The sequence below is a fragment of the Chryseobacterium sp. FH1 genome (genome assembly GCF_000735135.1).
GTDB lineage: Bacteria > Bacteroidota > Bacteroidia > Flavobacteriales > Weeksellaceae > Epilithonimonas.
In genome coordinates, this window is the sequence record NZ_JPLZ01000006.1 from 57672 (window position 1) to 173014 (window position 115343).

The following is a 115343-nucleotide window of genomic DNA, read 5'->3' on the forward strand; positions in this document are numbered from 1 at the left end:
GCTCTTTTGATTAAATCAGCTGTAAAAATAGAATATTAAAATCTATATTTCAATGGAATTTCAGAAAATCCAAACAAAAACTGTAAATTTGCACCACATTTTTAGACGAAATATAATTAATTAAAGCACTCAATACGGAGTGCAACACAAAACAATTTATGAGTATACCTCAAGCAATTACAGAAACGGTCATTCTTGCAGACGGCAGAGAGATCACAATCGAAACAGGGAAATTGGCAAAACAGGCTGATGGATCTGTAGTAGTAAAAATGGGTGGAACAATGCTTTTAGCAACTGTTGTAGCCAGCAAAGAAGCAAAAGATGGCGTAGATTTCTTGCCATTGACAGTAGATTACAGAGAAAAGTTCTACGCAGGAGGGAAGATCCCTGGAAACTTTTTCAGAAGAGAAGCTAGACCATCCGATCAGGAGATCTTGACGATGCGTTTGGTGGACAGAGTTCTAAGACCATTGTTCCCTGAAGATTTCCACGCGGAAGTACAGGTGATGATCTCTTTGATCTCTTACGATGGACAATCCATTCCGGATGATTTGGCTGGTTTTGCAGCATCTGCAGCGATCGCGATCACGGACATTCCTTTCAACGGACCAATGTCTGAAGTAAGAGTGGTAAGAATTGACGGGAAACTTTCTGTTAATCCAAAATTAGAAGACCTAAAGATCGCTGACCTTGATATCATGGTTGGTGCAACGAAAGATTCTATCGTCATGGTAGAAGGCGAGATGAAGGAAATCTCTGAAGCAGAAATGCTAGAGGCCATCAACTTCGCTCACGTTGAGATCAAAAAACAAGTTGAAGCTCAGGAGAGATTGGCTGAAAAAGTTGGTAAATCTTTCCCGAAAAGAGAATACAGCCACGAGAATCACGACGAAGCGATCCGTGAGAAAGTTTGGAAAGAAACTTACGATAAAGTATATGAAGTAGCGAAATCGCCTTCAGGTAAAGAAGAGAGAAGCGATAAATTCAAAGCGGTGCGTGAAGAGTTCTTGGCTCAATACGTTGATAACGCTGAAGAATTGGAAAGAGTAACACCTTTCGTAAAAGTGTATTACCACGATGTTGAGAAAGAAGCGATGCGTCAGATGATCTTGAATGATAAGATCAGACTTGATGGTCGTGATCCTCAAACGATCCGTCCAATCTGGAGTGAGATCGATTATTTGCCAGGCGCACACGGTTCTGCGATCTTCACAAGAGGAGAAACGCAATCTTTAACAGCTGTAACATTAGGTTCAGTGAAAGATGCGAATATGGTTGACAGCGTGATGATCAACTATGACGAGAGATTCTTCCTACACTATAACTTCCCACCATTCTCTACAGGTGAAGCTCGTCCTTTGAGAGGAACTTCAAGAAGAGAAGTTGGTCATGGAAACCTGGCTCAGAGAGCTTTGGCGAATATGATCCCGGAAGAAAATCCTTACACGATCCGTATCGTTTCCGATATCTTGGAATCAAACGGTTCATCTTCTATGGCAACTGTTTGTGCAGGAACTTTAGCATTGATGGATGCGGGTGTTCAGATCAAGAAACCAGTTTCTGGTATCGCGATGGGATTGGTAACTGACATCAAAACAGGAAAATTCACAGTGCTTTCTGATATCTTGGGTGATGAAGATCACTTGGGAGATATGGACTTCAAAGTAACTGGAACTGCAGACGGGATCACCGCTTGCCAGATGGATATCAAGATCCAGGGATTGTCTATGGACATTATGGAGAAAGCCCTTCTACAAGCTAGAGACGGAAGATTGCATATCCTAGATAAATTAAACGAAACCATCTCTGCACCAAGAGAAGACGTGAAACCTCACGCTCCGAAAATGGTGATGCTAGAGATCTCTAAAGATTTCATTGGTGCGGTGATCGGACCTGGTGGAAAGATCATTCAGCAGATGCAGAAAGATACGGATACAGTTATCGCTATCGAGGAAGTTGGAGAGATTGGAAGAATCGAGATCTCTGGTGTGAGTAGAGAGAAGATCAACGAGGCTATCGCGAAGATCAACGAGATCACTTTTGTACCGACTGTTGGTGAAGTTTACCAAGGTAGAGTTGTGAAAGTAATGGACTTCGGAGCTTTCGTAGCGATCGCTAAAGGAACTGAAGGACTTCTACACATCTCTGAGATCGAGTGGGCGCGTCTTGATAAGGTGCCTTACAGTGAAGGTGACCAAGTGGAGGTGAAATTTATGGGTTATGATGACCGTAAAAAAATGAAACTTTCCAGAAAAGTATTGTTGCCAAGACCAGAAAAGCCGGCACCAAAACCAAGACCGGAAAGTCAAGTGAACCCTGAAGGTAAAGACCAACCAGGAGAACACAAGCCTTTGAACGAAGCATAAGATTAAGTCTTAATTATATTGAATCCCCCGAGTTATCGGGGGATTTTTTTTGTTTTAATTATTAATGAGAATAATAAAGCTTTTCCCTTATCTCAACCAAATTCCGCTCGACTTTTTCCTTATTTGAAAAATCTGGCAAAGTAGAATTTTCGCTTAAAACAGAAAGCTCTTCCAGCAGTTCATCGGCGTAAGAAAGTAAATCGTCATAATCCCTTTTTCCGGCTTTTATGTCGAGCAATTCTTCTCGATTTTTCACCCGGATTTCGAGTTTATTATTTTTAAAAATATTGACGGCAGATTGCAACAAACGAATCGTGTGCATCATATTTTTGCTGTCGTAATTTTTCCCATGTTGCTGATTGGTATTGTATCGGTCGTCGTTTCTTTTCGCCACCCAATCCCAATATTCCTTGTAACTTTTGCAATCAGTGGAATAAGAATCTTGGTTGAAAAACAAATACGCTTCCGATTTTTTTCCTTTCGGAACAGAGGATAAACTCACTTCATTGGAATCTTCATTTTTGAAAATTCCGCTATACTTTTTATCGCCAATTTCATCATAGTACAAAGCGAAAATTCCTTTAGAATTCGGCATTTTTACCAAACCGCAATTGTCTTGTGAGAAGTTCTTTTTCTGCAACCAATCTTTCGCAGGAATGGACGCAGAATCTTCCAGAATCACACAAAAATCAAGAATTCCTTTTCGCTCTTTTTCTACAGGATTTACAATTTTTTTGTTTAGTCCTCTCGCTTTCTGAATTTGGGTTGAAGCATATCCTCCAAAAGTTTCTTTGCATAATTTTGATAGAAAATCTTCTTGACGAAAACTGTCCATCATAGGGTTTTTATACAAAATACAATCTTCCGGAGTTGCAAGAATTTCCAAAATATTAGGGTTGTTTTTCAGCAAAAGTTCGGTAAATCTTCCGATTTCGTAATACACAATATCGTTGCTATCGTTAGAAACCTGCGGAATATATTCTAAACCAAAAAACAGATTTTTCGGCAGATAAAAAACACCCTTGATATCCGTATCCGAATTTTCCGTCGCCAATCCGAAAGAACGACTTCCGGAAATGGCTTCGAAAAGGATGAGGTTATTTTGTTTTAAAAATTCTATGGTTAACATATTTCCATCATCATTTCATAGTGAGAAGAAGCATTTAATTTTTCGAAAAATAATTTTAAACTATCCATTGCAATTTGTCTCGATTCATCACACAATCTATTATAATACATTTCATCATTGATTGCCACTTTATGGCTTTCGTCGTTTATGTTTGACAAAAACGATACGCAAACTAAATATTCGGTGGATTCTTCATCCAAATCTAAAGTACTTAATAAATTCCAAAGATTACTTCCACTTATATATCCCATAAAATTCGAATAGCTTTCAATTATTCTTCTCATATTATTTAATAAAGAAATTGTAATCTTATCCGAATTTTCTAATTTAACTTCTCTCCATAATAAACCATAATCATTGATGTTAGAATATCCAATATCTTCAATTAAAGTTTTGTTATTTCTTTTTGATACTTTTTTAAATAAAACTTCATCTTTATAAATTAGTCTTTGGTAAAAAGAAACTTCTTTGAAAAAATAACTATTGTGAGTTAAAATAAAAGCTTGCTCTAAATTTTCATTTTTAAAAATCTTTCCTCCACCAACACCTCCTTTTGGAGCAATCAATTTTCTTATTAAAGTAGAAACAAAGAATAAAACCTGACTATCCATACTTGATACTGGGTCATCAATTACAATAATTTTCTTTTTTGTGGAATTTTCTGTGTCATTAGTCCCTAGACATAATTGATAAAAATATAAGAACGCAATAAAGTTTTTTTCACCTTCGCTTAATGTTTTGAAAACGTGATTTCCGGACGTTTCATCTTCTCTTAGGATGTAATATTTGGTAATATTGTTTTCAGATTCATTCTTTTCTATTTTAAATCCGGTAAAATTATTTTTTAATAATAAATCATTTATATTGTCGACAGCTTTTTGTGTATTAACCGTTTGGCTTTGCCATTCTTTAATTTTACTATTAGAGTCAATTTTTGCATCTTCAAAAACTTTAATTTCTGTGTCTAATTTTTTTATCTGTTTAGAATTACTATCATTGTTTATTTTAAAAGAATTGATTTTGTCTTTTACTTGATGGGAAATATATTTCCATATTTCATCTGTCAATTCTTGTTGGTTCAGTTTTATATTATCCACATCTTCATTATGGATTCTAATAATCTCATTTACTTTTTCAATTTCAATTTTTAATGATTCAAGACTTTCTAATTTTTTCTTTTCATTTGGATTCTCGATTTTAGTTTGCACCTCTTTTTCATTTTTAGTCAAAATATCTGATAATTGTTTTTGGATTTTTAAAACATCGAATTTCACTAAATCTTTTTCTATCAGAGCCTCTAAGTTTGATTCAAAACTTGAAAGTATATCAGTGTAACTGTAATACAATTCCTGAATATTTTTAATTTTTTCTTCTCGAGTAGTGTCAAAATATTTTTCAAACTGATTCAGTAAATTTTTGTCAATTGTTTTTTGTTGACAGAATGGACAATCTTGAACTTCTTTATTTTTATCCAAAAAGTTTATTCCTTGTTTTACCCAAGAGCTATTATTCAATTGGTTAATAATAAAGGCAATAGGAACGTCATTGCTACCTATAATAATTTCTTCTAAAGCATTATTGAATTCTTTTTCAAAATCAAGAATAGTATTAAAATTTTTAAAGGAAATGTTGTTCTCTATTTTATTAAGTTCTTCTAAATAGTATTTCTTATATTTTTCAGTTATATAATTTAATTTTTTTGAAGAATATTCAGTCTGATTTATTTCATTAAGCTTTTCATAAAAAGGCTCTTTTCTTTTCCCTAAATTTATCTTATTAAAGTCTTCTTCAAATTGCTTATTATAAATCCAACAGTCTTCTAATATATTTTTATTAGCTTGATTTTTTAAATTTGTCAGTTTTTGCTTTTCATCTTTTTTTTCAGAAATTGATTTTTCAGTATTTGTTACATTTTGATATTCTGCTTCTATAATTTTATCAATTTCTTCATTTTTTTCATCCAATGAAAAGATTCCGGATAATTCAGGATTCAAGTAAAAATTATTCTGAATAAAATCATAATCAAAAACAAGTATTTCTTCTTCGTCTTTATTAAAACCATCAATAGAAGAGTTGTTGAATGGATATAAAGGAACTTCGTTTTGAGAATAATTGTAGAATAAACGTGCAATTGTGGATTTACCACAGCCATTATTTCCAAAGAAAAAATTAACTTTTTTCAAATCATTTATTTCAACTAAATCTTTATAAGTCGCTACATTATTAAGCTGTAATTTTGTTATCATACTGTTTTTATGGTTATAGTTTTATTTTTTTTCCAGTTTTTCCAATTCATTTGAATGTAAATATATTTACATATTACAATAAAAGATTACGGAAATCCATAATCTTTTATTTTAGTATTTCCACAAACACTTTCTCTGCTTCCTTTTTATCCAAATTTCCAACTTTCAAAGTCTTTGCAACTTCCGAGAGCTTTTCTATTTCCGATTTCAAATATTCGAAAAGTTCCCAATCTTGAGAATGATAATATTTCTCGCCGTTTTCAGATTTTACATTTAATAAAAATTGAACTTTTTTCAAGATGCTTTCTGGTAGCAAATCTAACATTTCGTGGAAGATAACCGGCGGAAAAGTACCTTTTTCAACCACCCATTTTGAAGCTAAAGTGGTTCGCAGACAATAGAAGTAATCTTTCAATTTTACTTCATCTTTGTTGCAGGCTTCCAAATATTTTTTACTCATACTCAAATAATGAAAAACCACTGAAACAGGTGAAAATGCTTGCTCAGCCAAAGGTTTCATTAGTTTTAAAAACTTTTCGTTTTTCACATAAAAGATGTGAGAATACAAATGTTCCAAATTCGGAACGTTCGATTTGTTAAGCAAATGAAAGGCTTTTTTCAAATCCCAACCGGAACCATCCAAATCATCTTCGGTCATAAATTCTATTGTATCGCGTTTTTCCCAAGGTGAAAGATACCAATCTATCGGATGTTTATAGATAAATCGGATGTCGTAATCGCTATCTGGAGATGCAAATCCCCATGAACGACTTCCTGATTCTATTGCCAAAAGTATTTCTATATTTTTCTCTTTTTCAAGAGCTTTTAATTTTTCTATTATTTTAGTTTTCATAGTTTCTAAATTTAATCATTAATTTTTCAAGTCGTCATTCTACACAAATCTTAACCGCCTTTTTACTGTAATAGTTTAGATTCCTCCGGAATGACAAAATGAACGCAGAAAAACCTAAGCTTTTCTAAACTTCTTCTTCCTCTTCCAAGGCGCATTCCTCCCCACATCGCCTGCCATGATACAACCGTAAGGCATCACTTCGTCCAAAACTTCGCAAAGACCGTATTCCTCAATTTGGGCTCTTACGTTTTTGGCACTTTTGTAGGCGCTTGGGAGTTCAGAGATGTCGATGTCGTTGGAGAAGAAACGAATGTCGAGACCTTGCGTTTCTTCGGCGAACACTTCGTCGATGGTTTTGTGGGCCAGGGATTTTTTGTGTTGTGTTCTGCTGAAGTTTCTTCCCGCACCGTGTGGCGCAAAACCCAGATTTCTGCCATTGGTGGTCCCGGAGACGATCAACACAGGCTCTGCCATATTCAGAGGAATCAACCTCGGACCTGTGATGTCGGGCAAAAATTTGTCGTCCAGCGGTGTTGCGCCCTTCGCGTGGTAAAACAGATCACCATCTCTGAATACAAAATTATGTTCGTTCCAATATCGGTCTTGTTTCTCGATATTGAGTTTTTCTAAAACGGTGTTGTGGATGGATTCGTGGTTTTCCTTCGTCCAATCTCTGATGCGTTGCAAGGCTTCCCAATATTGTTTTCCTTCCTCGGTTTTGTAGGGAATCCACGCATTTTCCTTCAAGGTTTCCGGCGAAAGTTCCATTCGGAAACGGTTGGCGACCTTCATCCCTTTGTCGTACAACATGGCACCGGGCGCTCTGGAACCGTGGTGCGTGACCAACATTGTGTTTCCGGTGTTTTTGGAAATCCCGACGAACAAAAAGTGGTTGCCGTCGCCCTGCGTTCCCATATGCGAACGGGCGATGCTGATGAGTCTCTCGTCATTCAAAAAGAAATTCTCCCGGAAGGCGTCCATCAATTCCTGCGACATTGGCATTTGCGACCCTCGGTCTCTACCGCCGTAACCGAAATGCGTGATGGAATGTGCGGTGTCCAAGACCGTCTTCGGGTCTGCCTTTCCAAAATCGGTCAACATTACGGAACAGCAGATATCAGCAGAATGAAATCCCGGATGGATGGCATTTTTCGCTACCACCACACCGCCCACCGGGATGTGACCTTCGGGACCTGTAGGGCAAGCATCTGGCATAATGGCACCGCTGACCAAGGTTGGGGTTTTCATCAAGACCTTCATTGTGTTGATGACTTTTTCCACGTTGTCGGTTTCGCTGTCGTTTTCCGCTTTGATGTTGATGATGAACTCCTGTGGCTCGGAATGGAGTGGGATCGGGTCTGGTGCGCGGAATTGTTCCAGATAGTCCAGCATTTCGGTTTCGCTTAATTGATTTTCGTTGATGTGTTCCAAGGCTTCTGCAAACCATTTCTTTGGTGTGAATCCTAGAGCGATTAATTCGTTTCCTGTGATTGTAGTCATTGTTTTAATTTTTATTTTGGGCAACTTTTCCGCCTTCCGTTCCCAATCTTTTTGCCTTAGCTTTTCCAGCCACAAAAAAGGATTTCTACTCAAACCTAACGAAGTGGTTCATCGATTCAATTAAAAAAAATAAGAAATTAAGATAAGTCGGGTTGCGGGTTTTCAGCTTTTAAGTTGTTTTGTCGTTATTTGATGATGCAAAGTAAAAGTGTAAGTGCGCAATGTTTTTGCGTACATGGTTTTTTTGTTTTTAAAATTAGAATGTATATTCAATATCATCATTCAAACAGTGAAGCTAGTTTATAACTTCTTCGACTTTTACTTTTTCTAAATTGAATTCTAAATAATGAGAAGTCCAACAATCTGAAAATTCTATGGCTACTTCATGTCCATTTTTACAGATTTTGTTCATTTCAGAACCCGAACTTCCGCAACATCCATAAAATCTCGTAGGGTCAGGATGATTGAGTAAATAATAATCAACTAAGTTCGTAACCAAAGAAATTTTATTATTGTGCTCTAAAAATGCACATTCATTACTTTTTAAAATATTACCTTCTTCACTCCAAATGATTTTAGATTCTGAAACTAAAGTTAAAATATCAGTTAATTCTACATTACACGATTTACATGTTATTCTTATATTATTCATGGTTTTGTTTATTTGATGATGCAAAGTAAAAGTGTGAGTGCGCAATGTTTTTGCGTATCTGAAATTTTTTATACATTTAATGAAAATTTTTTAAAAAGCACAATGGAGAATTTGAATTCGGAGCTCTTTCAGGCCTTTCAAAACAAGCTCAAAACCGGAAACAGGAGAGGCGTTCACCTGAATGCGATTCCCGGAAACTCGAGATACAAATTCGACCTTGCGCGTTTGTCGGAGATCAGCAAAAGTCTGCCGGAGCATTTCATCATCGATCTGTTGACGCAGAAAAATGTAAATTTCAAATTCTCTGTCCATCAAAAAAATACGGAGACACCTAAGAATGACAGTTATCTTTTGGAGGACGAAGGGAAAACTAATGAAGAGCTGTTTCCCAATTCTGCGATTTCGGAGGTTCCTCAAGAGAAGAATAAACTAAGTACTCTCGATAAGCTGACGACCAGTCTGGAAAATCTGATCTTTCAAAATGAGGTGATTCAGTCTGAGAAAGGCGTGAATTCTTTGGGTTTTGGTTTTCCAATCCTAATCCGAAAAGATATGGACGGACAAATTTCTGCATCGCCTATCCTGATCTGGTCTGTGACAATAAAATCCGTTAACGAGATGAATACTTGGGAGATCAGCAGAACGGAAGATGACCCTATCTATGTGAATGAGGTGCTCATCAACCATCTGCAAAGTGATTCTGGTATTACAATCAAACAAATTTCGGAAGAAATGCTCGCTGATGGAAAGATTGATAAGCCAGAACTACAGGAAATCTGTCAAAGCTTGTTGAATCAACTGAAGATCACACAGAATCTGGATTTCATTCTCAATAATTATGAAGAGATCCCATTTATAAAAGCCAAAGCTTCTTACGAAAACCGAGTTCCAAATAAAGGTGATTCGGTGATCATGAAGTCTGGTGTTTTTTCCATTTTCGAAGTTCAGAAACAGAATATCATCAATGATTATGAGACTTTGAAGAAGGAATTCAAACCGTTGGGGAACTTTACGAAAGACGGTTTCCAGTCCATCACTTCCGTAGAAACCGACCCTTCGCAACAGGGAATTTTGGAGTCGTTGAAATCTCAGTCCAAGATCTTGATCCAAGGTCCGCCGGGAACTGGGAAAAGTCAGACCTTGACCGCTATTTTGCTGAATGCCTTGGAGAATAAACAAAAAACCATCGTGGTCTGCGAGAAGCAAACGGCGCTGGAAGTGCTTTACAATGCGTTGCAAAAGTTAGGTCTGGGACGCTATTGCATTATGATCAAAGATGCGTCTACCGATAGAAAATTGGTGGTAGATTCGGTGCGGAATACGATTGACTCAGCGGATTTTAAAAAGCTGATTCAGCCTTATTCAGAACAATCGTTGCAAAATCAACTGACGGAAATCGCTCAGCATAAAGATACGATCAATGCAGTCCACGAACTCTTGAATTCTGAGTTGATTCCGGGGAAAAACTGGAAGGAGATCGTCGGGAATCTGTTGAGCTACAAGGATTCTAAAGAAAATATCAATCTGCAAGATCTGAAGTTTTATTTTTCTGAAGATGAGGTAAAAGTCATTGAGAATGTTCTGGAAAATGGGGAAGAATTGTATCAGGATTTTAAAGCATTTGAAGCTTCAACGTTCATCGATCCTGAAAAATTGATCAAAGATAATTTCCACAGCAGTCAGCAGAATTTGGATTCGGCTTTTCAGAATTATGAGAATTCCTGGAAGGAAATTCAGCGTTCGATCAGTGATTTCAAACCGATCTACGAGGAAAAGCGGAAGCAGGATTTTGGGAAGAATCTGCAGGACGTTTCCAATTATATTAATGAAACCGAAGTTCTGACCTCGACTTTAAATCAAAATTCAGAGGAATTACATCCTGAAATCACCAATGGCTTTTTCTACAAATTGACGGCGCTTTTTTCATCAAGCAAAAAAAATAAGATCAAGACCCAGAAGCGATTGCTGGAGTTGAGTTCATTGGTGAAGCAAGTTAGTTTGAAGGAATTTTTTCCAGCCATTAATTTGTCTGATGACCTTTGGAGTAATAGAAATGAGATTATTAACTACAGGCAGAAAGTTCAGGAAATACAGTCCGGTTTTCTTTTAAAATTAGAAACAAGTTTTGCTGAGATTGATTTTCTTAATGCCTTTGATCCCGTTATTTCTGGAAGGGAAACCGAAATGATCTCGCAAAAAATCCACCAATTGCGGAAGGCGATTTCCAGTGAAAAGTGGTTGAACGATCTGGACTTTGGGAATACTTATCAAAACTTCAAAAACTATATTGAGCGCATTTTAAATCTTTATAAAACTTATAAAAATAATCCAGAGAATCCTTTGTTGAAAGAGTTCAGCTGGTTTACTTTTTATTATTCGCTTTCGGATTTTCAGAAGTCGATCTTGGAGAAATTGTATCCGGTCAGTAATTGGAAACCGACGTTTTATTCGGCTTATTATCCATTGTTACTCAATCATTATTCGGATCCGAAACTGAATTTCAGTGAGAAAAATTATGAGGAAATAGCAAAGAAAATCAAGCAATTGGGAATTTCTCAGAAGAGCTTCGTGGAGTATTTTTGGAACGTTGCCCAGCAGAATTCGGTGAAGCAATTTGAGCAGAATAACAAAGATGTGACCGTGGCTAATCTGTATAATAAAAGAAGCAGTATCAATCACAAAAGGTTGACTTTGAGACAAATCGTTCAGAAAGATATTGACCTTTTTACACATTTCTTTCCTATTATTTTGACAACGCCAGATGCTTGCAGTAATCTTTTTCAGGGAAAGAATTTCTATTTTGACAATGTCGTTTTTGATGAAGCCAGTCAGTTGAAACTGGAAGACAATCTGCCAGCGATCTTGAAAGGGAAAAACGTGATCATTGCGGGCGACGAGCATCAAATGCCACCTTCTAATTATTTCAGCAAAGTGTTTGACGGAACTATTGAAGACGAAGATGATATCGAATCTGAAACCGAAGTCATCACGTACAAAAATGCAATGTTGAACATCGAATCGCTGTTGGACTATGCGATGGAAAATAATTATGAAAAGAACCATCTGGATTTCCACTACCGTTCCAAACATCCTTATTTGATCGACTTTTCCAACCACGCTTTTTATAATTCGAGGTTGAAACCACTTCCGACAAAATCTGAAAATAAACCGATCGAGTTTTTCCAAATTGATGGTGTTTTTGATGACCATACGAATAAGGAAGAAGCTGATAAAGTGTTGGAGATCTTGGAAAATATTCAGTCTAAAAAAGATGGAACTTATCCTTCTGTAGGAATTGCGACGTTCAATATTTCACAACGGAATTACATCAAAAGAAAGATTGTGCAGAAAGCCAGTTTGCCTGAAAATGAAATGTTCAAAGAGAGAATCCAAGGGTTGGAATCTGCAGGATTATTCATTAAAAATCTTGAAAACATCCAAGGCGACGAAAGAGATATTATCATTATTTCTACAACCTACGGGCGAAAAGCGAGTGGGAAATTCATACAGAGTTTTGGACCGGTGAATCACACGAAAGGTTACAAATTGCTGAATGTGATCATTACTCGAGCCAAAGAAAAGATCTACCTCTGCAACTCGATTCCGGAAGAGATCTTTTCCAATTACAAAGATGCATTGCAACAAGAAGGTTCCAACAATCGGAAGGCGGTTTTCTATGCTTATTTGGCTTATTGCAAGGCGGTGAGTGAAGAAAATGAGAATGGGAGGCTTGAAATTCTGAATGTTTTGGATCAATTTGGATATTTGAAACAAGCTAATGAAAGTGGCGATTCCAATCTGTTTATTGACCAGATCTTTGAGCGATTGCAAAGGGATTTTCCAGATTACAAATTGTCGAAAAATATGGACTTTGATGGTTATCAATTTGATATTTTGATTGAAAAAGAAGGAAAGAGATCTGTGGTCGTAGAATGTATGAGCAAGGAAAAATACGCTGACGAATTGGGCTATCTGGAAGATCTGCACAAAGAAAAAGTGTTGAGGAATTCGGGGCTTGAGTACGTTAGGATTTGGAGCCAGAATGTATGGCAGAATTTGGAAAATGAACTTCAAAAAATAAATAAAAAATTACTATGATATTTGAACAATTAGAAAAATCAGCGGGCGAGATTCAGTTTAAAAATGTTATCGCATTCCTCGATGAACATTACGATTTTACGCCTACTAAATTTACAAATGGAAACACAGTGAATGAAGCCGACCAGAACAATGGTTCTTGCAAGGTTTTCAGTTTTTCAAAGTTGAATGCGCTTTCAAAAGAAGAAACTTTGGCTTTGTTTGGCGACTTTTACAGAACAGATGTTTTGCAGAATCCGGACGGTGATGATCATCAGAATATCCGAAACTTTATGACGTTTGGTTGGGATGGGATTTCGTTTGATGGTGAGGCTTTGAAGAGAAAGTAGAAAATTTAAACACGAAGGCACAAAGTTTATTTTGCCAACTAAATGCTTTAAGGCACTAGGATTTATCTTCGATAAACTTTAAAAAGTCGAATAGGCGTTGTGTCTTAAATCAATATAAATTAAAATTTTTTGTGCCTTTGTGCTAATCTAAATCCAACAAAATGTCATCCAACAAAAACGCATTGATCCGTTATAAAACCTTAGACAAATGTCTGAAGAACAAGTACAAAAAATACACTTTAGAAGATCTGATGGAAGAATGTTCCGAAGCGTTGTTTGAGTTTGAAGGCAAAGAATCTTTTGTGAGCAAACGGACCGTTCAACTCGATCTGCAGAATATGCGAAGTGAGAAATTCGGTTATGAAGCGCCAATCGAGGTTTATGAAAGAAGATTTTATCGATACAGCGACCCGGAATACAGCATTCATCAGATATCAGTTAATGAAAATGATTTGAAAGCGATGAATAATGCGGTGCAAATCCTGAAGCAATTCAAAGATTTTTCGATGTTCAAAGAGATGAATGGAGTGATCCAGAAACTGGAAGATTCGATACAGTCCACGACTCAAAAATCTATCATTCATTTGGATAAAAATGAGCAGTTGAAAGGATTGGAACACATCGATATTTTGTACGAAAGTATTTTGAACAAAAAGGTTTTGAAGATCTGTTATAAGAGTTTCAAGGCAAGGGAAATGAATATCCTGACCGTTCATCCGCAATTATTAAAGGAATACAACAACCGTTGGTTTCTCATCTGTTATCACAAGAATAGAATTATGAATCTGGCTTTGGATAGGATGGAGGAGATTGAAATCGATGATAAAACGGAATATATCGACAAGGATTTCAATGCTGACCGTTATTTTGGAGAAGTGATTGGCGCGACCGTTTCGGAAACTCAAAGGCCTCAGAATGTGATTTTCTTCATCACCAAAAAACACGCACCTTATGTGAAAACCAAACCTTTTCATCACAGTCAAGTGATTATGGAGGAAGATGAATTGGGAACGACTTTCAAGATCTGTGTCCAGCTCAATTTTGAATTGGAAAGAATGATCCTTGGAATGGGAGAATTCATCAAAGTTTTGGCACCGAGGAAGCTAAAACAGAGAATCCATAAAAGCCTGAAGGAAGCTTTTAATAATTATGAAAATGAAAATTGATCTTGGCTCACTATTTGCAATTTTGTTGAAAATTTAAAATTATGAACCCGAGATTGATTAGAACAGTATTGACGTGGGCAGCGCCCTTTATCATTGGTTATGTAGTAAAGAAATTCGAAGAAAGGCAAGCCAAGAAATCACAAGGAACAGCAGTTTCCAAAGCATAGAAATGCCAACAGATTTGGCAATAATGGTCGAAAAAAAATTTCGGCCATTTTTTATGTTCAAACACATTAGCAGAGCCTATAAAAAAAAATAATATTAAGAAATAAGAATTTACTTATCTTTCGTATTTTATGACCATTATAGGAAGAAAGTCTACACTTTATTGTTTTTAAATTATAAATATTCACAAATTTACTCAAAATTTGTTTTTTCGCTAAATAGCTTTGATCATGTATGTTTTTGACTTCTCGGTCATAGTTGTTTTCAGACTTTTATTAAAATTTTTGAAATCATTTGACAGATGAATTTTCTGACAAGGCTTTTGATGTAATCTTAGTGAAAAACATTTTGTTGATGTAACCAGTAGCGATTGGCGTCCTAATATTATAGCTTTTGTAATATACTTTTTATCTTCAATTTTTAAATTTTGTTTTTTTTAAATTAGTAATTAATTTTACCATTATGTAGGATAAGGTATGTTAATTGCATAATATCCGTCAGTCAAATTATCCATAATGAAAAAGATCTTACTTACGGGAGCCACCGGATACATAGGCAAAAGAATGATTAGCGTCATTACCGAACAAGGCTACAAAGTGATTTGTTGCAGTCGCGATGTCAGCCGATTTTCGAAACCCGAAGGAATCAAAGATGATTTGATTGAAGTCATAGAAGTTGACTTTTTACGAGAGGAAACTTTGAGGAATATTCCAAATGATATTTCTGGTGCATACTACTTGATGCATTCGATGAGCACGAGCGATGACTACGAGGAATCGGAAAAAACTTGCGCAGAGAATTTTGTTTCTGCAATAGAAAAGACGGAATGCGAGCATATCATTTATTTGTCAGGTTTGGTCAATCAAAAAGAACTTTCCAAACATTTGAATTCGAGATTTCAAGTAGAGAAAATCTTGATTGAAAGCAAAGTTGCAACGACGGTCTTACGGGCAGGAATCATCATCGGGTCGGGTAGTGCATCGTTCGAAATCGTGCGTGACCTTGTGGAAAAATTGCCAATAATGATCACGCCGAAATGGCTGAATACCAAATGTCAACCCATCGGAATTGCCAACGTTTTGGACTTTCTGATTTTCACCTTATTCAAAAAAGAAACGTACCACAAAAGCTTTGATATTGGTTGCGATGATGTTCTCACTTATAAAGAAATTTTGTTGGGTTACGCAAAAGTTCGCGGTTTGAAACGAACAATTGTCACACTTCCGATTATGACGCCAAAATTATCATCTTATTGGCTTTACTTCATCACTTCAACATCTTACAACTTGGCAAGTTCATTGGTTGGAAGTATGAAAATTGAAGTGGTTTGTGATAAGGAAAGTCTGGATAGCATTAAAAAGATAACTGGCGTTCAGCCATTTTCATATGTTCAAGCTTTGCAACGGACGATGGAAAAGATTCAGGCCAACGAAATAAGTTCTAGCTGGAAAGACAGTTTTATCAGCAGTAGAAATGATTATTCGCTCAAAGAATATATAGAAGTTCCACATTTTGGCTGTTTCAAAGATATTAGAAGTTACAAATACGATGATCGCGAAGACTGTCTGAACAGAGTTTTTGGTTTGGGAGGAAAGAATGGTTGGTATGGACAAAGTCTGTGGAAGATCAGAGGTTTTCTGGATGTTTTCGTCGGTGGACCAGGTTTGAGAAGGGGCAGAACGCATCCTACCAAACTCCACGAAGGCGATGCTTTGGATTTCTGGCGCGTGCTCTACGCCAATCGAGAAGAAGGCAAATTGATTCTTTTTGCCGAAATGAAATTGCCTGGAGAAGCTTGGTTGATGTTCAAATTGTATCGCGGAAAGCTATGGCAAAAGGCTGTTTTTCGTCCGAAAGGATTACTTGGAAGGTTGTATTGGTATTCGGTTTTTCCTTTTCATGGCGTTATTTTCAAGGGCATGGTAAAGCAGTTGGCAAGCAGTGAAAAATCTCGAGTTTTAGATTAGATTAAATTCTCATTTTTAATTTTAAAGAAAAATAATTTAAAAAATTTGAGTCTTATTCAAAATAAGTTCTATACATTTGCTTCATCAAAATAGCAAAATGACTACACAATTTATGCATCATCATCACCATTTCCTCGCACAGACGGGAAGGTAGTGATATGTCATAACTTCTAAAAATATAAACCGTCTGAGTAATCAGTCGGTTTTTTTTATTCCAAAAATTCTCTGTCGTTTACTCGGACTTATGTCAAAATCTAAAATGAGTAAACTGAAATTAGCCTTACAAAAAAGCGGACGACTGAGCGAAAAATCTCTGAAACTCCTCGAAGAATGCGGAATCAAAATCTCCAACGGCACCAGAAAATTGAAAGCCGTTTCGTCCAACTTTCCTTTGGAAATTCTTTTCCTTCGCGACGATGATATTCCGCAATACGTGGAACAAGGCGTTGCTGATATTGGGATCCTTGGTCTGAATGAAGTTCTGGAGCAGAAAAAACAAATCGAAACCATCCAGAAATTGGGATTTGCGCAATGCCGATTGTCTTTGGCGATTCCGAAAGAAGAAAGTTATGATGGAATTCAATATTTTGAAAATAAAAAGATTGCGACGTCTTATCCCGAGATTCTTTCCAACTATTTCCAAGAGAAAAACATCAATGCACAAATAGAAAAGATTGGTGGAAGCGTTGAAATTGCGCCTGGAATTGGACTTTCCGATGCGATTTTCGACATCATCAGCACAGGTTCTACTTTATTGACAAATGGTTTGAAGGAAGTTGAAACTGTGGTGGAAAGCGAAGCTGTTTTGGTTTCAAATAATGACTTGTCAGACGATAAAAAAGACATTCTCAAAAAACTATTATTCCGAATCAACGCCGTCAAAGAAGCTTCCGAAAGCAAATATATTCTTCTGAATGCTCCCAATGAAAACTTGGAAAAAATCATCAACATCTTACCCGGAATGAAATCGCCGACTATTCTTCCATTGGCAGAAAGTGGCTGGTCATCAATCCATTCAGTGATTAAAGAAGACCAGTTTTGGGAAGTGATAGAGAAGTTGAAGAATGAAGGTGCGCAGGGAATTTTAGTTTTAGAAATCGAAAAAATGATATTATGATGAAGCAGTACAAATATCCAAATATCAAAGACTGGAAATCACTTTGCAAAAGACCTTTGCAAAATCAGGAAGACCTTTCTGAGCAAGTAAAATCTATTTTTGATGAAGTAAAAATTAGCCGTGATACAGCTTTGAAATTCTTTACAGAAAAATTTGATGGCGTTGTTTTAAATGATTTAAAAGTTTCAGAAATTGAAATTGAAAAAGCAAAAAATTTAGTTTCTGATGAATTAAAATCAGCAATAAAAACAGCTTCAGAAAACATTAGAAAATTTCACGCATCTCAACAAGAAGAGAAGAAAATCATTGAAACAACGGAAGGCGTTTTTTGCTGGCGAGAAAGCCGAGCGATTGAAAATATTGGGATTTATATTCCTGGTGGAACGGCACCTTTGTTTTCCACAGTTTTGATGTTGGGAATTCCGGCAAACATTGCAGGTTGTAAAAATATTGCGCTTTGTTCGCCTCCAGATAAAAATGGAAAAATAAATCCGGCTATTTTGTTTACAGCTGATTTCGTCGGAATTAAAAACATTTTCAAAGTTGGAGGAAGTCAAGCGATTGCAGGTTTGACGTTTGGAACAGAAACGCTTCCGAAAGTTGATAAAATCTTCGGGCCAGGAAATCAATATGTGACTTTTGCAAAGCAATTAGCGCTTAATTATAATGTCGCCATCGATATTCCGGCTGGTCCAAGTGAGGTTTTGGTGATTGCGGATGAAAGTTCGATTCCAGCATTTATAGCGTCGGATTTATTGTCACAAGCAGAACACGGAACCGATTCTCAAGTGATTTTATTAAGTGATTCTGAAACCGTTATTAATGAAATCAATGTCGAAATAGAGAACCAACTCAAAGAATTACCGCGTAACGAAATCGCTAAAATCGCATTACAAAACAGCAAATCAATTTTGTTGAATTCCATTGACGAAGCCATTGAATTTTCTAATTTTTATGCGCCAGAACATTTGATTTTGTCATTAGAAAATGCTGAGAATTTTACTAATAAAATCACAAATGCAGGTTCTGTTTTCTTAGGAAATTACAGTCCGGAAAGCGCAGGCGATTACGCTTCCGGAACCAATCATACTTTGCCGACAAATGGTTTTGCGAAAAATTACAGTGGCGTTTCTCTGGATAGTTTTATGAAGAAAATCACTTTTCAAAATATCACAAAAAATGGAATTCAAAACATCGGAAAAACCATCGAATTAATGGCTGAAGCCGAAGAATTGATAGCTCACAAAAATGCAGTTTCTGTCAGATTAAAATATTTAGAAAATGAAAATTGATATTCAAAAATTAGTCAGAAAAAACATTCTGAATCTCAAACCTTATTCTTCCGCAAGAGATGAGTTTGAAGGGGAGAACGGTATTTTTCTGGATGCGAATGAAAATCCTTTCGGAGAATTGAACCGTTATCCTGACCCTTATCAACGGAAAATCAAGGAAAAATTAAGTGCAATTAATCAGATTTCTGCTGACAATATTTTCCTTGGAAATGGAAGCGATGAAGTGATTGATTTGGCGTTCAGAATATTTTGTGAGCCCGGAAAAGATAAGGTTTTGACTTTTTCGCCGACTTATGGAATGTACGACGTTTCGGCTAACATCAATAATGTAGAGCTTATTAACCTAGAATTGAATGACGATTTTCAAATTGATTTAGAGACTTTGAAACCACATTTAAAAGACGAAAATCTAAAAATCATTTTCATTTGTTCGCCAAACAATCCAACAGGAAATTCAATTAAAACCATCAAATACATTCTTGAAAATTTCAACGGAATTATCTTTATTGATGAAGCTTACATTGATTTCAGTCCAAAAGAAAGTTTCAAAAATCAAATTAAAAATTACCCGAATCTCATCGTCAGTCAGACTTTCAGCAAAGCTTGGGGAATGGCTTCTGTTCGAGTTGGAATTGCTTATGCTTCTGAGGAAATCATTAACTTTTACAATAAGACAAAACCGCCTTACAACATAAGTCAACTTAATCAAAACGCAGTTCTGAATGTTTTGAATGATGAAAATATTAAACTCGTTCAAGATAATATCAAACTGATTTTGAACGCGAAAAAAATTCTGATTCAAAGTTTAGAACAATTGAGTTTGGTCAAGAAAATATTTCCTTCAGACGCCAATTTTATTTTGATTGAAGTTGAAAATGCAGATTTGATTTATCAAAAATTAGTTGATGAAAATGTGATTGTCAGAAACCGAAATTCGGTCATAAAAAATTGCTTGAGAATCACCGTTGGTTCTCCAGAAGAAAATTTAAAATTAATAGAAACGTTCCAAAATTTGAATTAGAAAACACTTCGACAAGCTCAGTGTGATAGATATTAATATAAGAAATGTAACCCCATTGTCAGGCTGAGGCTCTCGAAGCCACATAAAAATAAAAAGTCCATAAAAAAATGAAAAAACTACTATTCATAGACCGCGACGGAACATTAATCCTCGAACCCCAAGATTATCAGGTTGATTCTTTTCAAAAGCTGAAATTCTATCCACAGGTTTTCACTTATCTTTCAAAAATCGTCAACGAATTGGATTACGAATTGGTGATGGTGACCAATCAGGATGGTTTGGGAACAGATTCTCATCCGGAAGAAAACTTCTGGACGATTCAGGATTTTATCATTGAAGCATTTGAAAGTCAAGGCATCAAGTTCGAAGATATCTTCATCGATAAAACCTTTGCTAAAGACAATGCGCCTACCAGAAAACCCAACACAGGTTTACTGACGAAATATTTAGATAAAGAAACTTACGACCTAGAAAATTCCTTCGTCATCGGCGACAGAGTTACCGATGTGAAGTTGGCAAAAAACCTCAATTCAAAAGCGATTTTCATTAATACTGATGAGAATCTTGGCGCAGATGAGATTTTAGAAAATGATGAACTCGAAGATGTAATTGGTTTAAAAACAACTTCGTGGAAAGAAATCTACGAATTCCTAAAACTCGAAAACAGAACTTCCGAAATCATCAGAAACACCAACGAGACCAAAATCAAAATCAATCTAAACCTCGACGGAACCGGAAAATCCAACATCGAAACTGGAATTCCGTTTTTCAATCATATGCTCGACCAGATTGCAAAACACGGTCAAATGGATTTGGATATCAAAGTCGTTGGCGATTTGGAAGTGGACGAACATCACACGATTGAAGACACTGGAATTGCCCTTGGAGAAGCATTTTATCAAGCTTTAGGAAATAAGTTGGGAATCGAGCGTTACGCTTTCGTCTTACCGATGGACGATTGTCTGGCGCAGGTGGCTTTAGATTTCGGCGGACGAAACTGGATTGTTTGGGAAGCGGATTTCAAACGCGAAATGATTGGAAAAATGCCCACCGAAATGTTCTTCCATTTCTTCAAATCCTTCTCCGATTCGGCAAAAGCAAATCTCAATATCAAAGCGGGAGGCGACAACGAGCACCACAAAATAGAATCGATTTTCAAAGCCTTCGCAAAATGCCTGAAATCCGCCGTAAAACGCGACCCAGACAAAATGATTTTACCATCAACAAAGGGAATGTTGTAGGAGACAATTAGATAATAGATGGATAGATGATAGACTTTGAATCTTGTATCTATTATCTATCCGTCTATCATCTTTCATCTAAAAAATAAAAATAATGAATACAGTTATCATAGATTACAAAGCCGGAAACGTCCAAAGTCTCTTGTTTGCAATAGAAAGACTGGGTTTTTCGGCGAAGATTACGAGCAATCCAGACGAGATTTCCAACGCCGACAAAGTCATTTTTCCAGGCGTTGGCGAAGCTTCTTTTGCAATGAATTCTTTGCGGGAAACCCAGCTGGATTCGCTGATTCCGGAGCTCAAACAACCACTTTTGGGAATTTGTCTCGGGATGCAATTGCTTTGCAAAGATTCGGAAGAAGGCAATACGAAAGCTCTCGGAATCTTCGATGTTGCGGTCAAAAAATTCCCGGATTCGGTCTTGGTTCCACAGATTGGCTGGAATCAGATTTATGATTTGAAATCGGATTTATTCAAAGGAATTCCGGAGCAAACTTACACGTATCTCGTTCACAGTTATTACGTTGCGAAAAATGAACACACTATTGCAACCACGGATTACTCCGAAGCGTACAGCACAGCTTTGCAAAAAGACAACTTTTTTGGCGTTCAGTTTCACCCAGAGAAAAGTGGAATCTTGGGAAGCAAAATATTAGAGAATTTTTTAAAATTATAAATAGCTTTTAGCAATTAGCTCTTTGCAAATGGTTTTAAAAGCAATGTTTTAATTATTAATTTAAAATTATTTGCAAAGAGCTAATTGACAAAATATTTGTTTAAAATTTTCTCGCAGATTTTGCGAATTGAGCAGATTTTAAAATTAATCTGCCAAATCAATTAAATCTGCGAGAGTTTAAAATTAAAAAGGATAAAGCTCTATCCGCAAAATATTAATAGAAAATGAGAATCATCCCAGCAATAGACATCATCAACGGCGAATGCGTCCGGCTTTCCAAAGGCGATTACAATCAAAAAACGATTTATAACTCCAATGTTCTGGATGTTGCCAAAAACTTCGAAAACAATGGCATCCAGTTTTTGCATTTGGTAGATTTGGACGGTGCAAAACAAAGTCAAATCATTAATTATAAAATCTTAGAACAGATTTCCAAAGAAACCAACTTAATAATAGATTTTGGTGGCGGTTTGAAATCCCAAAAAGACATTGAAATCGCCTTTGAAAATGGCGCCAATCAAGTTACGCTTGGAAGTGTCGCTATTAAAAATCCAGAATTATTTAAAGAAAGTTTTGAAAAATATGGTTCAGAAAAAATCATTTTGGGCGCTGATGCAAGAAATGAAAAGATTGCAGTTTCCGGTTGGCTAGAAGAAAGTGAAATGAATATTTATGATTTCATCAAAGAAAAAACAGAATCCGGAATCGAGTACGTTATCTCTACAGATATTGATAAAGACGGAATGTTGGAAGGTCCTTCTTTTGAATTATATCAAAATATAATTTCTCAAAATCCTGAAATCAAATTAATCGCTTCCGGTGGAATCACTTCTACTAACGATTTAGTTCAATTAAAATCAATAGGTTGTGAGGGTGCAATCATCGGGAAAGCTTTGTATGAAAACAGAATCACGTTTAACGATTTAAAACCATTTCTCTAATGCTAGCAAAAAGAATCATTCCGTGTCTCGATATCAAGAACGGAGAAACTGTAAAAGGCGTCAATTTCCTGGACTTGAAAGAAGTGGGAAATCCTGTGGAAATGGCTATCAAATATTCTGAGCAAGGCGCAGATGAATTGGTTTTTCTGGATATTTCTGCAACGGACGAACGCAGAAAAACCTTAATTCCATTAGTTAAAGAAATCGCGAAAAACATCAATATTCCGTTTACCGTTGGCGGTGGAATCAACGCTTTGGAAAATGTGGAGGAACTTTTGAAAAATGGTGCGGACAAAATCACAATCAATTCTGCATCATTATCGCATCCAAAATTGATTAGTGAAGTCGCCAAACGGTTTGGCTCACAATGTATGGTTGTTGCGATTGATACAAAATTCGTTGGAAATCAATACAAAATTTTCAGTAACGGCGGAAAAATTGAGACTGAAAAAGAATTGTTTTCCTGGGCAAAAGAAGTCGAAAGTCTGGGAGCCGGAGAAATCCTCCTAACCTCAATGAATACTGATGGAACAAAAGCTGGCTTTGCCATTGAAATCACCAAAACACTTTCGGAATTAATCAATATTCCAGTGATTGCTTCCGGAGGAGCGGGAACAATGCAACATTTTGAAGATGTTTTCACGGAAACAAAAGCAACCGGAGCTTTGGCCGCGAGTATTTTTCACTTCAACGAAATCGGAATTCCGGAACTTAAAAATTATTTAAAATCTAAAAATCTACCCATACGATGACTATAAAATTTGACAACAATACAGGCTTGGTTCCTGTCATCATTCAGGATTATCTCAATCTGAAAGTTCTGATGCTCGGTTATATGAATCAGGAAGCTTTCGATAAAACTTTGCAGGAAAAGAAAGTCACTTTTTTCTCCCGCTCCAAAAACAGACTTTGGACAAAAGGCGAAACTTCAGGGAATTTCCTTGAATTAGTCGATTGGAAAATCGATTGCGACCAAGACACGATTCTCATCAAAGCAAAACCATTCGGGCCAACTTGTCACAACGGAACGACGACTTGTTTTGCTGAGGAAACCGGCAAAGGATTTTTATACGAATTGCAACAAACGATTTCTGATAAAATTGATAACAATGATGAAGGTTCTTATACCAATGAACTTTACAAAAGAGGCATTAACAAAGTGGCTCAAAAAGTGGGAGAGGAGGCTGTGGAATTGGTCATCGAAGCGAAAGATAATAACGATGAATTATTCCTAAATGAAGCGGCAGATTTGATGTATCATTATCTGATTTTGTTGAAAGCGAAAGGTTTTACTTTAGAAGATGTGGAGCAGGTTTTGAAATCAAGGGTGAAGTAGGTTTGTCCAAGGTCAGTTGAATTAAAAGATTCTTAATATAAATCTCAACGCCATAATGCAACCTAGATCAGGTTGCTTTTTTTCTGGAATTAAGTTAAAATTTTTCTTTTGGCAACAAAATAATATTTTTAGCATACAATTTGATTGTCCGAATTATCTAATATTTTACAAATAAGATAAAATACATCGAAATTATTATCAACAAGGTTAAGTGCTTAATGTTTCTCACATTAATAAATGTCTATTCTTGTTAATCCTTTAGTAAAATTAATTAGTCTGATATTGAAGTATTGCCATTAAGTTAAGATGTCAAATGATAAAAAAGATTGAATATATTAATTCTCCCGAAGAATTGTTTTTGTTAATAAAAACAAACAGTAAGGAAACCTTTGAATATTTATACCAAAAATATTCGGCTATACTTTACGGCATCGCTATGAAGGAACTAGATTCTCGTGATGATGCTGAGGAGACTGTTTCCATGACTTTTAGAAAACTTTGGAAATGCACAGGTTTTGAAAATAGAGATCTATCCTTAAATATTTTAATTATACAAAACCATCTGAAAACTATTCAAGAATTTCTTATCTCAAAAAATGCCTCACACAATTTGCAGACGAATAATTTCCCAAATTTTAAATTTGAACGACGAGCCGATAATGATGTGCAAATTTCTCCCTTGCAAGCCATCGTCCTGCCAGCTATGTAAAAGAAGTAGCACGATTAATTAATAAAGATTATTAATTCTTATTTTCAACAATATTTATTGTTTAAATAATTTTAAAATATAAATGCAAGTTGTTCTTCATAAGTTGCTTCTCCTAAAAAAAAGGAAAAATCCTTAAAATTTCAATGATCCTATATTATGATAGGATTTTCTCAGAGCAATTCTGTTTCAACAATTCGAAAATTGTCCTGAATTTGCATCTTCACCGTGTTTTTTACTTTGTTTTCAGTAATTTTATATTACATATAATCAAAAAAATCAGAACTATAAAAAGATAAATTTATGAATATTGACCTTAAAAATAAAAACGCATTGGTTGGTGCTTCCACCCAAGGAATAGGAGCTGGCATCGCGATCGAATTGGCAAAATGTGGAGCTAACGTTACATTGATGTCCAGAAATGAAGAAAAACTTAAAAATTCTTTAAACGAACTTCCTGTGATTAATGAAAATCAAAAACACCAATATTTGGTCGCTGATTTTTCTGATTTTGAAAGTTTTAAGATAATAATTACAAATTATTTTGAAGAGAACAAAATCGATATTCTTGTCAATAACACCAATGGTCCAGAGCCTGGAATGGCAGTGGATAAAGGTGTATATGATTTCCAGAAGGCTTTTGACCTGTTGTTTAAAACCGTTTGCGAGACCACTGCTTTAGCCCTTCCTCATATGATAGAACAAAAAAGTGGCCGTATCATCAATGTTTCCTCTTTGTCAGTCAAAGAACCGATTAGTAATCTGGTTTTGTCAAATTCAATTCGTTCTGCAGTTGCAGCCTGGTCGAAGTCCTTGTCCAATGAAGTTGCACAGCACAACGTGACCATCAATAATGTCTTGACCGGCTATTTTGATACCGAAAGAATTCAGGAGTTAATTAAAGTTGAGTCAGAAGACAGTGGCAAATCACTTGAAGAAATCAAAAAGATCAGAGAGGACAAAATCCCGATGAAACGTCTTGGTAGACCTGAAGAATATGGTCATCTAGTAGCATTTCTAGCGTCGGATTATGCATCTTACATTACCGGGACAAGCATTCCTCTAGATGGTGGTTTGGCGAATATATATTAGCATTGACATATTTATTAGGTAAAAAAATCATCAATCAAAAATTTTTAATAGGGCCAAGACAATATTTATTTGTCATAGTATTAATTTTCTCCGTGTTATTCGACGTATCCAAAAGTACAAGTACAAAAAAGTCCACTTCAAATTTGAAGTGGACTTTTTTGTATATGGAAATATATGATCAACGTCTATATATTTCGAATGGAAATGTTTTAAAAATTTGAATCTGCAAAAGATCTGCTTTGAAATCTCAAATTAACTTAATCTGTATATATGGGTTTCAACGAAATAGTCTCCTGCACTCAACTCATTTTTTAAACATTGATATTTCTACTCTAAAGTTTTTTTTTGATAGGTAATCAATGATTTGTATTCGTAATAATCTTACAAATATCATTTATCTTTTAGGTATTTATATTAATAACTAATTATTGTTGATTTATTAGCACGCTTATTGTAATATGATTATTAAGAATTATATTATGTTTAAAATCTATATTTTACCTACGCTATTTTGTACCCTGATCCTATTTGGTCAAAAGACAGCTTCTGAAGTTTCTACAATCAATAATTATAATTCACCATTTAAATTTGATAATAGCAATTCTCAGGACGTCAAATTTACTTTCGGCGAAGGAGAGAAAATGATATCCGATCCTAAGACTGATTTCATCAAGAAAATCGAAACTGATTACACACTAGCACCTAATAGCTATATCTTCTACAGAGACGGCATTCTGCCTGATGGTACCAAAACTGATGGATTGTACATACCTGTTGCAAAAGCCTATCAAATGTGGAAGCAAGGAAGATATATGCAAAATGACATCGGTTCATTTACTCCGATCAGCGAAAATGGCCAGCAGACCGCCACTGTATTTTGGGAAGATGTGAATGGATTGGTAAGTTCAACCTCTATTGTAGGAACAGGAGAGGATGCCAAAATTAAAATTATAATTGATAAGACCAAAGGTGAGGGTAATGCGAGTATAGCATTTAAGGTCGATGGCACAATCTACTGGACATGGCATTTGTGGGTGACGGATGATCCTATGGATGGGGCAACCTATGGGCAAGGCTTTGAAACTAATGTTTTGAATCAGGCATTCACCCCAAAGTATATGGATCGGAATCTGGGTGCAACAAATGCAAGCTTTCTTGGCAATGACTGGCACAAGTCCGGAGGTCTGATGTACCAATGGGGTAGAAAAGACCCCGTACCTCCGTTGATCTATAAAGATGGAACATTCTATGAAGTGACGGGAGATGTCGGAAGCAGAAGACATTCTCATGCAACATTAAAGTCTTCTCCTATATCTGTAAAACAAAGGGGAACGGATACCAATACGAATAACATCAGTGGAAATATAAGATATTCCATTAATAATCCAATTGATATAATCGCCCATGCTACAAATGATGGCACCTGGTTTTCCAATCAGCAGTATAAGACCAACAATTCCAATCCAGATCTGATAGAAACTTGGGATCTATGGGCTGATAACAGAAAAGGTCTGCATAGCAACGCATCCAGTGGTAATACTACTGTTGCTACGGATAGCAAGTCATACGAGTTGAAATCAGAATATGATCCTTGTCCTAATGGGTGGAGGGTTCCTTCCCACTATGGACGGAATACCATAAATAATAATCTCAATCCATTAGGAAGGAAAAATAGTGGTTTCAACGATGATACGAATACAGCTTACAGTCAGATACTACCGAATTCACTAAATGATGCCTTAATCGGGGTGAAAGTGTATCCTGGTAGAGGAATCGATTTTAATGGTACCGACAATAGAAAGATAGGGCTGATTCCAACCACTGGCAACTATATCTACTATCAGGGAAATGGTGGTAATCCAGTACAGGTTGTCTTTCAGGATCAAGCTTCTGATGGTATTTTACTTAGTTCCACCTACGGGATTGGAGGATATAGGGGAACCATTATTCACAGTGATCCAGAAAGATCAGACGTTTCAAGTACTGGCTGGAATGGGATCTACGTCAATCAAACCGTTAAAACAAATGGTCTGGGAGCGGTAAGATGTATGCGAGATCCCAACATGGCGCTTTTGCCTGCTTTTTATGAGACAGAATATGTTTTGTCAACAGATAATGATACTACGGATTATGAAACTTGGACAAAGGAGCCCAATAGTTTTGTGGTCATGACTGGTGAGGTGGATGATGCCGTGTCACAAGACAAAGAGTTGCTGATCAGTCTCAAAAAAGCCTATGCGATGCACAAACTTTATCTATCAGATAATAAAGAACTTCCGTCGGGCAATGTTGAGACAGGCAGTGTGGTATGGACAGATAACCAAAGTTTGATAAAAAAGATTCAAATTATTGGTACATATCCGGATCAACAAATGAAAATTACAATAGCTGCGAAGAAAAAAGGCAATGCTGTAATTGCTTTTCATAAAGGCAACAATGGTGTGTGGGGAACGTCAGATACGGATAAGATCCTTTGGAGTTGGCACATTTGGGCACCGGTTACGAATCCATTGTCTAAAGAAAATCAAATAACATATACGACCGAGTCTATTGAGAATGGTGGAATCATTCCTACCACGAATGGACAAATAATAAATCCTGCCAAAGGTGGAACGCCTCTTACCACCACTTTTATGGATAGAAATCTTGGGGCTTTGCATGTGTTACCGTCATCATTGGTCAGACCGGATCTTGCCACCGAATTGCAATCTAAAATACAAATTCAACAATCTGGCGGACTTCACTATCAATGGGGCAGAAAAGATCCCTTGCCAACATTCCATAATCCTGGTGGGACTCAGTTCATTTCCGCCCATAACAACAGCGTACAGGTTGCCGCAACATATCATGTTTATAAGCAGATCGGTATAGATGCTAACGGCAATGTTGTTTTAGAGATATCAAATCCTATTACCGATGCAATTTTCTCTTCTACAGACATGAGTTCCGGATACTCCAGAGAGTGGAATGTTTATAGATCCTCTGCAGGAATATCTACCGCTGACCCTAAAAATGAAAAGATTAGAAAGGTCGTAAAATATGCTACCGAAAATCCATTATCTTTTCTTTTCAGATCCAGAACTGGCAATGAATTAGGGATGGAAGATGCTGGGACATTGCAAACAAAATCAATACAAGTAAAAGATTGGATCTCCGATGAAAACGGTTTGGCTCAGGATAGATGGGGGCACGCGACAGAAAAATCGCCTTATGATCCTTGTCCTGCGGGATGGAGGGTACCAGATACTAGTGGTGCAAATTTATTTGCCGCAGGTAACAACGGCTCTTATGCAAAAGGTTCATCTCCTTGGTTTTATAATGGATACAACACGACAAGCAATTTTGCAAATTATGGTATTGTCCAAAGTACGATCGCGGATCTCACGGGCGGGTCGAGTAATAATGCCGTAAATGTGAGACAATATCCAGGCTACACGCTTTCAATTACAACAGAAAGCACAACGCCAAGCAGTAGATCAGGTTGGGTATTCAGCTTTCCGGGATCTAAGTATAATATTGGAAATATTCCAGCAACTGGCATACGGGGTATTCTTGGCGGAAACGATTGGAAGAATGCAAGGAGCGGATATCCCACTGCGGATAATTATAAATATCAAACAGGATTATGGACCAGTTCTCCAGCAGACTTTTATACGGGTTATGCTATTGGGCTTGACTTAAGCAGCACTTCGGGGAATGGCGGAAAGCTGGCGTCAGCAACAGGATTTTACCCTCAAGCTGCCATGGGAGTGAGATGTGCAAAGGATACAGAAAGATATATGGGAGATTTGCCTTACACCGTGAATCCTGATGGTACGACACTTAGTTCTGTTATAACAATAAAAGATTATGATAGTGACGATATTCAAATTCACCCAAATCCCGTGAAGGATGTACTCCACATGATTTCAAAAAATAACAATAGGCAGGATTCAGGATTTGTGATTTACAATGTGGCTGGAAGTATTGTAAAACAAGGCCGATTTCGTAACAATAGCATCAACATCGCAAACTTGCCCTCAGGTGTTTATATGTTGACGGTTGATAATTCTCCAAAAGCTTTCAAAATAATCAAACAATAAAAAATATGTGGACTAGAAATAACCCATCATATCTAATTAAAAATGTATTGTAAATAAGCTTCGACGGATTCATAATTGTTCAGTTGCAGTTTTTTCTTAAGTCTCATCTTGCAGGCTCTTGCACTTTGTGGAGAGATGCCAAGGCTGTTTGCCATTTCGTTGCCATTCAGTTTTAAGGTCATAAGAACCAGTATGCGGACTTCTGCCTCGGTAACAGGAATGCCACTCTGTCTTATCTTGCTGAAAAAATCTGGATAAATTTCTGAAAATCGTTTTTTAAACTTGTCCCAGCCGTCATCGGTAAAGATTTTCTGCTCCAATAGCTCACTGACATCATATTCAATGTCCTTGATTGCTTTATCAGGATTTTGCAGTTTGCTGATGATATTATTTTTGTGTGTCAGATCGATGATGTAGGTTTTTAGGTCTTCTTCTTTCACCTGGATCAGATGATTCGAGTTTTCGAGCTCCATCTCTAACTGCTTTTTTTTGAATTTGATGACAGAAAGATAACGGTAGATAAAAAATGCAGAAATAAGCAATATGATCATAAAGCAAGCTCCGACGAACATCAAACGCTCATTGGCGATTTCCTTTTCGTTTTGAAGATTTTTGATACGAAGATTTTTGACCTCGATGCCCAAATTGGCTTGATACTGCGACAGGATTTTGCTTTGATTGGCCTTCATCAGGCTTTTTTCCACCTCGTAATGTTTTTTGAAATAATGCAATGCCGAATCTTTCATTTTGAAAACTTCATAGGTGTGGGAAAGTTCGTTGAGACCTTCACTGATACGAACCTTACTTTTCACCTCGTAACTAAATTTAAGGCATTTTCGACCTGTGTCAAGTGCTTTTTCCTTGTTTCCTTTTTTAGCGTAAATGTTGCTTATGTTTTGGTAGGCGATTGCCTTGGCTTCTGTGTCGTTTATTTTTTCGCATTGTTGCAAAGATAAAAGATAGAATTTCAGGGCCTCGTCATATGCTCCAGAATAGCGATAGATCTGACCTTGATTATTATAAGCGACTGCGAGATCTTTAGGTTTGTCGATTTCGCTGAATAATCTTATCGCTTCATTATTTTGAGAAAATGCACCTTCAAAATTTCGTTGCTCTTTCAGTATTAATGCCCGGTTGGTATGCGTTAAGCCCAAAAGTCTCTTCATCCCATTTTTTTCAGCAAGTGTCGCCGATTCGTTATAGCATTCCATGGCGGCAACATTATTCTCAAGACGCCAATGTACCAGTCCGAGACTATTAAGCAAGGTTGCTGTCTCTTTTTCGTCACCAGACGCTTTTATTTTTTTATAGGCCTTGGTAAAATATTTGAGAGCTTCCTGATAATTTCCGAGATGCCACTGTTGATCACCAAGTGTCCTGAAATTGGTTAATTCATCTTTTGCAGAATAACTTTTTTTTGCAAAGGAACCATTACTTTCGTCATTGCATGAAACGGCAGACAGCAAAACTAAAAACAGAAATATCAGCGAATTTACTTTGTTCATCTTCAGCATAATAGTTCAAATTTAAATTTTTATACTGCATAAACAAAAAAAGGCTCTGGATATTTGTCCAGAGCCTCTGATTTTTAGAGATCAAATTTATTTAACGATCATTTTTTTTGCTTGTTTAATGCCCGAAGATTCAATTTGGTAAAAATATATCCCGGTAGGTAAACCTTTGGTGTCGAATGTTATTCTGTTTTTGCCCGAAGGATAAGTTGCATTTGCTATCTCCCTGATCAAGTTACCTTGGGTGTTGTATAATCTTACGACAACCTTGCCACTATCGATGAGTGTAAATGGTATGGTTGTAATATCTGAAACAGGGTTAGGATAGTTTTGCCCCAATAGACCATTTGTTGTCGAGATGTTAAGGCCGTCCGCAAGACCAAGGGTAGCATCGTGTTCTGTTTCAAAAAAGTAAAGCCCTTTGAAGAAAGACTGATTGCCTACGCTACCTGCCAGCAAAAGTCTGCCATCCGAATGAGGGATTAGTCTTTTTCCAAAAAACTCGGCATATTCTGGTCCGTTAAAAAAAGTCTCACCTTTTTCTTGCCCGTTTTTATCAATTTTGACCAAGGAAGCAATCGGAAAAGGTTGGTTAAAGATTTTGTGAGGGAATGGATCTGTAAGTACTTGGTTCATAATATAGCAAACGTCTGAAGCATCGATGTGGAAGTCGTTGTAGTAACGCATATTTTCTGAAGCAAAATTCCAAAGTTGTTCACCAGAAGCATTGTATTTAATAACCGTGTTGTTGATATCACCACTAAGAGCAAGGCTGTATCCTACAACTGCAACATCGCCATTGCTAAAAGGTTTGATCGTATAAGAGCGCTCGTCTCTATCGGCATCTCCAAAAGTCTTGCTCCAAAGTGTATTTCCTGATGCACTTATTTTTGCAGTAATGATGTCATCAGCATAGGTCTCTTTATTTTTAGTGTAGCCATTGACATAGATGCTGTTGTCGTCTGCGATATAAAGATCGGTTCCATAGGAAGACGCGCCATCAACAGCTACAGAAGCGATCCAACCCGCGGACCCATTTGCATTGAATTGAACCGTTGTTAGATTGACGTCTTCGGACATGAAGCTTCCATTTCCATTTGTACCAGCTAAAATAAAACGCTTCTCAGAATCAACTTTTCCAGCATTTATACGATAAATATTGTTACCATTTGATCCTGACATATAGGTTTTCCAAGCAAGAGAGCCATCTTCAGTCAATTTGATTCCTATAAAGGAGCCTGAATCACTTCCTTCAGTTTCTTTGGCAGTTCCGCCCAAATAGACCGATCCGTCTGCCTGAGGTTCCATCACGTAGACCTGTGGACTGTACAGTTCAATATTCTGTGACCACAACTGACTGCCCTCCGGCGAAAGCTTTATTACTTTTAAAGCCGGTGGATTCTGTTCAAAACCTGGCAATAGACAAACATAACTGTTTCCGTTGGCATCGACTCTCGCTACAATTCCTTCAGCAGTATTCCCGTTTTCTGAATTAAATACGGCGTCCCATGCAACATCACCTTCTGCATTATGCTTCACAAGGAAATAGTTGCTGTTCAGCATTCCATCTGCATAGTTGTAATATGAACCTGTTGAAAAAGTATTGCCATCTTGATCGTTGAAGGAATTGAGCATGTCTGCATCTTTTGTGCCGAGGTTGGCGTAGACGGCATTCCATTGTGGGGCAGGACTGGATGTTTCAAATGTTGATTTTACAGTTTCGAAAACAGCACCTTTTTCTGTATAATATGAATTGACAGAGAAATAGATATTTCCATTAGCATCTGTTCCCACACCTGCCATTTGTCCCATGGTCGCCATACCTGTAGCTGTAGAAATCACAAAAGCTGACTGACCCAAAAGGTTTCCGTCTTCTGAATATTTATAGGCACGGGCCGCAACATCCTGTTCCCATTCTTCTGCGCCTGGCGTCATCCCATTTGCTGATGTTATAATATTGCCTTCTGAATCAAAGGTAATTGTCGCATTATTAATATCGATGAGGTCATTGGTTTCTTTGGTCCAATTCATTTCACCGTTTGTATTGTAAGAAAGCAAAACCGTTCCGTCATCTGAAAAACCACCTGAATGGTTTCCTGCTACGTATAATTTATTATTTTTAAGACCTATCTTCCATCCCGAAGTTCCCTCATTCTCGCTTCTGTAGGTTTGAATCCATTCTTGTTGTCCCTCAGAATTGTATTTGATGGTTCCAATGCGGTTTAGAAAAGTGTCAAAAGTTCCGGTAACATAGGTGTTGCCTTCGCTGTCACTGGTAATTGCTCGTGCAACAGAATTGGTTACTTCGGCTATGTTTTCAGGATCGCTACTTTCGTAATTATAAGCCCGTTCCCAGAGTTTGGAACCATTCGCATCGTATTTAATGGTGTGGTAATTCAACCAGCCGTCTGGATTTGGACTGTAGCCTGTAACTACAACATTGTCTTCGGTGTCTACTGCTATAGCAGTTGCTTCATTCCAGCTTTCTCCGCCTGCCGGATTTTCTGTATGGTGCCATTGCTTAGCCCCGTTGCTGTCGTATTTTATAGTGAGATAATCTATAGAATTGCCAGACCACGCAATTCCGGTGATGTAGACGTTACCTTTGACATCGGTTGTCATGGCATTAGGAACTTCAAGTCCGTCTTTACCATTATCAAAGGTTGTATCCCAAATTTTAGATCCGTCAGGATGGTATTTCACAATCCGTATATCCATATTACGACCATTCCATTTTAAACCAGAAACAATGATGTTTCCTACATTATCAAATGTGATTTGCATCCCGTACTCTACAGCAAACTGTGCCGATTGCTCACGTATTTGCCATAATGTTTGACCATCTGAACCGACCTTTATCGTAAAGAAATCTCCAGAGGCCTGGCTTTCGTTAGAACTTCCTCCTGTAATGTAAGTGTTGCCCAGACCATCAGTAATGGAAGCATAAGGAACGTTATTTCCTTTGTATGCTTCGCCACCGTAGAACTGGTTGGTTTTGGATGATGTCTTAGATTCAGTAGTTGACAAACCCATCTTAGATAACATTTTTTGCTGTGGGTCAGCAAAGACTCTATGTTCATCCTTAGATTTGAAAGAATTCCATCTAGCTAGTAAAGAAATGCTTCCAGTTGATTGGGAAACTAAATATCCGTTCTGTTTTTTTAGATTTGTGTTTTGGGCTGCAGTACCTATATAGATGGATGTAGTCAAAAAGACAAAAATAGATTTGGTGGTAAATTTCATCTAATACAATTTAATTGTTTAGGTAAATTTATTCCAAATATCAGGTTTTAATGAGCTTCTCGTGTTGACATTGGTGTTGACAAATGAGAAAGATTTACGCATGGATAGCATTTGCAGAGCGTATTTGGTTTTGTTGCTTGCAAAAATTTTCAGAAATAATTCAGAGTTGAAAAATTAAAGTATGATCAATTTCTATTTTTCAAAAGTATCCATCCTGTCAGTGTCTTGTCTGGCAGCATCATTACGTACCAATAGCTTGCGGTCGGCAGGCTTCTTCCATTGAATTTGCCATTCCAAACAAAACTGATATTGCTGGTCTGTTCGAACACCATTATGCCATTTCTGTCATATATTTTAAGGGTAGAAGGCTGGTCTTTGTACAAGTCCAAATTGCTGAAAGTCCATAAGTCGTTTTTACCATCTTCATTTGGTGTGATTACATTGGAGATCATAACGGACAGACCGTCTTTTCTATCTCCCAAACATTCTGAATCTTCGAATCTCACATAGAAAGTTACTCTGCCAGGCGGTAGATTTTCGAAAACGTTGGAATTTTGCCAATTGATACCGTTTATGGAGTAGAGTATTTTTCTGCTCCCGCTTGCAATTACCTGATAGGAATTGGCAGATAGTCCGACAAGTTGCGTAATGATAGGTACTTCATAAGCTGCTACTTCGAAATAATCAGTATAAATGCAACCATCGGTGTTTCGAATTGTCAGCGAGTATGTGCCGGCAGTTTTTACATTTTCTATAAAATTTTCTTTAGATATAGTTTCTCCTGCAGGATTTTTCCATGTATATTCTTTCGGATTTAGAGATGCTAAATTTGGTTTTATCGTAATGCCAACTCCAGGGCAAAAGCTGTAGTTTTCCAAATTAAACTTAGGCGCATTTTTCAAACGAATATTAATCTTTACCAATGCAGGACAGAAGCCAGTATCACTTACTTTTATATAGATTGAAGGCTGTTGTAGATTGACATCATACAGATACGCTTTGGGATTGGTGATTTTATTAATGTCCAAATTAAGATCACTTAATGTTGAATAGTATGAATAACTTCCAGTTGATTTATAAATTTGACTTTCAAACTGAGTGATATCAAATGTCTCCTTTCCGTCAGCCTGATCATCGCATTGCTCAATGGTAAAGCTATCGTTATAAATTGGTAAGGTAGTTCCGGTGCTAAAATCGATTGTAGAAGGCAAGGTGAAACAGCCAGCAATGTTTTCTACAAGAACGTAGATTCTGTTAGGGAAAGGTTTTGGTGAAAAATTTTCAGGATTTTGGATTGGTTTATTAGCATCAACGTCAGCGAGAGTGAGATAGAATCTGAAATTATTTTCTGGATCTGTCTCACTTACCATATTCTCGGTAAATTGTGGTAGTAACAGATTCACTTCCGGATTTCCGTCCAGGTTACTATCGCACACTTGGATTGTGGATGGGATGGCTTTCGGGGGGAAATACGTTTTTAAAACAATTGGTGCCACAGAATAACAGCCCGAATTTTTTGACTTGAATCTTGACCAAAATGTAACAGTATTATAATAAGTACTTTGAAAATTGCTGATTGTCGCAACCCCACTTTCTGCATCTTGTTTCGTTGCATGGTAGGAGATATCTACGTCCGTAATTGCATCATTGTTTTGTGATGGCAAAAACATCGTTGACAGGGCATCATTTAAATCATAAGTTTCACCATAATCATAACCTTTGTCGCATTTTGCAATGGTTCCTCCTTGAACGACAACAGATGGCAGAAAATCAAAATTTAATATGATCTTTCCTACGGCGAAACATGATCCTTTTGATACTTTCACAAAGACCTCTGTATTTTTACTTATTCGGAAAGTCTTTGGTGTTGATATGATTTTAGAAAGCGCGCCTGTCGCTGGATTGAAAGATTCGTAGTAACTGTAGGTGAAATTTTCTGTACCACTGTATATTTCCGTTCGATATTTGGTCAGATCAATAGGTTCGGATCCATCGTTGTTGTTGTCGCAGATCATACCCAATTCTACAGTTGTCATCTCCTTGGTAAGAATAGGGCTTGATGTAAGTCTAAGCAAAACAGGATAAACTCTGTAGCAAGGTCCATTGTCTGCCAGCATATCGAGACGCACGTAGATGATTGCTGGACCATTGGAGCTATCTAGCAAATAGGTAGATACAGCTCCCGAGTTTGCATTGGCAGCTGCAGAGTCTAAAAAATAAGTCGCTTTTACAGGTTGCCCAGCGACAACTGCTCCATTCAAACTGCTAAGAGTGATGTTCTCGATGCCATCATTTTTGAAGTCGCAAATTTGTTGTGTTGCTGCGGTGATCGGGTTTCTAAGCTCGATTGTAATTTTCTTAACTGTGAAACATCCATCAGCATTCTCGAAACGGACAAAATAGACGTACGTTACCACATTGCCGTCTTTTGTCAAAAGTTGATTGGCTGGAACAGATGCTGATTCATTAGGAATAGTTGCATCACTTGATGTTGTATAAAAAGTTACTTTGGTAATTTTCGATTCTGGAGTAATGAGCATTTCTGGATAAAGATCATTAAGATCGACGGCGAAATCTTCTGTGCCATCAAAACAGTATAGTTTTTTTATATCATTAGCTTCAATCTTATCCAGGAATTTAATGTCCATATTAACAACGCCGATGATGTAGCAGTTGTTCTGATTTGTGACCCTCGCGTAGACTTTGTATTTTCCACCTCTTATATTTGTTATTCCAGTGCCACCACTCTCAGCAGCGGATTGAGAATTGTAATATCTGACATTGACAGTAGGATCTGTTGTGATGAGCGGTGTCACATTTGTCTGCCAATCGAAAAGTTCGGTATTATCTGCATTGTTGTCACATAACGTGTAAGTGAAATCTATCGGGCTGTTGATGATCGGGGCACTTCCGTTTTGGTCATAGGTGATATCAATATCATCACTTATCTTAAAACTTTTGTCGCAAACCAAATAGTCCAATGTCACGGTATATTTTCCTGTTCTGGTCGGGCAGGCATTGATCGTAGCAGTAGTTCCCACTGTCTGGTTGGCTGAATTTTTCCATGTGATGTTTGGTTGTACTTGAGCGCCGTTTGGACGGAATTTCCAACTCTCATTGCCTGATTGCCAAACGCCTGCGTTCCTGTCTGGCGGAGAAATTCCTTCGTCTCCCGTAGAATTCATTAATCCTATAAGTGACTCTTTGAATTTTGCATCGGAACATGGCAGAACTTTATTTTCTATAATGACATCTATCTCATTTGAAAACTCAGAAAGAACGATCTGGGAACTTGATGTTTCTGTACAACCAGCAATTCTGGCTTTGTAAAAGTTAATCACAAATTTTCTGCACGGCGCAGTTCCGACTACCGAATAGTAAATTTCGGCATCTCCAGTCCGAGAGAAGATCAAATCCTGCATGACTCCGAATATGGAATTCTGTGGTAGAAGAGGACTTGGGTTGTTTTCTAATATATTTGGATTGCTGGCCAAACCCGCCTGTTTGGTATCGAAGGTTATAAAGCCATTGGTGCTTATGACTAGTTTGTCATAAGTTCCACCATAAAAACAGAAATTGAAGGGAATTGGAATTATACCAGAAAAACTATCATCCGAATTGGCATTTAGTCTTGTTCCTTCGTTGAACGGAATTATTGGAGAATAAGATTGAGATTCTACAACATATGAAGTTGTCAAATATGTTGTAGGTACATTGGTGGTCAATTCTACGCATGCGCCACTTCCACAGCTTAACGAAACCGATGTGTTTCCAAAAATATCAGTCGCTGTAATATTGGAACAACTCTGCGAGTAAAGAAATTGACCAAAAATCAATGTTAGCAATAGTATTATCTTTCTCATACCAGAATTTTTTATGCGAGGCAGATTATTGATAATTTCTAAATAAATATCTATAATCGAAATTAGACACTAACAATAATAGAATTATATTGTGTAAATGATAAAAATAATAGATTATTGTTGTGCAATTCTTATTGCTTATGCACATACTGTACCATATTACTCGTACAGATTGTCGATTTACTGATAAACTTTCAGAATATTCTAATTAGAATTATAAGCCACTGTTTATCAGTAAACTATTTATGAGGGCTGATGGGAATACTTTTGATTGGAGTTAATGTGACTTTGATATCCACGGAGGAAAGTTTATTATATTCATAGTTGTGGGATTACCAAACCTTGTCAATAATAGTTGTTGCAAAACATAACTATAGACAGCCAGCATCAGAAGGAGGGAATTGCATTTCTAGGAGCTAAAATCACAGGTGTTGGTAATGTGATGTCGTGTTATTTCCGTTTTCGATCTGGGAATAGGAGTCAGTCGTTTGAAACACTGGTGAAGTTGAATTCAAAGCAATGACCAATGTATCAGCTCCCTACAAATTGGCATTTAATGAATTGAAGATGTCAGGTGCGCATGATCAGTTGCGGAAGTGAATGCTTGACATGGCCAAAATATACTCTACAAATTAAATTTTAAAACAAAAAGGACTCAAAAACCGTAACATCTCGAAACTTCATAAGTGTAAGAAAAGCTAGCGTAGATCCTTTTTGATGACCAGATATTTCAAATCGGTCAGGCCGGAATTGCTGATGCCATGTTCAGCATTTGGAGGACAATACAAACTGGTATTCGGACCCACTTCAACAGTCTTGCCATCGAGATAAAAAGCGGCCTTTCCCTCAAGAATATAAAAGAATTCTTCTTCGGGATGCCGATGAGGTGCGTGTGTCGATTTTACAGGTGCCACGATGCTCATCTTCAATGTGTTCTCTTGGGTAAAATTCTTATCGGCGAACCAGTATTGATAACCTGATTTCGTCTCTTTGGCCTTGTTGATATCAAATTCGTTAACACAGTTTTCTATGGTATAAGCGGGTTGCTCCTTTGCCACCACCTTTTGACCATATCCTAACTGATACGTTATCATGCTGATAGCGATGGTTGCTATGTGTGTTTTTGCTTTTTCCATTTTTTTTGTATTTGATTAATTCGATTTTAATTTTTAAAATTACTAATATTAATTTAAGCAATTCAGCAAATCGAGATTCGTATTTCAATTTATATTTTTTCTCCTCTTTATCTTTGTCACTAAGATTGCAGATCAAATTTATAGGTAATAAACTGATTCTAAATAGTCAGCAATAACTGTTGTTTTTGTGAAAATTGAAAGAAAAACCATTTACTTATATTTGCCCCGCAAAGCAAATTCAAATGTTCAGAAAAGTAATCACGGTATTTATTCTTGGCTATTATTCGGTTTTTTGTTCGGCCCAACAGGTTCGTTCCTCCAAATCGTCTGAAATTTACCGCGAACTCAAAACGCTCAAAAACATTCCCAAAGTTTTATATCTGGCAGCTCATCCCGATGATGAAAATACTGGATTGCTCTCTTGGTTAATCAACGAACAAAATGTAGAAACAGGCTATCTCTCTTTGACCAGAGGTGACGGCGGTCAGAATCTATTGGGAACAGAACAGGGTGCTGCTTTGGGTTTGATCAGAACGCATGAACTTTTAGAAGCAAGAAAGTTAGACGGCGCCCAGCAGTTTTTTACCCGCGCGATTGATTTTGGATTCTCTAAAAATACAACCGATACATTTAAACAGTGGGATGCAGATATCATTACAGCTGATATTGTTTGGGTCATCCGTAAATTTCGTCCTGATGTGATCATCTGTCGTTTTCCGCCTACCGCTGCGGCAGGCCACGGACAACATGCGGCTTCGGCAGTGCTTGCGGAAAAAGCCTTTAAGCTGGCAGGCGATAAAAATGCTTTCCCTGATCAATTAAAATATGTCAATGTATGGCAACCAAAACGCGTATTGTGGAATACTTTCCGATTTGGGTCTAACAATACCACTGCTGAAGATCAACTGAAAGTTACCGTTGGGCAATACGATGCGCAGTTGGGAATAGGCTATGGTGAACTGGCAGGATTAAGCAGAAGTCTGCATAAGAGTCAGGGAGCAGGAACGCAGTCTGTAGCCGGAATCAAAACTGAATATTTCAGTCACGTTGCCGGTGAGCCTTCAAAATCAACACTTTTCGATAGCGTAATAAAATCATGGACGGAAAAAGGAAATGCTGATATTGACCAGTCACTTGATAAAATTATTTCTGCTTTCAATTTTAATCAACCTGATTTGAGTTTGACGGCTTTGCTTGTTTTACGAAAAAAGGTCATGGCGCTACAGAATTCAGACCTGAAAAAGGATAAATTAAAGTCACTTGACCAAATTATTTTAAGCTGTGCCGGATTTATGGGTGAGGTCGTGACCAATCAGGCTCAAGCTGTTGCGGGAGATCAGTATAATTTCAGGTTAAATCTGATTTCAAGAGCTGAAAATCCTGTTATTGTAGATAATGTGAAGTGGTTAGATAAATCAGAAAGTTTCAACAGAAAACTGTCAAAAGATTCTTTGATTACTATTGAACATAAAATTCAAATTCCTGCTGATGCAATACTTACTGAACCTTACTGGTTGTCAAAACCTGCCACAAACGCGGCAACTTTCTCTGTTCCAAATGATACTTTAATCGGTTTGCCGGAAGCAGAATCACCACTGAATGTTTTGCTTGATTTAAAAATAGGTTCAGAAAAGTTTAAGGTTAAACTTCCTTTATCTTTCAAGAAACTAGATCCGGTGCGAGGTGATGTGGTAGAAGCCCTTCGGATTGTTCCTGCAGTGGAACTAAAATTCATGCAACCGCTTTATCTTGTCAAAGAAAATGAAGATTTACATTTGAGTTTAAATTTTAAAATTAATTCCAACAAACCATTCAACAACGGTAAACTTAATCTGATGTATAACGGAGAACGGTTGGGTAGCACTGATGTAAATTCGATAAACGGAAAAGATTTCAATATAGATTACACCATTCCTAAAGCTAAACTTGCCTCTATCAAATCGAATCGTTTGCAACTGGATGCAAATTATCTTGTAGATGGAATAACTTACAATAAAAAACAGGTATTGATTCAGTATCCGCATTTACCATCGTTACAATATTTTGCACCTGCAACAGTAACCGTGATGAAAGGCGATATCCAGGAGAAGGTTAAAAAAGTGGGGTACATAGAAGGCGCGGGCGATTTCATTCCTGAGTTTCTGCGCATTGCAGGTATTCAGGTAGATATCCTGAAAGACGCAGATTTTTATGGCAGTCCGGATGGATCTGGCGGAAACGGAAGTCTCAACAAGCTTTCTCAGTATGATGCAATCATATTAGGTGTTCGTGCCAATAACACAGAGAAAAAGCTGGGTCGCTGGATGCCATTTTTATGGTCTTATGTTAAAGCCGGTGGTAATCTGGTGATGCAGTACAATACCAATCAGGATACAACGGTTAATCAATTGGGAATGTATAATTTCAACATTGCCAATAAGCGGGTTACCGAAGAGAATTCGGCGGTTAAGTTTTTAGATAGAGATCATAAATTACTGAACTTTCCAAACAAAATTACTACAGATGATTTTAACGGTTGGGTACAGGAGCGTGGCGCTTATTTCCCAGATCAATGGGATGCAGCGTATGAACCACTTTTTGAAATGCACGATACAGGTGAAGAACCTTTGCAGGGATCAACTTTATATGCCAAATACGGAAAGGGGAATTTTATTTATACTACGTTGGCATTTTTCAGACAGTTGCCTGCAGGAAATGTTGGTGCTGCGCGTTTATTTTTAAACTTTTTATCTGCACAGAAAAACTGATGAACAATCAACTTAAAAACTGGAACATCTGGTACATATTACTGGCTGTCGTACTGGTAGTCCAGATCGTATTTTATTATCTGTTTACTAAATTCTGGGCATGAGCAATATAGACTGGACCGTTCTTATTTTCACACTGGTTGCGGTAGTCGTTTACGGCGTTTTTATCGGTCGTGGCCAGAAAAGCAACGAATCTTACCTGAAAGCAGATAACAAAATGCCCTGGTACATTGTGCTCATCGGCATTATGGCCACGCAGGCAAGTGCCATTACATTTCTTTCAGCACCGGGTCAGGCGTATACCGATGGGATGCGTTTCGTTCAGTATTATTTTGGTCTGCCTTTGGCGATGATTGTCATCTGTATAACTTTTATTCCAATCTTTCAACGCTTGAATGTCTACACGGCCTACGAATATCTGGAAAACCGTTTTGATAAAAAGACAAGGGTGCTCACTTCGATGCTTTTTCTTTTTTCCAGAGGTTTGTCGACCGGAATCAGCATCTACGCTCCAAGTATCATCCTCTCAAGTGTTTTGAACTGGAATATTTATTTGACGAATGTTTTGACAGGTGGAATTCTTTTAATTTATACTTATGTCGGCGGTGCCAAAGCGATCGCTCACACCCAGAAATTGCAGTTTTTGATTATTCTCGGAACAATGGCTTTTGCGGGTTACCTCCTCATCCAAAATATGCCGAATGGAATTGGTTTCAGCGATGCGCTTTATCTCGCGGGAAAATCCGGAAAGCTGAACGTGATCACCACAGAATTCGACTGGAAAGATAAATACAATATCTGGAGCGGATTGATCGGCGGTTTTTTCCTGGCACTTTCTTATTTCGGTACAGACCAGAGTCAGGTAGGAAGATATATCACTGCGAAAGATAATACGAACGCGAAGATGGGCTTGCTGTTGAACGGTTTGGTTAAAATTCCGATGCAGTTTGCTATTCTACTGATCGGTGCTTTGCTTTTCGCTTTCTTTTCTCTCAAACCGGCTCCGATTTATTTTAACGAACGCTCTTATCAATATTTAAAAGAAACAAAACCTGCACAGGTTGCGGTATTTGAAAAAGAGCATCAGGATTTGCAGACAAAATTCAATGCCGAATCGAAAGAAATTTTAAAGTTAAAAGAAAACAATTCGCCTCAGCTTCAAAAAACAATTGATGATTTTAAAAACACACAAAGTGAAGTGAAAGCACTTCATGGAAGGGTAGAGGAAGCGATTAATAGTTCAAACTATAATGCGGAGAAAACAGATACGAATTACATTTTTCTGTATTTCGTAAAAAATACCTTGCCTGTAGGAATGATCGGTTTACTGTTTGCCGTCATTTTTCTGGCCAGTTGGGGTTCAATTTCCGCAGCGCTGAATTCCCTGGCCGCCTGTTCATTAAAAGATGTTCATTTGATATTCAAAAAAGAAATTCCCGATGATGCAACTGAATTAAAATACAGTCGCCTCCATACTTTAGCGTGGGGAATATTCTCGATTGGCGTCGCTATGTTTGCCACCCAGATGGGTTCCCTGATTGAAGCAGTCAATGTTTTGGGGTCTCTTTTCTATGGCCCGATATTGGGGATTTTCCTTGTCGCCTTTTACTATAAAAAAATCGCCGGGACAAATGTATTTATTTCCGCCATTTTATCAGAAATTACGGTGATTGCGATTTACAATTTCGATATCGTTTCTTTCCTGTGGCTCAACGTCATCGGGGCTGCGGCGGTCATTATATTTTCATCGGTCGGATTGATTTTTTATAAGCCGAAAACAGTAACTTCGTAAGCGAATAATAACAACAAACAAATAAATAAAAATATTATGAAAGCAATGATTAAATCTGCTACCATGGTTCTAGCTGCAATGACGATTTCAGTGAATGCTTTTGCACAGGAAACTAAAAAACCTGCCAGCCCTGCGGCTACTGCAACGGGAAAAATTAAAGATGCAAACATTACGATTGCTTATGCGAGTCCATCTGTTAAAGACCGTAAAATCTGGGGTGATCTGGTGGCTTATGATAAAGTATGGCGCGCAGGTGCCAATGAAGCAACTACTTTTGAAACCGATAAAGATGTTACGGTTCAGGGTAAAAAACTGCCTGCAGGTAAATACAGCTTTTTCTTAGTACCTAAAGAAAGTGGAACGTGGACTGCGGTTTTTAACAAAGAATCAAAACAATGGGGCGCTTATAAATACGAAGAATCTAAAGATGCTTTGCGTGTTGATGTTAAAACAAAAGCTTTACAGACAAAACAGGAAACGTTGGTTTACAAAATAGACAGCAATGGATTCACAATGGATTGGGATAAGATCTCAGTTCCTGTAGAAATAAAATAAATCTTAAATATTAGAAATTAAAGTCCCGTTCGTACGGGATTTTTTTGTTTGAAATTTTGATACTGTATCGGATAACGTTTGACTTTTCTTATAATTGACTATGAAGATAAAAAGTGAAAAATTATTTTTTTTCCACATGATATCTAAATATGCACGCCAAATCACAACCAAAATTGCCATAATACCAAATATAGTAGCTACCCACGGCGTAATGGATCTTTCAAATTTATAAATGAAAAGGCCTCCAATTTATGTTCCCAGCGATACACCTAGATTGCCACATGAAGTTTGGAGACTGTTGGCAAATTCTTTTGCATTGGGTGTTGCAGAAATCATGTAATCGACACCTATCAGAAAGCACGGTCCATACATAATTCCCCAGATACAGGTGACTATTGCAATAGCAAAGAATGAGTTATTGGTATAGGCAAATGCGAAGGGAAAAATGAAAATGTCTGTTATGAATAGTAACGGTTTAAAATAAGGTAAAAAAAAATGTACGTTAATAATTTGCGTTAAAAATCATTGATACCATTTCATAATATGTAAATATGAATTGATCTATCAGCTGATCAATTGAATCAATAGACTGGTCTTCTGATGATGAGATGCAGCGCTTCAAAATAGCCGTATTTTTTGATTTGCTCAAAAAGCAGCGGATGATGCATGTTTTGGTACTTCAAAAACGCTTTTCTCGTGGAGTTCGATAATACTTTTATAATGGTTGATTTTTTCCATAGTCCAGTTTTAAATCCAAGGTTAAATGTTTTTAGTTTTAATTATTTCAAACAGCATAAAAATTTGGTTTCGTATTTCTGTGCTATTCTTCCGCTGATTTGGGTTAGACCATCGGCAACTGCTTGAGATAACTTTGTCCTATCAAAATTAAACAATTAAAATTTTAACAAAATGCAAAAAACAATTTTTATCACAGGCGCATCAAGAGGATTTGGAAAACTTTGGACCGAAGCTTTCCTAAAAAGAGGAGACAAGGTTGCAGCAACATCCAGAAATGCGGATGCTTTCAAAGATTTGGCAGAAAAGTATGGCGACCAGTTTTTACCGCTTTCTTTAGACATCACGGACAGAAAGGCCGTTTTTGAAACCGTTCAGAAAGCAAAAGACCATTTCGGGAGTCTGGATGTAGTGATCAACAATGCGGGTTACGGAGTTTTCGGAGCGGTGGAAGAAGTTGGAGAGAAGGTTGCAAAAGATGTGTTCGAAGCCAATGTTTTCGGTACATTATGGGTAACGCAGGCTGCTTTGCCAATTTTCAGAGCGCAGGGCGGCGGCCACGTGATTCAGCTTTCAAGTGTGTTGGGTATTTGGAGTTTGCCGACTTTAGGGATTTATAATGCTACAAAATTTGCGGTGGAAGGATTCAGCGAAGCGTTGGCAAGTGAGGTTAAAGATTTCGGAATCCACGTAACGATGATTGAGCCGAATGGTTACACCACAGATTTTGGAGGCGCATCCGCAGTGTACGGAGAATCAATTCCTGCTTATGACGAGTTGAAATCGACTTTGGGCGAAATGGAAGGACTTTTACCGGAAGATTACGGAAAACCGGAAGCTACAGTTCCTGCCATTTTAAAATTAATCGACAGTGAAAATCCGCCATTGCGTTTGTTCTTAGGGAAATTAGGATTGCCAAAAACCGAAAGAGTGTATGCGGAAAAAATCCAGACCTGGACAGATTGGAAAGAAGTTTCTGAGGCAGCACACGGATAATTTTTTATCAGACTATATTAAAGCAGAGATAATGGAACTTTCTCTGCTTTTTGATTTATTTAATAGCTGGAAACTTGAATAAAACCTGTTTTCACTTTTGAGATATTCGCGCATTCGTGGCGACGGTAAAATAAAACATTGAACTTTTTTACAAAGTCAATTTGAGCTTTTCTACAAAGTTTTCTGTAAATCATCAGCCTAAATTTGTATCATTAAAATCAACAAAATGAAAATAGTAGATAAAGTTTACATCAACGGCGAGTTTGTAACGCCACACGGAACAGAAATTTTCAATCTCATCAATCCTTCTAATAATCAAAAGATTGGCGAAGTCACATTAGCTGACGAAATAGATACAAAAAATGCAGTTGTAGCGGCTAAAGAAGCTTTCAAAACGTTTTCTAAATCTACAGTTGCAGAACGCATCGACTATTTGACCAGATTAAAAATCGCAGTTGAAAAAAGAAAACAGGATTTCATCGACATAATGATTGAAGAATACGGCGGAACGCATCAGTTTGTAACAATGAGTAACAAACATACCGGCGCCTGGTTCGACAGTATGATAGAAGTGCTTCAAACGTATGAATTCGAAAAAACCATCAATTCTTCATTGGTAAAAATGCAGCCTGTCGGGGTAGTCGGAGTCATCACACCTTGGAATGCCAGCAACAGCTCAGTCACGAGTAAAGTCGCAACAGCCATTGCCGCAGGATGTACCGTTGTGATTAAACCGAGCGAAATGAGTGCTTTGCAGACACAGGTTTTGATGGAAGCTTTTCACGATGCCGGTTTGCCGAAAGGAATTATCAATTTCGTGACAGGTCTGGGAAATGTCGTAGGAACAGAATTGACAACCAATCCTGATGTTTCTAAAATCTCATTCACAGGTTCTACAGCAGTCGGAAAATTGATAGCAAAAACGGCCGTTGATACAATGAAACGGGTCACTTTAGAACTGGGCGGAAAATCTCCCAACATCATTCTCGACGATGCAGATTTGGAAAAAGCAATTCCAATGGCTGTTTATGGGGCTTATATGAACAGTGCTCAGGCGTGTATTGCGCCCACAAGACTTCTGGTTCCGGAAAATAAACTGGATGAAGTGAATGCGATTGCCAAATCAGTTGCTGAAAATATTGTGGTCGGTTTGCCTCAAAATGAAAATACGAATATCGGTCCGATGGTTAGCGTAAAGCAATATGACAGAGTTCAGAATTATATTAAAATCGGTTTGGAAGAAGGCGCCACATTACTTGCGGGCGGCGAAGGAAAACCCGACGGTCTGGAAGACGGAAACTTCGTGAAAGCAACCATTTTTACGAATGTCAACAACAAAATGAGAATTGCTCAGGAAGAGATTTTCGGTCCCGTTTTGTCGATTATTCCGTATAAAACAGAAGAGGAAGCGATAGAAATTGCCAACGATTCGCCTTACGGATTGGCGGCTTACGTAAGTTCTGCAGACCACGAAAGAGCTGTACGTGTCGCTTCGCAGATTGATGCAGGAAGGGTTTGTATCAACGGTTTCAGTCACAACCCACTTGTGCCGTTCGGCGGTTTCAAACAGTCGGGAATTGGCAGGGAATACGGCGTTTACGGTTTGGAAGCTTATCTTGAACCAAAGGCCATTCTGAAATAATAATTTGTAAATTTGATAAGCGTTATCGCAACAGATAACGCTTTTATTTTGAAATGAATAATACAACCAAAACTCCAGATATTACTTATTCCTGTTATCATGAAGTAAGCAGAAAGGGCGAAAATTTTGTTCCGAAACATACACTTTCGTATCAGATTTCGGGCAGTTTTGTGCTGGTAGATGACAGAGAAAATTATACAGCGAATCCTGGAGATTTCAATTTGATAAGAAAAAACCAGTTGGTGAAGTTTATCAAGATTCCACCTGAAAATGGAGTTTTCGAAAGTATGAATATCTATTTGAGTGACGAGAATTTAATTAATTTTTCAAAAGAACATCATCTTCAGGCAGAACATTCAATCACTGCAAAACCTCTTGTTCCGGTAGAAGTTAATGCGGTGCTCCAGAATTTTATGACTTCGCTGAAGACTCTTCTTGACAGCAATTTAAATCATCAGTCTTTAGTTGATTTGAAAATAAAAGAACTTCTGTTAATTTTATTGCAAACGAAGCCTGAACTGAAAAATATTCTATTCGATTTCTCCGAGCCTTTCAAAATTGATTTGGAAGCTTTTATGAATCAAAATTTTCGGTACAATGTCAATCTTGAACGTTTTGCTTATTTGACAGGAAGAAGCCTTGCGACTTTCAAGCGTGATTTTAAAAAAGTTTTTCAAACTTCGCCACACAAATGGATTTTACAGAAACGTTTGAATGAAGCCCATTTTCTCATCAAAGAAGAAGGCAGGTCTGCATCAGATATTTTTGTCGATTTAGGTTTTGAAGACCTTTCCCATTTTTCTTATGCTTTTAAAAAACAGTTTGGGTATAGCCCTACGAAAATTGAGAAAAGTATCCGTATTTAGAAATTTTTCACCTATCAACGTTCGCTATTCTGTTATCTCGAAAAATCCCGTTGCTACATTAATGAAAGCTTGTAATTTTTTAGGGACAGCAAGTTCGTCCGCTTTAGACATACTAAGGACTTCGTTCGCTTTTTCTCCCTTAGATACAAGATTTACCCAATTCGGGTTGATGATAATTGCATGTCCCACAGCTACTAAAGATAGTCCAAGGTTTATGGCTTCAACAGCATCATTAGCCTGTTTAATTCCTCCGGCTGATATCATAGGCATTCTTTGGTCTATGTGATTGAGTATCAATTTTAAAATAGTGGAATCTCCGTTTTCTTCATCTATCGGCTTCTGGTAAAGCAGGCTATATAATGACACGTGGAGATAGTCAATTCCTGATTCAATCAGTTTGTCGATAAAAGGAAACGTATCTCTTACTCTGTAGCTTTCCGGCTCTTCGGGAGATATTCTAAATCCTATCAGAAATGGTCTGTCTGCGTACTTTTTGATAACTTCCTGAATCTCTTTAATTACTGCTAAAGCAAAGTTCATCCGTTTTTCTGCAGACCCGCCCCAATGGTCAGTTCGTTGGTTATAGTGTGGAGAGAAGAAATTCTGTAAAAGAAATCCGTGCGCCCCGTGCAATTCTATGCCGTCAAAGCCTGCTTCTATGGCTCTTCTTGTTGTTTCTCCGAAAGCTTTTATTATCTCCAGAATTTCATCGTGGGAAAGTTCGTGGGACACTACGCCACCTTCGTAAAATGCTGATGGTACCAATGCCACCGCACTCGCACTGACAGGAACATTATCAGGAATAAGTTCTAACACAGCCTTGTTTCCTGCGTGATAGATTTGAAGTATTGCCGGCGCACCGTTTTTCTTTGTGGTAGCGGCCAATTTTTTGAGACCGGGTAGAAAAGAGTCGTCGTAAGAGGCGTATTCATTAGGGAATCCAATTCCGTTTGCCGTGACGCGGGTGCAGCCTGTAATGACAATTCCCACGTCTGTACTGCGAGCTTCGTAATGTCTGAGTTCATCATCTGCCACGGTATAATCGTCGTTGCTTGCCCAGGTTGTCATTGGTGCCATAGCAATCTTGTTTTTGGTTTCAATTCCGTTTTTAAAGCGAAAGGTCTCGAATAACTGTTTTGTTTCTGTATTCATTATAATTAATTTTTAGAGTTTAATACTATATTTATGGTACTGGTTTTAAGGCAAATGCATAGCTAACCCCAGTTGCCTGAAGGTGAAAAAATACTTGAAAAAGTGAATTTTAATTTATAGAGTTGTCTCTGAAAACATTCGGCGGAATTCCTACCTGTTTTTTAAATAATCTTGCGAAATAATTTGGATTTTCAAATCCCAGAGAATAAGAAATTTCCGAGATGTTCATCTTACCTTCCGTCAAAAGATTTTTAGCTTCTTTGATTAAATGGATATGTATCAGTTCAAGAGCTGTTTTCCCTGTTTCCTGTTTTAATAAATCACTCAGATATCTTGGGGAGACATTGAATTTTTCTGCCATATAAGAAACTGTTGGAAGTCCGTACTTCTGAACTTTGTTTTCACTGTAATACTCATCCAGCAATTGCTGAAATCTGCTGGCATAAGCGCTGAGAGTCTCGATGCGGTTGATAAACTGCCTTTTGTAAAAACGTTGTGCGTATGTAAGCAGAGTTCCAAGATGAGCAAGGAGAATCGGTTTACTGTAATCATCTGTATTGTTGTACGATTCCTTATGCATAGTTCGCACCAGATTCCAGATTGTTTCTTCTTCGCTGGGCGCAAGATACAGAGCTTCGTTGGTCTCATAATCAAAATAACCATAACTTTTAATGTCCCGGAACACTGCTGTACCTACTAAAAAATCTTCCTTGATGGTCATCAGAAAGCATCCGTCATCAGATTTTACATTTTTAAAGGTAACGGTCTGATGGGGTTTGAAGAAAATCATTTTCCCACGCTCGTGGTCGAATTCTTTTTTACCGTAAGTAATTGTGCCTGATATAAATTTCTGAAAAGAAATGATGTAAAAATCAGCTGTAAAAATCATATCATCAATACTCCCGTCGCTTTTGTGCCCGAAAGTGATTCCGAACAAGGGATGTTCAGGGATTTCAACGCCAACGTCTCTGCTGAAACTGCTGATATCATTATAATGTTTCATTGCTGAATATTGATTAATAATTTATTTGACAAATTTCCGGTTTTAAAACGGTAATGTGTGGATACAAAAGTAGCAGGTTATAGCACATTTTTACGCAATAATTTCTTTGAAACTATTACGACTTAATATAAGTATTTTGATGAAATTAAAGGAATTTTTTTTAATCTAAAAGTAATAAAAGAAAACCTTACGTAATTTTGTGCTATTAATCCGCTGAAACGGACTATCTGATTTTCTACGCTGAAGCTAACTTTGTCTCATTAATAACACTAAAAATAAAAACAATGAGTAAAGTAATTTTTATAACAGGCGCATCAAAAGGATTTGGAAAACTGTGGGCAGAAGCTCTTTTGAAAAGAGGAGATAAAGTGGCAGCTTCAGCAAGAAACATCTCCGTTTTGGATGATTTAAAAGCTGAATATGGAGACCAGATTTTACCGTTACAGTTAGACGTCAACAACCGTTCGAAAGTTTTTGAAGTGGTTAAGAAGATTGAAAATCATTTCGGAAGAATCGATGTTTTGATTAACAATGCAGGCTTTGGATTGTTCGGAACGACAGAAGAAACAACAGAACAGCAGGCAAGAGACCAGATGGAAACCAATTTCTTCGGTTCACTTTGGGTGGCGCAGGCCGTTTTACCGATGATGAGACAACAGAAAAGCGGGCATATTGTTCAAATTTCAAGCTTTTTGGGATTGACGACCTTACCACTTTTAGGATTATACAATGCATCCAAATTCGCTGTGGAAGGTTTAATTGAAACTTTGGGAAGTGAAACCGCTCATTTGGGAATCAAAACCACCTTGATAGAGCCAAACGGTTTTGCGACGGATTGGGCTGGGGCTTCTGCTGTTCAGACTTCTTCGGACATTGCAGATTATAATCCGGTGCGTGCGGCATTTGCAGAAAGTGGAGACAACCCTGATACCTGGGGAAAACCTGAAGCTACGGTAGAACACGTTTTGAATCTCATTGATAGTCAAAATCCTCCCAAAAGATTATTGCTCGGTAAAATTGCGTACCAAGTTGTAAATGAAGTTTACAAAAAACGTCTGGAAGATATTGAGAGCTGGAAAGAAATCAGCATCGCAGCACACGGACATTAAAAGCAGAAAAATTTTTAAAAAAAATAAATTCTGAATATTGAATTTATAATAATATGAATTAAATTAGATTAAAAATTAAATCCGATGCAACATTATAAAACCTTGACCGAATTGCATTTGGGCAATACCTGGGACGCTCCCGAACATCCACTTTTTAGTATGATTGGCTGTCAGTCGGCGTGTACACTGGGAAACCGGGAATTTACGACAGACTGTTACGTCATTGCGTTTAAGAAAATAAAATCCGGTGTTTTTATGTATGGCAGAACGCCGTATGACCACAACAACGGAAGTATGTTCTTCGCCAAACCCCGCCAAATCATTGAAATGAAAGATTTGGAGTTTGAAGAAACGGGCTATATGCTGATGATTCACGAAGATTATCTGAACGGCCACGAGCTTTTCAGAGAAATCGAGAAATACAGCTTTTTTGATTATGAAGTGACTGAAGCGCTCCATCTTTCACCAAAAGAAGAACAATTGATTTTGGACTTACATTCTAAAATTCAGGGCGAGCATTTTAACAATCCTGATGAGTACAGCCGGGAAATAATTCTCAGCCACATTGCATCCATTCTGAAATATGCGCAACGGTTTTACAAAAGACAATTTATCGACCGCGCGCAGGTGACAGGAAAAACCGCTTCGAAATTCAATGATGCTTTGAAGAAATACATCAGCGAAGGCCAATTGGAGAAGAATGGACTTCCGAACGTAGCACAATTGGCTGACCAGCTTTTTGTTTCGCCACGCTATCTGAGCGATTTATTGAAACAGGAAACAGGAAAAACCGCAATGGAACTCATTCATATTTTTCTCATCTCCGAAGCTAAGAATCTTTTAAGATTAAAAGAAAAAGGCATTACAGAAATTGCTTACGAGCTCGGTTTCGAAAATGCTTCCTATTTTACAAGATTGTTTAAGAAACAGACGGGAATGAAGCCTTTGGAATTCAGAAATATGAATTTGAATTAAACTATAATTTTTTTGATTGATAATCCAAACCTCTAATCTTGATTGGAGGTTTTTTTATGTTCAAAAGGAAGTTTTATTTCAGTAATTCTGTGCTATTCTTCCGCTGAAATGAGCTATTTATTGCTGGCGATTCATTCTAAATTTGTTCTATCAAAATCATTGAAAAAATAGTAAAAAAAGATTATTATGAAAGCAAAATTAATTGCGGTGAGCCTCATTTTATCACTACTCAATCCGGCAAAAGCACAACTGCAAAAAGTGGCAGTTTCCAATACAGTTTGGAATGGTGTAACCACAAGTTCAGACGGAAGAGTATTTGTCAACTTTCCCAGAATCGAAGGCGATAACGGAATGAGAATCGGAGAAGTTTTGAAAAACGGAAAGGTAATTCCTTATCCAGATGAAAAATGGAACGATTGGAAAGTGGGAGTTGATGTTAATGAAAAATTTGTAAGAACCAATTCACTAAGAATCGGACCAGACGGATTGCTTTGGATTGTTGATACCGGAACGCCTGAAATGGGACAAAATCCTTTGGCTGGAAATGCTTCAAAATTAGTTTCAATTAATCTTAAAACCAATAAAATTGTTCAAATCATTCCTTTAGATAAAGTTTCAAAAACCTCCACTTTTATTGATGATTTAAGAATTTCAGGAAATACGATTTATCTGACGGATGCAGGCGAACCGGCATTAATTGTTTTAGATAAAGCGACAGGAAAGGCGAGACGGGTTTTAGAAAATCATTCTTCGACGACAGATAATGTACCGATAAAGGCAGAAGGTCAAGTAATGAAAAACATAAAGGGAAAAGAGGTGAGAATTCACGCTGACCAACTGGAGATTTCACCCGATGGAAAATGGCTTTACTTTCAGCCTGCAAGCGGACCTCTTTGGAAAGTGGAAACACAATATCTGAATAATCCCAACATCAGTGAAACGGAACTGGAATCAAAGGTTTCATTATTCTACAACACTCCATCAACAGGTGGAACTGCCATCGATGCAGACGGAAACATCTACGTAAGCGATGTCAATCTCAAACAAATCATAAAAATTACACCTGACGGAAAGGAAAGTCTGATCATCAAAGATGATAAATTGCTTTGGGCAGACGCTTTATGGATTGATGATGACGGCTATTTGTGGATTCCGACTGGTCAATTGAATCGTCTGCCGGCATTTCAAAATGGAGTTAATAAAGTACAATTTCCGGTTACTGTTTATAAACTAAAAATCGGAGCAAAACCAATAAGAAATTAAATCAAAAAATTAACATTAAATAAAATAGTATGAAAGCAATTGTATTAAAAACAGCAGGAAACGTAGAAAATTTAGAATACGTTGAATTAGAAAAACCAAGCATCAAAGACGGAGAAGTTTTGGTAAAAATTAAAGCCATCAGCATCAATCCGGTGGATGTAAAAAGCCGTCAGGGAAAAGGTGTTTACGGACGAATCAAAGAAGAAAATCCATTGATTTTGGGTTGGGATATTTCCGGAATTGTGGATGAAAGTAAAAGTGAAACTTTCAAAGTTGGCGATGAAGTTTTCGGAATGGTAAATTTCCCGGGTCACGGAAAAGCGTATGCAGAATATGTCGCTGCTCCGGCAAATCAACTGGCTTTAAAACCAAAAAATATTTCATTTGAAGAGGCTTCAGCAAGTACTTTGGTGGCGCTTACTGCTTATCAGGCTTTGGTTCATAACGCCAATATTCAGAAGGGTCAAAATGTTTTGGTACACGCTGGTTCTGGTGGCGTTGGACATATTGCAGTGCAACTGGCGAAACATTTGGGCGCCAATGTGACAGGAACTTCTTCTGCAAAAAACAAAGATTTTGTCTTGAGTTTAGGTGCAGATTCGCATATCGATTACCAAGGTTTTGATTGGAAATCAGCCGGAAGAACTTTTGATTTTGTTTTAGACACGATTGGCGGAGAAAACATCGACCATTCTCTGGAAGTAACCAAAGAAGGCGGTTCCATCATCAGTATTCCGACGGGATTGAATGAAGAAGTCACTGCAAAAGCACAGGCAAAAGGCGTAAAAGGTTATTTTATTTTGGTACAGTCCAATGGGGAAGATATGAAGCAAATCGCTCATCTGTTGGAAACCGGAGTCATCAAACCACACGTTTCAAAAACTTTTCCTTTCGAACAGATTAGAGAAGCGCACCTGGAGCAGGAAACGGGAAGAACGGTTGGTAAAATTGTGGTGACTTTGTTATAAAATTAATGATAAAAATTAAAGAAATGAGCTTTAAAAATTTAACAATTTTAGGTGTTACGATGTTTTCGTTATTTGCCTGTAACAAATCGCCCAATCAAAATTCCGGCAAATCTGACGACGGAATTTCAGCTGATAAAAATGCGAAGTTAGAAGAAGTTTTCTCAGACAGCACGTATCAATTAACAGGCGTTGCTGTTGCAAAAGACAAGAGGGTTTTTGTGAATTATCCTTATTGGCTGGATAATCATTCTTACTCAGTCGTTGAGGTAAAAGATGGAAAACCAATTCCTTATCCCAACGCAGAATGGAACAGTTTTAAAAAAGGAGAAAACGGACAGAATAAATTTGTAACCGTACAGTCTGTAGTCACCGATGACAAAGGATTTCTTTGGGTTGTTAATATTGATAATTTCATAATTTCTGATTATTGGGAATCCAAATACAGAATAAAATAATTTAATTGAAAAAAACAAATTTAATCATCAATATTTTTTTTATTGTATTTACATTTTTTTCTTGTAAAAATATATCCAAAAAAGAAGCAAATACTAATGAAAACAAAATTGAAAGTTCATCTGAAATTCCATCAAAATACTATGGGAATTTTCATGTGAGAGTGGAAACAGAAGCTACAACAACCGGAATGGCTTCAATATCATATTATTTTACAATCAATGAGAAAGGAGCATATTTAGAAACCAACGCCTACCACGAACCAATTAGATGCAATGGGAGATATCGTGGAAAAATGAATAATAACATTCTGGAATTATTTTACATCGGAATTGAACAAAATTGTGAAAATAATTATTCAAATTTTAAAATCAAAAATGAAGGAGATAAATTTTATATTCAAGGTTTAGGAGGTGAAGGTACTTTCAATGTATGGATTGAACTAGAAAGTAAAATAACATCATTTTAGATGGCGATAGAAAGAAGCAATAACTACCAATTGCTTGATCGCATACATTAGCAAAAAAATATTAATAAGGAAAAATTGTATTCTAAATCTAAACACACAAAAATACTAAGTGATAAAAATGTTTCAGATGGTCAAACTACTAGAAGAATAATCTATGAGAATGAAGACATACATGTTGAAATAAAAATACCATGAAAAAAATAAATTTATTCACATTTATATTGGTAACTATAATAATGCTGTTGGTCAATTGTAAAAAGACAGAACCAGTAATATTTAATACTAATGAAACTAAAGAGCAGGCTAACGACAGTATCAACTCATTTATCAGGACTATTGATGGTTTTGAATATACAAAATTAGGTATTAGCTGTAAAAATAATAATCTTCAGGAAGTTAAAGATTTAATAGCTAAAGGTGCTAATATTAACATTGCTAAAAAGGATGAAATATATTAGTATGATGCACTTTCCGTAGCTATTGAGAATAATCATATCCAAATTGTTGATTTTTTAATTAAAAACAAAGCGGATGTTAATAAAATTTATAATGAAGAAGGTTTGACACCTATTGGATTATCTACCAAACTAAATGAAATGGAAGTTGTAGAACATTTGATGAAAAATGGAGCAGAAGTTAATGGTGTTAAAAATATTTCTAATAATTATAAAAGTGTTCCGCTGATTTATGCTATAGAAAATGATAACTACAAATTGACAAAACTGCTTATAGAAAATGGTGCGGATATTAACTTATTTAATGGAGAAACTTCACCTGTAAAACTTCTCCAAAATAAAAGCTCTAAATGGAAGGAGTTTCTCAAAGATTCTGTTACGAATATATACCAAAAATGGAAAGGAATTTATTTTTATAGACCATATAGTAATGATAGTGATTCTATAGGTAATTATTATTTAAATATTCAACCATTAGAGTCAGAATTTGGATTTAGTGGAAATCATTCATTTCAGTTATCTGTTAATTTGCAAGAAAAAAACGATACTCTATTAATGTAAATCGTCAGCAAAAAGTAGACATTAAATATTAAAAAGTTAAGGAGTGTTTTCATAAAAAGAGTAATTTTAATTATGGCAGCACCGAAAAAGAAACCGATCGAAAAATTTGTAAAAGATATTCGGCAGAACACCCGCAGAATATTCACTGCAGAGCAAAAGATTTTAATCGTGATGGAAGGTCTTCGAGCGGAGACTTCCATAGCCGAACTTTGCAGGAACCATAATATTGCACAGTCGCAGTTTTATGCCTGGAACAAGGAGTTTATGGAAGCAGGAAAGAAGCGTCTCAATGGAGATGTCGCTCGCGAGGCTACGAGTGATGAAGTATCAGATCTGAAGAAGGAAAACGCTCGTTTGAAAGAGATCGTAGCTGACCTGGTCGTTCGCTATGACATTGTAAAAAAAAGTTTAGACAGGCTGGATTAATCGATAAATACAGAAAATATATGAGATTATCCGCAGCCGAGAAATACGAGATCATTCAAACGGTAACCACAAGTGAACTCGGCGTGAAACGAACCTTGGAAAGTTTTGGAATTGCAAGAAGCAGCTTTTACAAATGGTACGGGAGCTACCTCGAATACGGCTATGATGGCTTGGAAACTACGAAAAGAACAAACCATAGGCAATGGAACAGCATTCCTGAAAAGCAGAAAGATTTGGTGGTAGAGATCGCTTTGGAACACACCGAATTGTCTGCAAGGGAACTGGCCTACAAAATTACCGATGAGCAAGGTGTTTTTATTTCAGAATCCAGTGTTTACCGTATTTTGAAGCAAAGAGACTTAATCCCGGCACCGAATCATTTTCTTCTTTCAGCAGCAAATGAGTTCAAAGACAAAACGGAATTTGTGCATCAAATGTGGCAGACGGATTTTACCTATTTCAAGATCATTGGCTGGGGATGGTACTATCTGAGCACGATCTTGGACGATTACAGCCGCTACATCATTCACTGGGAGCTATGCGACTCAATGAAAGCCGAAGATGTGAAACGAACGGTGGACACAGCCATTAAAAAAGCGAAATTAAAGACCAAAGTCAAACCGAAACTGCTCTCGGACAACGGCTCCTGCTACGTCTCCAATGAGTTGAAAAGTTATCTGAAAGACGATTTAAGAATGAAACAGGTTCACGGAAAACCGATGCATCCGCAGACCCAGGGCAAGATCGAGCGTTATCACAGAACGATGAAAAACGTAGTGAAACTAAATCATTTTTATCACCCCGAGGAACTCATCCAAGCACTGGAGAAGTTTGTAGAAAACTACAATAACAAGCGCTATCACGAGTCGATAAATAACCTCACTCCGAGGGATGTATACTTCGGAAGATCAGAACAGATTTTGGAAAAAAGAAAGCAGATAAAAGAAGAATCCATCCGAAAAAGAAGACAAATATATAATCAACAAAAATTAGTAAATTTATAAATCGAAGATCCTCCTTAAGGATTTAAACTAAAATGTCTAAGTTGGTTTGAAGACGTACAAAATGAGAACTAATGATTTTTTTAATTGTTGAATCATGGATTGATAAGGATATTGTTAAAATTTTAAAAAATCAAAGATAAATAATGGAATAGCAAACTTTAAATTATTTTTTTAATATTTATGATTAAGAATTTGGTAAAACTTATTGCAGAAAAAACCTCCGATAGAAATTTTATCGGAGGTTTTTATTTTTATTGATATCGTTGATGTTCCTTTGGTTTGGAGAATTTGTCGATAATTGGTTTGAAAAGTGCTCGGTATTTTTCGATGTCGAATAATTGTGAGTCTGTCAAAGCCTTGTAAGTCAACCATACACTGAATGGGAAAAGTACAATATTTGGAATCCAGCTGGCAAGATAAGGATTGATTGCACCCTTCCATGAGAGGTTTTCTACTGTAAGGTTCATCACGTAGAAAATGATGAAAATGACGATCGCAATGATCACCGGAAGTCCCATTCCACCTTTTCTGATGATCGATCCAAGACTTGCTCCGATCAAAAAGAAAATAATACAGGTGAAAGAATATGAAACAATCCTTTGCTGATAAATTACAATTTTGTTGTGCACCTTTACCGTTTCCATGATTGCATTTTCGCTGGATTCTATGCTGGCTTTTACTGCATCGATTTTGCTGTACGCCCCCCAAAGTACTTCCAGTTTTTTGTCCTTTTTTAGCGTGTCGATTTTATATGGTTCTGCGATTTTTTTGTTATCCGACTTCACTTTGTCAATGTATTGCACATAATTATTGGTCTGCGTAATCACGGGAGCTGCGATGGAACTCAACGAGGCGATGTTTCCTTTCCTGTTTTTGTCCAGCGTTTCATTCACTTCCAAGTACGTCTGAAAGCGGTAATCATCCGTTATTTTTTCCTTTTCAATAGCTTGATTGATGAGTTCGCTGATATCAAAATGATACACCAAACTATCAAATTTCACCGATTGATTGGGCTGTTTTTTTCGTTCTTCATAAGCTTTGTTTGCAATATTATCTTCGAACACATAACCGTTGTAGAGAATCAGTTTAAGAAAATTAGGATCTTCGGCAGGTGCGAATTTTCCGGTTTTTGCAACAATGGTTTGCTGGTTGTCGTACGGACTTGCATTTTTATGTAAGAAAACACCTTCCAATTTTTCACCATTAGGTCCAGATATTTTATCAAATTTCACAGAATAACCCGAAATCTGATCGATGAAAACGCCCGGTGTAAAGTTGATCGCAGGTTTGGACGAGATGATATTAAACATCATATTCTTCGCCTTTCGTTGGAAATCCGGAATCACATTATTGGAAAATAGAAACAGAATTCCGGCGAGCATGGAAACCGTGATTAGCAAAGGCATCATCACCCGAAGTAGAGAAATTCCCGCCGCCTTCATCGCCGCCAATTCGTACCGTTCGCCAAAATCCCCAAAGGTCATAATGGAGGAAAGCAAGATCGTAAGTGGTAAAACCATACTCACAACACTGATTCCCAGATAGAAAAGAAACTTCGAAATTTCCCAGTACGTCAATCCTTTCCCCGTCAGTTGCGACATTTGCGTCCAGATGATGTTCACGATAAAGATGAAAAACAACACACTGAAGATAAAAAGAAACGGCCCGAAAAAGGTTTTGACAATATATTTATCTAATTTTTTCAATTCAGAAATTTAAACCTCAAAAATACTGCAAAAAAAGCAATACTGAAATTGATTGGTGGATTTTAGGAAATATTTATAAAGTACATTATTTGGGCGCCTTTATCCGTCCTCCGTTCCCGCTTTTTTTGTCATTGCGATCCACGTTTGTTAATTTGTAGAAATTTTCAAAAATCGCAATGACAAAAAAGAGCTCCACTCAGGCCGGGGCGCGCTTCGCCATCATCCACATTTTCTCAATAAAATTCACCCTTTATCATTTTTTTCGAAGATTCAAAATTAAATACTAATACAAATTTTCACAATTAAATACGGCAAAAAGATAACACTCCTACGGAGCGTAAAAGTCTGACTAAAATTGATTTTCTACAAACATCGTACTCCTACGGAGCATTTATTAGCGAAATTTAAAGTAGAATTTTTATTATACTTATCAAAAAAATAAAATATTAAGTCAATAAACTAAGAATTATTGAACACAAAAATCCGCAACAATCAGTTGCGGATTTAATTTATAAAAAAGTCTATGATCTATTCGTCTATGATCTTCGAGTCGCATTAAAAAATATAATCCGTACTCAAAAAATTCGAATCGTGATCTCTAACGATCGAATTCAAAAGTTCTTTGTTTGCGTCTGTGATTTTTGCCGCGACCAAAGATCGGATCGAGAAAGATCTCAACGCATCGAAAACAGAAAGCGTTCCTTCCGCGCTGTCTTTTCTTCCCGTAAATGGGAAAACGTCCGGACCTCGTTGCGCCTGACAATTGATGTTGACACGGCTCACAAGATTTACAAAAGCGTCAATCAGTTTTGAAACTTCCAAAGGATCTTCACTGAAAATACTCACCTGCATTCCGTGCGAAGCATTCACTTGATAGTCAATTGGCTCTTCGATATCATCAAAAGGAACCACTGGAATCACTGGTCCGAATTGCTCCTCGTGGTACAATTTCATATCGCTGTTCACAGGATAGACCACGGCTGGAAAAACGAATGATGCTTCGTTGTAACCTCCGTTTTCATTCAAGACTTTTGCACCTTTCTCCAAAGCATCGTCAATGCATTCTTTCAGATAAGGCGGTTTGTTGACTTCCGGAAGTGGTGTGATTTTCACATCTTTTTCCCAAGGCAAACCTGCTTTCAGAGCGGAAACAGCTTCTGTCAATTTCTTGGTGAATTCCTCAGCAACCTCTTTCTGAACGAAGATCAACTTCAAAGCGGTGCACCTTTGTCCATTGAAGGAAAGAGCACCCAGAATAATTTCGCTTACTGCAATATCGAGGTTGGCGTGTTTGGTAACGATAGCGGCGTTTTTGGCATCAAGACTTAAAATGGCTCTCAATCTGTTCACTTTTGGATGAAGTTTTTTAAGTCCGTTCGCCACTTTGCTAGATCCGATGAAAGCCAAGACATTCACTTTTCCGCTTTCCATAATTGGCGTGATGATTTCCGCACCTTTTCCGTAAAGCGTGTTCACCGTTCCTTTTGGAAACGCTTCTTGGAAAGCTTTCAATAATGGATAATGTGCAAGAACACCGTGTTTCGGAAGTTTGAATAAGATGGTATTTCCCATTATCAAAGCCGGAATCAATGTGGTAAAAATCTCATTCAACGGATAATTGAAAGGTCCCATACTCAAAACCACACCAAGTGGTGCTCTTCGGATCTGGGCAATCGTGCCTTCCGCCTGTTGAAATCTGGAAGATTCTCTGTCGAGTTCCTTCAAAGCGTCGATGGTTTGGTTGATGTAATCTACGGTTCTGTCAAATTCTTTGGTAGAATCGGGGAGGGTTTTGCCAATTTCCCACATCAGTAATTTGATGACTAAATCCCGCTCTTTGATCATCAGATAAACAAACTTCTGCATACATTTGATTCTGCCTTCCACAGACATCGTTGGCCATTCGCCAAGTCCGTTGTCATAAGCTTTCACCGAGGCTTCCAAAACATCCATCGCATCTTGCGGACTGATGTTTGGGATGCTTCCCAGAAGTTTTCTTTCCAATCCGTTTTCGGTTGGGATGCAGATTGGGGAATAGATTTCGGTAACGTCGCCGTTCCATTCTACCAATTCGCCGTTGAGGAGATAGACGCGTTGGTGGATTTCGGGAACTTTGTATTCTTCGGGGATTTGGTTTTCGTTTTTGAATATGTCTTTGAAAGTCGAATGTTCTGAACTCATTGGTAGTTTATTTTGTGATTAATTAATTCTGATTTTTGATGACAATAAATTTAGCGATAAAGATTGATTTTCCGCACTTGTTAACATAGATTTATTCTATGCGGGAATCAAAAAAAACTCAACATATAGCTGAGTTCTTGATTTAAATATTGGAGATGCTTCGACTCCGCTCAAGATGACAGTAAAATAATATTATTAATAATTGTCAGTCTGAGCGGAGTCGAAGACTTTTATTATAAATGTTTTATTTACCATCCGTCGATTTCAATGCCCAAGCGATCAACGCTGGTTGCATAAACAATCTTGCGAATCTTTTGTTGTCGGTATTCAGTCCGAAGGCGTTTCTCCTTTCTTTGTATTGGGTGTAATTTCCTGGGAAAACGGCAGTGAATAATCCTGCGGTGATTTTCCCCACAAGCGATTCGTATTTCTTAGGTGCTGTGATGACGGCGACGCCCATTGCAATCTCGACGATTCCTGAATAAACTACAGTATCATCTTTTTCCAACGGCACCCATTCCGGAACTTGTGCCTGAAATTCTTTTCTTGCAAAGGTCAAATGTCCGATTCCAGCGGAGATCAGCATTGCGCCTAAGCCATATTTTGCGATGGTCTTGATTGTACTTGCTTCCATAATGAACGATTTTTATGGAAGAGGTTCAAGAATGATTCCAAATGCAAATTCTTGTAGATTTATTCCGCCAGTTTATTTTTCTCCAGCCATTTTGGAAAGTCTTTGTCGATGAGTTTTTGAGGGCTGTCCACGTACCAGCTGTAGCCATTTCTTCTTTCTTCCGAGACGTCGTTGTAATTGTACTTGACGCTTCCGTCGCGGTCTCCGAAGAGCGAATGGTTGTCATTCACATCATAGAATCTGGACCAAATCACCGAATTTTTTTCTGGTGTCAATCTTCGGACGGACTTGCCGTTTTCCTTTGTCACGGCGTAACTGTAACCTTCGATCTTGTTTTGCATGAACCATTGGATGGCGGACTTCACGGCGCGTTCTATCTCTGGTGTTACAGGTTGCATCATCAGGAATTTGACGATATAAACAGACTCTGCACTTGCCAGGGAAACCGGCTCAAATGCTCTGGCTTTCTCTGGAACGAGTGTGATCTCGTTGTATTGATCGCCCCAGATAGTGAGTTTTTCTTTTTGGAGAATCTGAGTTTTAAGAATACAATCGATGCCTTTTTGGACGGCCAGTTTTGATTTGACTTTCAGCTTTTCGTCCACGACATCGAAGCCGTTTTTGCCTTCTGCAACGTTGTACAGGACGGTAAGTGCGTTGATCATCGCGTTGTCGTTGTACGTGATCTGCTTTCTGTACAGCGATTTGTTGGGGTAATATTGTGGGAAACCACCATTCTTGTATTGCATTTGGAGCAGGTAGGCGATTCCTTTTTCAGCTGATTTTAGATAGCTTGGATTTTTGGTGGTTTGATAGGCGTTGATGAGTATGTTTATCTCTTTGGTCGTCGCTTGATTGTCTATGGTGGCGTGGTCGTCTCCGGTTTCCTTGATGGTGCGGGTGAGTTCTTTGCTGAGTGGGAGATCATAGTTCACGGTAGATTTGTTCTCGAGGTGTTTGCCCCAACCGCCGTTTGGAAGTTGATAGACCAAAACCTTCTCCGCCAAAGTATCTTTTGTCTGCGCAGTACACGCCATTGTAAGGAGGCTGACCGCCAGTAAAGCTATTTTAGATTTCATTGTTTTAAATTTTGTGCAATCGGTTGCATATTGCTAAGATAGAGATAATTGGTGATTTGGAAATGCGTGAATGACTAGTAGCTCAAAATTATTTTAGGAGTAGGGTAGAACTCTGTTGATAAAGAAGGTTTAATCTGAGTGGTTTTTGACAGTTTGACAGAATATTTTGGTAGGCTATCGCTGTACACTCGGTGTACTCTTTCTGTACCCAAAGTTTGTTTTTGATGGTTTTGAGTTTTGTCATTTTGATATATTATTTTGAGAGATGATTTCCGTTACATCGCTGTTACCTTTCCGTTACCTTAGTGTGTTTTTTTGGCTTTGAATTTTGGGTGGTTTTTGACAGTTTGGCAGAGCGGTTTTTTATTGTGTTTATTTTGTTGGTTTACGGAAAACCGTAATTGTAAGTGGTTGAGGTTTTGTAGATTTGAAATTAATTAATAAAAACCTTGATATGGCATTGAAGAATGTAAGATTTAATTTAAAACTTTTTCAAATTGATAAATTTAATTATGAATTTACGGGAAAAACTAATGCAGAAATAGTCGAGATAATTAGGAGAAATCATAAAAAGCATCTCTACGCAAATGAAGAGGATATGGCAATTGTAAAACCAAGTTTGGAAAAATTTGAAGATGAAGAATTTACATTTTATACATATTGTTATAATCAACCTAAAGATCAAAATTATTGGAAATTATTTTTACCAGATGAACTTGTAAAAGAGCAAAATTTTGATTTAATAGAATTTTCTTTTGTACTATTTATAGTCTATAAAGATGCAATTTTTTGTGTTCTCGGTGGAAGTGGTATAAATGTGATTAAGCGATATTTAGATAATTATTTTGGATTAGAATTCTATCAGCATTTTGCTAACCCTAATGACGATATTTCTATTGCTGTAAATACGCGTGGAGTAACAGGTAATTTATCGCAGAGATCAAGTACATATAATAATTTACAAAGTATTAAAGATTCATTAATTTATTCTGAAATACCAAAAAAATTAAAGATAATAATTAGAGACGAACTGATAAAAGGTCTGTTTAAAAAATATAAAATTGATAAAGAAAATGCTTTAATGGAAATTGGAGCATACTTCAGTTTGAGGAAAAAACTAAATTTTGAGGAATTGAAAATGCTTGTAGTAGACATTTGCGAAATAATGTCGGATAAGTCTAAATATGTTCAATTAAGTTTATTCAACAGAATTAAAGATCAAAATTTAATTAAAGAACTTGATGATTATTTGAAAGATAAAATTACTGATGATGTAATTATACATAATACACCCGAAAGACTTAACAAAATTAATTCCGATATTATTGAACTTGTAAACTATAAGAAGATTGAAAAATTTTATGAATGTAGTCAGTATAGATTACATCTTCGAAAAAAAAGGGTCAAGAATGACCAAATTGTATTAGGAAGAGATGATCTTTATTTAAAATCGACAAAATACATTTATGACAATTTAGAAAATGTTAATGACAGATTTGAAATAAAAAAGAAGCTTTTTGAGCTTTCAATTATTGGTATGATTGATCTTAAAGATATAACATTTGATCCATTTTATAATCATATTGTAGCGGAAATGCCATTTAACTCTAAAAAATATTTTAAAATCGATAATCAATGGTTTCATCTAGATGATTTATTCATTGAACAGATTAAACAAGAAGCGATAAATAATTACAAACTTTATGAATTAAAAGAAGATATTTTACTTCCTTGGAAAAGTGGTGATGAAGATTATTATAATAATACACACAAAGGCTTAAATTACTATATTTTTGATAAGAGAATTAAAGAAAATATAGAATTATGTGATATTTTATATTTAGATACTAATAATATTTATTTTATTCACGTTAAAAACGGTTTTGACACTAATATGAGGAGTTTAGCAAATCAAGTAACTCTATCCTCACAAAGATTGTGGAACGATATTAACAATGTTAAAGGAAGTAGTTATTTTACGGAAACTTTAAAATATTATAACAAATTTAATCCAAAAAAAAAGCTAAATTCAAAAACAATATTTAATGAAATTTTAAATGGAGATTTAAAGGTAAATTTTGTTATGGCATATAGAAATACTGCTTATAAAAACAATACCTCTACGGAAAAGATTGAATTAAGTAAGTCAAATATTGCAAAGTTTTCGTTAGTACAAACTGTGAGAGATATAAGAAATTTCAAAAATTTTGAAATCCATTTAATAGATATCTCTCAAATACAATAAACCTGCAAAGCAGGTTTTTAATTTATAATCAATCCGTAAATCTACTTCTTCTTCAACCTAACAATCACAACCCCATTTTTCCCCTTCGCTCCATATTTGGAAGTGGCGTCTTTGTCTTTTAGAAGCTTGATGTCGTCAATGTTGTTTGCATCAATCTGCTGAAATTGTTTATAGGTCATCATTTTTCCCTCGACAACGTACAGTGGTTGATTATTTTCGTTGATGGCTAAAGGTGCGCCAGTTCTGAACTGTGGCTTGTTCGGATTCTGTTGATTAGCATCTGCTACTGCAATCTTACCCAATCTAAAAGGTTTAGTCTGATCGATTCTCACAGGTTGGCTTTTAGGAGGCGAAACTTGGACTATTTCCCCTTTGACTTTTAGTGGAACGTCCGTTTTTGCAGGGTGATTCACTTTCGGTTGCGTTTGTGCCGAGACGATGCCTCCGGACGTGAGGACAAAACCAACGGCAAATTTTGCAAACAAGGAATTGATGAAAGAATACCTGAGATTCCTGTCCAATTGATCCACTCGGAAATTGCCGCAGATGTTCGGATTTTCGGAAAGATCTGTGATGATTTCCAGGTCGGACGCGCTGGTGAAATCTCTCACACTTTTGGAACAAACTTGGCAGAATCGGCCTTTTTCCTCGGGCGTCATATTCGACCAGTTTTCGTGACACGGTTTTGGGATGGTAACTTTCATAGCGATGCATTTTTATAGTAAGATGCATTTTTCAATCCAAAGGTTGGAATGACTTTGAAAATATTACAAATTGACCTTCAAAACTTGATGAATTGCTGTCGAAGAATAGATTCAGAGGGAGATTCTGTACACATAGAGATTGACTTTTGCATTGGTCAAAAGTCCCAGGTCTGCCAAACCATTTGTGTTCACGGCAAAGGTGATGGTGTCGCCCGTATTGAGTGAAACTATAGACTGGATGCCGGATGAGGTGATGGGTAATGAGGCAATGTTGATGAAAGCAATAGAAAGTCGTACGCCATCGAAGGCTTTTTCTTCCCAGATTTCATCATTCTTCAAAAGTCCAAGTTTTTTGCCACCAAGCAATTCCAGATTTACACCAGATTCCAATTGCAACTGATAACTTACGGCATAAATACCCGGTTTTGAAGCTTTGTAGACGCCGTCTTTGAATAATTCTGGATTGCCTAATTTGGTGTCAGAATCTCCGGTCAGGTTTAGTTTTTTCCAATCTCCGCCGATGCTGAGGTTCAGAAGCGACCAAGCACCGTTTTTTGTGGCATAATAGGCGGTGTTGCTGTGGAAAAAACGATCACTGCTGATTTCCTTGATTTCCCTTTCACCGTTGGCAGAGATGTCCCTAACCAGAATCGTGTGGTCCGCAGTGACAGTTTCGACATTGGGGACATTGCGGATGATGAGGTTTCCATTGATATCCAAGGTCGATTTGGGATCTGTGGTGTTGATACCAACTTGTGCATGCGTGATGTTTGCCAATAGAATCAAACCAAAAAAATAGAATTGCTTTTTCATAATCTGTAGTTTTATTAGAATTAATATGAGCTTGCTATGAGGTTTAATGCGTTATTCTTGCAAGGCAAAGTTTGGAAAAAAAAGCAAAGGGTAATTCCGTAGAAATACCGCATTTTACCATTAATGAAAAATACCAATGGTGTTGGCAATGAGTGGTTTTAATGAAAAAAACCTGCTAATGTGCAGGTTCAGAGTTGTATAGATTGGAGTTTTACTATTCTAAAGATGGAAATATCTCGGGTCCGGATATTGGAATTCAAAATCGAAATCTGAAATCAGCTTTGCGGGCGAGATGGTTCTGCCGTGGGTGGCTCGTTCGCCGTCGTAAGGCAAATCCTTTTGTGCGTTGATGACTTCCTCTTTGTTCGGGTGGATGGGTGCGACGATGTTGTAAACTTTGGATCGGGTTTGGTTCTCCAGCATCTTTTCGATCGCTGAACAAATATCCGCGTAATGAATGTGGTTCACGAGCAGATCGAGATTGGAAATGTTGTAGTTCTTGAGAAGCCTTTGGTCGCCCATCAATCCAGCCAATCTCAGAATGTTTGTTTGAGGAAATTGCTCTAAAATGAAACTTTCACTTTCCACTTCCTGCGCGGGCTTGTCGTCTTCTGAGAAATCTTTGTCGCTCTCTGGATAAACGCCAGTGGAGCTCATCAAAAACAATTGACCCTTGTAATCGCCAAGAAAGTTCAGCAGGTTTTGACGTTTGTCATTCATCGGAATCTGTGCACCGCGAAGTCCGGAAAACGGTACGCTAATGATGATGGCATCCAAATCTTTTGCGACTTCCCACGGTTTCATCTCGGAATCCAGTTTGTCTGGGAAACTGACTAGAGTGGTGTGGTAGCCTTTGGCGCTGAGGTCTTGTGCTTTGGAAGGTGTGGTGGTGGTAGCGAAGATGTTGTAGTGACTTGATAGTCTTTCTGCGATGTGATTTCCGAGCCAGCCGTAGCCGATGATTCCTAGGTTTTTGTTCATCATTTTTTATTTATCTAAAAGGAATTCACAAACCTTTCGGTTTCATTTGAATGTTAACTTTTTATTGATTAATATTATTTAAAATTTTCTATAGTTTTATGTAAAGATTCTACAACCTCTTTTTTGGTTTCATTGCTCCAAATTTTAGGATCTACGTATTGCGCAATAATTAGTAATTCTTCTGGCGTAAATCGCTTGTCTTTAAGCTTCTTGAAAAAAGTTGGTTTTTTGATTCCAGATCTTTCTATGATAAAGGATAATTTGACTGGAGAGTTTTTCAGAATCTCATCAATGTTGTTTTGAATCTCTATGTATTTTTGGATTTCTGCTATCATTATCTTGTGGTTTTTAGTATCATTATTTGATACAAATGTACTCAATTTTTGACAAATCAGATTTTTATTTTTCTGTAAAACACTATTACTATTTTGATAAATCTTTTATATTTGTAATTATTAAACAAACTTTAATCCATGAATCAACCTCTATCGAATAACTCTGATAATTCTGTAGCAATTATTGATGATGTTCAACTTAAACAATTCCAATCTCTTTATTACTTAATTAAAGGAAAACGTGATACTGACATTAAACTATTTACTGATATTAAACAATTCTCTTTTCAAGATATTTTAGAATTAAATGATAAGGTTTATAAAGTTTTAGAGTTACATAAATTAGTAACAGATATAGTAAATGTTACTATTGGATTTGATAATAAAGAAATCAAAACTTTCGGAAATTGGCATGAATTTAAAAATTCAGATTGGAATATCTCTTCCAGAACAAAATATATTACTTTAGAATGGGATTTTAATTTAGTCCTACCAAATCAATATCATCAAGTTCCTCAAACTCACACGATGAGAATACGTATTGGTAATAATTTAAAGCCTAGTGAAATGATTCAAGTTGTTTTCCAAGGTGATGATGAATACGATTTGGAAGAAGCTCAGTCATTAATGTCTTGTAAAATAGATTTTATTAATGCTCAAATATGTAATCAACTTAAAACTATTGTTGATGAATGGTACAAGGCCTTACCTGAGAATAGTGAAGATCATAAATTAATTAAATTCATCTTAAAATATGATGATCTTATAAAAAGTTTTATTACTCTTTGCTTTATAACTTCTGCAATAATAATCTTAAATTATATATACAAAATATCTGTAGTTTATAAAGTTTCTGTCTTACCTGTTGATTTAGGTCAAAAAATGTTTCTTTTCCTTACAAGTTCTTTAGCTGTTATTTATTTGTTTTATAAATTGGGTAATCAATTATCGGATAGAATGATGAGAATGCAAATTGGTAAACTAAAAAGAAATCCAATATTTGAAATTACTAAAGGTGATAAAAATAGGTTTCTAGAAGTTAAAAAAGAAAATTCCAAATATTTAAAAGGTCTATTTTGGACAATTGTTATTGGTTTATCAACTAATGCTTTAAGTGCATTAATTGGATATACAATTGAATATTTTCTAAAATAGAAAAAGCTTTGTAATTCTTCATTTTTTATTTCGCAAGAACTTCTGTGTTTGTGATAGATGTAAAAGTAAATTATAAAAACTAGCAATAATCGAAATAACAGACAAAAATGAAAAAAAACCTGCCTCACAGCAGGTTTTTCTATATCTAAAAAGTTTTAAAACAAACCCTCATCAACAAAATTCGGCAACGTCACCTTCAAATTCGGTTCAGCTTCCATTGCTCTTTTAATCGCAAAAACAGCACCTTCATTTCTTGCCCAGCTTCGTCTCGAAATTCCATTGTTGACGTCCCAGAAAAGCATTGATTTTAATCTTCTGTCGGCATCATCGCTTCCGTCCAGTAACATCCCGAAACCACCGTTGATGACTTCGCCCCAGCCAACGCCACCACCGTTGTGAATACTCACCCAGGTCGCACCACGGAAACTGTCGCCAATCACATTGTGAATCGCCATATCTGCCGTAAATCTGGAGCCGTCATAAATATTGGAAGTCTCTCTGTAAGGCGAATCCGTCCCCGAAACATCGTGATGGTCTCTTCCCAAAACCACCACTCCGATTTCTCCGTTGGCAATGGCTTTGTTGAAGGCTTCGGCGATTTTCATTCTACCTTCCGCATCGGCGTAAAGAATTCTCGCCTGCGACCCAACGACCAGATTGTTTTCCTGAGCACCTTTGATCCAGGTGATATTGTCTTTCATCTGTTGCTGAATTTCTTCGGGCGACGTTTTTATCATTTCCTCTAAAACGGCACACGCAATATCATCTGTTTTCTGTAGATCTTCAGATTTTCCGCTGGTACAAACCCAACGGAACGGCCCGAAACCATAATCAAAACACATCGGTCCCATAATATCCTGCACGTAACTTGGGTATTTGAACTCCCTTCCAATCGTAGGATTTTCTGCCATTACATCGGCTCCGGCTCTGGAAGCTTCGAGTAAAAAGGCGTTTCCATAATCGAAGAAATAAGTTCCTTTTGCTGTATGTTTGTTGATGGCGGAAGCGTGTCTTCTCAAGGTTTCCTGAACTTTTTCTTTGAACAATTCAGGGTTTTCTGCCATCATTGTATTCGATTCCTCAAAGGTTTGTCCGAACGGATAATAACCACCCGCCCAAGGATTGTGAAGCGAAGTCTGGTCTGAACCGATATCAATTCTTAAATTTTCTTCATCAAATTTCTCCCAGATATCAACAATGTTTCCAAGGTAAGCCAAAGAAACCGTTTCCTGATTTTCCTGAGCTTTTCTCACTCTCGCCACCAGTTCATCCAGATTTTCGTGGATTTCATTCACCCATTGCTGTTCGTGACGGATTTTGGTAATCTTTGGATTCACTTCGGCAATGACCGTAATACAACCGGCGATATTTCCCGCTTTTGGCTGAGCTCCGGACATTCCGCCCAAACCTGAAGTGACGAACAATCCACCTTTTGGTTCTTTATTAATTTTTCTGAACGCATTTAAAACCGTAATCGTCGTCCCGTGCACAATTCCCTGCGGACCGATGTACATATAACTTCCCGCGGTCATTTGTCCGTACTGCGAAACACCCAGCGCATTGAATTTTTCCCAATCATCGGGCTTGGAATAATTTGGAATCATCATTCCATTCGTCACTACCACTCTCGGCGCATCTTTGTGCGAAGGAAACAATCCCATCGGATGACCGGAATACATCGTCAACGTTTGTTCGTCTGTCATTTCCGACAGATATTTCATCGTCAGAAGATACTGCGCCCAGTTGCTGAATACCGCACCATTTCCACCGTACGTAATCAGTTCCTGCGGATGTTGCGCCACGGCATAATCCAGATTGTTCTGAATCATCAGCATAATGGCTTTTGCCTGCTCAGATTTTCCGGGATATTCGGCAATGTCTCTCGCTTCCATTTCATAATCCGGACGGAAGCGGTACATATAAATTCTGCCGTATTTTTCCAGTTCTTCTCTGAATTCCGGCAACAATTCTGCGTGGAATTTGGGTTCGAAATAGCGTAAAGCATTTTTCAGAGCGAGTTTTTTCTCTTCGTCTGACAAGATTTCTTTCCTTTTCGGAGCGTGGTTGATATGGGTTTCGTATGGTTTTGGCTGAGGAAGTTGGTCGGGAATTCCTTGTTGGATTTGTTGTTGGAAAGTCATTATATTGTTGATGGTTGTTTGTGGTTTTAAAGATATTCAATTTGAAAAATATATTGTAATGAAATAAGAAAAAATTCCCCTCCTCTGGAGGGGAGAAATTTGAAATTGTAAATTTCAGATTTCGGGGGTGGTCAATGATGCTGGACCACCCCGTCTTCTCCCTTCGGTCGAATCCACCCCTCCAGAGGAGGGGAATTTTAACATCCGTAATTTTCGATGATGTAATTTTCTAATTCTTTCATTACCAAAGCCAAATTATTCTTTACATCAAAATCAGTAATTCTGAAGACTTTTAAGTTCAGTGATTCTAAATATGTTTGCCTTATGCCATCATAAACTTCTTTCTCATCGTGACTTGAACCGTCGATTTCGATGATTAATCCGAGCGTTTTAACATAAAAATCGACGATATAGTTACCAATAATTCTCTGTCTGTCAAAATCTATGTTATGAAAAGTTCTCGCACGAACTTGCTTCCAGAAAAGAACTTCGCTTAGAATTCCGGTTTTTCTTTTTCCGGGTAAAAGCTTTTTGAGGTGAGAATTGTAGGGTAGGTGTTCAACGAAGTTCCTGCGGATGGGAACTCCGTGGATTTGAGTTAGGATTTCATTCATTTGTTTGTGTTTTTGAGTGACCACCCCGTCAAAAATTCTTTGAATTTTAGTCGCCCCTCCAGAGGAGGGGAATTTTCAAATTCACAAAGTGAATTTGAAAGCAATGGTTTTTCTACGAATCTAATTTATGAAATTTCTTAGAACAGTTTCTATCACTTATATTTGCACCTTCAAAAAACGATTCCAGTACACAACTTTAAAGCAATCAAGAAATGAATTACGAAGATAAAATCCAGCAATCAGAAACACGCGTTTTCAAAGTGGTTTTCCCGAATACGACGAATCATCATAACACGATGTTTGGTGGGAAAGTAATGGAAATGATGGATGAGGTCGCTTTTATGACTGCTACGAGATTTGCGAGAAAGTCTTTTGTAACTGTGAGTTGTGACAGAATCGATTTCAAAAAACCAATTCCAGCTGATACAATTGTAGAGCTTGTCGGAAGAATTAAGTACGTTGGGAACACGAGCGTGAAAGTGAATGTGGAAATTTTTGTGGAAGAAATGTACAACGATGTGCGTGAAAAGGCGGTTTCAGGGGATTTTACTCTGGTTGCCATTGATGAGAATAAAAAGCCTTCCAGAATATTTAGAGACTTAAATTAAAAAATAAAAGCTTACCGATTATGGTAAGCTTTGTTGTTTATTCTACGATGTCTTCGTTTTCTTCTTCGTGATCATCTTCATTGTCGCTGGTGCTGTAATAATTATTTTCTTCGTCAGGCAATTGATTGGTCACCTGTTCAAAATTATCATCATCTTCAGCGCCTGGAACGTCTAGTCCAAAAGGCATTTCGTCATTCACTTGACCTGCATCTCTGATTGGATTTCCGTCGCCATCTAATGGAATGTGCTCTTCTCTGTTGAAAATGTCTTCACCTGGATTGTAATCCAAATCCTCCAAATTTTTTTCGATGTTATCTTCTGGTGTCATAATATTTTATTTTGGTTGAATACTGATAGACAAATATGATTCCAAGCTGAGCGGTTACCGCGATTTTTACTGAAATTAATTATAAACTTCTGGATTCACGCAAGTTGGCATTTTTTCACCTTTAGCAAAAGCGACTACGTTTTCCGAAGCCAGTTTTGACATTCCGCTTCTTGCTTCCAACGTTGCAGAACCGATATGTGGCAGAACGCAAACGTTTGAAAGTTCTAACAAGGGACTGTCCTTCTGCATTGGTTCTGGATTGGTAACGTCCAATCCTGCGCCCCAGATTTGACCCGAAATTAAAGCTTCGAACAAGTCTTTCTCATTATGAAAACCACCTCTCGCCGTGTTGACGAAGATCAGATTCGGTTTCATTTTTTCGAAGGTTGATTTGTTGAAAATATCCGATTGTTCCGGCGTAAAATTGGCGTGAATGCTGATTACATCTGAGGTTTCGACCAACTCATCGAAAGAAACATATTTTGCACCGAGTTCTTTTTCAGCTTCTTCGTTGTGATTTCTGTTGTGATAAATGATATTCATCCCGAAAGCTGATTTGCATTTTTCAGCCATTTCAAAACCGATTCTTCCTAGACCTAAAACGCCGAGCGTTTTACCATAAAGTTCCTGTCCTAATTCTTCCAAAGCATCAAACTCGTTCCAATTGCCCGATTTTACTTTGTCAATATTGTAGCTTGCTCTGCGGGAAACCATCTGCATTAATAGGAATGCGACGTCGGAAGTGGCTCTGCTCAAAACATCTGGCGTGTTTCCGATTGGGATTTTTCTTTTGGTTGCTTCTGCAATATCAACTTGGTCAAATCCTACAGAAAATAGGGCGATTGCTTTTACGTTGGGGCAAGTTGCAAAAAACTCTTTATCGTACTTGCTTTTTCCAACACTAAGGATGATGTCGGCTTTCTTGCAGTTTTCCAGCCATTCTTCGTGGCTTGGATTTTCGTTTTCTGGAAAGATGATTTCAAGGTTTCCTTCTTTTAATATTTGGATTCCGTTGTCTGGAATTCTTTTGTTGATGAATACTTTCATTTCTTATTTTTATTTTAGATTCAATTTGATTGTGACTGTTTCTAATTATGCAAAAACCTTCAACCCTACTTGAGTGGACTCTTCGAGAGCCTCAGAATGACAGATTGGAAACGGAAGGCGGAAAAAGCTACCCAAAATTTAAATACAAAAAACCGGAACTTAAGCCCGGTTTTATATGTTGTTTTGATATTTCAATAGAATAGTTATTCTTCTCTCGTTGGTCTTTCTTTATCTTTTGTAAAAAAGAACTTGATAACGATAGGCAAAGTTGTGACCAAAACGATAATTAGAATGATAATTTCCAGTTTTTTCTTCAGATCGATGCCGAACTGATCCATAAATAATTTGTCCAAATAATGACCCGCAAAGATCATACTGAATGACCAAAGAACTGCTCCGATCACATTGTAAACGAAAAATTTTCCTTTGTTCATCTTCACAATTCCCGCAACAATAGGAGAGAATGTTCTCACGATCGGCAAAAATCTAGATAAAATAACGGCAACTGCACCGTGCTCTTCGAAAAAGTCGTGCGCTTTGAAAAGGTATTTTTTCTTGAAAAGAAATGTGTCTTTTCTCTCGTACAACAATGGTCCACTTTTGTAACCAAACCAATAGCCAACTTCGTTTCCGATAATCGCGGCCACTGCAACGGCAGTTGCCAAAATGGTGGTGTCTAGAAAATCTGAACCTGTAGATCCGAAAGTGGTATCAATAATCTGTACAGCGTAGATTCCCGAAATAAAAAGTAAACTGTCACCCGGTAAAAAGAAACCTACAAAGAGTCCGGTTTCAGCAAAAATAATGAATAAAATAAGCCAAAAACCGCCCATTTTAATGTAAAACTCAGGGTTGAGCAAGTCTTTCCAACTTTCGAAGTGTTCCATAGATATTTATGAGTCGCAAATATATCAAAACGAATTTGATTTTTTCATTTTAATATCATTTTTTAGGAATTATTTAACGAATTGGTTTGCTGTCAAAGATTGTACTTGTCGCCCCATTTTTCTTTCAGCTGTTCACGGATTTTTTTCTCGGTGGAATTGTTTGCCGGATTGTAAAAACTGGTACCTTTGATTTCGTCTGGCAAAAACTCCAAATCGACAAAATTGCCTTCATAGGAATGCGCGTATTGGTAGTCTTTTCCGTAATCCAAATTCTTCATCAATTTTGTCGGCGCGTTTCTGAGATGAAGGGGAACTGGCAGATTTCCTGTTTTCTTTACGAAAGCCATTGCCTCATTGATAGCATTATAAGTCGAATTGCTTTTTGGTGAAACGGCAAGATAAACTGCAGTTTCGCTTAGTAAAATTCTAGCTTCTGGATTTCCAATAATATTAATCGCTTGGAAACAATTGTTAGCGATTACCAATGCATTTGGATTTGCCAAACCAATATCTTCCGATGCCAAAATCAACATTCGTCGGGCGATAAATTTGATGTCTTCACCACCCACCAACATTCTTGCTAGCCAATAGACTGCGCCGTTTGGGTCGGAACCTCGCATCGATTTGATAAAGGCTGAGATAATGTCGTAATGCTGCTCGCCATTTTTATCATACAGCGCCATATTTTCCTGCAAGACGGAAAGAACATCTTTGTCCGAGATTTTATTTTTCTTTAATGATTTGAATTGATTCAAAACCAAGTCAATCGAATTAATCAGCTTTCTTGCGTCGCCGCCAGAATACTGGATGAAAGCTTGTTTCTCGTCAAGGAAAAACTTGGTTTTATGGATTTCGTTGTATTTTGCTACAGAGATTTCTACAAGTTCTTCGAGTTTTTCAAAAGTCAAAGCTTTCAGAATATAAACCTGAGTTCTGGAAAGCAAAGCTGAAACCACTTCAAAACTTGGATTTTCTGTAGTCGCACCTATCAAGACAATCCAGCCTTTTTCAACTGCATGAAGCAAAGAATCTTGTTGAGATTTGTTGAATCTATGGATTTCATCAATGAAAAGAATTGGACTTTTGCCAGAAAACAGATTTTGTTTTTTTGCCTCGTCGATAATGTCTCTTACATCTTTCACACCAGCAGAAACGGCTGACAATTTATAGAATTTACGTCCTGATTTTTCCGAGATGATTTCTGCCAAAGTGGTTTTCCCTGTACCTGGCGGTCCCCAAAAAATCAGCGAATTGAGCGTATCGTTGTCCATCATTCTTTTGATGGTGCCAGATTTTCCCGTAAGATGTTCTTGCCCAAGGACTTCGTCAAGCGTTTTAGGACGTAGGATTTCGGCAAGAGGCGTGTTGTTCATAAAACAAAAATACAAAGATTTTGCTGGTTTATATATTTTTGGATTGTTTATTGATATGAAAATATTGTTAAGAATTTTATAAGTAATATATTTTATTATTGAAGTATAAGTATCACTATAAGTGTTTTGAGTTTTTATTAGTTTTTAATTTTTAAAAAAAGATAATTATGAGAAATTTTAGATTCTTGCCAGTAGTTTTTTCTTCTTTCTTTTCTATCGCAATTTGGGCGCAAGTAGGTATTAATACTACCGAACCGCTTGCAACGCTTGATGTCAATGGAAATGTGATGATCCGAGACACGCCAGAAACCACCGTTTTACCAGGTTACAAAGTGCTTGTTGTCAATCAAAATTCGTTTGAGGTCGGCGATGCAGATCCTTCGCTTTTTCTTTCGGGCAGCAATTCCAACATTGCCAAAGCTTCCGCCTCATCGGGTGTGTCGCTATTAACGCTGGATCTCAGCTTACTTTATCCCAATTGGTATGTCCTAAAGTTTGGAAACGCAGAAATTAATCCAACTCTCTTCACTTCCACAGCTTCGGATTTCTATTACACGGTTCCAAACAAAGGGAAATATTTTATCAATTTAAATTTCAAGATGCGCACACTTTTGTCGCTTGGTGTTGCGACAAATTCCCAGATTGGACTTTTGAAAACCTCTGGAACCACAACCACTTTGATTGACTCAAAACCATTGAGTGTGATTGGTTTGACTTTGTCGAATGATTCCTTTGAAACCATTCATTCCGTTTATGAATTTGAAGCTGGAGACAAGGTACGGTTTGTTTTAAATCGCGGACTTCTAAATCTTGATGTAGGTGTTCTTAGTAATTCGTCTGGAAGAGTTTTGATCTACAAAATATCAGATTGAAATGTTTTTCTGACATAGCAATAAATTTAATTTTAATATCAAAAAATATTTATTGTTTATCAATAAATATTTTTTGATATTTGCAGTGCTGAAAATTATCTGCTATGTCAACAAAACAAATTCTTTCTATCCTGAATGTGCTCGCTTGGATCGCATTTATCGGATTGTGTATCAAGACTGGAACTTTGATGTTTAATTTGATTTTCGGTTTGTTTATGAGTCCGGATGGCTTAAAGGATTTTTATTTGATTATCAATCTTTCGGATTTAGCCAAAAGTAATCCTACTGAGTATCTTTCTCTAATGTCACTCTTGATTTTTGTCTCCGGATTGCAGGCTTATCTATTTTTTCTGACAACACGGTTATTTGAGAAAATCAATCTCGAAAATCCTTTTACAGAAGTGGTTTCGCGATTGATTTTGCGAATCAGTTATACGGCTTTCGAGATTGGGATTTTGAGTATCATTACACAAAACTATGCCGAGAGATTGCTTAAGAAGGGACTTTTTTTACCTGATATCAATGAGTTTGTGAACTCCTCTGCTGAGTTTATTTTCCTAGCTGGAATCATCTATATCATTGCCCAAATCTTCAAAAGAGGAATCGAATTACAGAACGAAAACGACCTAACCATCTAAATTATGCCAATTATTGTAAATCTTGACGTAATGATGGCCAAACGAAAAATTTCATTGAATGAACTTTCAGAAAAAGTGGATTTAACACTTTCCAATCTTTCAATCCTGAAAACCGGAAAAGCAAAAGCCGTTCGTTTTAGTACTTTGGAAGCAATCTGCAAAGCTTTGGACTGCCAGCCTGCGGATATTTTAGAATATCGAAAAGAAGATTAAAGTTTTCTATTGATCACATAATCCAACATCAGTTTCAGAGATTCCTTCGCTTCATTATCAGGGAATTCTGCTAAAATTGCCAAAGCCTTTTGCTGGTAATCCTTCATTGTTTGGATCGCATAATCCATTCCGCCGGAAGATTTTACAAATTCCACAAGTTCACGAACTTTTTTGGAATCGTTGTTATAACGCTTTATGGTTGCGAAATATTTTTTGTAATTCTCAGGACTTGCGTTCTTCAAAGTGTAGATCAACGGCAAAGTCATCTTTTGTTCCTTGATGTCAATCCCAACCGGTTTTCCAATGATATTGCTGGTTTGATAATCAAAAAGGTCATCTTTGATCTGGAAAGCCATTCCCGTGTAGGTTCCAAATTCCTGCATTTTTTTTGCGGTCGCCTCGTCCACATTGTTGGAGAGAACACCAACTTCACAACACGCCGCAATCAAAGTCGCCGTTTTCTGGCGGATGATCTCGTAGTAAACATCCTCCGTAATATCCAGTTTTCGCGCTTTTTCCAATTGAAGCAATTCACCTTCAGACATCTCGCGGATCGTCCTCGCAATCACAGAAAGCAAATCAAAATCCTTGTTGTCGGTAGAAAGCAAAACCGATTTTGAAAGCAAATAATCGCCCACCAATACCGCAATCTTATTCTTCCAAAGCGCATTGATGGAAAAGAAATTTCTGCGCTTGAAACTCTCATCCACAACATCATCGTGCACCAAAGTCGCCGTGTGGATCAGCTCGATCATACTTGCGCCACGAAAGGTTTTTTCGTTCACATCGCCGACCAATTTTGCGCAGAGAAACACAAACATTGGGCGCATCTGTTTCCCTTTTGTAGTGACGATGAAACGCGTGACCTTGTCCAATAGAGCAACATTACTTTTCATAGATTCGTAAAACTTTTGCTCGAAAAGTTTCATTTCATCAGAGATCGGAGCCTTGATTTGTTCTACAGTATTTGCCACTTTTTGCCTTTAGAGATTATATTTTTTTGGAGCAAGACGATTGCATTTTTTTTCAACTTTTCAACCCGCTTTCCGCTGCAATCTTTTTTTCCATCGCTCAGCTCAGCCAAAAAAAGGATTTCCACTGCAATCGGGGCTATGTTGACGATTTGTCTATCGATTGACCCAAAAATTAGTAATAAAAAATTTAGAAGAAAATTTTAGTTTATTGTCCAATAGCTCGCTTCTAATATCGATTTATTATTCTACAAATATAATTATTCTAAATCTTTAAAAGGAATAAAATAAAGACTTTGAGGCACTTTTTTGATTTTCATATCGAATCTTTCGCCAGAAATATAGATTCCGTTTTCCGTCGCCGTGATTCCTTCGATCTGTCCAATGTTGAAAGCTCTTCCCAAAGCAAACTTTTTCAATGGCTTATTAAAGAACAGATTTCCATTCTCATCCTTCTCGAAGATCATCAGAAAAACCCTCGCTTTTTTGGTGTAACCGACAATGTACAATTTGTTATCATAAAACGACGCATCCGTCACCACAAATCCAGTATCAAAACTTTCCAATTTCTGAGCTGGTTGATTTTCACTTAGATTAGGATTGATGACATAATGAGAAACTGTATTCGTGATCCATTCCTTCGTGAAAATATGAATATTTCCATCCAAGAAAATCATTGCTTCCGCATCAAAATTATTGTTGATATTCTTCGGCGCAAAATCATCTTGTTCCGGATAATAAAACGGAATCGCTTTGATGGAATCAATAATTATGTAGTCATTCTTGAAAGGCGCTTTGTAAATTTTCAAATCCTTCCTCGTTCCAAGATTGTTCCCAAATTCTCCAATATAGAAATTCTCACCATCATTCGTTATCGCTTCCCAATCGATGTTTTTTAGTCCCGTTTGAAAAGTCTTCTCGATGTACGAACTTCCTGGTTTTATCTCAAAGATCTCGCTAGTATTTCCACTGTCATTGAAGGAAAATATTCTGTCGTCAAGTTCCATCAGTCCAGAACTTTCTCTGAGCGAATCGCTCAGAATGGCACTTTTATATTTTTTGAGTTTTAGTTTTTGCGTTTTCTGCGCAGAGATTTGAAAACTTAGCAGAATAATTAAGAAGAAGAAAATCCTTTTCATATTTCGTAAAAATAAGAATTGATTTTTTGAAGAGGAAATTTGATGGATTAAAATTTTGTTAAGGAAACTACTCCGCAGATTTATTCGCCAATTGTCCGCAAGCCGCATCAATATCGCCACCACGGCTTTTTCTGACCATAATGGTGATGCCTGCTTTTTCCAATTCACGGACATATTTTTCTTCCGCAGCAATACTTCTGTGGTCAAATTTTCCTTCGCCAATCGGATTGTACTGGATCAGGTTGACTTTGCTCGGAACTTGTCGGCAATATCTGATCAAGGCTTTGATGTCTTCGTCTCCATCGTTGATGCCTTTCCAAACGCAATATTCAAAAGTGATTGGAGAACCTGTTTTCTGATACCAATATTGCAGCGCATCCATAATATCTGTCAAAGGGAATTTCTCAGAAAATGGCATAATATCATTTCGTTTATGCTCGATTGCAGAGTGAAGCGAAAGCGCTAATTTCACTTTGATTTCTTCATCAGCCAGCATTTTTATCATTTTCGGAATTCCGGATGTGGAAACGGTGATTCTTCTGGGAGACATTCCCAGACCTTCCGGTTTCGTGATCTTGTGAATGGCCTCGACAACGTTTTTGTAATTCATCATCGGTTCGCCCATTCCCATAAACACAATGTTCGTCAATGGTCTGTCAAAATATTCTTTGCTCTGCCTATCAATCAAGGCAACTTGGTCCACGATTTCTGCAACTTCCAGATTTCTCATTCTCTTAAGTTTCGCCGTTGCACAGAATTCACAGTTTAATGAACATCCAACTTGCGAAGAAACACAGGCTGTACTTCGGCTTTCTGTTGGAATCAAAACAGATTCTACCATCAAACCGTCGTGAAGTTTCACCCCATTTTTGATGGTTCCATCTGTTGATTTTTGTAGCAGATCGACAGAAATAGGATTAATGAAAAAATCACGCGTCAGATTTTCTCTCAAGTCTTTGGAAAGATTCGTCATCTCATCAAAGGAATGCATATTCTTGCTCCAAAGCCAATCATAGACTTGCTTCGCACGGAATGGTTTTTCGCCAATCGTACCGAAATAGTCTTTAATTTGTTCAAGGGAAAGTGTGCGGATGTCCTTCAATGTCTGAGAAATTTTTGCAAAGATAAGGTTTTTTTGGGTTGGAGCGTTTTAGAGTAGGAGAGTGAGGGTTATTGTAACATTTGATGAAATCAATTATCATTTTCTTTCATCAATTATAATTTAAAGTATTTTTGCATTTCAATCGACTTCAATAATAACTCGATAACATTTTTATTTGCAAGAACTTTACCCAATGGAATTCCAATCCTTTTACGAAAGCCCTTTTAAACTGAATTTTTCTTTTGAAAAACTGATTCAGAAAATGGAGTCCGAAGCTTCTCAAAACCCTGATTATGAAGTTTATCACAGGGATATTTTGAATGAAGTAAAAAATTATCCCGAACTTATTACGGGTATCAAGAGCCTCGATTTCTTCGAAAAAAATGAAAGGGTGATGAAGGAACTTTTGAAAGATTTGTTCCCGCCGATGCTCACGAAAAATGAGATTAAAGCCATTGGTTTTCCTTTTTATAATTTCTTTTTCAATCCGACAGAACGTTTTCAGAATATCATTGATAAAGCCGGTGAAAATTTCGATATGATCATTAAGGATATGGATCCGCACCGCTTTTATGTCATTAGTTGTTGTATTATTCTGCGCAATTACTATAATATTGAACTCAATTTTGTGCAACCTTTTATTTTTGATATTCCGAATGGAGAAGGAATTGTCAATCATTATCGTTTCTTGAATAATGTAGATTTCATTGAGATTAATCCTTTGGAAAATGTTGAAGAATTAACTGAAGACGACATAGCAGAATTGGTGGATAATTTTGAAGACTACGATTTGTGGAGAGAGAAATTTCCGCCTCAAAGCTGGGAGCTCAAAGGTTTTGCTGTGATCAATTTCTTTGATGCGACTACAGAAAATGCAATTTCCAATCTGAAAAGCAAACTCATCAATATTGAAGATGACAAAAATCTGAAAGCCGAAATGAACACGATTTTCCGTTCGATTTTTCAGGTATCGGATTTGGAAGTGGGTTACACTGCGATTAATATTGAAGAAAATAAATTCGTGAGAAGTCCTATCAACGGGATTATGGAGAGTTTCATTTTGTCCTCAACACCAAGAAATTTCAAATATGAAATGCTTTGCGAAAAGAATTTTAACACTTTGGTAGAGTCCAAAAAATTCTTCAGCGTTTCCGATGTTGATAGAAGTTTCCGCGAATTTCCGGAAAGCGCAATGGCGAAACAACTTTACGAATCGGGAATCAAAAGTGCGATTTTTGCGCCTATCATCAAGGATAAAAAAATCCTCGGAATCGTAGAACTGGTTTCCCGAAAAAAGCAACTGAACAGCATCAATGCCAACAAAATGGAAATCGTAATGCCTTATCTGGAAGATACGATGGAAAGGCTTTACACGGGAATTGAGACGAGAATTCAGGCGATTATTCAGCGGGAATATACGTCGATCCATCCAAGTGTTTATTGGAAATTCCGCCAGGAAGCAGAACGACATATTGGATTTTATAAAGAAGAATTTGATTTGCCTTATCGAAATATCAGTTTCCAAAATCTGACACCACTTTTCGGACAAATCGATGTTCGGAATTCCTCGATTTCCCGAAATTTGGTCATTAAAAAAGATTTGGAAATTCAGTTGGGATTGATTTCAGATTTGATTTCAGCTTTTAGCTCAGAAAATGATTTTGATGCTTTGAAAGACCGACTGAAATATTATCAGGAATTACTTCAGACCGACATCAAAGCGGATACGGAAAACATTGTTCAGACTTTTATTTTGTCGGAAATTCATCCACTTTTTCAATCAATCAAGCTTCAAAATATCGAGTACAATCAATTGGTGACCGATTATTTCAAAAAACTGGATCCAAGAACCGATATGGTTTACGATTTCCGGAAAAAATTTGATGAAAGTTTGTCGTCCATCAATCGCAATTTAGCCGATATTCTCGACAAAAGACAGGAAGAGCAACAGCTTCGTTTTCCGTTTTACTACGAGCGTTTCAAGACGGATGGCGTGGAGCATAATATGTACATCGGCTCGTCGATTGCGCCTGAATTGACATACGATCCAATCTTCCTGAAAAACCTGAGATTGTGGCAATTGCGTGTGCTTTGCGAAAGTGAATTGCAATACAATCAATTCAGAAAAAATCTGGAATTTTCTCTGGATGTTTCATCTTTGATTTTGGTTTACAGTACAGCAATAAGCATCAGATTCCGAATGGATGAAAAACGTTTCGATGTCGATGGAAGCTACAATGCGCGCTACGAAATGATTAAAAAACGCATCGATAAATCGACGATTAAAAATTCATCTGAACGCATCACCCAACCCGGAAAAATCAGCATCATTTTTTCTCAGGAAAAAGAAAGACACGATTACCTTCAATTAATCAAAATCCTTCAAAATCAAAATATTTTAGAATTCAATGTGGAAGAACTGGAAGTTGAAGATCTACAGGGAATCAACGGTTTGAAAGCTTTGCGTGTGGGAATTAATTTTGAAGCGGAGGAAGTGGATTACGAGTTTGTGGAAGTTTAATTATGGGTTTGTTTCGTTTTTTATGAAATTAATTGTTTTGTTTCATTTTTTGTGAAATTTTATAGATTATTTCACTATATTTGAAATTATAATTTATTTTAAAAATGAAACATTATATTCTAATGTGCGATGTTTTGAATAGTCGTGAAAAGGATCAAAAAAATCTAATTGAAAATTTTCGGGACTGCAAAAACTACATCAATAATAAGTACAAAAAAAACATATTGTCACCATTAACGATAACTTTAGGTGATGAGTTTCAAGGGATTATCAAAAATTTATCAAATTCTATAAAAATAATTCTAGATTTAGAAGAATTCATCATAAAAAATAATTTTCCAATGAAACTTAGATATGTTTTATATTTTGGAGAGATAGAAACTGAAATTAATTCCGATATTGCTTATGAGATGCTTGGAAATGGATTAACAGATTCACGCAGAATTATTAATAATATGAAGGAAAATGATTCTCGATTTTATATTGACACTAAAGAAGAATCTAAAAATAGCATTTTGAATAATGGTTTTAATATATTACAAAATATTGTAGATAAATGGAAAATTGAAAAAGATCATGAAATTATTGATAGTCTTATAGAATTTAAAGATTATAAAATAGTTTCTGAAAAGTTAAACAAAAACAGGTCTTTGGTTTGGAAAAGAGAAAAAAATCTGAGCATATCTTCGTACACATCAGCTAAAGAAATTTTATTGGTGATTTCAAATATTTAAAAAATGAATTTATTTTGCAAAATTTTAATTGTTGTATTTTTAGAAATTATTCTCACCATTTTTTATACGATAATTACGCCAAGGGAAAAGAATTCAAGATTAATTGATGTGAAATCTATCCTAAAAGGTGTGGTTGAAAGAGCATTTTTAACGTACTCTTTGATTAGTGGATTTCCTCACGTTTTAACATTGTTTGGAGCTTTGAAATTGGGTACAAGATTGAAAAGTGCCGATAACGAAAATACCGAAGAAGGCAGAAAAAAAGAAAGTAGATACAATGATTATTACTTGGTCGGGAATTTTATTTCAGTGGCACTAAGTATTGTTTACTTTAATTTACTTCAGGATTAATTTTGAGGCGGAGGAAGTAGATTATGAGTTTGTGGAAAGTGTTTAAATACTATTCAATTTTATAGATATAATCATTTTTATCTTTAATTGAATGACTTTGTATATCTTCTATTTTTATTTCCTTATTACCTAGTTTAATAAAGTCAATAGACCAATTTCTCCAATTGTAATTGAGCGTTTTTTCCACTCTTGTTGTGGAGGATGGTGATAAAATAACTTCTATTTGATAACCATTAATGACGGTTTTATTAAGTTCTGGTAAATTTTTATTGTTTCTAAACTCTTTTGGATTTGCGATGGCATTTTTATAATTAAAACTAAATCCACCAGAAGAATCATTTTCTAATTGAGACTTAATATTGAATTTATACTTAATAATTATTAGCTGACTCTCATTGGTGAGGTTTTGTATGTAAAAATCACTAAGAACTGAGCAACACGACAATGATAATAAAAATAAAAAAACATATAAAATTTTGAAATGCTTCAATTTTATATGTAATTAATTTTAAACCGTCACATTCCGAAAAGCCACCATAAACGCTACCACAGAAGCCAAAATCCCAATCGTGAAAACCGTGTAAGTCAGTCGCAGTAATTTGTATTTTCGATTCAGCACTATTCCAAGATAGTAAAGGTCTTTGATCATCGTGTCGTAAAGATATTGTCGGTCGCTCATCATTTCCTTCATCGCCCACAGATATTCTTCCATCGGCATTTTGTAAAAATTTCCGAAGAACAGAAGATTCACTTTTTTCTCCTCTATTTCCTTTCTGGTAAACGTTCCGCTCGAAACTTTTGGTCGTGTGGACATTATCGCCAAAATAATACACGCCACACTCGACATTATCATTATAAAGGTCGGAATTATCAGATGCGAATTGCTCGGCGCATCCAATTTCGGAATCAAGGTTGATAAAGCTACAGAAATGATTACAGCGTTGACAGAAAGTAGAATATTCGCTTTGCTGTCAGCGATTTGACTCAATTGTGTGTGGTTGTTCAACGTCACTCGGAACATCGTTTCAATGCCACGTTCCGGCGAATCCATCTTCTCCAATTTCTTTTTGTTGAGGAGGATTTTATCACTTTCCTGTGTGTTCTTCTCCTTCTTTTCATCTTTCAAAGTTTTGATTTGAGCGATGACTTTTTCCAGATTTTTATCCTTGTCCGCTTGCCAATTTTCCTTCGCAAACTTCGTGTAGAATTGATGTTTCGCAAAAAAAGTCGTGTTCAGTTCCGCCCATTTCAACTTACTGAATTTCTGTTGATGCACCTCACGGATTTCATTGCGCAAAGCCTCAGAAATTTTAAAATATTCATTTGAGGCCAAATGCGACATATCCGCGTCTTTCATAATTTCCTCCAACTGATTTTTCGGTTGGTAATATTTGTCCGTTGCCAAAATCAAATCGCCTATTTTACGGATTCTCTCTTCATTGAAATCATTTTCGCGCAAGAAATTTTCAATCGCTTTTTTTCCTTCCGCCTCGTGGTTGTCGCAATCGCTGATGTAACCCAAATCGTGAAACCAGCCTGCCAGAAGCAGATTTTCCGTGTCTTCAGGATTGATGTTTTCCGCTTTTGCCAACATTTTGATTTTCTCCACCACCTGAACCGTGTGATTCAAATTATGATACGTGTAAGCAGAAGACAGACGGTCTTTCAACATATTTTTAACGTAATCTTCCGAGATTTTCAAAATATCCATAAAAGCAATTTGAAACAAATTTAAGAAAGATTGGTGATTAACTGAGATTTAATAAATGTTTTTAAGGCAATTTATCCATCTTCCGTTTCTTTCCGATTTTATATAGTGATTTAATAATGTCGTGTTACGCTTCGCAGAGTTGAAACAATCTGCAATTTCCTAACATTCATTTAAAAAATTTGCGACCTTTGCATTTACATTTTGTATTAAAACAAGTATGAAAAAAAAATATCCGCTTTTTCTTTTAATCATCCTGTCATTTACCGCAATTTCCTGCGCCGTTCAAAACGCTGATTATGGAAATAATGCCAAAAATTTTGAGAGAAATTCTCCCATTCAAGACAGCATTGTCCATACTTTCTATTTGGTAGGTGACGCTGGAAACCTCGACCAAGACGAATCTTTTCATAATATGAATATTCTTAAAGATTCATTATCAAAAGCTTCCGCAAACAGCACTTTATTGTTTCTTGGCGACAACATCTATCCAGTCGGAATGCCCAAAAAAGACGATGAAAACAGACCACTTGCCGAGAAGAAAATGGACAATCAAATTTCCTTGGCCACCAACTTCGCCGGTAAAACAATCTTCATTCCCGGAAACCACGATTGGTACAACAACGGCATCAAAGGCCTGAAACGCGAAGAAGATTATGTTATCGAAAAACTCAACGACAAATCTGCTTTTTCACCTCGAAACGGTTGCCCGATTGAAACCAGGAAAATAAATAAAAAACTCACTTTAATTCTCATCGATACCGAATGGGTTTTGGCAGATTGGAGCAAAAATCCCGGCATCAACGAAAAATGCGATTTGAAAACCAGAGAAGATTTCTACACCGAATTCGAAGACCAACTCAACAAAAATCAAAACAAAACTGTCGTTGTTGCCACACATCATCCATTGATTACACACGGTTCTCACGGTGGTTTTTATTCTTGGGAAAAACAATTGTTTCCATTAGAAAATAAAATCCCATTGCCGATTTTGGGAACTGGAATCAATTTGATAAGAGCAACGGGCGGAATTACGCACCAGGATATTTCCAATCAGAATTACAAAAAATTGGCAGACCGACTCAAAACATTGATTGGCGGAAGAAAAAATGTAGTTGTTGTTTCTGGTCATGACCACAATCTGCAATACATCGAGCAAGGTGATATCCGCCAAATTGTCAGTGGAGCCGGCTCAAAAACGGAATCTGCAAAAGCCGTCGGAAGCAATGATTTTTCTTATGGTAAAAATGGTTACGCCGAATTGAAGATTTCAAAATCGGGAAATGCAGAAGTGAGTTTTTTCAGCTTAAATCAAGAAAAATCGGATTTGCTTTTCAGAAAAACAGTTTTAGGAAAAGAAGAAAAAATCGCCAAAGACTATCAGAAAAATTTTCCTCAATATTCGCAAGCTTCCATCTATGATTCAGCGATGACAAAGAAAAATAAGTTCTACGAATTTCTTTGGGGAAAGCATTATCGTGAATATTATTCCAAGAAAATTAATGTTGAGAATCTGGCTTTAGACACCCTTTTCGGTGGTGTGAAAACCGATAGAGCCGGCGGTGGTCATCAAACCAAATCTCTGCGCCTAGAAACCAAAAACGGAAACGAATATGTCATCCGAGCTTTGAAAAAAAGTGGCGTTCGGTTTTTGCAATCGGTGGCATTTAAAAATCAATATGTGATTGATGAGTTCACAGGAAGTTATGCTGACAAATTTTTGTTGGATTTTTACACGACTTCTCATCCGTACACACCTTTGGTCATCGGGGAAATGTCTGACAAACTGGGAATCCGTCACACAACGCCACAGCTTTTTTATATTCCGAAACAGAAAACCTTGAAGAACTTCAATGAAAATTTTGGAGACGAACTCTATTACCTCGAAGACCGACCGATGGAAACGGAAGAAAATCCAAACAAAGTTGTTGGAACGGATGAAGTAATTCTGAATCTGGCAAAAGATAAAAAGTATAAAATCGATGAAAAAGCGTGGATCAAAGCCCGTTTATTCGATATGCTCATCGGCGATTGGGACCGACATCACGACCAGTGGAAATTCGAAGCGAGAAAGGAAAATGGAAATGTGATTTACAGTCCGATTCCGAAAGACAGAGATCAGGCGTTTGCAAAATATGATGGCTTCATCACAGGAATTTTAATGGAATTTCCGGAACTGAAACATATGCAGACTTTCGACAGTGAAATAGAAAGTGTAAAATGGTTCAACCGCGAGCCTTATCCATTAGATCTTGTTTTTGCAAAAAATTCTGTTCAAAAAGATTGGCTGAAAGAAGCAGAATTCATTCAGAAAAATTTGACAGAGAATGATATTCGTACAGCCTTTAAAAATTTGCCAAGAGAAATTCAGGACAAAGTTTCAGAAGATCTGATCCAGAAATTGATAACCAGGAAAAGTGACCTTCAGAAGTATGCCTCACAATATTACAAAATCTTACAGGAAAAAGTGATTCTTACTGGAACCGATAAAAAAGACAAATTTGTTGTCGTAAGATTACCAATTAATGAAACTCAGGTCAATATTTATCGAGTAAAGAAAAGTGGGGAGGAATTGGCTTCTTCAAAAATCTATCCAGGCGAAGTTACCAAAGAGATCTTGCTTTACGGATTGGATGACGATGACGAATTTGTAGTGCAAGGAAACAACAAAACAAGCATCAGAATTGAACTTTTGGGCGGTTTGGGCAATGATAGGTATTCGGTTCTTAATTCCAAAAAAGTGAAGATCTATGACTACAAAAGCAAGAAGAATGATTTTGAGAACAAGGGCAATGCAAGACTTAAGCTGACCGACGATTATGACATCAACCAATATAATTACCGAAATCCGAAGTATAATGTTTTTACAACATATATGAATTTCAATTTCAATCCGGACGATGCTTTGGCAATTGGTTTCAATGCGGATTATACTGTTAATGATTTTATCAAAAATCCATATTCCCAAAAGCACCATTTCCTGGCCAATTATTTTACGGGAACCGAGGGTTACGAGTTTGCTTATCAAGGTTTGTTTCCCACGCTGACAGGCGGTTGGTTTTACGGCTTGGACACGAGAGTCACAAGTTCACATTACATCCGAAATTTCTACGGAATCGGAAATGAAACCATTAATCCGAAAAATGAGTTTGGAACGCGTTTCAATAATGTAAGAGCGCGTGAATTTGCATTGTCGCCATCCATCAATTGGAACAAAAATGCAGCAACCTTCTCCGCAAAATTGAAATATGAGATTCTCGAAATCGCCAAAACGGCTGACCGTTATATTTCCCTGCCAGGCGTTGTGAACGAGGATGTTTTTAATTCAAAACAATTTGGAGGTGCGGATGTTTCTTTTGTTTATGAAAATTATGACAACAAAGCGAATCCTAAATTGGGAATGAAATTCGATATCAGAGCAGTTTACAATATCAATCTTCAAAATACAGATAGACAGTTTACATCTGTCGAGACCGGACTTGGATTTTTGCATTATTTGACGCAAAATCAAAAATTGGTTTGGTCTTCTTACGCAAAAGCAAAATGGCTTTTAGGAAATGATTACGAGTTTTATCAAATGTCCACTTTAGGCGGAAATACAGATTTGCGTGGCTTCCGATTCAACCGCTTTTATGGGAAAAATTCCTTCTACCAAAGTTCAGATCTGAGATATGAAGTTGGGAAAATAAAGAACTCGATTTTACCGTTGACGTATGGATTTTTTGGCGGATTTGATGTCGGAAGAGTTTGGGTTCCAAATGAGTATTCCAAAAAATGGCACAACTCTTACGGTGGCGGCCTTTGGTTGAATGCTGTGGATGCGATTTCTGCAAACGTTTCATATTTCACATCTTCTGATGGTGGAAGATTGGTTGTGGGAATTGGTGGGACTTTTTAGAGTTTAATAGATAAATTTAATATAGTTTAATAAGATAAAACCCCTTCAGAGTTCTAAACTCTGAAGGGGTTTGTGTTCAGGAAATCTTACTTCAGCTTTAACTGATAAAGATTCCCCGTAATTTTCTTATCACCTTCATCTGTCATCAGGATCGTGTTTTCATCTTTAAAGCAAAGTCCTTCTTTTTGTGTGTGGTGATTCAACTCAATTTTTTCGACATCTCCAGAGAAGAAATTATCGCCTTTCCAATTGGTAAAGATCCATACTTTATCGGAACTTAAAATCGCAACTTTGTCTTTGTTTGGACTGATGTCAGCGCTCGTCACAGCACAATGATTGAACTGGTCGCAAGTCACAAAACTTCCAATTTTTTTGGCTGGTAATTTCTGAAGCGGATTATTTTCAACTTCGTAAAGAACAGTTGTTCCATCAAACTTTGAACTTCTATTTTTCGTGAACAGATAAAATTTATTTTTAAAGATAAAAAACGACTCCACATCAAAGATCCTGTCTTTTTTCTTTGGCGGGAACTCGGTTTGCTCTGGGTAGTAGAATTCTACTATGAACTGTGCTTTTGCTTCGTTTTTATCGAGATCTGATGCATTGATCTTGTAGATCATAAGATTTTGACGCTCGTTGTCATTATTCCCAAAATCACCGATATAGATATTTCCTTCATCATCAGAAGTCAAATCTTCCCAATCGTTATTTTCAACATTGGTAATCGTAATTTCCTTGATTAATTGGCCTTTTTCATTAAACCCGAAAAGAACATTTCTGTTATGATTGTCCTCAATCGTCCAAATCAGGGGCGACGCTTTTGATATTTCTGCGGCCGACGCTTCTTTTATTTTTTTTGGTAATGATGAGATGGTGGAGAAATTCTCCTGCGTTTGAGAACAGGAAAACGTGATGGATAACAAAGCTAAAAAGGAGAAGATTTTCATTGGATGAAATTAAATAAAATATAAGACATAAAAAAATGCGCAACTAGAAGTCGCGCATTTCTATTAATAAAGTTAGATTCTTAAAGGATCAACATTGCGTCTCCGTAAGAATAGAATTTGTAGTTTTCTTTGATTGCCTCCTCGTAAGCTCTCATTATGAAATCTTTGTTCGCGAAAGCGGCGATCATCATGATCAAAGTAGATTTTGGCGTGTGGAAATTGGTGATCATTGCATTTGCAACACCAAAGTCGTGAGGTGGATAGATGAACTTGTTGGTCCAGCCTCTGTACGCGGAAATCTTTTTGTTGGAAGAAACAGATGTTTCCAAAGCTCTCATCGTAGTTGTACCCACGGCACAAACTCTGCGTCCTTCTTCAACAGCTCTGTTGATGATTTCTGCGTTTTTCTCATCGATGATGGCTTCTTCAGATTCCATTTTGTGCTTGGAAAGATCTTCAACTTCAATCGGGTTGAAAGTTCCCAAACCAACGTGTAGCGTGATCTCGGCGAAATCGATTCCTTTGATTTCCAATCTCTTCATCAAATGTTTTGAGAAATGCAGACCAGCAGTTGGAGCGGCAACAGCGCCTTCTACTTTTGCGTAGATTGTTTGATATCTTTCAGCATCTTCTGGCTCAACTTCTCTTTTGATGTATTTCGGAAGTGGCGTTTCTCCAAGTTCTGTCAATTTTGCACGGAATTCTTCGTAAGAACCGTCGAACAAGAATCTCAAAGTTCTTCCTCTTGATGTCGTGTTGTCGATAACTTCAGCAACCAAAGATTCGTCCTCTGTGAAGAATAATTTGTTACCGATTCTGATCTTTCTTGCCGGATCTACCAACACATCCCAAACTCTTGTTTCAGGATCCAGTTCTCTCAACAAGAAAACTTCGATTTTTGCGCCTGTTTTTTCTTTGTTTCCAAAAAGTCTTGCAGGGAAAACTTTGGTGTTGTTGAAGATGAAAAGATCTTTCTCGTCGAAATAATCGATTACGTCTTTGAACAAACGGTGTGTGATGGTTTCAGTTTTTCTGTCTAGCACCATTAGTTTCGCCTCGTCGCGGTTTTCTGATGGATGCTCAGCTAGCAATTCAGCTGGAAGATCAAAGTTAAAATCTGATGTTTTCATAAAATTTACGGATTTTATTTGTTTTAAATTTTTTGGAATGGCAAAGATACAACATTAGAAAGCCTTTGTCAAGCAATTCTGTTTTTTTGAAATGTTGATTGATGACATTATCGATTTATTAATATTTTTTTAGAAAATAAGCAATGTTATTTGGTGTTTTCTACAAAAAACATTTAATTTAGTGCATTTAAAAGTTGTTATCGCCAATTAATTCGCTTTGTTATGAGTATTGAAAACGAAAATCCTGAAATTGAAAAACCAAATTCTGAAGTCAATCCTGCTGAAAATCAATCGGTAGAGAATGTAGCTCCAGAAGAAGTTTCGGAAAACGAAAAACCAGAATCTGAAGTTAGCCTTGTTGAAGAAAAATCAATAGAAGAAGTTGCTACAGAGGAAAAGTCAGAAAATGAAACTGAAACAGAAGCTGAACATCAGGAAATCGAAATTGCACAAGAAAATTATTCCAATCTGTCTCTGAAAGAAACCTTGGACGAAATGGAATCCATCGTGAACAAAGATGATGCTCATTCGTTTTCGAAAAAATTCAGTGCGTTGAGAGATCACGCCAATCATAAAATATCAGACGAAGTAGAAGATAAAAAGCACGAGTTTGTTGAGCAAGGCAATGCAGAAGAGCACTTCGAATTCCATCATCCACAAGCATCGAAATTGACTGCGTTGGTCAACATCTTCCGAGAAAAGCAGGACAATTTCCACAAATCCCAAGAAGCGGATCATCAAAAAAACTTAGACGAAAGATTAGGAATTATCGAAAGACTTAAAAATCTTTATACCAATTCTGAACCTGGCGTCAATCTCTTCAAATCGATCAGAGAAATCAAGGAAGCTTGGGGAAATGCTGGTCAAGTCGCAAAATCTGAGTTTAAAAATCTAAATAATAATTATTTCCATCATTTGAAAATGTTTAATGAGATGTTGGATCTGAACAAAGAATTTCTTGAGCAGGAATTTGCCCACAATCTTGAAAAGAGGCAACACATCATTTCGAGAGCAAAAGAATTGCTTGAAGAAAAAGTAGTTCAAAAAGCTTTGAACGAGTTGCAATATCTGCACAAACTTTGGAAGGAAGAAGCTGAGCCAGTTGCGGAGGAATTCCGTGAGAAAACTTGGGAAGAGTTCAAAGAAGTTTCGAACAAAATCCACGAAAGAAAATCCGAATTGATTGCTGTGATCGAATCCGAGCAATTGGAAAATCTTGAGAAGAAAACCAAAATCATCGAGGAGCTGAAAACGCTTGCAAAGCCAGAATCCATTAATCATATTTATTGGCAACAAGCCATCAAAAGGGTTGAGGAGTTGCGTGCTGAATTCTTAAAATTAGGGACAGTTCCTAAGAAAGTGTCCAACCAGAATTGGACAGATTTCAAAGTGGTTTTGAGGGAATTCAATACTGGAAAAAATGATTTCTATAAAAATCTGAAAGGTTCTCAGATCCATAATCTTGAGGAGAAGCAAGGTTTGATAAAAACCGCTCAGGACAATATGAATTCTGAGGATTGGGAAACTGTGGTTCCACTTTTCAAAAAACTACAGGAAGATTGGAAGAAAATTGGCCACGTTCCTAGAAGTCAGGCGAATAAAGTTTGGGATGATTTCCGTGATGCTTGCAATACTTTTTTCAAAAATTACAGAGAAAAGAATAACGCAACGGGCGACAATTGGAAAGAAAATTACAAAAGCAAAAAAGGATTACTTGAGGATTTGAAAGCTTTGACAGATGAAGAAGGTTCTGTGGAGAAAATCGAGAATATCAAAAATGCCTGGAATGCGATTGGAAAAGTGCCGAAGGATAAATTGTCTATCAATACAGAATTCAATAAAACGTTGAGGGAAAAATTGAAACTCAACAAAATCAATGAGTTCGATTTGAAGGAGGAAAACCTTTCTGAAAGCCAGTTGACAGACAAGGCGAGAAAGATAAAAAATCAAATTGCTGATTTGGAATCCGAAGTGGTTCAGTTGGAAAATAACTTGGCATTCTTTGGAACTGCAACACGTGACAATCCGCTTCTGAAAGATACTTATGACAAATTGGACGGCAAAAAAGAACAGTTGGAAGGCCTGAAGGTTACACTTCACAACATCATTGCTGGAGAATAAAATTTGAATTTTTTAAAATATACGAATCCCCTTTTCTAAGGGGATTTTTTTGTTTACTTGTTTAATGTAAACTATTATTAATAATCAATTTCAAAAAAATAAAAGATATCTTCTAAAAAAATGATATTTTTATGACTCGTTATTAAAACTTTTTTATGTTAAAAAAATACTTATTTGTATTATCTGTTTTTCCAGCATTCATATCAGCACAAGCGCCATCAGCATATTATTCTGGAACGGAAAATCTGGCAGGTTATGCACTGAAAAGTAAGCTTCACGATATCATATCAACCAAAACTTACAATTATCATTACGATGATCTGAAGACTTTGTATGGACAGACCGATATAGATAGATATTATGATTTTGGTGCAGATAACAATACTTATCTGCTTGATATTTATTCCAATAATCCAACTGGAACAACGGCTTATCATTACACGCTTGACAACATTATTGGTTCTGGAAATGCGGAAGGTCTTGGCTGGAATCGTGAGCACATGATGCCTCAAAGTTCTTTCAATAGCGCGTATCCAATGTATTCTGATTTGTTTTTCGTGGTTCCCACAGATGCCAGAATCAATCAGTTGAGAAGTAATTATCCTTACGGAAAAGCGGGTTCTACTACTTATTACACTTTCACCAATGGTTCAAAACAAGCTTCCAATGGAACACCGAATGCAACTTACACAGGAAGGGTTTATGAACCGATAGATGAATTTAAAGGCGATGTGGCGAGAACACTTTTGTACTTTGCGGTTCGATATGAAGGGAAATTAGGAGCATTCAATTTTACGACCAATGCCACTGATCCTACGAAAGATCAAAATCCATTAGACGGATCCGAAGAAAAAGCATACGAAAATTGGTACGTGGCGATGCTACTCAACTGGCACCAGCAAGATCCTGTCTCTCAACGTGAAATTGACAGAAATAATTCGGTTTTCAACATTCAGAAAAATAGAAATCCATTTGTTGATCATCCAGAATGGGTTGGCATGATTTGGAATCAAACACCGGATAATGTTGCGCCTTCCGCACCTTCATCCTTATTGTTAGCAAGAAATTCGGCTTACTTTGTCAATTTGGTTTGGCAAGCAAGTCCGGAATCTGATGTTGTGGGGTACAGGATTTATCAGGATGGTGTTTTGGTAGCAACGTCAAAAACCAATTCGGCTTCAGTAGATCATTTGACGCCTGGGACAAATTATAATTTTACTGTAAAAGCTTACGACAGTGGAAATCTTGAAAGTCCACAAAGTAATACCATTAGCATCACCACATTAGAAAATGATATTTTTGCGAAAGATCTTCAAATCGTGAAATATTTGGAAGGAACGGGAGATAATAAAGCTTACGAAATTGCCAACAGAACTGGACACGCCGTTGATCTTGAAAAATATAAGTTGGGAATCCAGTTGAAAATCACCAACTATTTTTTTGCAGGACCATCTGAATTAGAAGGAAGGATTGAAAATAATGAAAGTTTTGTGGTCATCAATCCAAATGCAAATTTCAGTTGTTTCGATATTTCAAATGCTAAATTTGTGTCAAACGCGCCAGCACTTACTTTCACAGGAACAAATTATGTGGAATTATCGTATAAATCCACAACGATAGATGCGATTGGTAGCAAAGGAGTGGATAACACGAATGCGAACAAATCACTTTACAGAAAGTCAGATGTCATCAATCCAAACTCAACTTTTAATGGCGATGAATGGACGACTTACGCGTCAGATTATTGTCTAAATTTAGGGTCATTAGCAGTTAATGATATTTCGAATAAAACTTTAGATTTCAATATCTATCCAAATCCAGTTACGGATGTTGTAAATATTAATGGCGATGTAAACAAAGCAAAATCAGCCAAGATTTATGATCTTACAGGAAAATTAGTTAAAGAAATCAATAATCCATTCGTGAACAAAAAATCAATCAATGTTGCTTCGTTGTTACCTGGAACTTATATTTTGAATGTTGACGGAAAATCAATCAAGTTTATTAAAAAGTAAAAACATAAAATTTTCATTAATGAACTCCTTAATCTTAGGGAGTTTTTTTGTTTAATAACACCATTGGAATTATAAACAGAACCATCGTTTATATGGATTTAGATTTAACAAATAATTTCGTAAATTTGTGCGTAAATCTAATAGTAAAAAGTTTAAATGGAAATCGTGATGAAAGCGAATTCCGTTTGAAAAAATGAAAGTAATTATGAGTCAAAAGAAAGAAATGCTTTACGAAGGTAAAGCTAAGCAGGTTTTCGCTACAGATAAACCTGACGAAGTCGTTGTACGCTACAAAGATGATGCTACAGCCTTCAATGCACAGAAACGCGGACAATTCGATAGAAAGGGCGAATTGAATAACGCAATTTCTACACTTATTTTCGGATATCTTGCAGAAAACGGAATCCCAACGCACCTTATTGCAAAACTGGACGACAGAGAGCAATTGGTGAAAAAAGTGGACATCATTCCTCTGGAAATGGTTGTTCGCAATTATGTTGCAGGAAGTATGGCTCAGAGATTAGGCGTGGAAGAAGGTCTTAAATCTCCGGTTACCATTTTTGATCTTTGCTACAAAAAAGACGAATTAGGAGATCCGTTGATCAATGATCATCACGCTGTTTTCCTTGGCGCAGCAACTTATGAAGAACTGAATGAGATGTATGCTTTGACAGATAAGATCAATAAACTTTTGATTGATTTATTTGACAAGGCAAACGTTATCCTTGTAGATTTCAAGATCGAGTTGGGAAAAACTTCTGATGGCAAGATTGTTTTGGCAGACGAGATTTCTCCAGACACTTGCAGACTGTGGGACAAAGATACAATGAAGAAGCTTGACAAAGACAGATTCAGAAGAGATCTGGGCGAGATCACAGAAGCTTACGTTGAGATCTACGACAGACTACAAACCGCTTTAGCTAAATAATCCGAAAACCAAAAAAATGGATTTAGAATTTCAAGAATATAGCACATTACCGAAATATGCTTTCCAAAACCGCTATCAGGAATTCGAAGAAACAAAGCATCTTTCCAAAGAAGAAAAGGACGAGCATTATCCTTTTGATAAAATGGAAGAGGAATGTGGCGTTTTTGGATTGCATTCGACGGAAAATCAGGATACGTTTTCACTGTCTCAGTTTGGACTTTTTGCATTACAGCATCGTGGTCAGGAGGCTTGTGGGATTGCGGTTGGTAACAACGGCAAAATCCTTTCTGTAAAAGATGAAGGTCTGGTTTTGGACGTTTTCAAATCGATAGAAGATCCTCAGCAATATATGGGGAGCACCGTCATCGGTCACACAAGATATACGACTGCTGGAGACAAAAAGAAATACAACTTTCAACCGTTTTTTGCGAAGAATGAATATGATCAGATAATCCTTTCTATCGCTCACAACGGAAATCTAACCAATGCAAAACAACTTAGAAAAGAGTTGGAAGATGAAGGCGTGGTTTTCCGTGCAACTTCTGACACCGAGGTTATTTTAAGATTAATTCAAAAAAATCTTGACCTTGGACTTCGTGGTGCGATCAAAGCGACGATGGAAAAGATCGAAGGTGCATATTCTGTGGTTGGACTTACAAGAAACAAATTTTTTGCTTTCCGAGATTTCAATGGAATCAGACCTTTGGTTTTGGGTGCGATAGATGAAAATACATTCGTTGTAGCTTCAGAAAGTTGTGCTTTGGATGGAGTAGGAGCGCAGTATGTGCGCGATGTTTTGCCAGGCGAGATTATTTACACAAGTGATAACGAGAAAGGCTTGCAGTCTTATCTTGTAAAAGATGATTGTGTCAACAAGATTTGTGCTTTCGAATATATTTATTTTGCAAGACCAGATTCTACTTTGGAAGGCATCAATGTTCACGAGGTGCGTGAGCAATCCGGAATGAAGATCTGGGAACAAGCGCCTGTGGATGCTGATATTGTGATTGGAGTTCCAGACTCTGGCGTTCCCGCGGCGATTGGTTTTTCCAAGGCTTCAGGTATTCCTTTCAGACCAGTTTTGATTAAAAATAGATACATCGGTAGATCATTCATTATTCCGTCGCAGGAGATGAGAGAGCATTTGGTCAACCTAAAACTGAATCCAATTGTTTCCGAGATCAAAGGGAAAAGAGTTGTGATCATCGATGATTCTATCGTTCGTGGAACAACTTCCAAACGTTTGGTCAAGATTCTTAAAAAAGCGGGTGTAAAAGAAATCCACTTCCGAAGTGTTTCTCCACCAATCATTGCGCCTTGTTTCTTAGGAATTGATACGCCAACCAAAGACGATTTGATTTCTGCGAATATGAACAAAGAAGAACTCAGAAAATATCTGGATGTTGACAGTTTGGAGTTTCTAAGTGTTGACAATTTGATTAATATTTTAGGATCGCCAAACCATTGCTTCGGATGCTTCACGGAGAAATATCCAGTGAAAAATCCAGACGAATTGGCTTTTGTAGATCAAGGTGATTAAATTTGGGCAGCTTTGTCGGCCTTCCGTTCCCTCCCGATTTTACATCGGGATCCACTCAAGTCGGGCTGCGGGATTTGTTAAATGATCAAATTTCCTAAACAGTTTAACTTAGGTCAAATAATATAAAACCGCCAAAACGATAATCTCGTTTTGGCGGTTTTTTTATTTTCAAATTTTGAGGAATAAAAACAAAAAACCCTGCCGAAGCAGGGTAAAAACTAATAACCATGAAAACTCAAATTAAACATGAGAATCGAATATTAAGTAGCAAACTGTGTGCCAAAAAATATCTTTTCCCAGAAAAGAATTTCCGAGAGCAAATGTAACAAAAAATTATTGTAAATTTGCACTTCTTTAAAACAAAAAATAAAAAATAATGTCAGGAAAAATCACATTTACCATGATCAAGCCAGATGCTGTTGCGGACGGACACATTGGTGCGATCCTTGGAAAAATCAGTGAAGCTGGTTTTAAAATTAAAGCTTTGAAATTGACGCAACTTACTGTTGCTGATGCTAAGAAATTCTACGAAGTACATTCTGAAAGACCTTTCTACGGAGAATTGGTTGACTTTATGTCTTCTGGTCCAATCGTGGCGGCGGTTTTGGAAAAAGATAATGCAGTAGAAGATTTTAGAACTACAATTGGAGCTACAAATCCTGCTGAAGCGGCTGAAGGTACTATCAGAAAGCTTTTCGCAAGAAGCATCGGAGAAAATGCAGTTCACGGTTCTGACTCAGATGAGAACGCATTGATCGAAGCGCAATTCCATTTTTCTGGAAGAGAGATTTTCTAATTTCTTCTGGAAATGAATATAAAAAAACAGGCTATCACTTATGGTAGCCTGTTTTTTTGTAGTATCGTTTTATAGCCCCGATGGGAACGGCATCCTTTTTATTTTTTCTTGTCATTACTTTGTTTGGATGACAAATCTTTTGAAAAAATAAAAAGATATAGTGGACAGCGGGATTAAGCTCCAAATAACTTTATAACTTCAATAGCTCAATCGTTCTTTCTGGGTCTGGGGAAGAAAAAACGGCATTTCCGGCGACCAAAACGTCTGCGCCGGCATCAAACAATTTCGAAGCATTGTCGAGATTCACGCCACCATCTACTTGAATCAATGCGGTAGAGTTGTTGCTCAAAATCAAATCTTTGGTTTCGCTGATCTTTTTGTAAGTGTTCTCGATGAATTTCTGGCCGCCAAATCCGGGGTTAACGCTCATCAGCAAAACCAAATCGACGTCTGCAATAATATCTTCTAGCATCAAAACTGGAGTCGCAGGATTCAAAACAACACCAGCCTTTGCACCTTTGTTTTGGATCAAATTAATAGTCCTGTGAAGGTGAACGCTGGCTTCATAATGTACGGAAACCAAATCTGCTCCTAGCTTTATAAATTCCTCGACATATTTTTCCGGCTCAACGATCATCAAGTGAACATCGATAAATTTTTTGGCGTGTTGCTGAACGGTTTTCATCACAGGAAATCCAAACGAAATGTTTGGGACAAACCGGCCGTCCATCACATCCACGTGAAACCAGTCTGCCTGGGAATTGTTGAGCATCTCGATGTCTCTCTGTAGATTTCCAAAATCTGCGGAAAGAAGAGAAGGTGCAATAAGTTTTGTTTTCATTTTTACTTTATTAGGTATTAGGTTTAAGATGCTTATTAACTGAGAACTAAATCCTAAAACCTTAATGGTATTTCAACTTCATTGTCGGTTCGATTTTCAGAAGACTTTCGTAAATCAATTTGATGACATTGCTAACGTCTTCTTTGGAGACCATTTCCACAGTTGTGTGCATATATCGCAAAGGCAAAGAGATCAATGCGCTTGGAACACCGCCGTTGGAGTGGGCAAATGCGTCTGTGTCAGTTCCCGTTGCTCTGCTTGCTGCTGCTCTTTGAAAAGGGATTTCTTTTGTTTTCGCTGTGTCAATAATCAACTCGCGGATTGTGTGATGTACGCTTGGAGCGAAGAAAACAACTGGTCCATCGCCACATTTTTGGTCGCCTTCTTTTTTCTTTTCGATCATTGGCGTTGTGGTATCGTGGGTCACGTCTGTCACAATTGCAATGTTCGGTTTGATGGTGTCGGCAATCATATCTGCGCCATAAAGTCCAACTTCTTCCTGCACGGAGTTGGTGATGTAAAGTCCGAATGGCAGTTTCTTTTTGTTTTCTTTCAAAAGTCTTGCAACTTCGGCAATCATAAATCCGCCAATTCTGTTGTCCAAAGCTCGGCAAACGAAATATCTGTCATTCAATTCAAAGAACTCGTCTGGATAAGTGATCATACAGCCAACGAAAACTCCTAATTCTTCAACTTCTTTTTTGGTAGTTGCGCCACAGTCGATGAAGATGTTTTCAATCTTTGGCGTTGGTTCGTTTTGGTTTGCACTTCTGGTGTGAATTGCCGGCCATCCAAAAACGCCTTTCACGATGCCTTTTTCTCCGTGGATGTTCACCACTTTGGATGGCGCGATGGTCTGGTCTGATCCGCCATTTCTGATGACGTAGATCAATCCGTCATCAGAAATGTAATTCACATACCAGGAGATTTCATCGGCGTGAGCTTCTATTACTACTTTGAAATCAGCATCAGGATTGATGATCCCGTAAGCTGTTCCGTAATGATCGACTTCAATTTTGTCAACAAATGGTTTGATGTAATCCATCCAGACTTTTTGCCCATTGTGTTCGTAACCTGTTGGAGAAGCGGTATTTAAATATTGCTGTAAGAATTTAATTGATTTCTTTTCGAATTTCATATTGTAAGGAATGATTTTTGATGATGCTATTTGTTAATATAGATGTTGTAAAAGTAATGATTTTTCATAAATTGATTCCGATTCTTTTCCTGTTTACTGGCGTATTTTGTTTTTCCCAACAAGATACTCTGGACCTAAAATCCTTTGATGAAATTCCTAAAAGTAAATTGCAGAAGGATGAATTCGGAAACGAATATTACTATGATGAGGCTCAGAAAGCGAAAATTTATCAGATCAATGGTGAGCAAGTCATAGTTTTGGATGAGCTTACATTAAGAGCGAATCCACATTTTAATAATCAATTGGATAGAAATTTTTACTTTTTCCTTAATAAAAAACTGAATCGCGTATATCCATTGTTTGTAAATGCCCTTGCGCAATACCGGGATATCCAAGCTGAAAGTGCAAAACTAAAAGGCTCGGAGCGAAGTAAATATATAAAAGGCAGACAGAATGATTTGGCTTCAGCCTATGAAAAACAATTAAGAGAGCTTACAACATCGGAAGGGCAGGTTTTTGCAAAGCTGATGAATCGTGCGACGGGAAAAACGGTTTACGAGATCATCAAAGAACTGAGAGGAGGCTGGAGCGCATTCTGGTGGAATGTGAAAGGAAACATTGCAGATGTAAGTTTGAAAACGCCTTACGATCCGCATAAATATCGTGAAGATCTTTTTGTAGAATCACTTCTACAGTCTAATTGGAATCTTGGATATTTACAACCATATCCAGGTGCGAATGACTTTAAAGTTAAAAAGTAAATCATTATTATAAATCAAAAATGCATTACGTTTGGTAATGCATTTTTTTATTTTTATCAAATTAAATTTTACAATTCTGTAATTAAATAATTCTGATATTTTGATTTGTCAAATGTAAATATTGATGGAGAAAGTGCTTGGTTCTCTTTGTAATTGCTAATCGAAATTACAGATAAATCGTTGTTTGAGGAAACTTGTTCCAACTTGATCAATTTCTTTTGAGGTGTGTTCACGTACAATGTCACACTTTTCAATCCATTTGATTTTACCGGAGTCATTTTTATCACATCAACGGGGATTCCACTGATTGTTTTTTTTCCAGAGTAACTTACGTTGTATTCTTTTTTATAAGAATCCAGATAACTAAGTGGAGAAAATGCTGTTTGATTGTCATTTGGTTTTGCAACAGTGACTTCTTTATCCTCGTCGCTAATGTTATAAACCTTGCTGCCATCAAAAATCTGTTCCGTACCCATGATTTTCAATTTGTAACGGTTGTTGTCAGAATAGAAAATGCCAGTTTGACTTGAACCTCCTGCTGAATATGAAAATTTAAAGTACGAGTTTTTTTTGCTCTTATAGTTTTTGGTAATGTCGTCTAAGATCGTTTTTGATTTCGCATCAATTGTTTGACCAAAAACCATTAGGTTAACACCTAAAAAAGCGATTACAGAAAAAGACTTTGTGATATAATTTTTCATTTAATATTAGCAATTTTATAATTATGCAAAGTTAAGTTTTCAATATTGATGCCAATTATTATCAGTGCTAAAGTTTGTTAAGATCCTGAAATAAAAAAAACCTTTCCAAAAAAACTGGAAAGGTTTGTATTAATTGATATTTGCAGATTATTCTACGATCAATTTTTGTGCGTCAGATTTGCCATTTTCTGTGATCACCACAAGGTAAGTTCCTTTTATGAGACCTTGTGTAGAAACAGAATCTGAACTGTTTTTCTTTCTTTCTAATGATTTTACCACTTTACCACTCAAGTCAATGATATCAATTTTTACAGTTGCACTTCCAACTGTTGGAGCAGTTTTGATGAAGAATTCGCCTTTTGCAGGGTTAGGGTAGATTCCAAAAGATTTGTTTTTAACAATATCATCAGTACCAAGGATACATCCTTCCGGAACATCAAAGGCTTCAACTTGATCAGTTATGTTGTTAGCAGCTCCTGCAGAAGCGCTTTGTCCTAAACCTCTTCTTGCAAAAACATTCCAAATAAGGCAATTATCATTGCCTCCATTCAAGGCATCTGCTTGTAAGATAGCATCTCTACCAGAAACAAAACTAGGACTACATGGCTGAAGTTTCAATCCATCCATTACTAGCTGAAGTGTTTTCGCACTTCCAGAATTTGGATCTGCAGTTACATCTGAGTTGTAACCATATTTTTCTGCCATTTTCCAATGAAGGTCCCAAAGCATTGTTGCCCAAATTTGTCCAACTGCGTGAGGTTGACCGCCTGTTGTATTGGTGTTTTTGTATGTTAATGGGTTAACACTCATGTTTGTTGAGTATTTATAAGTTCTGATACCAGTTCCTGTTGTTGTCTGGTTAGAAGAATATGTACCTATACCTCTCGCTGTAGAAGAACTGTCCTCTGGAGTATTTGTTAACATATATGCAAAAAAGTCAGACCATCCTTCACCCATTTGTTCTAAGTTACTTAAACAGCTATAGCCCACGCCGGTTAATCTGTTGGATATACCATGACCATATTCATGAATGACAACACCATTATCTAAACTTGAGTTTTTATATCCAACTCCAAGATCTTTTAATGTAACATTGATCGTTTTTCCATTTGCTATTTCATCTCTTAAAAATGTGGACTCAGCTGTTCCTAAAATAATTGACGGAATATTGATGTCTGGAGCGGGAACGTTAATTCCTACATCGCCTGCGTTTGTTATTGTTCTATGAATAATAACACCAACTGCGCCTGCATTTTTAGCATTTCTAACTTTGGTGTCTAAAGAACAACCAGTATATGTAACCAACGCAATTTTTCCAGATAGACTATTGGCTGTGAGCGCTGTACATGCATCGGCTATGTTTGTATTAGAGTTTAAAGCTGGTATTGCAACATCACCTGTTACTCCGGTTTCCATCAATAGCCTGCCAACCCCTGTGGTAGAATAACTAAGTTGTCCCGTAAATACAGGTGGTCTCGAGGCATACTCTGCATCGTTGTAAAATAATCTTTGTTTTAAGCCAATGCCATTATTCCACAGATACATTTGCATTCTAGGAGCTTGTACGGCGCCGGAAGTCATTTCGAATCCAGGGTTGAAGTTTGCATTATTGTAACCACTACCATCAAAAGCTTCTGCAAAAACAGCATCATTTCCAACACCTCCCTTCCCAAAATTATTACTTTGGAAATTTCTATTTACTTCTGTAAATCCAAATTTGTAAAAAATATCATGGATTAAATTATTTGCATAGAAAAGATTGGTTACAGAAGAACTTTTATTATAATATGCACTTATCGTTGTTCCTTCCTGATATGGAAAATCAAAAGTAAAAGAACCTGTTGTAGAGCTAGTAGGATAAAAGCCAATTGAGTTCGTTGCATTATTATCTACATAAGCAAAAACGTTATTACCTCTTGTATAATTGAAAGTAGTGTTGCCATTAGAATGCCAGCCTTCTGGTGAGGCGCTTAAATCCCAAGGATTGTTAACGATTGATCTTGAGCCAAATGTTGGCGCCTCAATTGGAAAAGGGAAAACATTGTAACTTGCATCAGTAACAGCTTTTGTTTGATTTGTTTTTTGAACTTTGCTGTTAGATTCCTGGTTGTAAATGTGGCTTAACAAATGATTGTTTGGTGTTTCGGTTTCTTCAGAAAAAGCGTGCTCGTCAAAACTACATTCAATTAGCATATTTTGGCTTTCCAAAATCTCGCCATCGGTAAGGCTTACTAATACCAAATAATGCAGTTTTTCTGCAGTTTGGTTGATAACCATTAATTGAGCAGGAATTAAACTATTTTCTTTTGCGTAATAAAAACGGACGCTTGCCACTTTATCATCTGGTAAATTAATCATTTCCTCACCTTTCTCATCAACGATATGAAGGTTTTTGCTTACATTCAAGTGTCTAAGAGCATGGGATAAAGCTTCTGATTTGCCTATTCTGTCATCGATAACGTTTAAACTTTTCTTCAGAAAGTTATTGTTGAATGAAATGACTTTTCCTTCACGAATAATTGCTTTTGCTAAAGAATGATAAATAGGAGTGTTACCATGATATTGTTGAACATTTACAATGTCAGATTTTAAACTTGCGGACTTGTCCTCATTTAAGATTTTGAATTCGGCGTTTTCGATGCCACGCGCGCTGATATCGTTTTTGATAAAATCTTTAATCAGTCTTTCATTAGATTGTGCATTGAGATTGGCAAACAAAAAGAATGCACCGATACCAACACATTTAGGTAGTTGATTTATTTTCATTATTAAAATTTATTTTCAATTAAAAAAGATTAGCAAAAATATTGAAAATTTTCTTTTTTAATGGTTAAAACGCAAACAAATTTCGAATATTTGAATTATGAATAATTTATTAACTTAATTTTTATTTATAATGTAATTAGAATAGTTTGTTTCCAACATACACGATATTTTGTTTTTCTTGAAAAGATGTGATGCCTTGTCGGAATTTCATCATGTGGTCAGAAACCTGATGGCTTTGAAGATCGTCATTGGATTCCCAAATCTCATGGATGAAAAATACACCTTTGTTTCGATTGTCTTCGAATAGATCATATTGAATACAGCCTTTCTCCTTGCGGGTTTCTATGACAAGTTTTTTTAATAATTCGATAGCATCCATCATAGAGTTTTCCTTGATATGAATAATGGCACTTAGGTAAATGTTCATGGGTTGGTTTTTAAAATAAAATTAATTTCAAATTTATAAAAAATGACTGTTACAAATTTTAAAAATTAGAATTATACAATTAATAAAAAAATATGTATTTTTGGGAAAATTCAAAAACAAGACAATGGCAGAATACAAACTATTGCTCCCAAGTATGGGCGAAGGCGTTATGGAAGCAACAATTATCAGCTGGATGTTCAATGAAGGTGATTTTGTAAAAGAGGATGAATCTGTTGTAGAAATTGCGACAGACAAAGTGGATTCCGACGTTCCGACACCAGTTTCGGGGAAAATCATCAAGATTCTGAAACAGAAAGATGACGTTGCAAAGATTGGTGAAGCTATTGCGATTTTGGAAACGGATGCAGATTCTTCATCACCCGAAGTTCCTGAATCAAAAACTTATGAAGAAGTTAAAGATCAGATTCCTCAGCCAGATCCGGAAGTGATCAATACTTTGGAACAGCCACTAACGAATGTTTTTGAAAATTCATCAAATCAGAATTCAGATTTATACTTATCTCCTTTAGTTAAAAATATTGTTCAGCAGGAAAATATTTCGGATTCTGAACTTAAAAATATCAAAGGAAGCGGACTAGAAGGCAGAATCACAAAAGAAGATATCCTTGATTTTGTGAAAAATAGAGGAACCAATACTGAAACTAAATCAGCTCCTGCACAGCAAGTTATTTCTCAACCTGCTCAGACTTCAGCGCCGGCTCCTAAACCCTCAAACGCTCCAACCCTTCAACTTTCCGAAGGCGACGAGATCATCCAAATGGATCGTGTGCGCAAAATCATTGCAGAAGCGATGGTAAATAGCAAACACACTTCTCCACACGTGACTTCTTTCATAGAATCCGACGTGACAAATGTCGTGACTTGGAGAGCGAAGAACAAAGATTCTTATCAGAAAAGAGAAGGCGAGAAATTGACCTTTATGCCGATTTTCATTAGAGCGGTCGTGAAAGCGATTCAGGATTTCCCGATGATCAACGTTTCTGTGGATGGTGATAAAATCATTAAAAAGAAAAATATCAATATCGGAATGGCAACAGCGCTTCCAGATGGAAATCTGATTGTTCCTGTAATCAAAAATGCAGACCAATTGAGTTTGTCAGGTTTGGCAAAAGCGATTAATGATTTAGCTTATAGAGCACGTAACAAAAAACTGACGCCAGCTGATACGCAAGGTGCGACTTACACCATTTCAAACGTTGGAACTTTCGGAAACCTGATGGGAACACCGATTATTCCTCAACCTCAGGTTGCGATTTTGGCAGTTGGAGCGATTGTGAAGAAACCAGCAGTTATCGAAACTGAGTTTGGAGATGTGATTGCAATTCGTCAAAAGATGTTTATGTCGCATTCTTACGACCATAGAGTAGTGGACGGCAGTTTGGGCGGAATGTTCCTGAAACACGTCAACGATTATCTTGAAAATTGGGACCTTAATACTGAAATATAAAATCAAAGCCTCAGAATTTTCTGAGGCTTTTTTTATGTTTTTATATAATGGTTGAATTCTTCTAAAGAAGTTTACAACTCATCCATTTCCCCACTTCCAGCTTGCCCTTCATTCATCAGATAAGCTTTTAAGAAAGGTGTGATGTTCCCGTTCATCACACTGTCTACGTCGGAAGTTTCGTGTCCGGAGCGAACATCTTTTACCAATTTATAAGGTTGCATTACATAATTCCGAATTTGAGAACCCCATTCGATTTTCATCTTTCCGGCTTCGATTTCGTTTCTTGCCTTCAGACGTTCATCAAGTTCGATTTGATAAAGTCGGGATTTCAGGAGTTGCATTGCCTTTTCTTTATTTTGAAGCTGAGAACGAGATTCTGAGTTTTCAATGATAATTCCAGTCGGTGCGTGACGAAGACGAACGGCAGTTTCCACCTTGTTTACGTTTTGTCCACCAGCGCCTGAACTTCGCATTGTTTCAAAACTGATGTCAGCTGGATTGATGTTAATCTCAATTGTATCGTCCACCAAAGGATAAACATAAACGGAAACGAAACTCGTGTGACGTTTAGCATTACTATCAAAAGGCGAAATTCTAACTAATCTATGAACACCATTTTCACCCTTCAAATATCCAAAAGCAAACTCGCCGTCGATTTCTATCGTTACAGTTTTGATTCCCGCAACATCGCCTTCTTGGAAGTTGAGTTCGCGAAGTTTGTAGCCCTGCTTGTCGGCCCACATTGTGTACATCCGCATCAGCATACTTGCCCAGTCGCAAGATTCCGTACCGCCAGCCCCAGCTGTGATTTGAAGAACGGCAGACAACTCATCGCCTTCGTTGGAAAGCATATTTTTGAATTCCAGATTTTCGACTTTTTCAACTAATTTTGGAAAAGCTTCGTCCAGTTCTTTTTCAGAATCCGGATCTTCTTTTGCAAATTCCAACAGAACCTGAAGGTCTTCAAATTCTGTTTTGATATCATCATAACCTTCCACCCATTTTTTCTTGGAACGGAGTTGTTTCAGAAACACTTCAGCTTCTTTTGAGTTGTTCCAGAATTCGGGTGCTGCGGTTTTCTCGTCGTCGTTGGAAATTTCGATTTTTTTCTTTTCGATTTGGAGGAACTTGTGCAGGTCTTCTATTCTGGATTGGATATCTTTTATTTGGTCTGTGTTTACCACGTTTGTTTTAATTTTTGCAAAAATAAGAAGAAATTGATGAATGTTGGGAAATAATGATAGGCTTACAAATTAAACACAAAGGCACAGAGGCTTTTTTTGCCACTTTATGTTTTAAGGCACTAGGTTCTAACTTCGTTTAAATGGAAATAATTTAAAAATTTGATTTTTGTAGAAAAATTTTAATTGAAGACGAATTCCGCAATAGGGATAGTAGTGGAAATCCTTTTTTGTAGTTGGGAAATGTTCTAATTAGATTGGGAAACTTCTTCCACAAAAAAGATTGTAGCGGATAGCCCGACCCGAGCGGTGGCATTCGAAAGGGCGAGGGGATTGCCCAAATTGGAATTTGTTTCTCGCAGATTTGACTGATTGAGCTGATTTTTTGATGATGATCTGCAAAATTTGCTAAATCTGCGAGATTTTATTTTAAATTTATTTATTTGATAGTCAGTTGTTTGTGAATTAATTTCAAATTGTTTTGAAAACAGAGGCAACCATTTTGGTATTTTGCCGTCTTATAGTCAGAAAGAGAAAATGAATCGAGATTTACAACATATCTTTTCCAAAGCAAAGAAAAATGACCGACTGGCTCAGAAGCGCCTGTTCGAGATGTTTTCGGGGAAAATGTTGTCGGTGGCAAATTCTTACATCAATAATCGGGATGATGCGGAAGATGTTTTGATGAATGCTTTCTACAAGGCTTTTACGAAGCTGGAGGATTGTAAGAATTACAAATCGTTTCCGTTTTGGCTGAGGAAAATTGTGGTGAATGACGCGATTAGTTTTATCCGGACAAATAAGCATATCCTGTATGCAGAAACTGAATTTACGGATTCTATTGCGGAACAGACGGAAGATGTGGATGCTATTTCTCAGGACATTGATTTGGAAGTGATTTTCAGGGAAATGCCGATTGGTTATAAATTGGTTTTCAATCTTTCGGTTTTTGAGGAAAAGAAACATCAGGAGATTGCGGAAATCCTGAATATCTCGGAAGGAACCAGCAAAAGTCAGCTGAGTAAAGCAAAAAAATGGCTAACTGATTATTTTAATCAACAAAACACGAAACAAAATGCAGAATCTGAAATCTAAATACGAACAAAAGGAAATGAAAGTTTCCGACGGTCTTTGGGATAGATTGGAAGAAAAACTTGACCAAGTGCCTGCGAAAAAGAAGAAACCGAAAGTCTTTTGGTGGAGATTTGTTGCTGTAATCATTTTGATTCTGAATTTTGGTGGGATTTCTTGGATGACTGATATCAAAAATAAAGTGAAAGAAACTCCGGAATTTAAATTTCCTCGAATCGAAAATCAAATTTCAAGTGTACGTCAGCAGTCTGAAAATACAAACGAAATTCAAATATCATTTTCTACTGACAATGCTGAAATTGATAATCAACGATTGGTGGTTGAAAATAAAGATTCTTCAACTCCGCTCAGAATGACAAAAGGAACTAAAAAAGAAAGTCAAGTTTTTGAAAAAGAAGTTATTGTGAAAAATAATGAGCCACAAATCATTCCTAAATCTGAAGAAAAATTGGCTCAAAACGATATTTCGACTTCGCTCAGCACACAGAAACCGAAAGTGAAATACGTGTCATCATCGGACTTACTTTTCGGAGTGGAAATAGACAAAGCGAAAGCCGAAACACCGAAATCGGCAATGGGAATCAATGTTTCAAAACCTAAAATTGATTCTGATTTTCCCAATCCAAAACGCATCAAACTCTTTGGAATTACGCTCTACGACAAAGATTCTATAACAACTAAATAAACTATTATGAAATTCAAAATTTTACTTTTGGCAATGCTTTCCAGCTTTGCTACAGCCCAAACTACGCTCGATAATCAGATGAAATCCTACACGGAAAAAGTCAATTCCATTGTATCGCAAATATGAAATCTGAAACGGACAAAATTGATGAGGCTTTCTCGTCTGGGAAAATTACAAAAACGGAACAAATTGCGCAGAAAGAAGCGGTTTCTAAAAAATATGAAACAATTATCAATGAAAAAATAGAGAATGAACAGACTCAGTTGGAAGATATTACAAAAACTGCGGTTACCAATTCTGTTTACAATACAAAACCAGATACAACTAAATATAGAAATTCGTTTTCTTGTGAAACTACTGATGGTTTGAAGTTTAAATTCAAAAAAAGAGTTAAATCACCTAAGTATTATATTAATACAAGTACTTTGACTGTCAGCTACGCTTTCGCAAATCTTACAAAAGACAAAGGCAGTTTCAATCCGTTTGAGAATGATTCTGAAATGAGAATCGGAAATTCTCACAGCGTTGAGGTTCAGTTCAGAAAAGACAAACAGCTGGGAAGTTTCACGAGTCCGTGGATTTTGAGATATGGTTTGGCTTACAGAACCGACACTTATATGCCAAAGCGTCCGCAGGTTTTTATTCAGGACAATTCAGAATTGTTTCTTGATGATTTTCAACAGGGTACTTTGAAACGTTCAAAACTTAGAAATGTTTATCTGACCTTACCAGTTGAATTCCAGCTTTATCTGAATCCAAAATACACAGAATACGACGGTAAACAATATCTGGACGTGAGAAAGAAAATGTGGAAGGTTGGAGTAGGAGCTTACGCCGGTGTCAATACGAGAAGCATTGTAAAAGTCAAATATTACAATGAAAATGGCAACTTCAAAAAGTATGATTATACTTTGGACGACGGCGTGAATGCTTTCTTGTTCGGGGGGAAATTTAGTTTTGGTTATGGTGGTGTTAATTTATTTATCAAGAAAGATTTCACACCGATTTTCAATGACAAAGCGAATATCCCAAATAGAAACGGAATCCAGGTTGGAATCGAGATTGCGAACATTGATTTTTAAAACATAACATTTTCATAGAACACCTTTTTATTATTTTCGAAAGCACACTTTTAGGAGTGTGCTTTTTTATTTTAAAATAGTTATCTGTAAATTTTATTTTTCCGGTAGATATCTATCACAAAGTAAATCATTATAAAAGTGGTAATTACGGATGGCAGAATCTGGCTGTAAGGCTTGTAATCTGGCAGAATAGTTCCGATAAAAGCGTCCGTCAAACCTCCCAAAGCACTTATCATTTTGCAGGAATGTTCATAGACCCACAAGTTGCCATATCGATTTTTGGGTATGAAATAGCGGAAAATGTCGTACGAAATGACCATAAAAAGATAACCCACGGTAGAATAAATAATGACCGGATTCCAGTAAAATCCAATGTCCTGCAGGTAATACCAGAAATATGAGACGATGGCAATCGCCGAGACCATAGCCAGCAAATCCTGTAAATAAAATTGATTGGTTTTCGTTTTTATGTTTCTGACGCCTGAGTAGGTATTGTATCCAACCAAAATTGTAATGACAAGCAAAAATATATTCCTTTTGAAAATAATGACGCCAAAAATTCCTGTAATTACCACAATGACCATAAGGTAAACAAAACAAATTCCGAACTTTTTATGAAACAATGTTCCTTTCGATTTTATTAATAGAATGTAACCTAATAAAAGAGCCAAGCAACCACAGATGACGTGAACAATAATGTTGGCAAGATGAAAATTTGAATAATTCATATTTTTTTTCTGCAAACATCAAGAAATATGGAAGTATGATTCGACCGGATTTATAGATTCGGACTCCCGAATTATTTATTAAGACCTCTGTATTCCGAAGGTGTCATCCCGGTTTGTTCCTTGAAAATTTTGTTGAAGGTTGATTTTGTGTTGAATCCGCATTCATAAGCAACACCAAGAATAGAATAATGGCTGTATTTGGGTTCTTTCAGTTTCTCTTTCACTTCTTCCACACGGTAGCTGTTTACAAATTGGTAGAAATTGGTATTAAGCGTTTGGTTGATGATTTGAGACAACTGATTTGTAGAAATATTAATTAAAGAAGATAGTTTTGTAAGGCTCAAACTCTCATCTAAATAAGGTTTCTCTTTGGTCATATAAGCCAATAATTGCTCAGAAATTGCAATGGCTTTGTCATCTGTGGTGAATGGTTTTTCTTTAATCTTATCGATTTTAATTAAAGATATATTCTGATTGATAACAATGCTTTGCCTCAAACTGAAATAGACAATGCAAATAATATAAATACTCTGGATATTGCTTACCAGGCTGAAAATATCCTGCGTGCGGATTATATCAAATCTGGTTCCTGAAGATATGATCGCAATGACAATCAGAAAAATAAAGATTAAGGAAATAACAATCCATTTTAACCAGTTCAGATTGATTTTGTCTAGTGTAGAATAATTTTCGGGAAGGATTTTTTGATATTTTTTTAAAGCTAAAAAGCAAAGCACAATATAAATAACCGGAATTATCGCCATTGGTAAAGTGAGAAGATTTAGCAAAAAACTGTTTCTTTCCGCACCTAAATATGGAATATTATTAATAAAATTAATTCTATCATAACCAAATGAAATAGATAGAAAAACCAAATTGTAAAATATATAAAACAGCGAATGTTTCAATATTACTTTAAAGCTAAATGGAATATTAAACGTTATAGAAATTACATAAAGATAAAGTATCGCAGTACTGAAAACCGGCAGAGTGAAGCCAAAAATCTGAAGAACATTAACCGTATTCGAGGGAAGCAGATAATAAGCAAGATTGCTCCCGCTTATAATCATCCACAATATCAGATAATAATCCGAATGGGTTTTAGTCTTCTTCGAAACA

At 36.9% G+C, this 115343-nt stretch carries 92 protein-coding genes and 1 pseudogene (1 of these 93 only partly in view); 52 read left to right on the forward strand and 41 right to left on the reverse strand.

Translation table 11 applies throughout. From position 1 onward, the window contains the following. Positions 1–158: 158 nt before the first annotated feature. Complete coding sequence (locus IO90_RS07310) at positions 159–2366, forward strand: polyribonucleotide nucleotidyltransferase (RefSeq protein WP_034965439.1); 2208 nt, start codon at positions 159–161, stop codon at positions 2364–2366. A gap of 61 nt (positions 2367–2427) precedes the next feature. On the opposite strand, the gene IO90_RS07315 is transcribed toward IO90_RS07310, so the two are convergent. From IO90_RS07315 to IO90_RS18330, 5 genes are all read right to left on the reverse strand, one after another. After that, complete coding sequence (locus IO90_RS07315; RefSeq protein ID WP_034965440.1) at positions 2428–3495, reverse strand: DNA polymerase beta superfamily protein; 1068 nt, start codon at positions 3493–3495, stop codon at positions 2428–2430. Continuing rightward, the gene (locus IO90_RS07320) at positions 3489–5741 is read right to left on the reverse strand and encodes an AAA family ATPase (protein WP_034965443.1); all 2253 of its coding nucleotides are present in this window, start codon (positions 5739–5741) and stop codon (positions 3489–3491) included. The genes IO90_RS07315 and IO90_RS07320 overlap by 7 nt, the downstream gene beginning before the upstream one ends. Before the next feature lie 106 nt (positions 5742–5847). Next, positions 5848–6594, reverse strand: coding sequence for a DNA polymerase beta superfamily protein (locus IO90_RS07325; RefSeq protein WP_034965446.1), 747 nt, complete (start codon positions 6592–6594; stop codon positions 5848–5850). A 114-nt stretch (positions 6595–6708) separates the two neighbouring features. After that, the gene (locus IO90_RS07330) at positions 6709–8094 is read right to left on the reverse strand and encodes an RtcB family protein (protein WP_034968672.1); all 1386 of its coding nucleotides are present in this window, start codon (positions 8092–8094) and stop codon (positions 6709–6711) included. Between the two features lie 295 nt (positions 8095–8389). Beyond that, positions 8390–8746, reverse strand: a complete 357-nt coding sequence (locus tag IO90_RS18330; RefSeq protein WP_051878398.1) for a hypothetical protein — start codon at positions 8744–8746, stop codon at positions 8390–8392. Between the two features lie 102 nt (positions 8747–8848). Between IO90_RS18330 and IO90_RS07340 the strand changes: the two genes are divergently transcribed. The 16 genes from IO90_RS07340 to IO90_RS07410 all read left to right on the forward strand — a co-directional run bounded on the left by IO90_RS07340 (position 8849) and on the right by IO90_RS07410 (position 29975). Beyond that, the gene (locus IO90_RS07340) at positions 8849–12844 is read left to right on the forward strand and encodes an AAA domain-containing protein (RefSeq protein ID WP_034968677.1); all 3996 of its coding nucleotides are present in this window, start codon (positions 8849–8851) and stop codon (positions 12842–12844) included. Beyond that, positions 12841–13173, forward strand: a complete 333-nt coding sequence (locus tag IO90_RS07345) for a HopJ type III effector protein (protein WP_034965448.1) — start codon at positions 12841–12843, stop codon at positions 13171–13173. The genes IO90_RS07340 and IO90_RS07345 overlap by 4 nt, the downstream gene beginning before the upstream one ends. A 161-nt stretch (positions 13174–13334) precedes the next feature. Beyond that, positions 13335–14339 carry a helix-turn-helix transcriptional regulator gene (locus IO90_RS07350; RefSeq protein ID WP_034965451.1) on the forward strand — a complete coding sequence of 335 codons (1005 nt, stop codon included), beginning with the start codon at positions 13335–13337 and terminating at the stop codon, positions 14337–14339. 41 nt (positions 14340–14380) lie between these two features. After that, on the forward strand, positions 14381–14506 hold the full coding sequence (locus IO90_RS19135) for a hypothetical protein (RefSeq protein ID WP_262483373.1): 126 nt from the start codon (positions 14381–14383) through the stop codon (positions 14504–14506). A 513-nt stretch (positions 14507–15019) separates the two neighbouring features. Next, positions 15020–16471 (forward strand): SDR family oxidoreductase, encoded by a 1452-nt coding sequence (locus IO90_RS07355; RefSeq protein WP_034965452.1) that lies wholly within the window; start codon positions 15020–15022, stop codon positions 16469–16471. A gap of 259 nt (positions 16472–16730) precedes the next feature. Next, positions 16731–17588 (forward strand): ATP phosphoribosyltransferase, encoded by an 858-nt coding sequence (gene hisG / locus IO90_RS07360; RefSeq protein WP_034968679.1) that lies wholly within the window; start codon positions 16731–16733, stop codon positions 17586–17588. Continuing rightward, on the forward strand, positions 17588–18880 hold the full coding sequence (gene hisD / locus IO90_RS07365) for a histidinol dehydrogenase (RefSeq protein WP_034968682.1): 1293 nt from the start codon (positions 17588–17590) through the stop codon (positions 18878–18880). The genes hisG and hisD overlap by 1 nt, the downstream gene beginning before the upstream one ends. Beyond that, positions 18870–19901 carry a histidinol-phosphate transaminase gene (gene hisC, locus IO90_RS07370; RefSeq protein WP_034965454.1) on the forward strand — a complete coding sequence of 344 codons (1032 nt, stop codon included), beginning with the start codon at positions 18870–18872 and terminating at the stop codon, positions 19899–19901. Before hisD ends, hisC begins: the two co-directional genes overlap by 11 nt. A gap of 107 nt (positions 19902–20008) precedes the next feature. Further along, entirely contained in the window at positions 20009–21142 is a 1134-nt protein-coding gene (gene hisB, locus IO90_RS07375; RefSeq protein WP_034965455.1) for a bifunctional histidinol-phosphatase/imidazoleglycerol-phosphate dehydratase HisB, read from the forward strand. 94 nt (positions 21143–21236) lie between these two features. Further along, entirely contained in the window at positions 21237–21818 is a 582-nt protein-coding gene (hisH, locus tag IO90_RS07380; protein ID WP_034965457.1) for an imidazole glycerol phosphate synthase subunit HisH, read from the forward strand. 224 nt (positions 21819–22042) lie between these two features. After that, a complete protein-coding gene (hisA, locus tag IO90_RS07385) occupies positions 22043–22759 on the forward strand; it encodes a 1-(5-phosphoribosyl)-5-[(5-phosphoribosylamino)methylideneamino]imidazole-4-carboxamide isomerase (RefSeq protein ID WP_034965458.1) in 717 nt (238 codons plus the stop codon). Beyond that, the gene (hisF, locus tag IO90_RS07390) at positions 22759–23511 is read left to right on the forward strand and encodes an imidazole glycerol phosphate synthase subunit HisF (RefSeq protein WP_034965460.1); all 753 of its coding nucleotides are present in this window, start codon (positions 22759–22761) and stop codon (positions 23509–23511) included. Before hisA ends, hisF begins: the two co-directional genes overlap by 1 nt. After that, positions 23508–24095: a bifunctional phosphoribosyl-AMP cyclohydrolase/phosphoribosyl-ATP diphosphatase HisIE gene (hisIE, locus tag IO90_RS07395; protein ID WP_034965461.1), complete on the forward strand. Its 588-nt coding sequence runs from the start codon at positions 23508–23510 to the stop codon at positions 24093–24095. Before hisF ends, hisIE begins: the two co-directional genes overlap by 4 nt. 313 nt (positions 24096–24408) lie before the next feature. Then, a complete protein-coding gene (locus IO90_RS07400) occupies positions 24409–24804 on the forward strand; it encodes a hypothetical protein (RefSeq protein ID WP_034965463.1) in 396 nt (131 codons plus the stop codon). A gap of 300 nt (positions 24805–25104) precedes the next feature. Beyond that, positions 25105–25893 (forward strand): SDR family oxidoreductase, encoded by a 789-nt coding sequence (locus IO90_RS07405; RefSeq protein WP_034965466.1) that lies wholly within the window; start codon positions 25105–25107, stop codon positions 25891–25893. 479 nt (positions 25894–26372) lie between these two features. Beyond that, complete coding sequence (locus IO90_RS07410) at positions 26373–29975, forward strand: T9SS type A sorting domain-containing protein (RefSeq protein WP_034965468.1); 3603 nt, start codon at positions 26373–26375, stop codon at positions 29973–29975. 32 nt (positions 29976–30007) lie between these two features. On the opposite strand, the gene IO90_RS07415 is transcribed toward IO90_RS07410, so the two are convergent. The 4 genes from IO90_RS07415 to IO90_RS07430 all read right to left on the reverse strand — a co-directional run bounded on the left by IO90_RS07415 (position 30008) and on the right by IO90_RS07430 (position 39728). After that, the gene (locus IO90_RS07415) at positions 30008–31489 is read right to left on the reverse strand and encodes a tetratricopeptide repeat protein (RefSeq protein WP_034965472.1); all 1482 of its coding nucleotides are present in this window, start codon (positions 31487–31489) and stop codon (positions 30008–30010) included. Positions 31490–31576: 87 nt separating this feature from the next. Further along, on the reverse strand, positions 31577–34729 hold the full coding sequence (locus IO90_RS07420; RefSeq protein ID WP_034965475.1) for a T9SS type A sorting domain-containing protein: 3153 nt from the start codon (positions 34727–34729) through the stop codon (positions 31577–31579). Positions 34730–34914: 185 nt separating this feature from the next. Then, positions 34915–38592: a T9SS type B sorting domain-containing protein gene (locus tag IO90_RS07425; protein WP_034965477.1), complete on the reverse strand. Its 3678-nt coding sequence runs from the start codon at positions 38590–38592 to the stop codon at positions 34915–34917. Between the two features lie 698 nt (positions 38593–39290). After that, complete coding sequence (locus tag IO90_RS07430) at positions 39291–39728, reverse strand: cupin domain-containing protein (RefSeq protein WP_228374655.1); 438 nt, start codon at positions 39726–39728, stop codon at positions 39291–39293. 242 nt (positions 39729–39970) lie between these two features. On the opposite strand from IO90_RS07430, the gene IO90_RS07435 reads away from it, so the two are divergent. The 6 genes from IO90_RS07435 to IO90_RS07465 all read left to right on the forward strand — a co-directional run bounded on the left by IO90_RS07435 (position 39971) and on the right by IO90_RS07465 (position 49061). After that, positions 39971–42475 carry a PIG-L family deacetylase gene (locus IO90_RS07435; protein WP_034965478.1) on the forward strand — a complete coding sequence of 835 codons (2505 nt, stop codon included), beginning with the start codon at positions 39971–39973 and terminating at the stop codon, positions 42473–42475. 100 nt (positions 42476–42575) lie between these two features. Further along, the gene (locus tag IO90_RS07440; protein ID WP_034965479.1) at positions 42576–44267 is read left to right on the forward strand and encodes a sodium:solute symporter; all 1692 of its coding nucleotides are present in this window, start codon (positions 42576–42578) and stop codon (positions 44265–44267) included. A gap of 36 nt (positions 44268–44303) precedes the next feature. After that, entirely contained in the window at positions 44304–44822 is a 519-nt protein-coding gene (locus IO90_RS07445) for a DUF2911 domain-containing protein (protein WP_034965480.1), read from the forward strand. A gap of 909 nt (positions 44823–45731) precedes the next feature. Then, positions 45732–46553 (forward strand): SDR family NAD(P)-dependent oxidoreductase, encoded by an 822-nt coding sequence (locus IO90_RS07455; protein ID WP_034965482.1) that lies wholly within the window; start codon positions 45732–45734, stop codon positions 46551–46553. A 226-nt stretch (positions 46554–46779) separates the two neighbouring features. Next, positions 46780–48195, forward strand: coding sequence for an aldehyde dehydrogenase family protein (locus tag IO90_RS07460; protein ID WP_034965483.1), 1416 nt, complete (start codon positions 46780–46782; stop codon positions 48193–48195). A gap of 53 nt (positions 48196–48248) precedes the next feature. Then, positions 48249–49061, forward strand: coding sequence for a helix-turn-helix domain-containing protein (locus tag IO90_RS07465; protein WP_034965484.1), 813 nt, complete (start codon positions 48249–48251; stop codon positions 49059–49061). 24 nt (positions 49062–49085) lie between these two features. Here IO90_RS07465 and IO90_RS07470 read toward each other — a convergent pair whose 3' ends face one another. After that, positions 49086–50213 (reverse strand): NADH-dependent flavin oxidoreductase, encoded by a 1128-nt coding sequence (locus IO90_RS07470; protein ID WP_034965486.1) that lies wholly within the window; start codon positions 50211–50213, stop codon positions 49086–49088. A 109-nt stretch (positions 50214–50322) separates the two neighbouring features. After that, positions 50323–51216: a helix-turn-helix domain-containing protein gene (locus IO90_RS07475; RefSeq protein WP_034965487.1), complete on the reverse strand. Its 894-nt coding sequence runs from the start codon at positions 51214–51216 to the stop codon at positions 50323–50325. Between the two features lie 284 nt (positions 51217–51500). On the opposite strand from IO90_RS07475, the gene IO90_RS07480 reads away from it, so the two are divergent. The 9 genes and pseudogenes from IO90_RS07480 (at position 51501) to IO90_RS07525 (ending at position 58899) form a co-directional block, all read left to right on the forward strand. After that, the gene (locus tag IO90_RS07480) at positions 51501–52325 is read left to right on the forward strand and encodes an SDR family NAD(P)-dependent oxidoreductase (protein WP_034965490.1); all 825 of its coding nucleotides are present in this window, start codon (positions 51501–51503) and stop codon (positions 52323–52325) included. Positions 52326–52409: 84 nt separating this feature from the next. Beyond that, a complete protein-coding gene (locus tag IO90_RS07485; RefSeq protein WP_034965491.1) occupies positions 52410–53300 on the forward strand; it encodes a helix-turn-helix domain-containing protein in 891 nt (296 codons plus the stop codon). Positions 53301–53486: 186 nt separating this feature from the next. Then, positions 53487–54563, forward strand: a complete 1077-nt coding sequence (locus tag IO90_RS07490) for an L-dopachrome tautomerase-related protein (protein WP_034965493.1) — start codon at positions 53487–53489, stop codon at positions 54561–54563. A 29-nt stretch (positions 54564–54592) separates the two neighbouring features. Continuing rightward, the gene (locus tag IO90_RS07495; protein WP_034965495.1) at positions 54593–55531 is read left to right on the forward strand and encodes an NADP-dependent oxidoreductase; all 939 of its coding nucleotides are present in this window, start codon (positions 54593–54595) and stop codon (positions 55529–55531) included. A 23-nt stretch (positions 55532–55554) separates the two neighbouring features. After that, entirely contained in the window at positions 55555–55986 is a 432-nt protein-coding gene (locus tag IO90_RS19045; RefSeq protein ID WP_185094384.1) for a hypothetical protein, read from the forward strand. A gap of 5 nt (positions 55987–55991) precedes the next feature. Then, complete coding sequence (locus tag IO90_RS07505; RefSeq protein WP_034965500.1) at positions 55992–56453, forward strand: hypothetical protein; 462 nt, start codon at positions 55992–55994, stop codon at positions 56451–56453. 191 nt (positions 56454–56644) lie between these two features. After that, on the forward strand, positions 56645–56911 hold the full coding sequence (locus tag IO90_RS07510) for a hypothetical protein (RefSeq protein WP_131450832.1): 267 nt from the start codon (positions 56645–56647) through the stop codon (positions 56909–56911). A 15-nt stretch (positions 56912–56926) separates the two neighbouring features. Continuing rightward, positions 56927–57469 (forward strand): annotated as a pseudogene (locus IO90_RS07515) (ankyrin repeat domain-containing protein); the annotation flags it as partial. A 72-nt stretch (positions 57470–57541) separates the two neighbouring features. After that, positions 57542–58899, forward strand: a protein-coding gene (locus tag IO90_RS07525; RefSeq protein WP_410492586.1) for an IS3 family transposase whose coding sequence is annotated in 2 segments (ribosomal slippage) — positions 57542–57877 and positions 57880–58899 — 1356 coding nt in all. Because the reading frame shifts where the segments join, the coding sequence is not laid out codon by codon here. Positions 58900–59150: 251 nt separating this feature from the next. Here the strand turns inward: IO90_RS07525 and IO90_RS07530 are convergent. From IO90_RS07530 to IO90_RS18975, 5 genes are all read right to left on the reverse strand, one after another. Beyond that, positions 59151–60605: an LptF/LptG family permease gene (locus IO90_RS07530; RefSeq protein WP_034965506.1), complete on the reverse strand. Its 1455-nt coding sequence runs from the start codon at positions 60603–60605 to the stop codon at positions 59151–59153. Between the two features lie 555 nt (positions 60606–61160). Then, positions 61161–62786, reverse strand: coding sequence for an NADP-dependent glyceraldehyde-3-phosphate dehydrogenase (locus IO90_RS07535; RefSeq protein WP_034965508.1), 1626 nt, complete (start codon positions 62784–62786; stop codon positions 61161–61163). A gap of 244 nt (positions 62787–63030) precedes the next feature. Next, positions 63031–63420 carry a membrane protein gene (locus IO90_RS07540; protein WP_034965509.1) on the reverse strand — a complete coding sequence of 130 codons (390 nt, stop codon included), beginning with the start codon at positions 63418–63420 and terminating at the stop codon, positions 63031–63033. A gap of 59 nt (positions 63421–63479) precedes the next feature. After that, positions 63480–64499, reverse strand: coding sequence for a pectate lyase (gene pelA / locus IO90_RS07545; RefSeq protein WP_034965511.1), 1020 nt, complete (start codon positions 64497–64499; stop codon positions 63480–63482). An 88-nt stretch (positions 64500–64587) separates the two neighbouring features. Next, positions 64588–64743: a hypothetical protein gene (locus IO90_RS18975; RefSeq protein ID WP_165570251.1), complete on the reverse strand. Its 156-nt coding sequence runs from the start codon at positions 64741–64743 to the stop codon at positions 64588–64590. Between the two features lie 210 nt (positions 64744–64953). Here IO90_RS18975 and IO90_RS07550 point away from each other — a divergent pair, with 210 nt between their 5' ends. Beyond that, positions 64954–66744 (forward strand): DUF6119 family protein, encoded by a 1791-nt coding sequence (locus tag IO90_RS07550; RefSeq protein WP_034965512.1) that lies wholly within the window; start codon positions 64954–64956, stop codon positions 66742–66744. Between the two features lie 41 nt (positions 66745–66785). On the opposite strand, the gene IO90_RS07555 is transcribed toward IO90_RS07550, so the two are convergent. The 4 genes from IO90_RS07555 to IO90_RS07570 all read right to left on the reverse strand — a co-directional run bounded on the left by IO90_RS07555 (position 66786) and on the right by IO90_RS07570 (position 69577). Continuing rightward, positions 66786–67448 carry a hypothetical protein gene (locus tag IO90_RS07555; RefSeq protein ID WP_034965515.1) on the reverse strand — a complete coding sequence of 221 codons (663 nt, stop codon included), beginning with the start codon at positions 67446–67448 and terminating at the stop codon, positions 66786–66788. 111 nt (positions 67449–67559) lie between these two features. Further along, positions 67560–68261, reverse strand: a complete 702-nt coding sequence (locus tag IO90_RS07560) for a hypothetical protein (protein WP_034965516.1) — start codon at positions 68259–68261, stop codon at positions 67560–67562. A 219-nt stretch (positions 68262–68480) separates the two neighbouring features. After that, positions 68481–69245: a hypothetical protein gene (locus IO90_RS07565; RefSeq protein WP_228374656.1), complete on the reverse strand. Its 765-nt coding sequence runs from the start codon at positions 69243–69245 to the stop codon at positions 68481–68483. Positions 69246–69316: 71 nt separating this feature from the next. Continuing rightward, the gene (locus IO90_RS07570) at positions 69317–69577 is read right to left on the reverse strand and encodes a hypothetical protein (protein ID WP_034965518.1); all 261 of its coding nucleotides are present in this window, start codon (positions 69575–69577) and stop codon (positions 69317–69319) included. 138 nt (positions 69578–69715) lie between these two features. Between IO90_RS07570 and IO90_RS07575 the strand changes: the two genes are divergently transcribed. Further along, complete coding sequence (locus tag IO90_RS07575; protein ID WP_034965519.1) at positions 69716–70732, forward strand: hypothetical protein; 1017 nt, start codon at positions 69716–69718, stop codon at positions 70730–70732. A gap of 155 nt (positions 70733–70887) precedes the next feature. On the opposite strand, the gene IO90_RS07580 is transcribed toward IO90_RS07575, so the two are convergent. Next, positions 70888–72873 carry a urocanate hydratase gene (locus tag IO90_RS07580; protein WP_034965521.1) on the reverse strand — a complete coding sequence of 662 codons (1986 nt, stop codon included), beginning with the start codon at positions 72871–72873 and terminating at the stop codon, positions 70888–70890. 197 nt (positions 72874–73070) lie between these two features. Beyond that, positions 73071–73487, reverse strand: coding sequence for an endonuclease domain-containing protein (locus IO90_RS07585; RefSeq protein ID WP_051878400.1), 417 nt, complete (start codon positions 73485–73487; stop codon positions 73071–73073). 212 nt (positions 73488–73699) lie between these two features. Here IO90_RS07585 and IO90_RS07590 point away from each other — a divergent pair, with 212 nt between their 5' ends. After that, positions 73700–74095 carry an acyl-CoA thioesterase gene (locus IO90_RS07590; RefSeq protein ID WP_034965524.1) on the forward strand — a complete coding sequence of 132 codons (396 nt, stop codon included), beginning with the start codon at positions 73700–73702 and terminating at the stop codon, positions 74093–74095. A gap of 37 nt (positions 74096–74132) precedes the next feature. Here the strand turns inward: IO90_RS07590 and IO90_RS07595 are convergent, their stop codons facing one another. The 4 genes from IO90_RS07595 to IO90_RS07610 form a co-directional block, all read right to left on the reverse strand. Then, entirely contained in the window at positions 74133–74423 is a 291-nt protein-coding gene (locus IO90_RS07595) for a hypothetical protein (protein ID WP_034965526.1), read from the reverse strand. A gap of 75 nt (positions 74424–74498) precedes the next feature. Beyond that, complete coding sequence (locus IO90_RS07600) at positions 74499–75470, reverse strand: 2-hydroxyacid dehydrogenase (protein ID WP_034965528.1); 972 nt, start codon at positions 75468–75470, stop codon at positions 74499–74501. 203 nt (positions 75471–75673) lie between these two features. After that, positions 75674–76357, reverse strand: coding sequence for a DedA family protein (locus IO90_RS07605; protein ID WP_034965530.1), 684 nt, complete (start codon positions 76355–76357; stop codon positions 75674–75676). Positions 76358–76449: 92 nt separating this feature from the next. Next, on the reverse strand, positions 76450–77730 hold the full coding sequence (locus IO90_RS07610) for a replication-associated recombination protein A (protein WP_034965532.1): 1281 nt from the start codon (positions 77728–77730) through the stop codon (positions 76450–76452). Between the two features lie 167 nt (positions 77731–77897). Here IO90_RS07610 and IO90_RS07615 point away from each other — a divergent pair, with 167 nt between their 5' ends. The 3 genes from IO90_RS07615 to IO90_RS07625 all read left to right on the forward strand — a co-directional run bounded on the left by IO90_RS07615 (position 77898) and on the right by IO90_RS07625 (position 79453). Further along, complete coding sequence (locus IO90_RS07615; protein ID WP_034965534.1) at positions 77898–78602, forward strand: hypothetical protein; 705 nt, start codon at positions 77898–77900, stop codon at positions 78600–78602. 104 nt (positions 78603–78706) lie between these two features. After that, positions 78707–79240 carry a DUF2975 domain-containing protein gene (locus IO90_RS07620; protein WP_034965537.1) on the forward strand — a complete coding sequence of 178 codons (534 nt, stop codon included), beginning with the start codon at positions 78707–78709 and terminating at the stop codon, positions 79238–79240. A gap of 3 nt (positions 79241–79243) precedes the next feature. After that, on the forward strand, positions 79244–79453 hold the full coding sequence (locus tag IO90_RS07625; RefSeq protein ID WP_034965539.1) for a helix-turn-helix domain-containing protein: 210 nt from the start codon (positions 79244–79246) through the stop codon (positions 79451–79453). Here IO90_RS07625 and IO90_RS07630 read toward each other — a convergent pair. The 3 genes from IO90_RS07630 to rlmN form a co-directional block, all read right to left on the reverse strand. After that, a complete protein-coding gene (locus tag IO90_RS07630; protein WP_034965542.1) occupies positions 79450–80427 on the reverse strand; it encodes a polyprenyl synthetase family protein in 978 nt (325 codons plus the stop codon). The two genes, IO90_RS07625 and IO90_RS07630, sit on opposite strands and share 4 nt — an antisense overlap. Before the next feature lie 257 nt (positions 80428–80684). Continuing rightward, the gene (locus tag IO90_RS07635; protein WP_034965545.1) at positions 80685–81563 is read right to left on the reverse strand and encodes a hypothetical protein; all 879 of its coding nucleotides are present in this window, start codon (positions 81561–81563) and stop codon (positions 80685–80687) included. Between the two features lie 67 nt (positions 81564–81630). Beyond that, positions 81631–82665 (reverse strand): 23S rRNA (adenine(2503)-C(2))-methyltransferase RlmN, encoded by a 1035-nt coding sequence (gene rlmN, locus IO90_RS07640; protein WP_034965548.1) that lies wholly within the window; start codon positions 82663–82665, stop codon positions 81631–81633. 193 nt (positions 82666–82858) lie between these two features. Between rlmN and IO90_RS07645 the strand changes: the two genes are divergently transcribed. The 3 genes from IO90_RS07645 to IO90_RS07655 all read left to right on the forward strand — a co-directional run bounded on the left by IO90_RS07645 (position 82859) and on the right by IO90_RS07655 (position 86271). Further along, a complete protein-coding gene (locus IO90_RS07645) occupies positions 82859–85186 on the forward strand; it encodes a hypothetical protein (RefSeq protein WP_034965550.1) in 2328 nt (775 codons plus the stop codon). A gap of 104 nt (positions 85187–85290) precedes the next feature. Next, positions 85291–85920 carry a SatD family protein gene (locus IO90_RS07650; RefSeq protein ID WP_034965554.1) on the forward strand — a complete coding sequence of 210 codons (630 nt, stop codon included), beginning with the start codon at positions 85291–85293 and terminating at the stop codon, positions 85918–85920. A gap of 3 nt (positions 85921–85923) precedes the next feature. Further along, on the forward strand, positions 85924–86271 hold the full coding sequence (locus IO90_RS07655) for a hypothetical protein (RefSeq protein ID WP_051878402.1): 348 nt from the start codon (positions 85924–85926) through the stop codon (positions 86269–86271). A gap of 49 nt (positions 86272–86320) precedes the next feature. On the opposite strand, the gene IO90_RS07660 is transcribed toward IO90_RS07655, so the two are convergent. Beyond that, the gene (locus IO90_RS07660; protein WP_034965556.1) at positions 86321–86761 is read right to left on the reverse strand and encodes a hypothetical protein; all 441 of its coding nucleotides are present in this window, start codon (positions 86759–86761) and stop codon (positions 86321–86323) included. A gap of 18 nt (positions 86762–86779) precedes the next feature. Beyond that, entirely contained in the window at positions 86780–87982 is a 1203-nt protein-coding gene (locus tag IO90_RS07665) for a Pycsar system effector family protein (RefSeq protein ID WP_034965559.1), read from the reverse strand. A gap of 217 nt (positions 87983–88199) precedes the next feature. On the opposite strand from IO90_RS07665, the gene IO90_RS07670 reads away from it, so the two are divergent. Further along, positions 88200–91877: a metallophosphoesterase gene (locus IO90_RS07670; protein WP_034965561.1), complete on the forward strand. Its 3678-nt coding sequence runs from the start codon at positions 88200–88202 to the stop codon at positions 91875–91877. Positions 91878–91963: 86 nt separating this feature from the next. On the opposite strand, the gene IO90_RS07675 is transcribed toward IO90_RS07670, so the two are convergent. Together IO90_RS07675 and queA are read right to left on the reverse strand one after the other, a co-directional pair. After that, entirely contained in the window at positions 91964–92824 is an 861-nt protein-coding gene (locus IO90_RS07675; protein ID WP_034965563.1) for a hypothetical protein, read from the reverse strand. An 80-nt stretch (positions 92825–92904) separates the two neighbouring features. Further along, complete coding sequence (gene queA, locus IO90_RS07680; protein ID WP_034965566.1) at positions 92905–93954, reverse strand: tRNA preQ1(34) S-adenosylmethionine ribosyltransferase-isomerase QueA; 1050 nt, start codon at positions 93952–93954, stop codon at positions 92905–92907. 222 nt (positions 93955–94176) lie between these two features. On the opposite strand from queA, the gene IO90_RS07685 reads away from it, so the two are divergent. The 5 genes from IO90_RS07685 to IO90_RS07705 all read left to right on the forward strand — a co-directional run bounded on the left by IO90_RS07685 (position 94177) and on the right by IO90_RS07705 (position 101354). Next, complete coding sequence (locus IO90_RS07685; RefSeq protein ID WP_034965567.1) at positions 94177–96075, forward strand: DUF349 domain-containing protein; 1899 nt, start codon at positions 94177–94179, stop codon at positions 96073–96075. Positions 96076–96230: 155 nt separating this feature from the next. Beyond that, positions 96231–98090, forward strand: a complete 1860-nt coding sequence (locus IO90_RS07690) for an endonuclease (RefSeq protein ID WP_034965568.1) — start codon at positions 96231–96233, stop codon at positions 98088–98090. 205 nt (positions 98091–98295) lie between these two features. Next, a complete protein-coding gene (purC, locus tag IO90_RS07695; RefSeq protein ID WP_034968699.1) occupies positions 98296–99018 on the forward strand; it encodes a phosphoribosylaminoimidazolesuccinocarboxamide synthase in 723 nt (240 codons plus the stop codon). Positions 99019–99034: 16 nt separating this feature from the next. Then, on the forward strand, positions 99035–100558 hold the full coding sequence (purF, locus tag IO90_RS07700; protein ID WP_034965569.1) for an amidophosphoribosyltransferase: 1524 nt from the start codon (positions 99035–99037) through the stop codon (positions 100556–100558). Positions 100559–100934: 376 nt separating this feature from the next. Then, the gene (locus tag IO90_RS07705) at positions 100935–101354 is read left to right on the forward strand and encodes a nucleoside-diphosphate kinase (protein ID WP_034965572.1); all 420 of its coding nucleotides are present in this window, start codon (positions 100935–100937) and stop codon (positions 101352–101354) included. 190 nt (positions 101355–101544) lie between these two features. Here IO90_RS07705 and rpe read toward each other — a convergent pair whose 3' ends face one another. Both rpe and IO90_RS07715 read right to left on the reverse strand, forming a co-directional pair. After that, complete coding sequence (gene rpe, locus IO90_RS07710; protein ID WP_034965574.1) at positions 101545–102195, reverse strand: ribulose-phosphate 3-epimerase; 651 nt, start codon at positions 102193–102195, stop codon at positions 101545–101547. Positions 102196–102256: 61 nt separating this feature from the next. Next, positions 102257–103333, reverse strand: a complete 1077-nt coding sequence (locus tag IO90_RS07715) for a M42 family metallopeptidase (RefSeq protein ID WP_034965576.1) — start codon at positions 103331–103333, stop codon at positions 102257–102259. 20 nt (positions 103334–103353) lie between these two features. On the opposite strand from IO90_RS07715, the gene IO90_RS07720 reads away from it, so the two are divergent. Next, positions 103354–104094, forward strand: a complete 741-nt coding sequence (locus IO90_RS07720) for a DUF4294 domain-containing protein (protein ID WP_410492587.1) — start codon at positions 103354–103356, stop codon at positions 104092–104094. Between the two features lie 68 nt (positions 104095–104162). On the opposite strand, the gene IO90_RS07725 is transcribed toward IO90_RS07720, so the two are convergent. The 3 genes from IO90_RS07725 to IO90_RS07735 form a co-directional block, all read right to left on the reverse strand. Next, positions 104163–104795, reverse strand: coding sequence for a LolA family protein (locus tag IO90_RS07725; RefSeq protein WP_034965578.1), 633 nt, complete (start codon positions 104793–104795; stop codon positions 104163–104165). Between the two features lie 147 nt (positions 104796–104942). Then, entirely contained in the window at positions 104943–107561 is a 2619-nt protein-coding gene (locus tag IO90_RS07730) for a T9SS-dependent M36 family metallopeptidase (RefSeq protein WP_051878406.1), read from the reverse strand. A gap of 136 nt (positions 107562–107697) precedes the next feature. After that, positions 107698–107988 (reverse strand): putative quinol monooxygenase, encoded by a 291-nt coding sequence (locus IO90_RS07735; RefSeq protein ID WP_034965579.1) that lies wholly within the window; start codon positions 107986–107988, stop codon positions 107698–107700. Between the two features lie 124 nt (positions 107989–108112). On the opposite strand from IO90_RS07735, the gene IO90_RS07740 reads away from it, so the two are divergent. Beyond that, positions 108113–109456 carry a dihydrolipoamide acetyltransferase family protein gene (locus IO90_RS07740; protein ID WP_034968703.1) on the forward strand — a complete coding sequence of 448 codons (1344 nt, stop codon included), beginning with the start codon at positions 108113–108115 and terminating at the stop codon, positions 109454–109456. A 71-nt stretch (positions 109457–109527) separates the two neighbouring features. On the opposite strand, the gene prfB is transcribed toward IO90_RS07740, so the two are convergent. Further along, a complete protein-coding gene (gene prfB / locus IO90_RS07745; protein WP_034965580.1) occupies positions 109528–110640 on the reverse strand; it encodes a peptide chain release factor 2 in 1113 nt (370 codons plus the stop codon). Positions 110641–111174: 534 nt separating this feature from the next. On the opposite strand from prfB, the gene IO90_RS07750 reads away from it, so the two are divergent. From IO90_RS07750 to IO90_RS07760, 3 genes are all read left to right on the forward strand, one after another. Then, positions 111175–111732, forward strand: coding sequence for an RNA polymerase sigma factor (locus tag IO90_RS07750; protein ID WP_034965582.1), 558 nt, complete (start codon positions 111175–111177; stop codon positions 111730–111732). Beyond that, positions 111713–112414, forward strand: a complete 702-nt coding sequence (locus IO90_RS07755) for a hypothetical protein (RefSeq protein ID WP_034965583.1) — start codon at positions 111713–111715, stop codon at positions 112412–112414. The genes IO90_RS07750 and IO90_RS07755 overlap by 20 nt, the downstream gene beginning before the upstream one ends. A gap of 122 nt (positions 112415–112536) precedes the next feature. Next, entirely contained in the window at positions 112537–113496 is a 960-nt protein-coding gene (locus IO90_RS07760; protein ID WP_228374657.1) for a PorT family protein, read from the forward strand. An 80-nt stretch (positions 113497–113576) separates the two neighbouring features. On the opposite strand, the gene IO90_RS07765 is transcribed toward IO90_RS07760, so the two are convergent. Then, positions 113577–114224 (reverse strand): hypothetical protein, encoded by a 648-nt coding sequence (locus IO90_RS07765; protein ID WP_034965584.1) that lies wholly within the window; start codon positions 114222–114224, stop codon positions 113577–113579. 71 nt (positions 114225–114295) lie between these two features. Beyond that, positions 114296–115343 carry the 3' portion of a helix-turn-helix domain-containing protein gene (locus IO90_RS07770; RefSeq protein ID WP_034965585.1) on the reverse strand. Its footprint extends 62 nt past the window's final position, so the window shows 1048 of its 1110 coding nt (coding positions 63–1110); its start codon lies beyond the right edge, outside the window; it ends in the stop codon at positions 114296–114298.

Excerpts from the sequence above, each read along its gene's own strand:
- IO90_RS07720 (WP_410492587.1), top strand. The coding sequence starts at position 103,354 with ATGATGCTATTTGTTAATATAGATGTTGTAAAAGTAATGATTTTTCAT.
- hisF (WP_034965460.1), top strand. The coding sequence starts at position 22,759 with ATGCTAGCAAAAAGAATCATTCCGTGTCTCGATATCAAGAACGGAGAA.
- IO90_RS07410 (WP_034965468.1), top strand. The coding sequence starts at position 26,373 with ATGTTTAAAATCTATATTTTACCTACGCTATTTTGTACCCTGATCCTA.
- IO90_RS07580 (WP_034965521.1), bottom strand. The coding sequence starts at position 72,873 with ATGACTTTCCAACAACAAATCCAACAAGGAATTCCCGACCAACTTCCT.
- IO90_RS07575 (WP_034965519.1), top strand. The coding sequence starts at position 69,716 with ATGAATCAACCTCTATCGAATAACTCTGATAATTCTGTAGCAATTATT.
- IO90_RS07655 (WP_051878402.1), top strand. The coding sequence starts at position 85,924 with ATGAATTTATTTTGCAAAATTTTAATTGTTGTATTTTTAGAAATTATT.
- IO90_RS07675 (WP_034965563.1), bottom strand. The coding sequence starts at position 92,824 with ATGAAAATCTTCTCCTTTTTAGCTTTGTTATCCATCACGTTTTCCTGT.
- hisG (WP_034968679.1), top strand. The coding sequence starts at position 16,731 with ATGAGTAAACTGAAATTAGCCTTACAAAAAAGCGGACGACTGAGCGAA.
- IO90_RS07670 (WP_034965561.1), top strand. The coding sequence starts at position 88,200 with ATGAAAAAAAAATATCCGCTTTTTCTTTTAATCATCCTGTCATTTACC.
- IO90_RS07465 (WP_034965484.1), top strand. The coding sequence starts at position 48,249 with ATGAATAATACAACCAAAACTCCAGATATTACTTATTCCTGTTATCAT.
- pelA (WP_034965511.1), bottom strand. The coding sequence starts at position 64,499 with ATGAAATCTAAAATAGCTTTACTGGCGGTCAGCCTCCTTACAATGGCG.
- IO90_RS07495 (WP_034965495.1), top strand. The coding sequence starts at position 54,593 with ATGAAAGCAATTGTATTAAAAACAGCAGGAAACGTAGAAAATTTAGAA.
- IO90_RS07560 (WP_034965516.1), bottom strand. The coding sequence starts at position 68,261 with ATGAAAAAGCAATTCTATTTTTTTGGTTTGATTCTATTGGCAAACATC.
- IO90_RS07420 (WP_034965475.1), bottom strand. The coding sequence starts at position 34,729 with ATGAAATTTACCACCAAATCTATTTTTGTCTTTTTGACTACATCCATC.
- IO90_RS07610 (WP_034965532.1), bottom strand. The coding sequence starts at position 77,730 with ATGAACAACACGCCTCTTGCCGAAATCCTACGTCCTAAAACGCTTGAC.
- IO90_RS07535 (WP_034965508.1), bottom strand. The coding sequence starts at position 62,786 with ATGAGTTCAGAACATTCGACTTTCAAAGACATATTCAAAAACGAAAAC.
- queA (WP_034965566.1), bottom strand. The coding sequence starts at position 93,954 with ATGAAAACATCAGATTTTAACTTTGATCTTCCAGCTGAATTGCTAGCT.
- IO90_RS07440 (WP_034965479.1), top strand. The coding sequence starts at position 42,576 with ATGAGCAATATAGACTGGACCGTTCTTATTTTCACACTGGTTGCGGTA.
- IO90_RS07425 (WP_034965477.1), bottom strand. The coding sequence starts at position 38,592 with ATGAGAAAGATAATACTATTGCTAACATTGATTTTTGGTCAATTTCTT.
- IO90_RS07760 (WP_228374657.1), top strand. The coding sequence starts at position 112,537 with ATGAAATCTGAAACGGACAAAATTGATGAGGCTTTCTCGTCTGGGAAA.
- IO90_RS19135 (WP_262483373.1), top strand. The coding sequence starts at position 14,381 with ATGAACCCGAGATTGATTAGAACAGTATTGACGTGGGCAGCGCCCTTT.
- IO90_RS07460 (WP_034965483.1), top strand. The coding sequence starts at position 46,780 with ATGAAAATAGTAGATAAAGTTTACATCAACGGCGAGTTTGTAACGCCA.
- purC (WP_034968699.1), top strand. The coding sequence starts at position 98,296 with ATGAGTCAAAAGAAAGAAATGCTTTACGAAGGTAAAGCTAAGCAGGTT.
- hisH (WP_034965457.1), top strand. The coding sequence starts at position 21,237 with ATGAATACAGTTATCATAGATTACAAAGCCGGAAACGTCCAAAGTCTC.
- IO90_RS07635 (WP_034965545.1), bottom strand. The coding sequence starts at position 81,563 with ATGAAAAGGATTTTCTTCTTCTTAATTATTCTGCTAAGTTTTCAAATC.
- IO90_RS07600 (WP_034965528.1), bottom strand. The coding sequence starts at position 75,470 with ATGAAAGTATTCATCAACAAAAGAATTCCAGACAACGGAATCCAAATA.
- IO90_RS07590 (WP_034965524.1), top strand. The coding sequence starts at position 73,700 with ATGAATTACGAAGATAAAATCCAGCAATCAGAAACACGCGTTTTCAAA.
- IO90_RS07555 (WP_034965515.1), bottom strand. The coding sequence starts at position 67,448 with ATGAAAGTTACCATCCCAAAACCGTGTCACGAAAACTGGTCGAATATG.
- rpe (WP_034965574.1), bottom strand. The coding sequence starts at position 102,195 with ATGAAAACAAAACTTATTGCACCTTCTCTTCTTTCCGCAGATTTTGGA.
- IO90_RS19045 (WP_185094384.1), top strand. The coding sequence starts at position 55,555 with ATGAGCTTTAAAAATTTAACAATTTTAGGTGTTACGATGTTTTCGTTA.
- hisIE (WP_034965461.1), top strand. The coding sequence starts at position 23,508 with ATGACTATAAAATTTGACAACAATACAGGCTTGGTTCCTGTCATCATT.
- IO90_RS07340 (WP_034968677.1), top strand. The coding sequence starts at position 8,849 with ATGGAGAATTTGAATTCGGAGCTCTTTCAGGCCTTTCAAAACAAGCTC.
- IO90_RS07685 (WP_034965567.1), top strand. The coding sequence starts at position 94,177 with ATGAGTATTGAAAACGAAAATCCTGAAATTGAAAAACCAAATTCTGAA.
- IO90_RS07455 (WP_034965482.1), top strand. The coding sequence starts at position 45,732 with ATGCAAAAAACAATTTTTATCACAGGCGCATCAAGAGGATTTGGAAAA.
- IO90_RS07430 (WP_228374655.1), bottom strand. The coding sequence starts at position 39,728 with ATGGAAAAAGCAAAAACACACATAGCAACCATCGCTATCAGCATGATA.
- IO90_RS07435 (WP_034965478.1), top strand. The coding sequence starts at position 39,971 with ATGTTCAGAAAAGTAATCACGGTATTTATTCTTGGCTATTATTCGGTT.
- IO90_RS07470 (WP_034965486.1), bottom strand. The coding sequence starts at position 50,213 with ATGAATACAGAAACAAAACAGTTATTCGAGACCTTTCGCTTTAAAAAC.
- IO90_RS07570 (WP_034965518.1), bottom strand. The coding sequence starts at position 69,577 with ATGATAGCAGAAATCCAAAAATACATAGAGATTCAAAACAACATTGAT.
- IO90_RS07665 (WP_034965559.1), bottom strand. The coding sequence starts at position 87,982 with ATGGATATTTTGAAAATCTCGGAAGATTACGTTAAAAATATGTTGAAA.
- IO90_RS07715 (WP_034965576.1), bottom strand. The coding sequence starts at position 103,333 with ATGAAATTCGAAAAGAAATCAATTAAATTCTTACAGCAATATTTAAAT.
- IO90_RS07415 (WP_034965472.1), bottom strand. The coding sequence starts at position 31,489 with ATGCTGAAGATGAACAAAGTAAATTCGCTGATATTTCTGTTTTTAGTT.
- IO90_RS07755 (WP_034965583.1), top strand. The coding sequence starts at position 111,713 with ATGCAGAATCTGAAATCTAAATACGAACAAAAGGAAATGAAAGTTTCC.
- IO90_RS07550 (WP_034965512.1), top strand. The coding sequence starts at position 64,954 with ATGGCATTGAAGAATGTAAGATTTAATTTAAAACTTTTTCAAATTGAT.
- IO90_RS07490 (WP_034965493.1), top strand. The coding sequence starts at position 53,487 with ATGAAAGCAAAATTAATTGCGGTGAGCCTCATTTTATCACTACTCAAT.
- IO90_RS07620 (WP_034965537.1), top strand. The coding sequence starts at position 78,707 with ATGTCAACAAAACAAATTCTTTCTATCCTGAATGTGCTCGCTTGGATC.
- IO90_RS07310 (WP_034965439.1), top strand. The coding sequence starts at position 159 with ATGAGTATACCTCAAGCAATTACAGAAACGGTCATTCTTGCAGACGGC.
- IO90_RS07540 (WP_034965509.1), bottom strand. The coding sequence starts at position 63,420 with ATGGAAGCAAGTACAATCAAGACCATCGCAAAATATGGCTTAGGCGCA.
- purF (WP_034965569.1), top strand. The coding sequence starts at position 99,035 with ATGGATTTAGAATTTCAAGAATATAGCACATTACCGAAATATGCTTTC.
- IO90_RS07405 (WP_034965466.1), top strand. The coding sequence starts at position 25,105 with ATGAATATTGACCTTAAAAATAAAAACGCATTGGTTGGTGCTTCCACC.
- IO90_RS07765 (WP_034965584.1), bottom strand. The coding sequence starts at position 114,224 with ATGAATTATTCAAATTTTCATCTTGCCAACATTATTGTTCACGTCATC.
- IO90_RS07705 (WP_034965572.1), top strand. The coding sequence starts at position 100,935 with ATGTCAGGAAAAATCACATTTACCATGATCAAGCCAGATGCTGTTGCG.
- IO90_RS07350 (WP_034965451.1), top strand. The coding sequence starts at position 13,335 with ATGTCATCCAACAAAAACGCATTGATCCGTTATAAAACCTTAGACAAA.
- IO90_RS07595 (WP_034965526.1), bottom strand. The coding sequence starts at position 74,423 with ATGACACCAGAAGATAACATCGAAAAAAATTTGGAGGATTTGGATTAC.
- IO90_RS07625 (WP_034965539.1), top strand. The coding sequence starts at position 79,244 with ATGCCAATTATTGTAAATCTTGACGTAATGATGGCCAAACGAAAAATT.
- hisB (WP_034965455.1), top strand. The coding sequence starts at position 20,009 with ATGAAAAAACTACTATTCATAGACCGCGACGGAACATTAATCCTCGAA.
- hisA (WP_034965458.1), top strand. The coding sequence starts at position 22,043 with ATGAGAATCATCCCAGCAATAGACATCATCAACGGCGAATGCGTCCGG.
- IO90_RS07485 (WP_034965491.1), top strand. The coding sequence starts at position 52,410 with ATGCAACATTATAAAACCTTGACCGAATTGCATTTGGGCAATACCTGG.
- IO90_RS07605 (WP_034965530.1), bottom strand. The coding sequence starts at position 76,357 with ATGGAACACTTCGAAAGTTGGAAAGACTTGCTCAACCCTGAGTTTTAC.
- IO90_RS07585 (WP_051878400.1), bottom strand. The coding sequence starts at position 73,487 with ATGAATGAAATCCTAACTCAAATCCACGGAGTTCCCATCCGCAGGAAC.
- IO90_RS07690 (WP_034965568.1), top strand. The coding sequence starts at position 96,231 with ATGTTAAAAAAATACTTATTTGTATTATCTGTTTTTCCAGCATTCATA.
- IO90_RS07510 (WP_131450832.1), top strand. The coding sequence starts at position 56,645 with ATGAAAAAAATAAATTTATTCACATTTATATTGGTAACTATAATAATG.
- IO90_RS07445 (WP_034965480.1), top strand. The coding sequence starts at position 44,304 with ATGAAAGCAATGATTAAATCTGCTACCATGGTTCTAGCTGCAATGACG.
- IO90_RS07345 (WP_034965448.1), top strand. The coding sequence starts at position 12,841 with ATGATATTTGAACAATTAGAAAAATCAGCGGGCGAGATTCAGTTTAAA.
- IO90_RS07650 (WP_034965554.1), top strand. The coding sequence starts at position 85,291 with ATGAAACATTATATTCTAATGTGCGATGTTTTGAATAGTCGTGAAAAG.
- IO90_RS07475 (WP_034965487.1), bottom strand. The coding sequence starts at position 51,216 with ATGAAACATTATAATGATATCAGCAGTTTCAGCAGAGACGTTGGCGTT.
- IO90_RS07615 (WP_034965534.1), top strand. The coding sequence starts at position 77,898 with ATGAGAAATTTTAGATTCTTGCCAGTAGTTTTTTCTTCTTTCTTTTCT.
- IO90_RS07735 (WP_034965579.1), bottom strand. The coding sequence starts at position 107,988 with ATGAACATTTACCTAAGTGCCATTATTCATATCAAGGAAAACTCTATG.
- IO90_RS07730 (WP_051878406.1), bottom strand. The coding sequence starts at position 107,561 with ATGAAAATAAATCAACTACCTAAATGTGTTGGTATCGGTGCATTCTTT.
- IO90_RS07330 (WP_034968672.1), bottom strand. The coding sequence starts at position 8,094 with ATGACTACAATCACAGGAAACGAATTAATCGCTCTAGGATTCACACCA.
- hisD (WP_034968682.1), top strand. The coding sequence starts at position 17,588 with ATGAAGCAGTACAAATATCCAAATATCAAAGACTGGAAATCACTTTGC.
- IO90_RS07725 (WP_034965578.1), bottom strand. The coding sequence starts at position 104,795 with ATGAAAAATTATATCACAAAGTCTTTTTCTGTAATCGCTTTTTTAGGT.
- IO90_RS07355 (WP_034965452.1), top strand. The coding sequence starts at position 15,020 with ATGAAAAAGATCTTACTTACGGGAGCCACCGGATACATAGGCAAAAGA.
- IO90_RS18330 (WP_051878398.1), bottom strand. The coding sequence starts at position 8,746 with ATGAATAATATAAGAATAACATGTAAATCGTGTAATGTAGAATTAACT.
- IO90_RS07645 (WP_034965550.1), top strand. The coding sequence starts at position 82,859 with ATGGAATTCCAATCCTTTTACGAAAGCCCTTTTAAACTGAATTTTTCT.
- IO90_RS07325 (WP_034965446.1), bottom strand. The coding sequence starts at position 6,594 with ATGAAAACTAAAATAATAGAAAAATTAAAAGCTCTTGAAAAAGAGAAA.
- IO90_RS18975 (WP_165570251.1), bottom strand. The coding sequence starts at position 64,743 with ATGACAAAACTCAAAACCATCAAAAACAAACTTTGGGTACAGAAAGAG.
- IO90_RS07740 (WP_034968703.1), top strand. The coding sequence starts at position 108,113 with ATGGCAGAATACAAACTATTGCTCCCAAGTATGGGCGAAGGCGTTATG.
- IO90_RS07480 (WP_034965490.1), top strand. The coding sequence starts at position 51,501 with ATGAGTAAAGTAATTTTTATAACAGGCGCATCAAAAGGATTTGGAAAA.
- IO90_RS07315 (WP_034965440.1), bottom strand. The coding sequence starts at position 3,495 with ATGTTAACCATAGAATTTTTAAAACAAAATAACCTCATCCTTTTCGAA.
- IO90_RS07565 (WP_228374656.1), bottom strand. The coding sequence starts at position 69,245 with ATGATGAACAAAAACCTAGGAATCATCGGCTACGGCTGGCTCGGAAAT.
- IO90_RS07750 (WP_034965582.1), top strand. The coding sequence starts at position 111,175 with ATGAATCGAGATTTACAACATATCTTTTCCAAAGCAAAGAAAAATGAC.
- hisC (WP_034965454.1), top strand. The coding sequence starts at position 18,870 with ATGAAAATTGATATTCAAAAATTAGTCAGAAAAAACATTCTGAATCTC.
- IO90_RS07400 (WP_034965463.1), top strand. The coding sequence starts at position 24,409 with ATGATAAAAAAGATTGAATATATTAATTCTCCCGAAGAATTGTTTTTG.
- IO90_RS07320 (WP_034965443.1), bottom strand. The coding sequence starts at position 5,741 with ATGATAACAAAATTACAGCTTAATAATGTAGCGACTTATAAAGATTTA.